This is a genomic window from Rhodohalobacter sp. 8-1, assembly GCF_038150125.1.
GTDB lineage: Bacteria > Bacteroidota > Rhodothermia > Balneolales > Balneolaceae > SW132.
The window spans coordinates 1-115,343 of the sequence record NZ_JBBVMF010000008.1 but is presented as its reverse complement, the minus strand read 5'-3'; the positions used below and the strand labels follow the sequence as shown (position 1 = coordinate 115,343).

Annotated in this window: 86 protein-coding genes and 1 tRNA gene (1 of these 87 running past the window's edge); 40 read left to right on the top strand and 47 right to left on the bottom strand. The window is 43.2% G+C overall.

The window, feature by feature from the left end:
• The 5 genes from AABW11_RS10110 to AABW11_RS10090 form a co-directional block, all read right to left on the bottom strand.
• A protein-coding gene (locus tag AABW11_RS10110) for a ligand-binding sensor domain-containing protein (RefSeq protein ID WP_340104962.1) crosses the window boundary here: on the bottom strand, positions 1–1,615 show its 5' portion. Its footprint begins 1,190 nt before the window's first position; 1,615 of the gene's 2,805 nt are visible here — the first part of the coding sequence; the start codon lies at positions 1,613–1,615; its stop codon lies beyond the left edge, outside the window.
• A 250-nt stretch (positions 1,616–1,865) separates the two neighbouring features.
• Positions 1,866–2,720, bottom strand: coding sequence for a sigma-70 family RNA polymerase sigma factor (locus AABW11_RS10105; RefSeq protein WP_116035600.1), 855 nt, complete (start codon positions 2,718–2,720; stop codon positions 1,866–1,868).
• Between the two features lie 169 nt (positions 2,721–2,889).
• Entirely contained in the window at positions 2,890–4,050 is a 1,161-nt protein-coding gene (locus tag AABW11_RS10100; RefSeq protein ID WP_340104961.1) for a phosphopentomutase, read from the bottom strand.
• Between the two features lie 18 nt (positions 4,051–4,068).
• A complete protein-coding gene (locus AABW11_RS10095; protein WP_340104960.1) occupies positions 4,069–5,505 on the bottom strand; it encodes a GAF domain-containing protein in 1,437 nt (478 codons plus the stop codon).
• Between the two features lie 16 nt (positions 5,506–5,521).
• Positions 5,522–7,324: a M3 family oligoendopeptidase gene (locus AABW11_RS10090; RefSeq protein ID WP_340104959.1), complete on the bottom strand. Its 1,803-nt coding sequence runs from the start codon at positions 7,322–7,324 to the stop codon at positions 5,522–5,524.
• A 259-nt stretch (positions 7,325–7,583) separates the two neighbouring features.
• Here AABW11_RS10090 and AABW11_RS10085 point away from each other — a divergent pair, with 259 nt between their 5' ends.
• Both AABW11_RS10085 and AABW11_RS10080 read left to right on the top strand, forming a co-directional pair.
• Entirely contained in the window at positions 7,584–11,273 is a 3,690-nt protein-coding gene (locus AABW11_RS10085) for a multifunctional oxoglutarate decarboxylase/oxoglutarate dehydrogenase thiamine pyrophosphate-binding subunit/dihydrolipoyllysine-residue succinyltransferase subunit (RefSeq protein WP_340104958.1), read from the top strand.
• Between the two features lie 110 nt (positions 11,274–11,383).
• Positions 11,384–11,977: an exopolysaccharide biosynthesis protein gene (locus AABW11_RS10080; protein WP_340104957.1), complete on the top strand. Its 594-nt coding sequence runs from the start codon at positions 11,384–11,386 to the stop codon at positions 11,975–11,977.
• 661 nt (positions 11,978–12,638) lie between these two features.
• Here the strand turns inward: AABW11_RS10080 and folE2 are convergent.
• The 18 genes from folE2 to nuoL form a co-directional block, all read right to left on the bottom strand.
• Positions 12,639–13,538 (bottom strand): GTP cyclohydrolase FolE2, encoded by a 900-nt coding sequence (folE2, locus tag AABW11_RS10075; RefSeq protein ID WP_340104956.1) that lies wholly within the window; start codon positions 13,536–13,538, stop codon positions 12,639–12,641.
• Positions 13,539–13,561: 23 nt separating this feature from the next.
• Positions 13,562–13,993, bottom strand: a complete 432-nt coding sequence (locus AABW11_RS10070; RefSeq protein WP_340104955.1) for a 6-pyruvoyl trahydropterin synthase family protein — start codon at positions 13,991–13,993, stop codon at positions 13,562–13,564.
• A gap of 336 nt (positions 13,994–14,329) precedes the next feature.
• Complete coding sequence (locus AABW11_RS10065; RefSeq protein ID WP_340104954.1) at positions 14,330–17,317, bottom strand: T9SS type A sorting domain-containing protein; 2,988 nt, start codon at positions 17,315–17,317, stop codon at positions 14,330–14,332.
• A 77-nt stretch (positions 17,318–17,394) separates the two neighbouring features.
• Positions 17,395–20,289 (bottom strand): TonB-dependent receptor, encoded by a 2,895-nt coding sequence (locus tag AABW11_RS10060; protein WP_340104953.1) that lies wholly within the window; start codon positions 20,287–20,289, stop codon positions 17,395–17,397.
• A gap of 305 nt (positions 20,290–20,594) precedes the next feature.
• On the bottom strand, positions 20,595–22,772 hold the full coding sequence (gene ftsH / locus AABW11_RS10055; RefSeq protein WP_340104952.1) for an ATP-dependent zinc metalloprotease FtsH: 2,178 nt from the start codon (positions 22,770–22,772) through the stop codon (positions 20,595–20,597).
• A 183-nt stretch (positions 22,773–22,955) separates the two neighbouring features.
• The gene (gene thiL, locus AABW11_RS10050) at positions 22,956–23,990 is read right to left on the bottom strand and encodes a thiamine-phosphate kinase (RefSeq protein ID WP_340104951.1); all 1,035 of its coding nucleotides are present in this window, start codon (positions 23,988–23,990) and stop codon (positions 22,956–22,958) included.
• Between the two features lie 130 nt (positions 23,991–24,120).
• Positions 24,121–24,567, bottom strand: coding sequence for an ExbD/TolR family protein (locus tag AABW11_RS10045; RefSeq protein WP_340104950.1), 447 nt, complete (start codon positions 24,565–24,567; stop codon positions 24,121–24,123).
• A 3-nt stretch (positions 24,568–24,570) separates the two neighbouring features.
• Positions 24,571–25,116: an ExbD/TolR family protein gene (locus AABW11_RS10040; RefSeq protein ID WP_340104949.1), complete on the bottom strand. Its 546-nt coding sequence runs from the start codon at positions 25,114–25,116 to the stop codon at positions 24,571–24,573.
• Positions 25,117–25,120: 4 nt separating this feature from the next.
• The gene (locus tag AABW11_RS10035) at positions 25,121–25,390 is read right to left on the bottom strand and encodes a hypothetical protein (RefSeq protein WP_340104948.1); all 270 of its coding nucleotides are present in this window, start codon (positions 25,388–25,390) and stop codon (positions 25,121–25,123) included.
• Positions 25,391–25,440: 50 nt separating this feature from the next.
• Positions 25,441–26,157 carry a MotA/TolQ/ExbB proton channel family protein gene (locus AABW11_RS10030; RefSeq protein WP_445263755.1) on the bottom strand — a complete coding sequence of 239 codons (717 nt, stop codon included), beginning with the start codon at positions 26,155–26,157 and terminating at the stop codon, positions 25,441–25,443.
• Positions 26,158–26,482: 325 nt separating this feature from the next.
• Entirely contained in the window at positions 26,483–29,929 is a 3,447-nt protein-coding gene (locus AABW11_RS10025) for a hypothetical protein (RefSeq protein WP_340104946.1), read from the bottom strand.
• A 238-nt stretch (positions 29,930–30,167) separates the two neighbouring features.
• Positions 30,168–30,626 (bottom strand): 50S ribosomal protein L9, encoded by a 459-nt coding sequence (rplI, locus tag AABW11_RS10020; RefSeq protein ID WP_340104945.1) that lies wholly within the window; start codon positions 30,624–30,626, stop codon positions 30,168–30,170.
• Between the two features lie 14 nt (positions 30,627–30,640).
• On the bottom strand, positions 30,641–30,892 hold the full coding sequence (gene rpsR / locus AABW11_RS10015; RefSeq protein WP_340104944.1) for a 30S ribosomal protein S18: 252 nt from the start codon (positions 30,890–30,892) through the stop codon (positions 30,641–30,643).
• A gap of 20 nt (positions 30,893–30,912) precedes the next feature.
• A complete protein-coding gene (gene rpsF / locus AABW11_RS10010) occupies positions 30,913–31,296 on the bottom strand; it encodes a 30S ribosomal protein S6 (RefSeq protein WP_340104943.1) in 384 nt (127 codons plus the stop codon).
• A gap of 190 nt (positions 31,297–31,486) precedes the next feature.
• Complete coding sequence (locus tag AABW11_RS10005; RefSeq protein ID WP_340104942.1) at positions 31,487–32,926, bottom strand: NADH-quinone oxidoreductase subunit N; 1,440 nt, start codon at positions 32,924–32,926, stop codon at positions 31,487–31,489.
• Position 32,927: 1 nt separating this feature from the next.
• Positions 32,928–33,218 (bottom strand): 4a-hydroxytetrahydrobiopterin dehydratase, encoded by a 291-nt coding sequence (locus AABW11_RS10000; protein ID WP_340104941.1) that lies wholly within the window; start codon positions 33,216–33,218, stop codon positions 32,928–32,930.
• 5 nt (positions 33,219–33,223) lie between these two features.
• Positions 33,224–34,837 carry a complex I subunit 4 family protein gene (locus AABW11_RS09995; RefSeq protein WP_340104940.1) on the bottom strand — a complete coding sequence of 538 codons (1,614 nt, stop codon included), beginning with the start codon at positions 34,835–34,837 and terminating at the stop codon, positions 33,224–33,226.
• Positions 34,838–34,854: 17 nt separating this feature from the next.
• Positions 34,855–36,876, bottom strand: a complete 2,022-nt coding sequence (gene nuoL / locus AABW11_RS09990) for an NADH-quinone oxidoreductase subunit L (RefSeq protein WP_340104939.1) — start codon at positions 36,874–36,876, stop codon at positions 34,855–34,857.
• A 331-nt stretch (positions 36,877–37,207) separates the two neighbouring features.
• Here nuoL and AABW11_RS09985 point away from each other — a divergent pair, with 331 nt between their 5' ends.
• Genes AABW11_RS09985 through AABW11_RS09935 form a run of 11 tightly spaced genes read left to right on the top strand, consistent with a single transcriptional unit; the run spans position 37,208 to position 44,645 of the window.
• Entirely contained in the window at positions 37,208–37,759 is a 552-nt protein-coding gene (locus AABW11_RS09985) for a Na+/H+ antiporter subunit E (RefSeq protein ID WP_340104938.1), read from the top strand.
• A gap of 3 nt (positions 37,760–37,762) precedes the next feature.
• Entirely contained in the window at positions 37,763–38,053 is a 291-nt protein-coding gene (locus AABW11_RS09980) for a monovalent cation/H+ antiporter complex subunit F (protein WP_340104937.1), read from the top strand.
• Positions 38,050–38,373: a monovalent cation/H(+) antiporter subunit G gene (mnhG, locus tag AABW11_RS09975; protein WP_340104936.1), complete on the top strand. Its 324-nt coding sequence runs from the start codon at positions 38,050–38,052 to the stop codon at positions 38,371–38,373. Before AABW11_RS09980 ends, mnhG begins: the two co-directional genes overlap by 4 nt.
• The gene (locus tag AABW11_RS09970) at positions 38,370–38,615 is read left to right on the top strand and encodes a hydrogenase subunit MbhD domain-containing protein (RefSeq protein ID WP_340104935.1); all 246 of its coding nucleotides are present in this window, start codon (positions 38,370–38,372) and stop codon (positions 38,613–38,615) included. The genes mnhG and AABW11_RS09970 overlap by 4 nt, the downstream gene beginning before the upstream one ends.
• Positions 38,612–38,920, top strand: coding sequence for a hydrogen gas-evolving membrane-bound hydrogenase subunit E (mbhE, locus tag AABW11_RS09965; protein WP_340104934.1), 309 nt, complete (start codon positions 38,612–38,614; stop codon positions 38,918–38,920). Before AABW11_RS09970 ends, mbhE begins: the two co-directional genes overlap by 4 nt.
• Positions 38,917–39,357, top strand: a complete 441-nt coding sequence (locus AABW11_RS09960; protein ID WP_340104933.1) for an MnhB domain-containing protein — start codon at positions 38,917–38,919, stop codon at positions 39,355–39,357. Before mbhE ends, AABW11_RS09960 begins: the two co-directional genes overlap by 4 nt.
• The gene (locus AABW11_RS09955; protein ID WP_340104932.1) at positions 39,350–39,718 is read left to right on the top strand and encodes a cation:proton antiporter subunit C; all 369 of its coding nucleotides are present in this window, start codon (positions 39,350–39,352) and stop codon (positions 39,716–39,718) included. The genes AABW11_RS09960 and AABW11_RS09955 overlap by 8 nt, the downstream gene beginning before the upstream one ends.
• Positions 39,715–41,202 carry a complex I subunit 5 family protein gene (locus AABW11_RS09950; RefSeq protein ID WP_340104931.1) on the top strand — a complete coding sequence of 496 codons (1,488 nt, stop codon included), beginning with the start codon at positions 39,715–39,717 and terminating at the stop codon, positions 41,200–41,202. Before AABW11_RS09955 ends, AABW11_RS09950 begins: the two co-directional genes overlap by 4 nt.
• Positions 41,203–41,234: 32 nt before the next feature.
• Positions 41,235–42,722, top strand: coding sequence for a monovalent cation/H+ antiporter subunit D family protein (locus AABW11_RS09945; protein WP_340104930.1), 1,488 nt, complete (start codon positions 41,235–41,237; stop codon positions 42,720–42,722).
• A complete protein-coding gene (locus AABW11_RS09940) occupies positions 42,719–42,937 on the top strand; it encodes a hypothetical protein (RefSeq protein ID WP_340104929.1) in 219 nt (72 codons plus the stop codon). Before AABW11_RS09945 ends, AABW11_RS09940 begins: the two co-directional genes overlap by 4 nt.
• The gene (locus AABW11_RS09935; RefSeq protein ID WP_340104928.1) at positions 42,930–44,645 is read left to right on the top strand and encodes a Na(+)/H(+) antiporter subunit D; all 1,716 of its coding nucleotides are present in this window, start codon (positions 42,930–42,932) and stop codon (positions 44,643–44,645) included. Before AABW11_RS09940 ends, AABW11_RS09935 begins: the two co-directional genes overlap by 8 nt.
• Positions 44,646–44,888: 243 nt before the next feature.
• On the opposite strand, the gene AABW11_RS09930 is transcribed toward AABW11_RS09935, so the two are convergent.
• A complete protein-coding gene (locus tag AABW11_RS09930) occupies positions 44,889–45,626 on the bottom strand; it encodes a phenylalanine 4-monooxygenase (RefSeq protein WP_340104927.1) in 738 nt (245 codons plus the stop codon).
• 231 nt (positions 45,627–45,857) lie between these two features.
• Here AABW11_RS09930 and AABW11_RS09925 point away from each other — a divergent pair, with 231 nt between their 5' ends.
• Positions 45,858–46,385 carry a hypothetical protein gene (locus AABW11_RS09925; protein ID WP_340104926.1) on the top strand — a complete coding sequence of 176 codons (528 nt, stop codon included), beginning with the start codon at positions 45,858–45,860 and terminating at the stop codon, positions 46,383–46,385.
• A 107-nt stretch (positions 46,386–46,492) separates the two neighbouring features.
• Here the strand turns inward: AABW11_RS09925 and AABW11_RS09920 are convergent, their stop codons facing one another.
• The 5 genes from AABW11_RS09920 to AABW11_RS09900 form a co-directional block, all read right to left on the bottom strand.
• The gene (locus tag AABW11_RS09920) at positions 46,493–47,161 is read right to left on the bottom strand and encodes a hypothetical protein (RefSeq protein WP_340104925.1); all 669 of its coding nucleotides are present in this window, start codon (positions 47,159–47,161) and stop codon (positions 46,493–46,495) included.
• A 157-nt stretch (positions 47,162–47,318) separates the two neighbouring features.
• On the bottom strand, positions 47,319–48,659 hold the full coding sequence (locus AABW11_RS09915) for a BNR repeat-containing protein (RefSeq protein ID WP_340104924.1): 1,341 nt from the start codon (positions 48,657–48,659) through the stop codon (positions 47,319–47,321).
• Positions 48,660–48,734: 75 nt separating this feature from the next.
• Complete coding sequence (locus tag AABW11_RS09910) at positions 48,735–51,851, bottom strand: efflux RND transporter permease subunit (RefSeq protein ID WP_340104923.1); 3,117 nt, start codon at positions 51,849–51,851, stop codon at positions 48,735–48,737.
• A gap of 24 nt (positions 51,852–51,875) precedes the next feature.
• On the bottom strand, positions 51,876–53,087 hold the full coding sequence (locus AABW11_RS09905) for an efflux RND transporter periplasmic adaptor subunit (protein WP_340104922.1): 1,212 nt from the start codon (positions 53,085–53,087) through the stop codon (positions 51,876–51,878).
• A gap of 45 nt (positions 53,088–53,132) precedes the next feature.
• Positions 53,133–54,521, bottom strand: coding sequence for an efflux transporter outer membrane subunit (locus AABW11_RS09900; RefSeq protein WP_340104921.1), 1,389 nt, complete (start codon positions 54,519–54,521; stop codon positions 53,133–53,135).
• Between the two features lie 538 nt (positions 54,522–55,059).
• Between AABW11_RS09900 and AABW11_RS09895 the strand changes: the two genes are divergently transcribed.
• Entirely contained in the window at positions 55,060–55,470 is a 411-nt protein-coding gene (locus tag AABW11_RS09895; RefSeq protein WP_340104920.1) for a DUF6567 family protein, read from the top strand.
• Positions 55,471–55,602: 132 nt separating this feature from the next.
• On the opposite strand, the gene AABW11_RS09890 is transcribed toward AABW11_RS09895, so the two are convergent.
• The gene (locus AABW11_RS09890) at positions 55,603–56,697 is read right to left on the bottom strand and encodes a DUF6544 family protein (RefSeq protein ID WP_340104919.1); all 1,095 of its coding nucleotides are present in this window, start codon (positions 56,695–56,697) and stop codon (positions 55,603–55,605) included.
• Between the two features lie 147 nt (positions 56,698–56,844).
• Complete coding sequence (locus AABW11_RS09885) at positions 56,845–57,954, bottom strand: fatty acid desaturase family protein (RefSeq protein ID WP_340104918.1); 1,110 nt, start codon at positions 57,952–57,954, stop codon at positions 56,845–56,847.
• 532 nt (positions 57,955–58,486) lie between these two features.
• Between AABW11_RS09885 and AABW11_RS09880 the strand changes: the two genes are divergently transcribed.
• A complete protein-coding gene (locus AABW11_RS09880) occupies positions 58,487–58,903 on the top strand; it encodes a DUF2267 domain-containing protein (protein ID WP_340104917.1) in 417 nt (138 codons plus the stop codon).
• A gap of 878 nt (positions 58,904–59,781) precedes the next feature.
• Here the strand turns inward: AABW11_RS09880 and AABW11_RS09875 are convergent.
• Both AABW11_RS09875 and AABW11_RS09870 read right to left on the bottom strand, forming a co-directional pair.
• Positions 59,782–60,957 carry a DUF2267 domain-containing protein gene (locus AABW11_RS09875; protein ID WP_340104916.1) on the bottom strand — a complete coding sequence of 392 codons (1,176 nt, stop codon included), beginning with the start codon at positions 60,955–60,957 and terminating at the stop codon, positions 59,782–59,784.
• A 213-nt stretch (positions 60,958–61,170) separates the two neighbouring features.
• Complete coding sequence (locus AABW11_RS09870) at positions 61,171–61,695, bottom strand: hypothetical protein (RefSeq protein ID WP_340104915.1); 525 nt, start codon at positions 61,693–61,695, stop codon at positions 61,171–61,173.
• Positions 61,696–62,607: 912 nt separating this feature from the next.
• Here AABW11_RS09870 and AABW11_RS09865 point away from each other — a divergent pair.
• From AABW11_RS09865 to AABW11_RS09855, 3 genes are all read left to right on the top strand, one after another.
• Positions 62,608–63,249 carry a protein-L-isoaspartate(D-aspartate) O-methyltransferase gene (locus AABW11_RS09865; RefSeq protein WP_340104914.1) on the top strand — a complete coding sequence of 214 codons (642 nt, stop codon included), beginning with the start codon at positions 62,608–62,610 and terminating at the stop codon, positions 63,247–63,249.
• Positions 63,250–63,311: 62 nt separating this feature from the next.
• On the top strand, positions 63,312–63,734 hold the full coding sequence (locus AABW11_RS09860) for a TIR domain-containing protein (RefSeq protein WP_340104913.1): 423 nt from the start codon (positions 63,312–63,314) through the stop codon (positions 63,732–63,734).
• A gap of 347 nt (positions 63,735–64,081) precedes the next feature.
• Positions 64,082–64,261, top strand: a complete 180-nt coding sequence (locus tag AABW11_RS09855) for a hypothetical protein (RefSeq protein ID WP_340104912.1) — start codon at positions 64,082–64,084, stop codon at positions 64,259–64,261.
• Between the two features lie 23 nt (positions 64,262–64,284).
• On the opposite strand, the gene AABW11_RS09850 is transcribed toward AABW11_RS09855, so the two are convergent.
• Positions 64,285–65,085: an SDR family NAD(P)-dependent oxidoreductase gene (locus AABW11_RS09850; RefSeq protein WP_340104911.1), complete on the bottom strand. Its 801-nt coding sequence runs from the start codon at positions 65,083–65,085 to the stop codon at positions 64,285–64,287.
• A gap of 1,376 nt (positions 65,086–66,461) precedes the next feature.
• On the opposite strand from AABW11_RS09850, the gene gltB reads away from it, so the two are divergent.
• Both gltB and AABW11_RS09840 read left to right on the top strand, forming a co-directional pair.
• The gene (gene gltB, locus AABW11_RS09845; RefSeq protein WP_340104910.1) at positions 66,462–71,048 is read left to right on the top strand and encodes a glutamate synthase large subunit; all 4,587 of its coding nucleotides are present in this window, start codon (positions 66,462–66,464) and stop codon (positions 71,046–71,048) included.
• A 218-nt stretch (positions 71,049–71,266) separates the two neighbouring features.
• Positions 71,267–72,751, top strand: a complete 1,485-nt coding sequence (locus AABW11_RS09840) for a glutamate synthase subunit beta (protein WP_340104909.1) — start codon at positions 71,267–71,269, stop codon at positions 72,749–72,751.
• A gap of 67 nt (positions 72,752–72,818) precedes the next feature.
• Here AABW11_RS09840 and AABW11_RS09835 read toward each other — a convergent pair whose 3' ends face one another.
• Positions 72,819–74,951 (bottom strand): APC family permease, encoded by a 2,133-nt coding sequence (locus AABW11_RS09835; RefSeq protein ID WP_340104908.1) that lies wholly within the window; start codon positions 74,949–74,951, stop codon positions 72,819–72,821.
• 140 nt (positions 74,952–75,091) lie between these two features.
• Positions 75,092–75,994, bottom strand: coding sequence for a DMT family transporter (locus tag AABW11_RS09830; protein WP_340104907.1), 903 nt, complete (start codon positions 75,992–75,994; stop codon positions 75,092–75,094).
• 755 nt (positions 75,995–76,749) lie between these two features.
• Here AABW11_RS09830 and AABW11_RS09825 point away from each other — a divergent pair.
• The 8 genes from AABW11_RS09825 to AABW11_RS09790 all read left to right on the top strand — a co-directional run bounded on the left by AABW11_RS09825 (position 76,750) and on the right by AABW11_RS09790 (position 84,546).
• Positions 76,750–76,837: transfer RNA gene (locus AABW11_RS09825), tRNA-Leu, on the top strand.
• 782 nt (positions 76,838–77,619) lie between these two features.
• The gene (locus tag AABW11_RS09820; protein WP_340104906.1) at positions 77,620–78,210 is read left to right on the top strand and encodes a hypothetical protein; all 591 of its coding nucleotides are present in this window, start codon (positions 77,620–77,622) and stop codon (positions 78,208–78,210) included.
• Positions 78,211–78,912: 702 nt separating this feature from the next.
• Positions 78,913–79,440 (top strand): hypothetical protein, encoded by a 528-nt coding sequence (locus AABW11_RS09815; RefSeq protein ID WP_340104905.1) that lies wholly within the window; start codon positions 78,913–78,915, stop codon positions 79,438–79,440.
• Between the two features lie 142 nt (positions 79,441–79,582).
• A complete protein-coding gene (locus AABW11_RS09810; protein ID WP_340104904.1) occupies positions 79,583–80,266 on the top strand; it encodes a hypothetical protein in 684 nt (227 codons plus the stop codon).
• Between the two features lie 158 nt (positions 80,267–80,424).
• Positions 80,425–81,318, top strand: a complete 894-nt coding sequence (locus AABW11_RS09805) for a hypothetical protein (RefSeq protein ID WP_340104903.1) — start codon at positions 80,425–80,427, stop codon at positions 81,316–81,318.
• Between the two features lie 512 nt (positions 81,319–81,830).
• Complete coding sequence (locus AABW11_RS09800) at positions 81,831–82,859, top strand: hypothetical protein (protein ID WP_340104902.1); 1,029 nt, start codon at positions 81,831–81,833, stop codon at positions 82,857–82,859.
• Positions 82,859–83,224 (top strand): HIT family protein, encoded by a 366-nt coding sequence (locus tag AABW11_RS09795; protein ID WP_340104901.1) that lies wholly within the window; start codon positions 82,859–82,861, stop codon positions 83,222–83,224. The genes AABW11_RS09800 and AABW11_RS09795 overlap by 1 nt, the downstream gene beginning before the upstream one ends.
• A 332-nt stretch (positions 83,225–83,556) precedes the next feature.
• A complete protein-coding gene (locus tag AABW11_RS09790) occupies positions 83,557–84,546 on the top strand; it encodes an HNH endonuclease (protein ID WP_340104900.1) in 990 nt (329 codons plus the stop codon).
• An 88-nt stretch (positions 84,547–84,634) separates the two neighbouring features.
• On the opposite strand, the gene AABW11_RS09785 is transcribed toward AABW11_RS09790, so the two are convergent.
• Entirely contained in the window at positions 84,635–85,591 is a 957-nt protein-coding gene (locus AABW11_RS09785) for a hypothetical protein (protein WP_340104899.1), read from the bottom strand.
• Positions 85,592–85,898: 307 nt separating this feature from the next.
• Between AABW11_RS09785 and AABW11_RS09780 the strand changes: the two genes are divergently transcribed.
• Positions 85,899–86,063, top strand: a complete 165-nt coding sequence (locus AABW11_RS09780; RefSeq protein ID WP_340104898.1) for a type I restriction-modification system subunit M N-terminal domain-containing protein — start codon at positions 85,899–85,901, stop codon at positions 86,061–86,063.
• A 586-nt stretch (positions 86,064–86,649) separates the two neighbouring features.
• Here AABW11_RS09780 and AABW11_RS09775 read toward each other — a convergent pair.
• Positions 86,650–87,531: a hypothetical protein gene (locus AABW11_RS09775; RefSeq protein ID WP_340104897.1), complete on the bottom strand. Its 882-nt coding sequence runs from the start codon at positions 87,529–87,531 to the stop codon at positions 86,650–86,652.
• Positions 87,532–88,067: 536 nt separating this feature from the next.
• On the opposite strand from AABW11_RS09775, the gene AABW11_RS09770 reads away from it, so the two are divergent.
• From AABW11_RS09770 to AABW11_RS09725, 10 genes are all read left to right on the top strand, one after another.
• Positions 88,068–88,268, top strand: coding sequence for a hypothetical protein (locus tag AABW11_RS09770; RefSeq protein ID WP_340104896.1), 201 nt, complete (start codon positions 88,068–88,070; stop codon positions 88,266–88,268).
• The gene (locus tag AABW11_RS09765) at positions 88,253–88,957 is read left to right on the top strand and encodes a YDG/SRA domain-containing protein (RefSeq protein ID WP_340104895.1); all 705 of its coding nucleotides are present in this window, start codon (positions 88,253–88,255) and stop codon (positions 88,955–88,957) included. The genes AABW11_RS09770 and AABW11_RS09765 overlap by 16 nt, the downstream gene beginning before the upstream one ends.
• 128 nt (positions 88,958–89,085) lie before the next feature.
• Positions 89,086–91,440 (top strand): EcoAI/FtnUII family type I restriction enzme subunit R, encoded by a 2,355-nt coding sequence (gene hsdR, locus AABW11_RS09760; protein ID WP_340104894.1) that lies wholly within the window; start codon positions 89,086–89,088, stop codon positions 91,438–91,440.
• A gap of 66 nt (positions 91,441–91,506) precedes the next feature.
• Entirely contained in the window at positions 91,507–92,640 is a 1,134-nt protein-coding gene (locus AABW11_RS09755) for a hypothetical protein (protein WP_340104893.1), read from the top strand.
• Positions 92,641–92,704: 64 nt separating this feature from the next.
• Positions 92,705–94,132, top strand: coding sequence for a type I restriction-modification system subunit M (locus AABW11_RS09750; RefSeq protein ID WP_340104892.1), 1,428 nt, complete (start codon positions 92,705–92,707; stop codon positions 94,130–94,132).
• The gene (locus AABW11_RS09745) at positions 94,129–95,832 is read left to right on the top strand and encodes a restriction endonuclease subunit S (RefSeq protein WP_340104891.1); all 1,704 of its coding nucleotides are present in this window, start codon (positions 94,129–94,131) and stop codon (positions 95,830–95,832) included. The genes AABW11_RS09750 and AABW11_RS09745 overlap by 4 nt, the downstream gene beginning before the upstream one ends.
• A gap of 5 nt (positions 95,833–95,837) precedes the next feature.
• Positions 95,838–97,211 carry an RNA-directed DNA polymerase gene (locus tag AABW11_RS09740; RefSeq protein ID WP_340104890.1) on the top strand — a complete coding sequence of 458 codons (1,374 nt, stop codon included), beginning with the start codon at positions 95,838–95,840 and terminating at the stop codon, positions 97,209–97,211.
• A gap of 1 nt (position 97,212) precedes the next feature.
• Positions 97,213–100,677, top strand: coding sequence for an EVE domain-containing protein (locus AABW11_RS09735; RefSeq protein ID WP_340104889.1), 3,465 nt, complete (start codon positions 97,213–97,215; stop codon positions 100,675–100,677).
• On the top strand, positions 100,674–102,038 hold the full coding sequence (locus AABW11_RS09730; RefSeq protein WP_340104888.1) for an McrC family protein: 1,365 nt from the start codon (positions 100,674–100,676) through the stop codon (positions 102,036–102,038). The genes AABW11_RS09735 and AABW11_RS09730 overlap by 4 nt, the downstream gene beginning before the upstream one ends.
• Before the next feature lie 72 nt (positions 102,039–102,110).
• Complete coding sequence (locus AABW11_RS09725) at positions 102,111–102,371, top strand: hypothetical protein (protein ID WP_340104887.1); 261 nt, start codon at positions 102,111–102,113, stop codon at positions 102,369–102,371.
• Between the two features lie 1,421 nt (positions 102,372–103,792).
• Here the strand turns inward: AABW11_RS09725 and AABW11_RS09720 are convergent.
• From AABW11_RS09720 to AABW11_RS09680, 9 genes are all read right to left on the bottom strand, one after another.
• Complete coding sequence (locus tag AABW11_RS09720) at positions 103,793–105,844, bottom strand: DUF3987 domain-containing protein (protein WP_340104886.1); 2,052 nt, start codon at positions 105,842–105,844, stop codon at positions 103,793–103,795.
• Positions 105,845–106,201 (bottom strand): hypothetical protein, encoded by a 357-nt coding sequence (locus tag AABW11_RS09715; protein WP_340104885.1) that lies wholly within the window; start codon positions 106,199–106,201, stop codon positions 105,845–105,847. It lies immediately after the preceding gene.
• Between the two features lie 93 nt (positions 106,202–106,294).
• Positions 106,295–106,489, bottom strand: coding sequence for a helix-turn-helix transcriptional regulator (locus AABW11_RS09710; protein ID WP_340104884.1), 195 nt, complete (start codon positions 106,487–106,489; stop codon positions 106,295–106,297).
• Positions 106,490–106,708: 219 nt separating this feature from the next.
• Positions 106,709–107,893 carry a tyrosine-type recombinase/integrase gene (locus tag AABW11_RS09705; RefSeq protein WP_340104883.1) on the bottom strand — a complete coding sequence of 395 codons (1,185 nt, stop codon included), beginning with the start codon at positions 107,891–107,893 and terminating at the stop codon, positions 106,709–106,711.
• Positions 107,894–109,666: 1,773 nt separating this feature from the next.
• The gene (locus AABW11_RS09700) at positions 109,667–110,056 is read right to left on the bottom strand and encodes a hypothetical protein (protein WP_340104882.1); all 390 of its coding nucleotides are present in this window, start codon (positions 110,054–110,056) and stop codon (positions 109,667–109,669) included.
• A 538-nt stretch (positions 110,057–110,594) separates the two neighbouring features.
• Positions 110,595–110,999, bottom strand: a complete 405-nt coding sequence (locus AABW11_RS09695) for a TraR/DksA family transcriptional regulator (RefSeq protein ID WP_340104881.1) — start codon at positions 110,997–110,999, stop codon at positions 110,595–110,597.
• A 139-nt stretch (positions 111,000–111,138) separates the two neighbouring features.
• Positions 111,139–111,636, bottom strand: coding sequence for a ferritin-like domain-containing protein (locus AABW11_RS09690; RefSeq protein ID WP_340104880.1), 498 nt, complete (start codon positions 111,634–111,636; stop codon positions 111,139–111,141).
• A 1,375-nt stretch (positions 111,637–113,011) separates the two neighbouring features.
• Positions 113,012–114,241 (bottom strand): sensor histidine kinase, encoded by a 1,230-nt coding sequence (locus AABW11_RS09685; RefSeq protein WP_340104879.1) that lies wholly within the window; start codon positions 114,239–114,241, stop codon positions 113,012–113,014.
• Complete coding sequence (locus tag AABW11_RS09680) at positions 114,210–114,422, bottom strand: PAS domain-containing protein (RefSeq protein WP_340104878.1); 213 nt, start codon at positions 114,420–114,422, stop codon at positions 114,210–114,212. Before AABW11_RS09680 ends, AABW11_RS09685 begins: the two co-directional genes overlap by 32 nt.
• Between the last annotated feature and the right edge of the window lie 921 nt (positions 114,423–115,343).

The window sequence follows — 115,343 nt, the reverse complement described above, 5'->3', positions numbered from 1 at the left end:
GATCCGGTTTGAAGAGATATATTCCCCTGTTAGTGCCAACCCAATAGCGTTTGTCCGCATCCTGTAAAATGTAGTAGCTGATGGTGCTTGATTGTGTATCTGTAGATATGGCGCGAATATCGGAGCCGTCGTAAGAAGCAATGCCGCTAAAAGTTGAAAACCAATAAACACCCTCATCATCTATATAAACGTGAATCACACCGTTATTTGGGAGTCCGTCGGCAATTGTAATATGTTCAAATATTCCATTATCGAGAATAGCAGCACCGCCATAGGTAGCGAATATCATCCTCCCGCTTTCATCTTTTTTGATATTCATCACTGTATTGCTGAGAAGCCCGCTGCTTGTATTGAATTGCTCGTAAGAATCTCCATCAAAACGAATAACTCCACTGTTGTAGGTAGCAATCCAGAAATCGCCGGTCTCCTCATCTTCATAAATATCACGAACAGATTTAAACGGAAACACCGAATCAGGAATTGTTCTGAACTTGCCATCCTCAAAAAGACTTATACCGCTCCGCGTTCCAATCCAAAGCCTGTTCTGGCTGTCTTCAGTAATCACATAAACTTTATCATCAATCAGTCCGTCAGTTTGATTATAGTGTTCAAACTCCGACCCATCGTATTTATGAATGCCACCTCCGTAAGTTGCTACCCACACATTGCCAAGATAATCTTCCTCAAAACCTACAATCACATTGTTGGCAAGGCCGGTATCGACGCTAAAATTCTGAAATAGTTTTCCAAGAAAAATATTGGCTCCTCCACCCAATGTTCCCAGCCAAACGTTTCCCTCTCTGTCAATCATCGTTTCATAAACAATAACGGCATTAAGCCCATTGTCAGATGTATAATTATCAAAGCTATTGCCATCGAAATACGACGCGCCCGATTCGGATCCTACCCACATCCCGTTTCCCGATGCAAACGAAAGGGAGTAAATTCTGCAATCATTCAGACCTGATTCTTTATTATACCTTTCAATGCCCTCATCCGTGACTGCTATAAGCCCTGAATCGGTAGCCATCCAAAGCTCTCCGCTCTCATTAATTTTCATTTCATTGATGGGTACTTCGGGAATACCCTCAGACCCTGAATGTTTTCTGAATGCAGATTCGTTATAGCTGAACAATCCCGCGGCGGTGCCTACCCAAATTACTCCATCATCGTCTTCAACCACGGAACGGGCCATTAAATTTCTATATCCGTGATCGTGAGAAATATTAACAAACCGGCCTGAATTTTCATATTTCCAGAGGCCATTTCCCTCAGTAGCTACCCATACCGCTCCTTCTCTGTCTTCGTAGACCGAAAGGACGACAGATTCTATTACAGGTTCAAAAATATCGGGGGTATGAATGCTGTCATTTTCAAGGTAAGCCAGGCCTGCGTCTGTTCCGATCCATATTTTTCCGTCTTCTGCCTGCTTCAGTGCGTTTACCCGGTTATTTGGGAGACCATCCTCTTCGTACCATTTTTTGAACTCAATCCCATCAAAACGGTTTAAGCCGAACCCGGTGCCAAGCCAAATAAATCCCTTTTCATCCTGGATCATGCTGTGAATGACAGATTCACTCAAGCCGTTTTCAATGGAATAGGTACGAAACGGCATAGATTGGGCAGTCAGGTTTTGGACAAACCCGATTAGAAGGAAAGCAAATGATATTACGATAGAGTGGCGCATATTCTCGTTAATCTAACAAGAACAACCGAGGAAGAAAATCACATGTTCATGTGAATAACAAAACCCATTGGGTTGCAATGGGTTTTGAGTATAAAAATTAGTAAAGTACCGGAATGTTCAATTCTTATATTGCGACTATAAGAGTCTCCCTTATAAGGGGACACTTTTTCCAAATAGATTATCCCAGGTAAGCACGAAGAGCAGCGCTTTTGTTGTGGTGGCGCAACTTTCGAAGAGCCTTCTCTTTAATCTGACGCACACGTTCGCGCGTAAGATCAAATCGTTCGCCAATCTCTTCAAGCGTGAGAGAGTGTTCGCGACCAATTCCGAAATAGAGCCGAATGACTTCTGCTTCGCGTTTGGTGAGTTTTGAAAGTGCTCGTTCAATCTCAACTTTCAGAGATTCCCCCATCAGCTCATTGTCCGGATCCGGAATCTCTTCGTTCTCCAGCACGTCAAGCAGACGGTTATCTTCTCCCTGTGCGAATGGCGCATCCATTGAGAGATGGCGGCCGCTGATCTTCAGCGTATCCGCTACTTCAGAAACGGTCATTTCAAGACTTTCAGCTAATTCAGCAGCTGACGGCACACGCTCGTACTCCTGCTCAAGTTTTGAAAGTTCTTTACCGATTTTGTTAAGTGCACCTACCCTGTTTAGCGGCAGACGAACAATTCGGCTCTGTTCGGCCAGTGCCTGCAGAATCGATTGCCGAATCCACCAAACGGCGTAAGATATAAATTTAAATCCACGGGTTTCATCAAACCGCTTGGCGGCTTTAATCAAACCGAGATTACCTTCATTAATAAGATCTCCAAGCGAGAGCCCCTGATTCTGATACTGTTTTGCAACAGATACAACAAACCGCAGGTTGGCTTTGGTTAAATCTTCGAGAGCACGCTGCGATCCTTTTTGTATCTCCTTGGCAAGCCGAACTTCATCATCGGGTGTAATGAGTTTTTCTTTTCCAATTTCGTGAAGATAGCGGTCTAAGGATTCAGACTCGCGTGTAGAAATTCCTGAGCTTTTAGCCACAATTAAATAATTTGATTGGTTTTACTACGAAGGGATGAACTTGGCAAATGGTCATATAGATGATACGAACGAAAGCGATATTTGTTGCCTGATTATTTTTATCCAATCAACTAAAATAGAAAAATTCGGATAAAAAGAAAAGGAATAACCGCTAATTTGAATATTCATTTTAAATAAACGAGTCTCCGGGCAGCTTGTTGTGTATCGTAAAATACGAAAGCACTGAAGCAGCTACATCAGAAAATGTCTCCCGAACGCCAATATCTTTAGCTTCCGATGTTTTTTGATACACCAGCAGCGGCACAAATTCCCGGGTATGATCGGTACTGTCATCAGCCGGATCGTTTCCGTGATCGCCGGTAATTACCAATACATCGTTTTCTGTTAGCTTTCCTAAAATGGCTGGCAGCGCCCTGTCAATCTCTTCAAGGCACGATGCATAACCGTCAGGGTCCTGGCGATGCCCGAAAAGCTGATCTGTATCGATAAGGTTTGCAAAAATGAAACTTTGATCAATACCGGCACTCAGCAAACTTAACAGTTGTGAGAGGCCCTCTGCATTGCTTTTTGTTTTTCTGTACTGCGTAAAATGGTTTCCGGCAAACAGATCAATCACTTTCCCAATAGAATACGTTTTGATCTGATTGTCCTGAAGCAATGATAATAGGTTTGGCTCCGGTGGTATGGAAGAGAAATCTTTCCGCTGGCCTGATAATCGCTCAAACTCTCCCGGTTTTCCTTCAAATGGCCTTGCAATGACGCGGCCGACCTCAGCATCCCCCACCGCAACATTGTGCCGCGCAAATTTGCACCACTTGTATTGGGTTTCAACATTGGCTACATCAACATGACAGGCAACCTGAAATACACTGTCGGCCGAGGTGTACAGAATGGGATATCCCGTTTTCAAATGCTCCTCCCCATAATCGGCAATTACATTGGTGCCCGAATAAGGCCGGTTGCACAGAACCTTTTCAACGCCAATACCTTCACAAAAGGCACGGACAACCGGTTCCGGGAATCCGTTTGGAAATGTGGGAAACGGACGGCCGAGATGAATACCCGCAAGCTCCCAATGGCCGGTTGTTGAATCTTTGCCCGGTGATACCTCCCGCATTTTACCCCATGAGGCAAGAGGCCGGTCAGTTTCCGGTATCGATGCCAGAGGCCTGATATTACCCATACCTAACTGCTCAAATTTTGGCAGCCTCACGCCTGTAACCCCAGTTACATGACCCAGCGTGTCAGCATTTGAATCCCCATACTGATCAGCATCTTCTTGCGCCCCGATCCCAAGCCCATCAATTACCAGCACTATAAATCTTGACATAGACAATAAATTATTCTGTTAACCTGTGGCATTCATTACCCCGGACAACTCTTTTTTTGCAGTAGAAATAACATCGTGAATATCCTCAAACCGTGAATCTACACGAACGGAACCACACTTTATTCCAAGTTTAATCTGTTTTCCATCCGAAAGCTCAATCGGTGTCCGGAACTTTTGTTCTACCGCCTGAACCCATTCGCTGTATTTTTGCTCTGAGCGGCAATACACAAGATATGTCATCACATAGTCGCTGTTGAACCCAATAAACCCGTTGGCCCCAAAATGGTTAGGATTGAGTAGTTTAACCATGGTCCGCTGAATACGGTTGAGCTCTTCCAGTCTATATTTTGACCGAAGCGCCTGCAGGTTATCTAATGTTATAAATCCAAACCAGAGTGTGTAGTCCCGCTTATTTCCATAATGCATCTCTTTCTGCAATGAAAGCTCCCACAAATCCGGAATAAAGTTGCCGTAGTCTGAGGTAAACAGATCTTTATCAACCGCCAGCCGATCAAGATTGACCTGGATTGATAATACCGCAGTTCTGACAAGATTAATTATTTGATGCTTGGTCGATTCCTTAAACGTAAGCGGATTTTTGTCGTAGGCCAGTACAACCCCGTGCCTGCGCCCGTTGATGATCATCGGAACCGCAAGCGATGCTCCTTCTGTCTTCTGTTCGTCGCCGGAAATTCGTTTTGGATTCTGATTGAAATGAATCGAAAACTGGGGTTCTCCTTTTTGGAGAGCATCGTAGGCCATCGATTTCTCCTCCATCACCAAACCGGGCAACGGGCTAATGTCTGAATCAGACGTATTGAAAACTGTGGTCCAAACCTCCATTCCGCGCAAAACAACAGAAACACCGCCCGAAGGCAATAGCTTTTGCATCTCATCTGCCATCCGCTTAAGTATATCTACTTTATGATGTTTTGAATTAATTTTCTCCAGGGATACCTCGTAGTCTGCCCAGACTTCTTCCTGGCCGTGCAAGTCGGTCAGTTCAAGATAAGTATTCAAAACATTTGCCAAGGCACTGCGATAGGCCGATATAGAGTCGTCATGATCAGAAATAGAAAACGGGGTTTCGGTTTCTAGGGCCGTAATAGCAACCGTTTCACCGTTGTTTCGGAAAGGAATCAGCAGCATGTACCTCACCGGCACAAAATCATAGTAATGTTTAAGATCGTCCTCGCTTACATCACGTCCTACCTTAAGTGTTTTTATCTCTTGCAGGTCAGCATAGGGCTCCAGGAAATGCTGATCAAACATCACCCTGTCCCGAAACATGACGTTTGGTAAAGAGGTCGACTGTGTTTCGAGCACAAACTGCTTTCTGGACCTGTTTACCCAATTGAGGTAGACGGTTTGCGAAAGTGTAGATTTTCTAAGCAAGTGAACGAGGTCATCCATGATCTGCTTAAACTCAACAAGCGACTTTTCTTCTCTTTTCATCAATGAATACTGCCGTTTATTTTTGAATTTCTTTCGAAAGTTCTTCTGCGCGGGTAATCATATCCTCGAAGAGAGACAAACCCCGGTTCCAGAAAGATTCATCCCGGATGTCGATACCCATTTTACTTACAATATTGTGAGGCCAATCAGAGCCGCCTGCTTCAAGCAGCTCAATGTAGCTGTCCGAAAAACCTTCCTGGCCGCTTCGGTAGGCGTCGTATAGTGCCAAGACCAAGAGCTCACCAAAGGCATAGGCGTACACATAGCCCGGCGTATGCAGGAAATGTGGAATGTAGCACCACCAGAGTTTGTATTCGTCGGTAAGTTCAACGGAATCACCGTATAGCGCGTGTTGCGTGTTGTACCACATCTCAGAAAACTGTTCTGTGGTTTGTTCCCCATCGCTTCTGCGGGCCGTATGGATGCTATCTTCAAACCGGTTCATTGATATTTGCCGAAAAACCGTCGCGATCGTATCATCAATCTTGCTGGTCAGCAGTGCGAGCTGCTCTTTGGGATCGTCGAGCGACTCCATCAGGCGATTAAACACGAGCATTTCACCAAACACGGATGCTGTTTCAGCGGTGGTCAAAGGCGTAGATGACTGCAGTTCACCCTGTTTTCTTGACAGGTATTGATGCACACCATGGCCCAGTTCGTGAGCCAGTGTCTGTACATCGCGCAGCTGCCCGTCGTAATTCATAAATACATAGGGATGAACCGTGGTTACTGTGCTTGCAGAATAAGCGCCGCCACGTTTACCCGGTTTAATGGCCGCATCAATCCAGCGCTCGCTAAAAAATTCTCCGGCAATTTTCTTCATCTCAGGATGAAAATCTCCATATGCTTCAAGCACATTTTCCCTGGCCTCCTCCCAGCTAATTTGCTTTCGGGTTGATGCGAGTGGCGCGTACCGATCGTAGTCGTACAGCTTATCGTAGCCTAACAGGTCCCGTTTTAATTTATAATAGCGCTGAACCAGATCGTACTTGCCTGTCACTGAGTTAATGAGGCTGTCAACCGTGGACTGATCGATCTCGTTTGCAAGATTCCGGGATGAGATCCAGCTGTCGTAGCCACGAAGTTTATCGTTGGTGTGTTTATCTGATAAGATCGTATTGAAAACAAAGGTCAGTGTCCTGGAGTGATCTTTGAATGTGCTTGTCAGCGACTCATGTGCTCGTTTCCTCAGATCCCGGTCCGGGCTATGCAGCTTGCTCAACACCTGCTGTTCTGTCAACGATTCACCATCAAGGTCAAATCGTGCCGCCCCCAGCGTTTCATCAAAATACCGGTTCCAGGCGGACCGGGATGTGACAGATTTTGCGCTCATCACTTTTTCAGCATCCTCACTCAGCGTATGAGGTTTGTACAGGCGGGATGTCGTAAGATAGTGTTTCCAGCGACTTAGCTTTGGGTCTTCAATAAGTTCATCAGCTTTTTCATCGCTCACTTTCATCCACTCCACGCTAAAGAACACCAGTATTTGACTGATCTCTGAACCAAGTTCCCGCGCCTCTTGTAACAGCTTTCCCAGCGCCGGATCTTCCGTATTGGTCGACCATTTTAGCTGGGCATATGACCCGATCTTACCCGCCAGTTCAACAATCTCTTCATATTCTTCCAGTGACTCCGCATGCTCTTCCGCCGAAAGATTGGCTACGCGTCCTTTATATTTTTCTGAAAAGTCGCGGGCGAGCGACTGAACATTTTGCTTGTCTTCTTTAAGTGCAGGATCATCGATGGATGAATAGAGATCCGATAGGTCCCATGTGATATCTTCAGCTCCTGTTAACGTGGCTTTACTGCTGGTGCTCATGTGCGTTTTGTTTGCGAATTGTTAGGTTTGTAGACCCGTTCAATATAACCAATACAACAGAGCCATTAAATCTAAGTTTGATAAAAGATTCAGATCATCATACAAGCTGAAATCAATCGTTTTTTTAAGATTAAATGGTTAATTTGGTACCGCTATTGTGGCAGGTAGCCCCGCTTATCAACTCCTGTTGAAAGCAATTGCCCGACAATAGATCTATTGTTTTTTAACTACTTTATTAAAACACACACAGATATCCATTTTGAAATCATTAGAAGCAGTTTTTGGCCCCAATTCCGCACTTGTTGAAGAACTTTATGATCAATATCAGGAAGATCCCAACAAAGTTCCGGACCACTGGAGACGTTATTTTGATGAGCTAAACGGAAAATCAGCATCTGAAGCTGTCGGTTCAGGTGCTCAGACGGCCAGGGAAAAAGAGGCCCCGGAATCAAAAAAGACCAAAAAGAAAAAAGAACCGGCCCCAAAAAAGAAACAGCCGCAGGAGAAAGAGATACCTGAAGGAGCTGAACTCCACAAAATCAAAGGAGTTGCTTCCAAGATTGTTGAAAACATGGATGAGAGCATCGAGGTACCCACGGCTACGTCGCTGCGTGTATTGCCCATGAAAATGCTCACCGAAGACCGGGCAATAATCAACCGCCACCTGCTGCAAAGCGGTCAACCCAAAGCTTCCTTTACCCATTTTATTGCATGGGCAGTTATCCAGGCGCTTAAAGATTTTCCGACTCTTAACTGCTATTATACCCAAAAAGACGGGTCGCACTACCGTGTAGAGCCGGGGCAGGTAAACCTTGGTATTGCTGTTGACCTTCAATCAAAAGACGGCTCTCGTAATCTTGTGGTCCCGAATATTAAAGGGGTGGACAAGATGAGTTTCAAAGAGTTTCTTTACGCCTATGCTGAAATCATTGATAAAGCAAGAAACGGTAATCTTGAAATTAGCGATTTCCAGAATACAACTATCAGTGTAACTAATCCCGGAACAATCGGAACAGTATCGTCGGTGCCGAGGCTGATGAAGAATCAGGGCGCCATCATTGCCACGGGTGCCATCAACTACCCTGCTGAGTTTCAGTCGATGGCCCAGGATGTATTGAACCAGCTCGGTGTCAGCAAAGTGATGTCGATCACTTGTACCTACGATCACCGTGTGATTCAGGGAGCGGAATCGGGTTCATTTCTGAAAAAAATCCACCAGCTGCTCAATGGTGAAGAGACCTTTTTTGATAAGATATTCAAAGATTTGGATATCCCCTATGAACCTCTCCCCTTCGGAGACGACCAGTATCACGGCCAGCTTAGCGGTGCAGGAAATACGCTTGAGCAGGATCGGCGGGCCATTGCCGTCTGGCGGCTCATTAATATGTACAGGATGCGAGGTCACGTACTTGCTGATCTTGACCCGCTGGAAACAAAACCCGGGCATAGTCCGGACCTGGACCTTGAATATTACGGACTGACTCTCTGGGATTTGGATCGCGAGTTTTATTGCGGCGGCCTTGGCGGGTATAAGAGCGCCAAACTCCGCGACATTATTAAACTTTTACGGGATACATACTGTGGCAAAATTGGTGCAGAATATATGCACCTGCTGGATTTAGATGAACGAAAATGGCTTCGCCAGCAAATGGAGTCCACAACAAACACCCCCGACCTTACCAAAGACGACAAAGAAAATATTCTGCACAAACTGAACCAGGCAATGGCGTTTGAACAGTTTTTGCACAAGAAATACATCGGGCACAAGCGGTTCTCTCTTGAGGGTGCTGAAACACTCATTCCAATGATGCACTTCCTGATGGAGCAGGCGGGTGAAAACGACATTCAGAAATTCTTTCTTGGGATGGCCCACCGCGGGCGGCTGAATATTCTCGTGAACGTGATGAACAAACCTTACAGTAAGGTTTTTGCCGATTTTGAGGGTAACATCGACCCAAGCACTATCCAGGGATCAGGTGACGTAAAATATCACCTGGGTGCTAAAGGAACGTACAAAACTTCAGCCGGCAAAGATATAGAGCTTGAACTACTGCCAAACCCAAGCCACCTTGAATCCGTAAACCCAGTGGTTGAAGGTGCGACACGTGCCATTCAGGATCAAAAAGACAGCGAAGATAAAGCGTACAAATCTGTCGCGCCTGTATTGATCCACGGAGATGCCGCATTTGCCGGGCAGGGTGTTGTTGCTGAAACGCTGAATATGTCTCAGCTTCGGGGGTATGAAACCGGCGGGACCATCCATGTAATCATCAACAACCAGATCGGATTTACAACTCTGCCGTCCGATGCCCGCTCCACCGAGTACGCATCAGATATCGCCAAAATGATTCTGGCTCCGATCTTTCACGTAAACGGAGATAATCCTGAATCGGCCGTCCATGCCATAAAAATGGCCCTGGACTACCGGCAGAAATTCAAGAAGGATGTGGTTATCGATCTTATTTGTTACAGGAAACATGGTCATAATGAAGGCGATGAACCGGCCTTTACGCAGCCCGGCATGTATGAAGAGATTGAAAATCACTCGCCTGTGCGGGACATATATGTGGAAGAGCTCCTTAGAAAAGCCGATTTCACTGAAGACGAAATGCAGGATATCTTCGATGAGTTTGATGAACTCCTTCAGCAAGCGTTTGAAGATGCTAAAAGTTCACCGGCTCTTGAAGTAACAGAGAGAATGCTGGACCGCTCCGAGACCAAGCAGAAAGAGTGGGATGATTATCCCGATACAACTTACCCGGTTGATAAACTAAAAGAAATTGCAGTAAAACTTAACACCGTACCAAATGACTTTGATGCAAATCCTAAGCTCCTCAGGCAATTAGCAAAACGTGCTGAAGCTGCAGAAAAAAATGAGAAGAAAATAGACTGGGGATTTGCTGAAGCACTTGCATTTGGCTCCCTTCTGCAAAGCGGAACGCCGATCCGATTGACGGGCCAGGATGTTGAGCGGGGTACTTTCAGCCACAGACATGTGGTACTGCACGGCACAAAAACGCAACAGCGATTTGTTCCGCTGAATAACCTGACGGACGATCAGGCAGAATTCTATCCATACAACAGCTTGCTGAGTGAATTCGCAGCCCTTGGCTTCGAATTTGGATACAGTGCATCAAATCCGGAAGCACTTGTGATTTGGGAAGCCCAGTTTGGAGATTTTGTGAATGGCGCCCAGGTTATTATCGATCAGTATATCTCGGCCTCTGAAGCCAAATGGGGGCAGAAAACATCCCTCATTATGACCCTGCCACACGGTTACGAAGGTCAGGGGCCCGAACACTCATCGGCACGGCTTGAACGCTTCTTGCAGCTGTGTGCAGAGGACAATATGCAAGTGGCTAATTTCACAACTCCTGCTCAGTACTATCATGCACTCAGGAAACAAATTCTTCAGGAAAAACGAAAGCCGCTGATTATCATGTCGCCCAAGAGCCTTTTGCGGCATCCGATGGCCGTCTGTAATGTTGACGAACTCGGTAATGGAAGGTATATGCCATTTATCGACGATGACATTGAATCCAAGGATTCCATTGAACGACTTATTATCTGTTCGGGAAAAGTTTATTACGATATACTGAAAGAACTTGAGGATGATGATGAGAACGGTGATGGAGATAAGAATGGGAAGAAAAAAGATCACGAAAATCTTGCAGTCGCCCGGCTTGAACAATTTTATCCATTCCCAAATAACGACATCACAAAGGCACTTGATTCATATAAAAACCTAAAAGAGATTGTCTGGTGCCAGGAAGAACCCCAAAATATGGGTGGCTGGACATTTGTGTCTCCGCGGTTAAATAATTTGCTGTCAGACGGTCAAAAATTGATTTATGCAGGCCGTCAGGCATCAGCCTCACCCGCCGCTGGACAGAAGAAAATTCATGAAGCCGAACAGAAAAAGCTGATCGACAGGGCGATTGGCAGATAGACTCTAATTACTTAAAAAGATCGATTTACTCCGAGACCTCCAGGGTTTTCACAAAGTGATCCCTTTGGTGGAAAAACCTTGGAGGTCTTACTCTACATTATCTTCATCGAATGGAGAATAGTAATAATCTCACCACAATCAGACAGGTTCTTGATAAAATCATGGAATCTTCCAAAGATTGCGATGATGTTTCAATTGGCGACATTTTAGAAATGGTGGGTCGCCGATCATTTGGCCCGATACTTCTCGTTGCAGGTATTATTACACTCGCTCCTTTAGTTGGAGACATTCCGGGGGTCCCCACGATTATCGGAATTATTGTTTTTTTGGTAGCAATTCAGCTCTTGTTTAATCGAAATAACTTGTGGCTTCCAAATGCTCTTCTAAAGAGATCCGTAAAAAAGGAGACGCTGCACAAAGCTATCAATAAACTTAAAAAACCAGCAGATTATATCGACCGCCTTTTGAGTCCGCGACTTACGTTTTTAACCTCTGGTGCTATGAATTATGTTGTGGCGGTTATTTGTCTGCTCATTTCGCTGGCAATGCCAGTCATGGAATTTATTCCGTTCAGCGCAAACTTCGCCGGTGCTGCACTCACCGCTTTTGGACTTTCACTTATCGCCAAAGACGGTTTACTAGCTCTTATGGGCTATATTTTCACCCTCTCGATCATCGTATTTATTGCATACAATGTAATGTGATTCGGTCTTGTAAAGCGGGTCGCTGACCCGCTTCCTCAAATTCAGAAAAAGCATGAATCTCATTTTTGGCTGATATTATTCAACAAGACCCGAACGTGAGAGCACACTTGTAAATTTATTTCGATTTATTGGCTAAAGAATCGTTTTGAAATTCGATGCGTTGTTTGAATGACGAGTCCACTCGGGTCAGCGACCCGAGCTACGTAGAGCGGGTCGCCTGACTCGCTTCCCCGGATTCAGGTATAAACTTTGATTTTGGACCTGACAGCGTACCTGAGTGCTTTTCGAAGGTTCCTGTAAGCGCCCGGGTTTTTGGTATCAAACTTTAATCAACTTAATCATGCCGCACCTTGATCTGCGATGACTTTGGTAAGGGCATGAACTTATCACCGAGTTCAGTTTTTCAATAGGTTATCAGCCCACTCGGGTCAGCGACCCGAGATACGTATAAGCTTTGATTTTGGACCTGACAGCGTAACTGAGTGCTTTTCGAAGGTTCCTGTGAGCGTCCGGGTTTTTGGTATCAAACTTTAATCAACTTAATCATGCCGCACCTTGATCTGCGATGACTTTGGTAAGGGCATGAACTTATCACCGAGTTCAGTTTTTCAATAGGGTATCAGCCCACTCGGGTCAGCGACCCGAGGTACGTTTATACTGCTTACCGCATCCCATTTGGAATGCCTTTGCAGATCCGGCTGACAGCATCATGGCTGTGCAAACTTTCGAGATGAGCACATCTTACCACGAAATCCTTTATCGACTCGTCTTCATTAAGTTGGTCATATAGAAGCCGGGCTGCATCTTCCACAAATTTTTGATAGGCGCCATTCATTTCAGCAAACGCCTGCTCATCTTCCCGTTTTACCATCACCTGTGTCTCGGTGTAAAGGGCATCGCGGCTGAGCTCAACAAGCTGATCAACGAAGATATCTTCGCACAATTCAACTGATATTGACGCAACACTTCGCTGGCTGTGTGGAATTGTGGCGACATCCCGCTGCTCCCTGGCGTGCTCGGCAAGTTCGAATGAACACGGACAGGCGCTGCTGTACACGAAATCCAGATGCATGAATTTGCTGAAACGGCCATATTCATCAAGCTTGCCTTCAAAAGAAACATCATAATATTGATACCCCTCAAGCCCCGATCGCAAACTTTGCTGCATCATCGGGTAGCTGAACGAGAGTTTCAGAAATGCTGTCTGGCTGCCGAGATCTTCTTTATAAGCTTTGAGAAGCTCTTCGAGTTTGCCGGGGTGAAAAATCTCGTCTTTAAAATCATAGAATGTCCGCATAATACGGCTCATATTGATCCCTTTTTTGCCGGCATCGAGGCCAACATACCCGTCGACAGATGTTTCAAGCGTTAGCAGATCCCCGGATGGCGTTGGATACTTTAGAGGGAGTTTGAAATTGGAAATTCCCACCTGTTGTATCGGTACATTGGCGCCTTCAATCAATGAGGCCGGACCGTTCTGAAGGTCAGGCAGGCTTGCTTTATACTGATCTGTTACTGTAAACGTGGGGTCGTAGAAACGTTTTAACTGTGTTGTAATCATGCGTCTTGGGGTAATAGCACTTTTTAAATGCGAGGGTTAGGACAATATTCCGCTACGTTTCGCTCGGTCTCAAAAAGCTTCACCGAATGAAGCTTTGATGGGCCGTATGCTTTTGCGCTAATATCGTCTTCAAGTTCCTGGAAAAATGCTTTAACCAAATTTTCTGATGTTGGGATCACTCCTTCTAAAAAAGGAACTTCCAGATTCAAATTCTTATGGTCACACTTGTCCAATATATTCGTTTGGATGATACTCTTTAAAACTCCGAGATCGATCACGTATCCTGTGTCAGGATCCGGGTCACCAGCAACTGTCACTTCCATAATGTAATTATGGCCGTGCCAATTGGGGTTATTGCATTTACCGAACACGTCTTTGTTCCACTGATCCGATTTTTCAGGATTATGGAGTCTGTGAGCGGCATTAAAATGGGATTTTCGTGTTACGTAGATCAATAGCTTATATTTAATTTGTATCGACCCTTACAACGCAGAGTAACGAAGACGGGTTCCCTGTTGCATCAAAAATTTATTCGGCACAAAAAAAGCCCCGGTTCCCCGGAGCTCTTTTTAATGTGATCAGCTCATTCAGTGAAGAGCTAAGATATCTTCACCAATTATATGAACGTGTGTATGATACCCAAATAAGATTACCTGAATATGTTACTGCCGTTAAGCAATTGTTACCTCTGATTTTTGTATCCAAAAAAAAAGAGAGCTCCGAATCTACGGAGCTCCCCTTGATCAGCACACAAAACAGGCCCACAGGACAGTGGACCCGATTGCATATTCTTATTTAACAAGCATCATTTTTCGTGTGATTGTCAGGCTGTTGCTTTGTAGCCTGTAGATGTACATGCCACTTGATAAGTTAGAGGCATCAAACTGCACAGTATTTGTACCTGCAGGCTGTACACCACTCACGAGAGTAGCAACACTACGTCCTGTAATGTCGAATACTTCAAGAGATACATTCTCACTGCTGGGCAGCGTAAATGAAATCTGTGTCGTTGGGTTGAATGGGTTTGGATAGTTTTGATTGAGTGTGATAGCTTCAGGACCTGTATACCCAACCTCTTCAAGGTCAGTTACCAAATCATTGTTCAGATATCCTTTCTCATCTAATGCCGTCCATCCCTGCATCCAGTTTCTACCGTCAAAAGCTCCGATATAACTTGAGTTGGTAAACCAGGAGTCAGACAACGACTGCGCAGCGTTCCAGACAGGACTCGCTTCATCAGGTCTTGGATCGAGCATTCCGCCACCCTCGGTGCGATCGATGCCGCGAAGCATGGGGTCGGTCACCTGATTGTTATTCTCAGGAGCTGTAAGGTAGGTACGGACAAATTCCTGCGGGATAAAGTCCGCAACATTGTCTCCGGCAGAAAATCCAAACCAGATATTGTTCTTCAGCGCAAGGTCACCCTGCTCCAGTCGCGTACGGCTGTCAAAGGTGTTCTCGCCACTTACATCTTCTATCGTAATCGCCAGGCCCTGCTCACTGCCAAAGTCAGTAATGACACTATTATGGTACTCTCCGCCAGTGTTATCGCGGAAGATCAGCGCTTCATTACCATCACCCGAGGGAAACGGAAACTGATCGGCTCCGGCACCAATATAGGTCACGTTCGATACAATCGGCCGGCCAAATGGCGTGGTATTCTCTGCATCCGTGGCGCTTCCGTCCATTTCTGCAATCCGTCCGGCTTCATCGCCTCCCTGGATCGCAAACCAGAACTGGCCGCGTCCCCTGAAGCCCTCGTCCCAGTCGAAGTTATCATCTGAGGTGAAGGCAGATACTAAATACTTGCCGTCTACCGTGCCACCAAACCATTCAAATCCATCATCGGCGCTGGCATAGGATTCCACATACTCCACAATGGTTCCCCGGCCTACACCGCCAAGAGTCAGTCCCTGGATCTCATTGCCCGCCTGGTCGCCTATGGCAATACCAGTGTGGCGAATCGATACGTAGCGAAGTATTCCGGAGCTGTCATTGTCATCATCCCCGCCATACACTGCGCGGTCATCGCCTTCCGCCGTAAGTTCATTAATCCCTTCAATCTGCTTTTGATCGGGATTGTTGGTGGTTGCATATCCCAGCACGACTACGCCGCCCCAAAGGCCGCGATCGTTGAGGCCCAATGTGCCATCATCCTCTTCAGCGGTAAATATCACCGGGTTGCTTGCCGTTCCTTCAGCAAAAATCTTTGCCCCGCGTGTAATCACCAGTGCAGACGCATTGTTGCCCTGGCCTGTGCCCCCACGAACAATTGTTCCCGGCTCGATATATAGCTCAGCGCCGTCTTCCACAAACACCACGCCGTCAAGCAGGTATTCATTGTCGCTGGTCCATACATAGGTTTCTCCGGCTTCTAAATCTGAATCGGTTATAGTTATCAGATTTGGGTTATCAAAAGAAACAGGTGTTAAATATCCTTTTTCATCCAGAGCTGTCCATCCCTGCATCCAGTTTGTATTGCTGCTAAATGCCCCTTTATAAGGTACATTAGAAAACCAGTTATCACTCAAAGAAACAGCACCCGATTCTGCAGGGCTTCCGGCTGATGGCCGTGGATCGAGCAATTCACTTCCCTGCGTGCGATCGATGCCGCGAAGCATGGGGTCGGTCACCTGATTGTTATTCTCAGGGGATGTAAGGTAGGTCCGAGCAAAATCCTGCGGAATGTAATCCTCAATGTTATCCCCGGCAGAAAATCCAAACCAGATATTGTTCTTCAGCGCAAGGTCACCCTGCTCCAGTCGCGTACGGCTGTCAAAGGTGTTCTCGCCACTTACATCTTCTATCGTAATCGCCAGGCCCTGCTCACTGCCAAAGTCAGTAATGACACTATTATGGTACTCTCCGCCAGTGTTATCGCGGAAGATCAGCGCTTCATTACCATCACCCGAGGGAAACGGAAACTGATCGGCTCCGGCACCAATATAGGTCACGTTCGATACAATCGGCCGGCCAAATGGCGTGGTATTCTCTGCATCCGTGGCGCTTCCGTCCATTTCTGCAATCCGTCCGGCTTCATCGCCTCCCTGGATCGCAAACCAGAACTGGCCGCGTCCCCTGAAGCCCTCGTCCCAGTCGAAGTTATCATCTGAGGTGAAGGCAGATACTAAATACTTGCCGTCTACCGTGCCACCAAACCATTCAAATCCATCATCGGCGCTGGCATAGGATTCCACATACTCCACAATGGTTCCCCGGCCTACACCGCCAAGAGTCAGTCCCTGGATCTCATTGCCCGCCTGGTCGCCTATGGCAATACCAGTGTGGCGAATCGATACGTAGCGAAGTATTCCGGAGCTGTCATTGTCATCATCCCCGCCATACACTGCGCGGTCATCGCCTTCCGCCGTAAGTTCATTAATCCCTTCAATCTGCTTTTGATCGGGATTGTTGGTGGTTGCATATCCCAGCACGACTACGCCGCCCCAAAGGCCGCGATCGTTGAGGCCCAATGTGCCATCATCCTCTTCAGCGGTAAATATCACCGGGTTGCTTGCCGTTCCTTCAGCAAAAATCTTTGCCCCGCGTGTAATCACCAGTGCAGACGCATTGTTGCCCTGGCCTGTGCCCCCACGAACAATTGTTCCCGGCTCGATATATAGCTCAGCGCCGTCTTCCACAAACACCACGCCGTCAAGCAGGTATTCATTGTCGCTGGTCCATACATAGGTTTCTCCGGCTTCTAAATCTGAATCGGTTATAGTTATCAGATTCTGAGCTATCCCTGTAAACGGGAGCATCAGAATGAATGATAACATGAGTATCTGTTTAATCATTGTAATCCTATCTGGTTTTATGGTTTAGGTTTATGATGGGTTTTGTAAAGACCATTTGATTAGAAAGAGTATTTTAAACCAAGAGAAATAGATCTTCCTCGTTGATAGCTTTCGTTGATATACTCTGCTCCTTTATACTGCTGGGAAACCTTTATCTCAGGGTTCGTCAGATTTTTAGCAGCAAGATTTATTGCAAAATGCTGTCCAATCGTTTTATTTACTACAAAATTTACGGTGCTGTATGACCTTTCAAAGAGATTTGGCGTGGCCCCCTCAGCTACACTCAATAATCGATCACCAAATGTATTGTAACTGAGCGTTGCAACAACACCAAGAGGGCCGGGATTGTTATAACTCACATTGGCATTGATCAGATAAGGAGATTGTCCCTGGAGCTGCCGTTTTGTACTCGGATTTGGATCAGATTCTCGTATTAAAACCAATTCACGCTCAGGTATGTCTACCTCAGAGTGGACATAAGAAAAATTAGCCCCAAGTTCGATGTACCGAAAAAGATTACTTATGTTGTTGAGCCGTTTTCGACCTTCTACTTCAACTCCATACACAATCGCCTGATCCACGTTCTGTATCGAAGCTGTTTTATTACCGATGTCTGAACGAATTACACGCTCAAGCGGATCATCAAAATCTTTATAAAACCCACTGACAGCAAAGATTTCCCCGGGCCTTGGGTACCACTCCCATCGTAAATCGTAATTTTTAATCAGTGTTCTTGTAAGACTTGAATTACCTTGGAAAACAAAATCACCTCTGAAACTAAATGTGCTGTAAGGAGCAAGTTCCCTGAATGTAGGCCGGGCTACAGTATTTGTATATGCTGCTCGCAAGTTCATGTTATCGCTTAGGCTGTAAATCAGGTTTACCGAGGGTAATATATCTACATTTTTCAGCTCACCTTTGGGCTGGTCTTCGTCAAAACTGATCATTTCAATAGACGTGTCCTCAATTCGTGCACCACCTATGAATCTGAGGCGTTCAGTCAGGTAGAGTTCAAGCATGCCATATGCTGCTCGTGTCGATTGAAGTCCGTCGTAGTTACTTTTTTCAGAAACCGCTTCGGTGATCAGATTTCCAAACTGATAATTGCCATTGCTTGCCGTACCAATGATTCCCGTCTGCGAAAAATAGCCGTTAAAATCCGGCCCGTTTTCGAGTGTGTATTCCACCAGTCGAAAACCGTTGCCTCGTTCGTAGTCAAATCTTCTCTGCCTGAACTCTCTGGTAATATCAAGATATGATCCTCCGATTTTAATCTTACCAGTTGGCATTTTTGCAAACGCTAATGGTATTTCAAAATCCACATTCAGGTTCATGTTATTTTCATTCAGAAATCTGAAATATCGTGTCGGTGGCGGATTGTTTCCTCCCAAGTCTGAATAAACCAGCTGGTCCACCTGTGGTACAAAGGTAACCCTGTTCGTAAAGTATTTGAGATCAGGTTCATCCTGGTAGTTAGCGGAAAAAGAGCCTCTTAATTCTGCAGTTATATTCAGAAATTCAGGAAAATAATGGTCAGCTTTTAACTGAAGCGACTGTAAACCACGTTCAGTGTATGAAGCCACTCTCGATTGATATGTTGCGCTTCCGAGCTCCGTCCAAAAACCTTCTAAAAACCTTCCTTCAGAAATGCCACTTTGTGTTTGCAGATATTTTGCGCTAAATCTGTGATTCTGGTGCAGCTTATATGAAAGTGAAGCCATACCTCCAAGATTTGTCTCAGATTGCCCGGTTCTATCGTCAAGCAAAAGAGACGAAGTAAGAGAGTCGGTACTTTCAACATTTCCAATTAATGAGTAGCTGCCATTCACACCATTATTGGCACTGCTATAATCGCGGCCATAGGTAATGCTTCCCATTATGCCAAGATCCCTTCCAAAAAGTTGTTCTACAGATCCATAGGCAACTGAATAACTTTGGTTAATTGGAACATCCCGATCACGAGGTGCCATCTCTGGATTAAATGCATTTGCCATACGATCAAGTAGTTCAGCCTGCTCTTGATTGGTTCTTGCAGTTTGCTGTGAAGGAACCTCTACTGGATCAATATTATTGAATATGTCTGGAACGGTTCGGCTGGAGCTGCCCCGGGCGTACCAGTCTGATGATCCTTTTTGATCCAGAAGTGTAGTGTTAAATGAAGACTGGGTGTTATATGTAGTTGAAGTGGAAAATTCGAGAGTAGTATTCTCTGGAAAATCTACGGTTGAAACATCTACAATTCCACCACTGAAATTTCCGGGTCTGTCTGGAGTAAAGGTTTTTACCGTAACGAGATTTTCCAGAAAGCTGGATGGGAAGAGGTCGAGCTGAAATGATTTACGATTTGGATCCGCACTTGGCAATTCAGAGCCATTCAGATGAGTACTTGAATACCTGTCGCCAAGCCCGCGTATATAAACATACTTACCTTCAACAACAGATGCTCCAGTAACTTTAACCATTGCATCGGCAGCATTACTACTACCGGTCTGGGAAATCATTTCTGCAGAGATTGCATCGTTAAATGATATAGATTTCTGACGCTGCCGTAATAATCCAACTTCGTTGTCAAGAATTGCCGATGCCGATACAATTATATCATCAAGTTCTTCTGTTTCCGAGGAGAGAGCGATATCCAGATTTGTCGTTTCACCAGCTGAAATCTCAACGCCGGTTACTGTTTGCTTTTGATAGGAGATGTAGCTAAAGACGAAGGAGTAGGTACCTTCTTCAATGTCTCTGATTGTATATTTACCGTCGATATCGGTTGAAGCGCCTGTTGTGGTGCCTTCAATGACAACGTTTGCTCCGATGATGGTTTCACCGGTTTCTGCATCTACAACGGTACCCGTAATGGTACCCGTACTTTGCGCATTTAACTCAGAAATGCTGCCAAGAGTGATAACTGAAACTGCAGCTATCAAAAATGATAAGATTAATGTTGTTTTTTTCACTGTCCTTGTGGTTTAGTTTGTCCTTATTTTGTGTGCTGGACTCTAAACTACATTGGCAATGTTGCAATACTGTTTCCTGTATATTATCAGATTGTTTCTATAATGTTAACCCAATGTTAACAAGTTTTAAGTATATGTTTTTTAACATCTTAAAACATTATAAAAAAGAAATTCGGGTGTAAATTTCCTGTATGATTTGATGGTATAAACTAAAAAAGCCGCACCCTGACGGGTACAGCTTTTTATAATCTAATTAGTTCTACAAGGATGTGAATGAATTAATTAACTGCTATTCAGACAGTTGACTACTTCTTGGTATCCTCAGACACTGATTCCTGGCTTTCCGATTCTGAATCATCATCGTCATCAGATTTTTTCTCTGACGATTCTTTGGATGCATTTGGTTCATCCGATTCATCAGGAATCAAATTCATCTGGTTGCCTTCACTTTTCTTTTTAGTTTCTTTTTCCTCTGTTACCTCTTCCGAGTTGCCATTTTTGGCTGAACTCTTTTTGATGGTATCTTCAGATTTACCATTACTTTCAAAAATTCCTTCCGGATAGTTTCCACTTGGCCGGTCACCGAGAAGTTCCCTTATATCATGGTGGTTAATCACTTCTTTTTCGAGAAGTGTTTTGGCCATTTTTTCAAGTTTGTCTCTGTGCTCGTTTAGGAGATCAAGCGTTTTCTGGTAGTTTTCTTTGATGATATCCTGAATAGCCTGGTCAATTCGCTGGGCCGTTTGTTCGGAATACTTTTTATTGAACCCGTAACTGTTGTTGGGATTTTGCGAATCCTTCAATGAGAGGTAGCCCAGCTCTTTACTCATGCCGTATTCCGCCACCATTGCAAATGCCATGGTTGTAATACGTTCAAGGTCGTTTTGAGCACCTGTTGAAATCCGGCCAAATATGATCTCTTCAGCTACACGTCCTCCAAGAAGTGCACAAATTTTATCGTTTAGCTCTTCCGTGGTCATCAAGAACCTGTCTTCCAGCGGCGTTTGCAGTGTATAACCGAGAGCTGCCAATCCACGTGGTACAATACTCACCTTCAGCACTGTATCGGTATGCTCGAGATACCACCCAACAATTGCATGGCCTGCTTCGTGATATGCTACAATTTTTCTTTCGTCCGGATTAATGAGCTTGTTTTTCTTCTCAAGACCGGCAACAACCCGTTCAATTGCATCCTGGAAATCGACCATTTCCACCGATTTCTTATCCCGGCGTGCAGCCAAAAGAGCTGCTTCATTACACAAGTTGGCGAGTTCAGCACCAGCGAATCCGGGAGTTTGAGATGCCAGAACTTTCAGATCTATATTGTCGGAGAGTTTCAGTTTTTTAACATGAACTTCCAGTACTTCAATTCGCCCTTTCAGATCTGGTTTATCAATCAGAATCTGCCGATCAAACCGGCCGGGTCGCAGAAGCGCGGAATCCAGTACATCCGGTCTGTTCGTTGCCGCCATTATAATGACGCCATTGTCAGAGTTAAACCCATCCATTTCGCTCAGCAGCTGATTCAACGTATTTTCACGCTCATCATTAGAGCTCATCTGCATGCCGCCACCACGGGTACGGCCGATGGAATCAATTTCATCAATAAATACAATACAGGGAGCTTTCTCTTTTGCCTGTTTGAATAAGTCACGGACACGGGCAGCACCCACCCCAACAAACATTTCCACAAAATCAGATCCACTCAAAGAGAAAAACGGAACATCCGCCTCACCGGCTGTGGCTTTTGCAAGCAGAGTTTTACCTGTACCGGGAGGGCCAACAAGCAGTACACCTTTTGGAAGACTACCGCCCAGGTTTGTAAATTTCTTGGGCGTTTTCAAAAACTCCACAACCTCTTCAACTTCTGCTTTAGCTTCTTCAAGTCCGGCAACGTCTTCGAATGACACCTTGCTTTCAGTCTGCTTGTCATACAGAGAAGCTTTGTTCTTCCCTATGTTCAATACTTGCTGGCCGGGGTTCATTCGCTTAAATATAAATACCCAGAATGCAATAATGAGAGCGATCGGTATCAGCCAGATAAGTATTCCGCTCCACCAATCCTCTTCTATACGTACATCGTACACCACGTCATTTTCATCAAACAGTGCGCGAATTTCATCGCCTTCAAGCATGGTAGTTGAAAAACTGGGAGCTCCGGATTGTGACGAGAGCCATTGATTGTCATCTTCGGTGGGCTGCTCAACTATACCTTCACTAATGGCTTTTTCAGAGTATTCGCCGCGAATGCGGGTGTTATTGGTAATAACAACCTCATCGACATAGCCTTGTTCTACATATTCGAGGAATACGCTGTATTTAATGCGTTCAGAGCTGTCTCCGGGTGCAACGAGAAAATTAAATCCGATGAGAACTAAAAAAAGAACAACATAAATCCAGATTGGAAATCGTGGTCCTTTCTTTTTTTTGGTTTTATCTGAGCCCTGACGGGGAGAATTCTTGGGTGTTTGTTTTTTAGTCATTTAATATCTTTTGGTATCAAAAACAGCCTTGAATATACGGTTTTTTCGAATGAGTTGTGCATTTTCAATAAGACTGTGATAGAAATTTTACACAAGTTAGAAAAGACGTTTTCTAAACGTATTAGAGGGCAATCGGTTTCATTTATTCTTTCATCGTAAATCAGTAACGGCTTTGTTGAACATTTATGTTTCAAAAAGATCAAACTTAATTGTTCTGTCTTCCCCGGTATTGATAATGAACTGTTTTTCTTTCTCCACCATTTTGCCGATGACCGAAAAATCATCAAAATCAGCTTTTAATTTCTCAACTTCCTCCTCCCGGATGGTGAACGCCATTTCGAAGTCTTCTCCGCCGTAAAACGCGTATTTGTCAACGTCTTCCTGCATTTCATCGGCTACATTCCGCACCTCGTAGGATATTGGAATAGCAGGGCTATAAATTTCGATTCCTGATTCCGACTGTTTTCCAATACGCTGAAGGTCATTCACAACTCCACCCGTAATATCTGTCATACTTGATGGAATTATTCCTGCCTTTGCAAATCCTTTTAACAGATCCAACCTGGCTTTTGGAACCAGCTGACGCTGAACCACATATTCATAATCACCCAGATCGGGCTGAAAATGATCCTGGCCGCTCTCCTTCCAGGCACCCTTTTCTCTGAGCAACACACGAAGCCCGGCAATAGCTGCGCCAAGATCACCTGTTACGCAGATAATATGGTCTTGCTTTGCGCCTGACTGCCTGACTACTTGTTCTTTGTTTCCCAATCCCGTTGCTGTAGCAGAAAGCACCAGTATTTGGTGTGATGCGGTAATATCACTGCCTGCAAGCTGAATATTATAATCGTTGCACGCGGCGTCGATCCCTTCGTACAGATTTGTCAGCATCTGTACTGAATATTTATTTGGAGCAGCTATGTTTAGATGAAGGTGAACGGGATCAATATTCATCGCATAGATGTCACTAACCGCTGCCGTTACCAACTTATATCCCAGATGATGAAAAGGCGTGTATGTCAAATCAAAATGTACACCCTCCAGGAATATCTCCGATGAAGTTACCACGCTCAGATCATCGCCTGCGCGCATCACTGAAGAATCATCTCCGATTCCTGTTTCTACTTCTTCGCGCTGAACTCCTGTGAATTCTGCGATGTCATCTTTAAACGACGGAAGGCCGTATTCGTGGATTGACTGAAACTCATCTTTTGCCATAATCTATCTTTAAATAAAAAAAGGCATGTACACAAAAGTGTAGACGCCTTTTAAACAATGGTTAAAAACATGTATCTCACTACAGCAAATATATGAGATACCTATTTTAAAAAGTTTAATCTAGTTTGAGCTATATCTCCCGAAGCGTGGAGTAGTTAACACGCAAGGTTCCTGCGTGTCTGAGCTCCTGCTGCACATCGGTAATTATCCCAAACTCCGAGTCTTGGTCTACCCTCAGTGAGACAATCAGCCGGGGTTCTTCCATAATTTTATCATACATGATATTACGGATGGCTCCCATATCGTCAACAAGGGTATCATCAATTTGGACTTTGGTTTCACCAAGTCTGTTATTACCAAGTCGCTGCGGGCCAATATATATATAGCTCACAAGTCTTTTTTGTTCAATTTTCTCAATGTTTTCCGCTTGAGCGTATTCGATCTGAACCTGGAGTTCAACTTCTCTCAAAACGGTGGTAACCATAAAGAAAATCAGAAGCATAAATACAACATCAGGCATTGCTGATGTGGGCACGGCCTGCTTCGTTTCGGCCTGTTTCTTTTTGAATTTACTCATAAGTTATCCCTCATCCGGTTCTGCGATTGAAATTCGTTTTGGATAGAGTTCGTTAATCTCATCCTGCTCAACGCTATCATCTTCCAGGGATTCGTAAGGCACACCAAACCTGGATTGAGATGCTTGGTTTCGTAGTTCAGCATAAGCGCCCATCACCTCATCAAGCATGTTGATGTAAACGTTATAGGGCGTTCGCCGGTCAGTTTTTATAGACACAACAGCATCATCAGGAGATTCTGACAAATCCTGGCTGTTGTTTGGATTATCTACAAACTCTTTAACCCGATCACGAACTTCCGAGATAACAGCAATTTCACCATCCATCAATACACGTCCCTGAGCATCTACAAGTATGTTCAGAAGGTTACGGTCTCGCACTGGGGGCGGCGGAGTTGTTTCATCCGGAATGGGTGGTAAAACCAACCCGATACCGGCATCTACATTAATGGTCGTCACCACTAGGAAGAATATCAGCAGTAGAAACGCGATATCAGCCAGTGATGACCCATTAATTTCCGGTTCTTCTTTTTTCTTTTTTTTATCAAGCATAGAATTAAATATTAAATGTTCTTCTTGCGCTTGAGATAACTATTCCCAGAACCATAAGGCTCATCAGTGTCAATAATGTAATCATACCGGATTGGTCAATCGCTCCGGTGATTGCATAAGCAATTCCAAATATGACGAATGGAACAGCCATTGCCAACACCCGTTTTAAGTCGGACTTGCCATATGTGATATTCCTGATACCAAAGATCAAGGCCAAAATGGCTGCAATCACTATGATACCCATTCCTAAGCCTATTGAAATACTTTCAATCATAATTTATCCTGTTATTAAAAGGTTAATGGTTAAATGACGCCAGAGCTCCATTATGCCTGGGTCTCGTCTGAACCTTCTTCAGGAACAATTTGCTTTCCTTCTTTCATTAAAATGATAGAATCGATAAGCGTGATAGAACTTTCTTCCATTTCCGCAATAATACGGTCAATCTTAGATACGCAGTAATTGTATCCAACCTGCAGAATAATACCGGCCAGAAGCCCGGCGGCAGTGGTCAGAAGCGCAATTTTAATACCTCGCGCTACAAGACTTGGGGAAATATCAGCAGCTGCTTCAATAGCATCAAACGCCTCAATCATACCAACAACAGTACCAAGGAATCCGAGAAGCGGAGCAATAGCAATAAACAGTGCCAGCCAAACAAGGCCGCGCTCCAGGAAGCTCATTTCGATGGATCCATATGTAGTAATCGCTTTTTCAGCGGCTTCTACGCCTTCGTCGGCTCTCATGAGGCCTGCCTGAAATACAGAAGCGATAGGTCCTCTCGTTTGGGCACATAAATCCTGAGCAGCGGGAATTCCACCGTCCTGCAAGGCTTGCTGTACGTCGAGGATAAATTTTCTTGTGTTAATATCGGCAAGATTGAGAGTAATAACTCTTTCAAGGAAGATTGCCAGCCCTAATATCAGAGCTACGAGTACCGGCCACATCCAAGCTTCCCCTTCATTGAATTTTTCTACTAGTACGTTAAAAAAGCCAGCATCAGTTCCTGCCTGGAGGAAAAAATATCCGAAATCCGCTCCCATTTGTAGAACAGACTGAGCTAAAAATGAAGTCATAAGGTTACTCCGCGTTATGTTTTGGTTATGGGCTTAATTTAAAGCAAAATGATAGATCATTTGATAGTAAATGTCAAAACGTAGTTAGTGTTTTAACAATATTACAAGAGAATGACTAAAATTTTGCTTCATATTTTATAATTCTTTATTTGATTGCTTCAATTTGTAAAATATTCAGTGTTTTCCGGCCTACGTATTTAACTTTTTACGGGCCTGGGCCTATAAAATATTGTTGCAATAAATTGGTGGTAACAAACCGCTGAATCAAACTAAAACTTTCTTGTTAAATATATTAGAAGACAGCACTAACTACCAAACGTAATGTTTGAATTATTTCACTCTCCGATGTTGTGCGTCCATTGTACTGCAAAGATATACGCAAAAGCGAAGAAGCACGGTAATCACTATTCAGGCTCCAGACAATATTAGTTCCTCTCCCAATGCCTTCTGTGAGCTCATACTCCGCCTGACCCGCAGCATTGCCGGAAATTTTTGTGTTTCGTAACTGAAGCCTGAACCGATTTTGTACGCGGTTAAAAAGAAAAAGCTGAGCTCTGTTTTCAACTAAAAGTGTTCTTGCTGTGGCTTTTCCAGCTTCTGAATCACTCCTTTTAAATGTATATCCTGTGCGCCATTCTACCTGGGCAGATCTACTTAAAAACAGGCTGACTCCCGGCCGCACCTCAAATCCTCGGATACTGTAATTTCTGGAATCGAACCGGCTGTTCCTGTTTAAAGATTCCGATTGCTGAATCGAGGCCAGAAACCTGAGCGGCTGAGTGACCTGATGCTCACCTTCCGCGAGTATCACACGGTTTGATCCGGATTGTACGCCAACCGCCCGCTGGGTAAGAGATTTCGTCTCGTTAAAAGCTGCGCTTAACTCAGTGTTGCGATTATCCGTTCGCCAGCTCAATCGCTGCCTGATAGTTCGTCGGCCGTTTATTGAGCTCTGCTCATCTCTCATCACCGACGGATTTAGGAAGTAAACTTTGCTAAGATTCTGCTCCAGGCTTGTTTCATTGATTTCAAACAGGGAATTCCAGATCAAAAATTTGAGTGGTGATGCCTCCATCCCTGATACATTCCCGATCAATTTTCCAAGCATTATTTCATTCCTCACCCGGAAGGTTACATCGATAACCGCCTGCAAATCATCTGATGGAACAAACTGCCGGATATACGTCCCCTCGTTGGGTGTCACCTCGGGAAAAAACTCATCCAGCTGCTGCACATCATCCCCATTTAAATCCACCCAAATATACTGCCCCAGTTCCGGGCCAACTTCAATATAGGTTTCCTGCAAAAGAGCACGCCGCTCGGTACCGGTCTCATAAAATAATTCGCCGTTCAGATCCCCATCAATCATATCGTATGACGAGATGGAGCTCATTAAAACTCCTTTACTGTCGGGCACCAGAGTCTCGTTCAGAAATTTTTCGTTTGTCTGCTTTTGGCGAAACTGTATTCTGTTTGATGTAGTGAATTTAGCAGAGGGACGATACTCCATGCCAAATCGCTGTGATCTGCTTATCGATTCGTCCGTCAATTCATTGTTCAACGGCCGCTGATTTGTCCGATAACCGATGCCACCGTTTAGCGTTAAGTCACCGATTGACATTTCCAAACCAGGATTTACTTCATAAAACCGGATCGATTGCGGAAGAAGGCTGTCGGCAAATGATCGCTGCATTCTTTTTTCCGTGTCCCAGTTGATGCCGGGAATGAGCTCCACATCACCAATGTTGAACGTTCTCGCGGCATCTCCCCGATGACGAATCCAGCTTCCCTCCTGCTCCAGGCGACCGTCGCGACTCTCTACGTAGGTTGTTCTGGTTGTTATGCCTGGCAGTGTCTGCTCCTGTAATATTGTGTTAATCTCGCCTCTATACCCTTTGAACTGGTTCCGAGACAGACGCCCGCCGTTTATACTGATCTCTGATCCCGAGTCGCCTGACAGATTAATGAACCCGGTCGTTTGTAGCTCCTCTTCGTCGCTATCCACAGCCCGGACAATATTCCATCGGCGGTCGAATTCGATCTCTCTTGGGCGGTCAAAAAACTCAAATTTCTGCCCGATATACGTCTGTTCCGCCCCGGCCTGTAGCGTTCCAATTCCTGATTCAACTTCTGAAACCTCCAGTACTCCGTTCAGTGCCATATCGGTGTTATCGCTGTTGCCGATAGTTGAAAAACGGTTCGGATCGAACTCGCTGATAGCCCACTCCGCCTGCAGCGACACGTACTGGTTGAGATCCAACCTCGAGTTAAGAGAAAGCATCTGGTGACTTACGGGTGCCTGCAGCCTGACAACAGGCTCGTATCGGCCAGCTCCGGGTCCCACCCACTCATATAAAAGTCCGTTCACGGCTGCGCCCACTCTGCGGTACGCCCCTTCCCCCTCTCCAATATTTGTAAACCGAACACGATATACGGACCGCCTATTGCCGGGCAAGCTTTTAAAAATCTCAAATGTTTCTCCGTTCAGGGTGGTGTCAACTTTTGCATACAGTGTAAAGTCCGCATCGTCCCGAAAACCGATGGAATCGGCACCGCTGACAAAAAGATCGTCCACATTGTCTCCAAGCTGTCGCAGCCGTTCGATATCCTCATCTGAAAGATTAAGCTGAGTATTCGGATTCTTGTTATCAGCCTCCCGAATGTAGGTCGCGCCAATACTCATCTTTCCATCAAACAGCTCCTCCTCCCTGCCCCTTGCCGTAAAAAGAGTGCGTGTAAAGTTCTGCGTGATGTACTGAAACTCCACTACAATCCGTGTTTCGTCAGTCACCACTAAATTGTTTGTAAACGTAATCTCCCCGAGCCCGTAATCGATGATGTATTCGTTTTCGGCACCCCGGTTTACGCGAGATCCGTTCACATACACCTGCTCAGATCCCGCAATCACAATAATGAACGCTTCATTCTCCGCACCATCCAGCCGGTAAGGCCCCTGAAGACCCTCAAGTCCGTCGAACGACTGCGTTCGAAACTGACCACGGCTAACCGACGCGCCGCCGCCAAATCGCCCGTAGGGCGTGTCAGCGTCACCCGCCGCTCCCTGTACTCTCCTGTTAATGCGGGCGAACCGACTCTCATTGTAGGAGATGTCTACATCACCCAGCTGAAGCTGACCGACCGGTGCATTTAATTCGATGAACACTCTGTCAAATTCACGAATGTTTTGAGTGGCTCCATCAGGCTGAATGGGTGTCGATCGGTCTGTTAAAGACGCCTGAATGGAGATATCGTCCGTAATCTGTCCATTCAGATCAAGCCTGAGGCCGCTATCGAGTGCGAGATCCTGGCGGTTTCCAACGGTAAATCCGCGCGTTAAGCTTCCGCTTTGATCCAGGTTCGATTCGCCAAACAGATCGTCACCCGTTCGAATCTCCCGGGTTACGGTTTCGGAATCAGATGTATCGTTCAGGACTGAATCCGGCACATCGGTAAATTCACGCCGCCTGATGATCCTGTCGATGGTAAATGCCGGCAAAGGATATGAAACTGTAATAGTTTGCCACTCATCAAACCTATCCATTGGGATATCGATTGTGAGGTTGCCGGTGGGCTCATCAAAATGCCACCACTCTTTGTTCATTACATTATCTCCGCGGTAAATATGTAACGACTCCTCATCCATCAGAAAACCCAGAAAAAGTGTTGTATCCGGCGAGGTGAGCTCAACTTGTTCTGTTTGAAGCGTGTCGGTTTGCGAATAGGCAGGCCTGCAGGTCAACGTCCAAACCGAGAGGAATAACAGAAATAAAGTTATGTGTGAGACTTTTAAAATAGGGCAAACAGATTAAATCAGCGCGAGGAGACGATTCCGGTAACAAGATACAATTTGAGCTGATTTCAAAAATCTCAAAATGATATAAATCTCTGCTCAGAGAAAATCTTTCCGAAAACAAAAAAAGGCGGCTTTTATTAAAAGCCGCCTTTGTCGTAATAAATTATATGAATAAATCAGCCGGTTAAGACCCGCTTTCTTCATCTTTTACAACCCAGATTTTAATCTGCGGATTTAAATCGCCAAGCAGATCAATCGTTGCCGTATACTCGCCAAGCGTTTTGATATCCTGGTCGATGGAGATCTTGCGCCGGTCAATCAGAATATCGCGCTCTTCAAGTGCCTCGGCTACATCGATATTTGTAACCGTACCGTGGATTTTATCATCTTCTCCAACGGATACGGGAATCGTTACTGACGTCGCTTCAAGTTTTTGAGCAAGCTCTTTTGCTTTTTCAACGGTGAGCTCGGCACGCAGTTCAGCCTGACGCTGTTGCTCTTCGTACTCTTTGATGGCGCCGGGTGTTGCCATAACGGCTTTGCCCTGCGGGATAAGGTAGTTGCGCCCGTAGCCCGGTTTAACTTCCACCAGTTCGCCGGGTGAGCCCAGTTTTTCTACATCTTCTTTTAAAATCAATTTCATCTGTTTGCTCCGGTTTATCTTAAGTTTTCAGTTACGTATGGGATCAATGCCATAAATCGTGCACGTTTTACAGCCGTAGAAAACTGGCGCTGGTGCCGGGCACTGTTGCCGGTTACGCGGCGGGGCAGAATTTTTCCCTGGTCGTTGATAAATCGAAGCAAAGTATCGGTATCTTTATAATCGATATATTCGATACCTGCTTTTGTGAATTTACACTCTTTGGTTTTTAAGTGTCCTTTCTTCGGGTGTGATGGATTGTTAATCATAATCGTGGATTTTTAATGGGTTAATCGTCGTCGCTTTTTTCGCCTTCTTCAACATCATCGAATATAACCGGCAGATCTCCTTTTTTCTTGAGATCGTAATGACGCTTCATTTTTGCGTCGTACTTGAGCGTCAAGTAACGCATGATGTCATCGTTGATTCTCATATTTCGTTCCAGCGGTTCAATCGCTGTCTTTGGAGCTTCGAAATAGAGGTTCACGTAGTAGCCGGAGTTTTTCTTTTCGATTGGATAAGCGAGCTGGCGTGATCCCCACTCGTCTACTTCCACGATATCCCCGTCGTTGTCTTCGATTAGCTTGTTGACGAAATCGACAAGCTCTTTAAACTTGTCATCATCCAGAACAGGGTTCAGGATGTACGTCATTTCATAGAATTCTTTTTTCATCAGTATTGTCTTTTCTTTGGTTGCTTTCCATTATTGGAAACAGTTGCCGTACGTCTCGCCGGCAACAGAGCTTTAAAAGATAAGGAAAGATGATTCGTTAAACAATGCGGGATTACGCTTTAATCCGTTCACTTTCAGTCAGTGATGCCCCGGCTACGTTCCACCCTGTACCCGGAACCTTGTAGCCCTGCTAAATCGTATAGTAGGATGAGATGAGCTCAATCAACCCGGAGAATGGAAGTACGGGTTCAACTCCATAATAAATAGTAAGGCCCGCTAAAACTGCCAGGGTGCCCTTAAAAAGATTTCCGGGTGCGATCATCGGCAGATCCTTATGCGATTCTTTGAAGTAGAGATAGACCATGACACGAAGGTAGTAATACACACTGGCTGCGCTGGCCAACACACCTATAATGGCAAGCGGGACGAGCTCTGCATTTACAGCTGCGGCAAATACGTAATACTTGCCCACAAATCCTACAAACGGCGGAATCCCTGCCAGAGAGAAAAGGAAAATTGAGAGCATGACCCCCATGGCTGGCACTTTAAACCCAAGGCCTGCATAGCTTTCGATCGAGGTAAAATCAAGGCCGTGGTTGCGCTCGTAGTAGGCAATCACTCCAAATGCGCCCACGTTCATTATAGTATAGGCAAACAGATAGTAAAGCACACCGGAATATCCGGCTGCCGTGCCTGCTGCGAGGCCCACAAGCAGATATCCCGCATGAGCAATACTGGAGTATGCAAGCATTCGCTTTACATTATCCTGAACCAAAGCAATCAGGTTTCCTATGATCATCGTCAGTATTGCAATTACCTGGATTACGTTTGTCCAGTCACCAGCTTCTGAGCCAGGCAGCATTCGTGTAAGCACCAGAATAAACGCTACAAACGTAGCAGATTTAGCGGCGGTAGCCATAAATCCTGTGAGCGGCGTAGGCGTGCCCTGGTAAACATCCGGGGTCCACATGTGAAAAGGAACCGCTCCAAGTTTAAAAAATATACCGACAAGCAGCAGAGCTGATCCACCAAAAAATAGCAGTGTCGGTTCTGCGTTCGCCGCAATATCAGCAAAATTTGTGTGGCCGGTAGCGCCATAGATAAGAGCAATCCCGTAAAGTAAAAAGCCGGTTGAGAACGCGCCTAACAGAAAATATTTGAGTGCAGCTTCGGCACCTGTTTTTTCAGTTTTCATCAGGCCGGCCATCACATAAAGACAGATGGACATTGTTTCGAGGCCGAGGAAGAATGAGATCAGGTCGTTGGAAGTGGCCAGCGCAAGCATTCCCACCGTGGCAAACATGATCATCGCGTACACATCCCCCGTGTGCAGATCATTATCCTCAAAATAATCCTTACAAATAATCACCGAAAAGAGTGCTCCAACCAGCACAATAGCCGACCCAAAAGCCGCTACGCCGCCGTAGGCAACCATACCGCTGAAAGCCGTACTGCTCGCTTCTGTCAGCGATAATATAGCCGCAATAAGCGCGGCTACGAGCCCGACGATTGACAGAGTGTGAGACGTATCTGCCTTCACTTTAAATGCATCAAGCATTAATACTGTAAGGCCGGTAATTGCTACAATAATGCCCGGTAAAAAAGCCTGTAGGTCGTGTAGATAGTTCATTCTAAAACGTTTTGTAAATCGCGTCTATCGCTTTCGCAAGGTTAATATCTTTCTCAGTGACTTTACCGCCCGCATCGTGAGTACTCAGGCTAATTGACACAGAGTTGTAAACATTAAAAAGTTCAGGATGATGGCCCTGCTCCTCTGCGTCGAACCCAACCCGTACGATAAACGACAGCGCTGTTTTGAAATCATCAAATTCGAAATTACGCTTAATCTTATCGCCTTCTGGTTCCCATCCATTTAAAGATGAAAGTTTATTCTTTAATTCGTTGTCTGTTAAAGGATCCATAGTGATTAGTCTTTAATTACAAATTGAGTTTCCAATTGTGATTCTTCGACTTCATATATTGCCGCTGTCCAATCAGGCAGTTCTTCAAAGTTGGCCTGCTCAAGCACCGCAACGCTTTTACTTTCCGAGGTTGAAATATAATTCGCTGTCCAGCCTTCCGAATAAATCGTAAAATCTACCGGACGAATACCGATCCAAATCATAAACACGACAAGAGGAATCAACAGGCTCACTTCCCTTGTATTAAGATCGAGCATCGCTTTGTTTTCTTCTTTTTCAAGTGGACCAAACATCACACGCTGGTACATCCACAGCATATAAACCGCTGCAAGAATCACACCTGTAGCTGCAAGTACTGCAAACGTAATGTTTCCATAAAGCAGAGAATTATAAGAACCCAGCAGAATAAAGAACTCCCCGATAAATCCGTTGAGACCCGGCAGCCCGATTGAGGCGAGTGTTGCAATCATAAACATGACGGCGAGTACCGGGACTGATTTAGCGATTCCGCCGAAATCTTCAATCATCCGCGTGTGTCGCCGATCATAAATCATTCCAACAATAAGGAAGAGCGCGCCGGTTGAAAGACCGTGGTTTACCATCTGAATGATAGCACCCTGAACAGCAATGGTGTTGAAGGCAAAAATTCCGAGAACCACAAATCCGAGGTGACTCACCGACGAATACGCCACAAGCTTTTTCACATCTTTCTGTACCATGGCCACGAGGGCACCATAAATGATACCAATTATCGCCAGCCCGGCCATCCAGGGTGCGAATTCCATAAATGCATTTGGAAATACAGGCATACAAATTCTGAGCAGTCCATAGGTTCCAAGTTTCAGCATGATGGCGGCAAGTACAACAGAGCCTGCCGTTGGAGCTTCGGTGTGAGCGTACGGCAACCAGGTATGAAACGGAAACAGCGGTACTTTAATACAGAATGCCAGCGCAAAAGCCAGGAACATATAGGTCTGCTCCACCAGGCCGATGGTGTATTCAGGGCTCGATATAAATCGCCAATCAGCCGTAAACTCGTAAATACCGGTTGCTGCACCCGCATGATACCCGAGGTAGAGCAATGCAACGAGCATAATCAACGAACCAACAAGCGTATATATAAAGAATTTAACAGTTGCTTGAATCCGGCCGCTTCCGCCCCAGATACCAATTAAAAAGTACATTGGAATAAGAGAGAGTTCGAAAAAGACGTAAAAGACGACGAGATCAAGAGCCGCGAATGTTCCAAGTGACGCTGTCTGCAAAATCAGCAGCATCGCGTAATATCCTTTCAGGCTTTTGGTGACCGAATCCCACGACGAGAGAATAACGATGGGTCCCATCAAGGTGGTGAGCATAAACAGCAGCAGGCTTAAGCCATCGAGTCCAACAAGATATTTGACATCCATGGATTCGAGAATAGGTGCACCCTCCGTTACATATTGAGGCAGCGCTGAACTGGTGACGTCAAAATTAATCAGCAGCGGCAGCGACAATATAAAGGTAGCCGATGTGGCCAGGAAAGAGGTCCACTTAACTGCAGGCCCCTCCTTCATAAAAAGGATGGCCAGCACGCCGAGTAACGGCAAATAAATAACGATGTTTAAAAGAAACTCCATAATCTGTTATTACGCGATTAAAACAATAACATTGACATTACAAGAATAACACCCAAGATGAGGAACAGCGCATAGCTGCTGGTTACACCGGTTTGAATGTAACGAACCAGGCTGCCGATCAGCTTTACGGTTCCTGCAACTGCATTTACAAATCCATCCACAATCTTCATATCAAAAACAGCCAGTACACGTTCGGATACGTTTACGACCGGATTTATTACTGTAGTCTCGTAAACCTCGTCGAGGCTGTACTTATTTTTCCAGGTGTCATAAAGCGAGCCAAAGCGCTCAGAAATAGCTTTATCAGACGCTTCCTGCTGGTCGTTTCCATACATTCTGAACGCGACGTAGGTACCTGATACTGCCACGATGATTGAGATGAGCATCAGCGCCCATTCAGCCGGGACGGAAAGTGTAAGTGAAATATCAGCGGCGATAGGTGATAGCCAGTCGTGCAGCCAGTTGATATGACCGTACTCGCCTGTAAATGTTTTTGCAATAAAATTTGGCAAGCCGATAAAACCACCTACAATCGATAATCCGGCAAGAGCCCATAAAGGGATTGTCATTGTTGCAGGACTTTCGTGCAGGTACTTCTCCGAATCTTCTGCTCCTTTAATAAGTTTTGGCAGTTTAAACGACCCGTGAAACGTCGTAAATGTCAGCCTGAACATGTAGAAAGCCGTCAGGAATGCGGTCACCATCCCTACGCCCCATAATGTGAAATACATGACGCCGGCAAAATCACCTATTCCCATATTGAACGCATGCATCAGAATTTCGTCTTTAGAGAAGAAACCTGCCAGCGGCGGAATACCCGCAATTGCTATTGTGGCGATCATAAATGTTTTGTAGGTCGATGGCATCCATTTTTTCAGCCCGCCCATATTCCGGATATCCTGAGGGTCAAATTCAACATGCTTGCCGTCATCGTGAAGCTCATGTTCTACATGTTCCATGGTATGGATAACTGATCCAGATCCAAGGAAGAGGCACGCTTTAAAAAATGCATGGGTCACAACGTGAAAAATCGCGGCGGTGAAGGCCCCGGATCCAAGTGCCAGGAACATAAATCCAAGCTGTGAGACCGTAGAGTATGCAAGAACGCCTTTAATATCGTTTTGTGTGATGGCGATGGTGGCTGCAACAATTGCGGTCAAGGCACCGATTACCGCAATGATCATCATTACCTCAGGAGATATCACAAACATGGGCGATAACCGGGTAATGAGGTAGATTCCTGATGTAACCATAGTTGCGGCGTGAATCAAAGCGGACACGGACGTTGGACCCGCCATAGCGTCTGGCAGCCAAACAAACAGCGGGATTTGCGCGCTTTTACCCGTGGCTCCAATGAGCATCAACAGGCCAATTCCGAACACAGCGCTGGCAGAGAACATATCCAGATTATTGAGAATTACATCAAAATCAAGACTTCCGACAATTCCGAACACTGAAAACATGGCAATTAAAAAAGCAAAGTCACCAACCCTATTGTATAGAAAAGCTTTTTTAGCCGCATTAGATTTAGCCATATCGCTGTACCAGAACCCAATCAGCAAATATGAGCAGAGCCCCACGCCTTCCCAGCCGAGGAATAGCAGCAGCAGGTTGTTCGCCAGAACCAGGTTGAGCATCGCAAAAATAAAGAGATTCAGGTAGGCGAAGAACTTCCAGTATCCGGGATCGTGATTCATATACCCGATGGAGTATAAGTGAATCAGCGACCCAACACCTGTTACAACCAGGGTCATTATCAGTGAGAGTTCATCAATTCTATAAGCAATATCAACCGATAGATCTCCAACGGTGATCCAGTTGAATAGTGTTACAATAAGAGCATCTGAACCAGAGGAGTACCCAAGAAAAAGAGTTACTGTAATTAAAAAAGGGATGAAGACAGCAAGATTTGCTAAGATTCCGATCAGAGTTTTTTTCGACCGGAAATTTTCAGAAGAGAGCCCTGCAAGTCCATTCAGTAGAAATCCAAGCAGTGGTAAACCAATAATTAAACTGACTAACGCAGTAGGTGATTCCATTCAACAGGCTAATTTATTTCACGCTTTCAATTTGGCATTGTTGGACGCCATTAAATTACAGGTGGCAAAGATACAAAAATCTCCCTCAAGATAAACTCAAAACAGAGGATAATTGAATCAAATTTAAATGATGAGGACGAATATTCCTGTATTTATCATATTCCCATCCTTGTGGCTCAATTTATATCAAAATAAGTCCGTTTTTGCGGCCAACAAAAAATAGTTTTATAAATTTCCATCAACTATTATTGCAGGTGACTGTTCTTTTTTAATATGTTTGAGGCTTACAATTTTCCGATAGTAAACGGATTAAAATAACTCACAACAACGAATGAATAAGCTGTCGTTTTTTACGCTTACGATGTCTTTTATTTCCCTGATGGCTTTCTGGGTTGCAATGAGCGGCTTTTTAGATGCAGTTCACCTCGCCATGGGAGTCGTGTCGGTTGTAGGCGTGATGTTGTTGAATTATAAGCTGAAGCAAAATCGATTCTTTGAAGACGATATGGATGACCTGAGTCAGCTTAGGTTTCCCCGTGCTGTTTACTATTTTTTCTGGTTGATTTACCAGGTGATCGTTGCTGGATTCCATGTTCTTTCCGTAATTAGCCGCCCCTCTATGCCTATTGAACCAACAATGATTACTTTTAAAGTTGATCTGCCGAGTTCACACGCAAAAATGATTCTTGGCAATTCTATCACACTTACTCCTGGTACACTTACGGTTGACATTGTTGATGATACTTTTACCGTACACGCGCTCGACAGCAATTCTTACGCAGGCATCGCTGACGATTCCATGCCGAGGCAGGTACTTTCTTTATTCAGCAGCGAGGACAGACCTGTTGTGCGCGAATTCAAAATTTTAAACCCTGACAGCTGAGGAATGGAACATTTTTTCCTATACAGCGCAATTGCTCTTACAATCATTATTGCCGTTCCTATGGTAAGGGTCGTAAAAGGTCCGACGGTTTTCGACCGTATTCTGGCCGCCAATGCTATTGCAACCAAAACCATTGTGCTCATTTGCCTCACCGGCTACATCTTTGGCCGTATTGATATGTTTATAGACATCACACTGGCATATGCCGTTCTCGGATTCCTGGGGTCACTTGTGATTGCTAAATATCTTTCATCTCACAGGATGAGACGCCAAAGACAACGGGAGCAATCATGATTCAAATCGTTTTCAGTATCCTGTTTGTTGTACTGGGCATAGTTTTTATGCTGATGGGAAGTCTTGGGATCGTACGGCTTCCCGATTTTTATTCACGCTCTCATGCAGCAAGTAAAAGTGATACGCTCGGAATTTTGTTTGTCATCGGCGGGCTGATTATTTACGAAGGGTTCACCCAAAGCAGCCTGAAGCTTTTATTTATCATTTTGTTTATTGCACTTTCCAATCCAATCGGAACGCATGCACTTGCCAGAGCCGCACTTAGAAAAGGAATTAAGCCGCTGCTGTTTAACCGATCTTCGAAGGAGGACAGCCAATGATTTGGGAGCTGGAACTGGTGCTTTTTATTTTCCTTCTGATTTCTGCAATTGTAGCACTTGAAGCAGATGATCTTCTCGTATCTGTCGTAATGATGACTATTTTCAGTTTTATCATTGCCCTTCTTTTTACGGTCATGGGTGCCATTGATGTTGGGTTTACAGAAGCCGTGGTTGGTGCCGGTGTGACTGGAGTCTTATTCATAGTTGTTATCTATCAAACTTCAAGAAAAACAAACGATTGAAGCTTTATAAAATACTCATATTGGCACTGTTTGCAGGCGTTCTGATTTACGCATCGCTAGATCTGCCCTACCGTGGCGACCCCGATAACCTGATGCATGCCGAACGAAGCATCACCGGCACGCCAGTGATTGGCAATTATGCAATCCAGGAAGCGTATAATGACGCCCACACGCCTAACATGGTTACCGTTATACTCGGCGATTACAGGAGTATTGATACATTTGGTGAACAAATTGTGATCTACACCGCTGGCCTCATCACCCTTTTAGTGCTTCGCAGCAGACGACGGAGGAAAAACAGATGAGAAACAAACATACAAGTCCAATTGTTCTGCTTGGTTCCCGCTTGCTTAGCCCCTATATCATGGTATTTGGCTGGTACGTCATTTTTCATGGTCACTACAGCCCGGGCGGCGGATTTCAGGGTGGCGCACTACTTGCTGCATCTGTTCTGCTAATCCGTGTTTCAGGCGGCCGCCTCATTTCACGAATGCAGCTTCAGGAATACGTAAATACGCCACTCGCTATTGTTGGTGTCATCATTTACTTCCTCACGGGATTAACGGTTATGTTTGCCGGCGGTTATTTCCTGGATTACGGTGAGCTTCCAATACCCGGTATGGAACCGTACTGGCTGCGATACACAGGAATTTTAATTATTGAAGTAGGTATCGGGCTTACAGTGATGGCCATCCTTGTAATGATCTACGATAACATGGTGAAGGGGGAAGACTATGGTTGAATTCTTTACGGGACACTATGCGTACTGGTTCACGCTTATTCTTCTGTGTGTTGGCCTCTATGGTATTATTTTTAAGCGAAACCTGGTCAAGAAAACTATCGGACTCGCCATTCTTCAGGCTTCAGTGGTGCTGTTTTTTGTTTCAATTGCCTCTAAATGGGGAGCAACAGTTACCGTGATTGATAAAAATATTCCGGTTGAGCAGGTAGAAAGCTACCTCAACCCCCTGCCTCATACGCTTATGCTTACTGCTATTGTTGTAGGCGTTGCTACGCTGGGAGTTGCTTTTACACTTATGATTGCGATTTATAACCGCTATGGCACACTCGATGAACAAGAACTGTTAGAAAAAATTCAATGATCGAATCGCATCTACCAGCAATCATTGCGCTGACATTTGTTCTGTTTGCCCTGCTGATTCCACTCTTTGGACTTTGGAAAGAACAGTTATGCCAGCCTCTTGCGGTGCTTGGGTCAGGTTTGGCGACTGTATTTTCTTTGATGGCGTTTGCAACATATCTCCAAACCGGCAGTATTCGCTACTTTTTTGGCGGATGGGAGCCTCCGATCGGCATCGAATTCGTCTACGACGGGCTGTCGGGTTTTATATTGCTGGTCATCAATGCCGTTGCTTTTTTAGTCCTCATCTACGCAAAACAACCCGGCCGGCAAGAGTTTAATGGTAAGGAGCTTGCGTACTACGCATTGGCCATGCTGATGATGCTCGGGTTTAATGGGATGGTTCTGACCGGTGACCTGTTTAACCTCTATGTATTCCTGGAAATATCGTCGCTTTCTTCTTATGCGTTGATATCCATCGGCAACAAACCCGCGCCTTTTGCTGCATTTCGCTATCTCATTATCGGTACCACAGGCGGAACGCTTTACCTGCTCGGCGTTGGGTTTCTCTATACAAATACCGGCACACTCAATATTATCGACATGTCGGCCATGCTGCCAATGCTCGTCGATAATTCATCGGTAGTAACCGCTCTCATTCTGATGGTGGTCGGAATTGGTGTGAAAGCCGCTATTTTTCCCATGCACGGATGGCTGCCGGATTCGTATACGTACGCTTCAACCCCATCATCCACATTAATTGCGCCGATTGGCACTAAAGTTGCTGCCTATATTCTGTTTCGTGTGATGCTCTATCTATTTGGAATTGAGCTAACCGATGCTGTGATTCCCATATCGTACATTGTAGGAGTATTTGCATGTATCGGGATTATTTACGGATCTGTGATGGCCATCGCACAAACTGAAATGAAGCGAATGCTGGCCTACAGCTCGGTATCACAAATTGGTTATATCATTATGGGGCTCAGCCTTGCTAATCCATTTGGATTTGCCGGGGCGTTGCTGCATGTGTTGAATCATGCAGTGATGAAGGCATGCCTCTTCATGATTACGGGAAATTTACGATACAAAGAGGGTCACTCGAATATTAGCCTTTTTAATGACAGCTATCGAAAAAAATACCCCTGGACAATGGCGTCATTCAGCGTGGCGGCTATCAGCATGGTTGGCCTGCCGCCACTTGCAGGATTTTTCAGTAAGTGGTACCTGGCGCTTGGCACCATCGACAACAGCAACTGGCTGTTTCTCGCAGTGATAATTGTAAGTTCGCTTCTGAATGCGGTCTACTTTTTCAGGATACTTGAAAAGGTATACATGAAAAATCCCGATGCCGATAAGCAGGAAGAACCCACTGAAGTAATTGAATATAACGACGTATCACCGAGCATGATGTCACCCATGGCTATCCTGGCTATTGGCCTGTTTGTCATTGGGTTTGCCAATGCGGCAATCGTAGGCATTCTGCTTGATATTTTCCCGCTGTAACATGAAACACTTAATTTTTTGAACCACGATTGATGGATCTATCTATCGTTCCTTTATTAGCAATCCTGGTGTCACTGGCTGCTGTGCCGCTGATCCTGATGAGCTCCGCAAAACCAAATCTGCGCGAAGCCTGGACGGTGATCGCCGGACTGATTAAATTCAGTCTGGTATTGACGCTATTGCCAGGAGCCATTGAGGGGAATTCCGTTGAGCTCCACCTGTTTGATCTTGCTCCCGGGCTACCTCTTGCGCTAAATGCAGATCCATTCGGTGTCTATTTCGCGGTCATCGCCTCCGGTCTTTGGATTTTTACGTCGTTCTACTCTATCGGCTACATGCGAGGAGCCGGGGAAAAGAAACAGACCCGGTATTTTGCCAGTTTTGCGGTTTGTTTGTCTGCGACTATTGGTATTGCCTTTTCAGCGAACCTGCTCACGTTCATCCTGTTTTACGAGATGCTGACCCTCGCAACCTATCCTCTCGTTATTCACAACGAAAAACGTGAAGCAATCAACGCGGGCCGGAAATACCTGGCGTTTACGCTTACCGCCGGATTACTGTTAGTGGCTGCATCAGCAATTATTTATCACTACACCGGCAATATCGAATTTACGCCTGGCGGTGTCTTTGGAGATATTGAACTGCCGCGTAATACCATGTTAGTTGTCTTTATTTTGTTCCTTGGCGCTGTTGGCGTGAAAGCCGGCATTATGCCAATTCACGGCTGGCTGCCTGCCGCAATGGCTGCTCCAACCCCGGTAAGTGCTTTGCTGCACGCTGTTGCCGTGGTTAAATCGGGTGTATTCGCCGTTACACGAATGGTTGGTTTTATATTCGGTACAGACGTGATGGCTGCCTACGGTCTCAATGATATACTAATTGTCCTTGCCGGGGCCACAATTATTCTTGCCTCCCTGATTGCTTTCGCACAGGATAACCTAAAACGTCGGCTGGCATATTCTACTGTAGGTCATCTGTCTTATATTGTCTTAGGAATTGCGCTGCTCACGCCACTTGGCATGACGGGCGGTATCATGCACATTGCAGCTCACGCCACCATGAAAATTACGCTGTTCTTCTGCGCCGGTGCTATTTACGTGAACCTGCACCGCACTGAAATCAGTAACCTGAACGGAATTGCCAAAGTGATGCCGTGGACCATGGGAGCCTTCGTTGTTGGCTCGATGGGGCTTGCGGGTATACCACCGATTAACGGATTTTTCAGTAAATGGCATATCATTCTCGGATCACTTGAAGGAGATATGATCATTCCTGTCATTGTTTTGATTGTGAGCGGCCTGCTTAATGTTGGATACTTCTTCCCTATCATATTCCGTGCTTATTTCAAAAAAGGCGAGGGCCTCGAATCTTACGGAGAAGCTTCACCGTTTATGGTGGTTCCCATCGTTATTACTGCAACACTTTCGGTATTGTTTGGACTTTTTCCAAACCTCTTTTTTAACTTCTACGATATCGCTTTACTTGTTGGTGATTCATTATTTAACGGAGGTACACCATGAACTGGAATAAATTTGTATGGACAGTTATTGGCATTATCCTGGCTGTGACCCTTGTTCTCGAGTTTACCTACCTGGCTGGATATGACAGCCACTGGTGGAATAAGATTCCAGCATTTTATGCCATTTATGGATTCTTGTGCTGTATCGCAATTATCTACTTTGCCAAGTTTTTATCAAAGAATATTGTAAAACGCGACATCCACTACTATGATTGAGTTTCTGACCATACCGGGAGTCATTCTAATTGTCGGGGCGTTTTTGTTGCCCTTTCTGCCGGAGAAGATACGTAGTTCCGTATTTTTGCTGTTTCCTCTGGCATCCCTTTACGTGGTAATCACAACGGCAAACGGATATTCATTCGGTATCGATTTTGCGGCATACCAGCTTCAGCTGATTGAAGTTGACCGTCTGAGCCGTGTATTCGGGATTATTTTCTCAATTACAGCATTTGTAGCCGGCATTTATGCCCATCACATAAAGGATCTTGGCCAGCAGGTGAATGCCCTTGTGTATGCCGGAAGTGCACTTGGTGTGACGTTTGCCGGTGATCTGCTCACGCTGATCGTATTTTGGGAGCTGATGGCTGTGAGTTCAACCTGGCTAATCTGGGCGCGGCGTACCAAAGAGTCTGACGGTGCCGGCATGCGCTACCTGATATACCACGTTCTTGGCGGCGGAATCCTGCTTGGCGGTATTATCTGGCACTATGCCGATACGGGATCGCTTGCCGTGGAGACAATTGCTCAAAACTACACCTTTGCCAACGTGTTGATGCTGGTGGGCGTTTGCATCAACGCAGCCGTTATACCTCTGCACACCTGGCTGGCTGACGCCTATCCCAAAGCCACGATTACCGGTGCGGTGTTTATGAGTGCATTCACAACCAAGTCGGCTGTTTATGTTCTGATTCGCGTATTTCCCGGATGGGAACTGCTCATCTGGTTTGGAGCTGCCATGGCAATCTACGGCGTTGTTTACGCGGTAATATGTAAAGACATCCGGGAGATTCTTGCCTACCACATTATCAGCCAGGTTGGGTTTATGGTCTGCGGGATTGGCATCGGTACCGAAATGGCACTTAATGGCGCAACAGCACACGCTTACAGTCATATTTTGTATAAATCGCTGCTTTTTATGGGAACCGGTGCTGTTCTGTATGCTACCGGTACAAGCAAGATTGTAGAGCTTGGCGGTCTGTTTAAAAAGATGCCTTATACCTTTGGGCTGTACATGGTGGGTGCGCTATCAATTTCCGGAATTCCGTTGTTCAATGGCTACATTAGTAAAAGTATGACGATCTCTGCCGCAGGTTATGCACACGTGGAAGCTGCCCAGCTGATGCTCTTGCTGGCCTCCGTGGGTACATTCCTGAGTGTGGGTTTGAAACTCCCCTGGTTCACCTGGTTTCATAAAGACGAAAGCGATATTGAAGTAAAAAAACTGCCTGTAAACATGTATATCGCTATGAGTATTGCGGCGTTTGCCTGTATTTTCTACGGCCTGTTTCCTAATGCGCTTTATGTTTACCTGCCTTTTGATACAGACTATGACCCCTTTACAATCTACCATTTTGTAGAAACGATGCAGATCAGCGCCATGACACTTGCCGGGTTCTGGCTGATGAAGAAGAAACTGGCCGGCGAGCTGATTATCGCGCTGGATGTGGACTGGTTCTATCGCAAAGCCGCCCCGGCAACCCGCCTGGTGTTTGTGAACTGGGTAGATAATTTTTTCGATCGCGTGGAAGAGAGAGTTATTGGCACCGCTCGGTTTCTTACAGAGAAGTTCAAAAACCCAATGACCTGGCTCAACCCATTCACAGACCGTAGCAACAAAGCTGATGGCTACAGCCCGGCGATGGATGTGGTGATGAGCTTCGTGATGCTCACGTTTATCATTATTTCTATACTTTACTTTCTGTAATCAACATTCCTATGCCGGCGGGGTAGATGGAGTTTTGTCAGAGCCAGACCCTGACTTTAGGCTACCCCATCAACTTATCCCCCGGCCTGAAAATCAGCATTCCGCTGTTTTCAGATCCTTTCTCCTCTCAAAGAGGATATTTTAGAGCTTTGGTTTTCTTTAGTGCAAAGCAGAGATTCGAAGCTACCCTTCAAGTATTGTAAGTACTGAAAAAAGTCAGGTTCCGGCCATAGTCCATACCTTCTACACTACTTTCACTTCTTCCATCAAATTCTCTTCCAGTTCCCCTACAGATTCAAAAAGCTGCTCATACGTTTCAATTTCATAATACTGTGTCTGTATTTCAGATGTAATGAAATCGTTGTCCAGGATCTTTTCTACGTCGTATGGAAGTACCGTAATGTCATCATCATAAATATGATTTGATTCGCCTGAAGATGATAATATTCCTGCCCCGTAAATTCTGGTCAGATTCTGTTGCTTAATCAACCCAAACTCAATTGTAAACCAGTAAAGTCGCTGGAGCTGTTTTTCAACGGTTTTATCATAACCATACTTCACGCCCATCTCTCCGAATTTCTGTACAAATCTGGCGTATTCAGAATTCATCAACAGAGGAATATGACCAAAAATGTCGTGAAACATGTCGGGCTCTTCAAGGTAGTCAAGCTGACTCATCTGCCTCAGCCAGGTAGAGGAGCAAAATTTCTTCTCAGACAAAAGTTTAAAAAAATCATCCACTGGAATAAGACCGGGAACAACAACTATTGACCAGCCATTTTCAGCCATCAGTTTTTCATTTAGCTCGCTGAAGTCCGGGATTTTATTCGGGTTCAAAACCTCTGAAAGCTGATCGAGGCAATGTAAATATTCTGGATGAGCTTTTCCGGGCAGGTTCTTTAGCTGTCGCTCGAACAGTGTATTCCATACTGCGGTATCTTCACTTGTATATTTAGCATAATCCTGTGTCATTTTTTCCATAAGGTAATTCTTTTACTTCTGTAGATGATTCCAGAGCGTGGGTTTGATTTAATCACACGCCCCTAATAAAAAATAAGGGACGTTCCGTTCCCGGTTTTTGGGGTAGAATTTAGCTAATTATTATTTCAGATTCACTGAGTTAATCATCCCTCTATACTCATAATATTTTGTAACAGAACAATCCTTTAATCGTAGACATCATCAACAGTTAACAATAAACAGACTCTCAGCATGAAGAAATTTAACCTCATTTTTAAACGTTTTTCAGTACTCTTATTTTTTGTGGGCACCCTGGCCGGGGCGAATAACCTTGCCAAGGCACAATCTATATCCATTGAAAGCGACCTTAACTCAGAGATACAGCCCCGGATGACAAAAAGCCAATCCGAGGTCTTTATTACTAACAAAGAGAAGATTGCCAACCTAATTCTTCATGGTGACCGGCTGCTGATACAATTCACCGATGACTATCTTGAAAACATCGAGAATGAGATAAAAGATAAAGAAGAGACAGTCTTTGCCGATGTCATCAAGTCTATGGTTGGCAGCGGCATTCGAACACTGCTCGATAATGCCATTTCAATTTCGATTTATGATATCAAAGAAGTTAGTTACTCTGATGGCACTCTTGAGATCATTGATATAGACAACAACGCTATTTTCAATGACCTCGAGATTAATGGCACATATATTATGCAGGATTTTTCGAGGCGTGATGCCCGCCGTTTTGTTGCTGAGGCAGAGAAGCGTTTGATTTGACTTTCGCTTTTTAATATTGCCACTCTCTTTTGAAAATCAAGAGCCACCTCAAACAGTTTTGCTCCATTACCTAAACGGGATGGAGCTTTTTTTTGCGATGCTATCTGTTACGATGCATCCCAGACCGGCTTACCGAGGAAGTCAGATAGCTTGTTCGCATCAATGATTAGATCAGACCGATCACCGTGATCGATCACATTGTGGCGCTGACCGTCGTGGGTGACAAGATTAAGCTCGTAGCTGTAGTAGTTCTTTTTATCTCCCCTGATGTACTCCGAAACGATTTGAAGGGCGTGAATATCATCAAGTTTTACTGAGCCCGGAATTTTCTGATCACCTCTGTAGCGGTCAGGTTTTTCCCAGCCTTTCCAGTGGTATCCGGTCATCTTATCAAAAATAATGGGCTTGGCATACGATCGGAACATATAGAGGCCCACACCAAAAAATATCAGTCCGAATATTAATGGAAACAGTACATCCATGGATAGGATCGGAAAGCCACTCTGCAACTGGCTTCCTGTAAGCCCGACTGCCACACCCAAGCCCACAAGAATAAATATTCCACTAAAAAGTTTGGCGCTAAGCGTTGCCTTAAACCCGACCTGGTTTGCTCCATCTGTATAAAATTTATGCGTTCTGAAGTTGCTGCCACCACTTTCAATCGGGGTCCATCGGATTGATGTGGCAAGCGGATCATCAAACCGTGTTGGGTCGAATGAGACCTGGCTTGCCGTGTTTGTGATGACTTTTTTGAGATTTCTGAGCTTATCGAGCATGCTGTTTCAAATAAGATTTATGTTATCAATAAGAAGATGATATTTCTTAGATATCTAAAAGTTAGATTAAAGGGCTATCTATAATGCGAGAAAAATTGATTGGACATTTCACTCACTTTAAATTTATTTCTATTCCCCTGTTTTTGCGAAGCTTTTTTTACTCGTTAAAGGGGTTCCATTCCAATACATACACCATCTGCGGGCCAATTTTTTCTGGCTGTTCATTGTCGAGCTGAGCAACACGCTGGACAAGAAGGTTCAAAATTTTCGACTCTCTCCAAAGCTGCAGGTCAAACGTGGGCTCCCAGTTGCCAACGCTCATATCGGCCAAATCTACTATTTGCCACTCGCCTTTTTCTATATCTTTTGAGACTGCAGCAGACACGCGGTTCCCATGCTCCTCATCCCTAAACAGGATGATAGCTCCGTCCCGATCATCAAAACTTTGTGTAACAATCTGTGGTCGTGATAATGGAGGAGCCATCGTCCCACGCCCGCTCAGTTCGAACGGCTCGGTCCGGTTGCTGACCTGACGTACGTTCCATTCCCAATCATGCAGATACACCACATGATACTGCGGAATATCGCTCCCTTCAGGCGTCCAGTAATTCACAATATATGGACGCCCAAATCGGTCAGCCGCCATGGATGTCTGGTTCATCATACTTGAATTATCCGGTATCTCCAGCGCCATTTCGGCTGTTTTGGGTGTGATGGGGAGCTGATACGGAGTACCATCTGATCGCTCCCATGTCAATCCGCCATCATGCGACCGGGCGTACATCAAATTATGGTTGGTTTCTGCGATGCCATCCCGCCGCCATGTCCAAGACAGATGAAAGGTGCCCTGCGCATCCATTGTGGTCTGCCAGAACGGATTGACCTCACCTTCGCCGTCAATTAACTGTTCGTGAAGCAACTGCCACTCTTTCGAGTCCAAATCAAACCGATGAACAACCTGCGAGCCTTTGCCCGACCAGCCGTTGCGATACATCAGTAACAAGTCTCCGCCGGGCATCCTGTAAAACTCAGGGTAGGTTACGCTATGGCCGGTATTCAATGAACCGGGACGCTGTTTTTGGCTCATCTCCAGATTCTCCGGCTCCAGGCTTACCGCATAGTTTAATGGATTGTTGTGATGATCCCACGCCAGGTGAATGTATCCACGTCCATCAACTGCCATGCTAATGGAGTTGTGGGCGTCTTCTACATTTCCGGTAAAGTTGGTTTGATGCAGCTCCCATTCGGAACTATCTGACGCACGTTTTCCCAGAACCACTCGTCCGTCTGCATCATAAAAAGAGATGTACTGATTTCCGTTGTGAGTGAAAAGAGAGTGCTTGCGAAAAATAACGGCGTTAACACTGGTGTTAGCGTACCCTTCAGCCACCGGAATGAGCTTTCCGGTTGTTTCAGCATTTGATTCATTCACATGTTCCTGGCTACACGATACCAGGATGAGGCAGAATAGTGAGAATAGTAAAAATTGTCTGTGCACGATTTAAATAGTTACAGGCTTTAAAGTAAGTACTGCCGAATCATACTCTAAAACCCGCAATTTTAAAAACCATCTTTACCCGGCACTTTTTAGTTTTGATGTCGTATCTTCGAGGATCATGTATAGACAAGGCACAATGACAAGGATAATAGCCGTTGCGAAAACGATCCCGAAGCCGAGAGATATGGCCATCGGAATTAGCTGGTACGCCTGCACGGAAGTTTCAAGAATAATGGGTGTGAGTCCGCCAAAGGTGGTCAGCGTAGTTAGTAGTATAGGCCTGAAACGACGAAGACCTGCTTCATGTATGGCGTCAAGGGCAGAAACCATTGAGCTTGAACGATTTCTGTTGGCGTGATCAATCATAATCAGCGAGTCATTTAGTACCACTCCGGAGAGTGCAATCACTCCCATCAGGCTAACCAGCGACAGATCGTACCCAAGAATAATATGGCCAATCACCGCGCCGACGATACCAAATGGAATAGCCCCCATCACAATCAACGGCTGAACATAGCTTCCGAAAGCGACCGCTAATAATGCGTAAATAACCAGCATGGCCAGCATAAACCCTCCCCAAAGTGTGTTTGTTGACTCTCTCATGTCGGCCTGGCTTCCCTCAAACGTCCATGTAATGCCGGGGAAATCGTTTCGAAGCTGCGGTAGCACGTCGGTCTGCATCGCCTCAAGCACACGCGAAACGGCATTAGACGGCTGAGCATCCATCCCGATACTCACCACACGCCTTCCATCACGCCTGTTGATAGACGTAAATGCCTGACCTTCTTCAACCTGGACAACCTCCATCAGCGGAACATCCATGCCTCCTGCAGTTTGAATAACATAATCTTCCAGGTGGTAGATATCCTGACGCTCTTCTTCCGGCAATCTCACATACACTTCAATCTCGTTTGTGCCTCTGAGCTGTCGCATGGCAAGTGAGCCAAAAAATGCATCACGCAGCTGCCGGCCGACTTCATTTGATGTGAGGCCCAGCTTCCGGCCTTCAGGAAGGAGTTTAAAATCAAACTGTGATTTTCCGCGGTCGTAATTATCATTGACATTACGGGTGGCGTCGAACGCTTCCATCCGTTCAACCATTGCCGTTGTGGCGGCTTCGAGTACGTCGACATTTGAGTGGCTAAGGTCCACCACAATATCCTGCCGCCATCCTCCCGGGCCGCGTTCCGCCTCAAATGTAATCTGATCAACTCCCGCTATGTTACCAATCTGATCACGCCATAATTCCATGAGCTCCTGTGCTGACATATCGCGTTCAGATGGTGGCTTCATCACAATTTCCACATCAATAAAACTCTGTCCACGAACATTGGTTTTTATCCCTTCAGCGACACGAAACAGATCGTATTCTTCAAACATGTTGTGTGTCGAATTGGTAATGTCGTAAGCCACCTGAGCAGCTTGCCGCGGAGTTGTTCCAACCGGCAAGTTAACACCCGCCTCAATTTCATCGGCAGCCATCTCCGGCATCATCACCATCCCCATGTGATCGCTGTACCCATAACCGCCCACAACCACAAGCAGGGCTACAGCGGAACTCAGTGTTACATAACGGTTGCGCAGGCAGAAGTCGAGAAACTTGCTGTATTTTGTATTGATAAAGCGGGTGAATTTTTTTGCAAAGAGCTGCTGCCACCGTTTGATTTTCTTACCAATTCGAAACCGCTCCTCCTTCGGTCCGTGTGACAGGTGAGCCGGCAAAATGAAAAGTGCCTCAAACAGCGAAACAGCCAGTACTACAATAACCACAGCAGGGAGCGGCCACCAATATTTTCCGGTTACGCCCGGCATAAAGAGGAGCGGCACAAATGCTATAATGTTCGTCAGGATAGCAAACGTCACCGGACGGCTCATTTCACGTGCTCCTTTTATTGCCGCATCTTTAAAGCTCATGCCCTGCTCACGATATTCATAAACATTCTCACCAACCACAATAGCATCGTCAACCACGATTCCGAGTACCACAAGAAAACCGAACATCGATATCATGTTAATACTGAGCCCGATAACCGGCAAAAAGACAATTGCACCCACAAATGAAATGGTCATCCCCATCATCACCCAAAAAGCCAGGCGGTATTCCAGGAACAGAGCGAGTATTATCATCACTATAATGATTGCAAGCAGTCCGTTCTCCATCAGGAGCGATAATCGTTCGCCAAAATCTTCAGCTGCATTGCTATCTATCCGGTATTGTACACCGGGAGGAAACGAAGGTTGTGCCTCCTCAAGAATTCGTTCTACTGCCGCAGCAACGACCAGCGGTGACTGCTCGCCGATCCTGAAAATATCGAGATCAACGGTGGGCTGCCTGTTAAATTCGCCATGAAACCCGGTCTCTTCAAATCCATCTGTTATATCAGCTATATCAGCCAGTAGTACTGACCCTCCGTCTTCGGATGAAATGAGCTCAATTCTGCCAAACTCCCGGGCCCACTGCTTACGCTCCTGCATTCGAAGCAGTATTTCACCTGAGTTGGTTTGGATGGCCCCGGCTGCCACATCTTCGCTTGAAGTTCGAATCAGATCCGCAACCTGGCTCAGCGTCATATTGTACTCAAGAAGCTTGTCGCGGGGAATTTCAACGTGAGTCACGTAATCTGGTACATTTCCGATTTCCACCTGCGTAATGTCTCCATCGCTCAGCATTCTGTCCCGCAGACTTTCTGCAATTACCCGAAGTGTCCAGATATCGGCATCCCCGTAAATTCCGACCGTCATTACCTCTTGTTGATTAGACTGAAGCTGAACTTCCGGCTCTTCGATATTATCAGGAAATGTTCGAATACGATTTACCGCCTGATCGATATCCTGGTAGGTCTTCATACGGTCGGTTCCAACCACCAGTTCAATTGAAACAGATCCCCCTCCCTCATATGCAGTGGACGTTACTTCATTGATTCCCTGAACGCCGCGAATTGCCTCTTCAACCGGCCGCAGAATGCCCTGCTCCACTTCAGATGGCGCCGCACCGGGATATGCCACGCTTACTTCAACAATATCGAGCTGATATTCTGGGAACACCTCTTTCTGGATATTGAACATTGTCCAGATACCGCCGCCAATCAGAATAATCATCAAAAGATTGGCCGCAATTGGATTATTGGCCATAAAAGAGATAGGGCCGCTGCTCTTCGTATTGGTTGTATTACTTGATTCTGATTGATTCATGGGGGCTGCCTTAATCGGATTTTCTTATTCAGCGTTAGATTCGGAGGACGCTTGTGTTGAGTCGGATGGTGCTGAAGAACCGTTTTCCGTTCGAAGACGAGTGCCTTCAACTACTGTACTCAGCGTGGTGGTTACGATCTTGTCGCCATCTTCCAGGCCGCTGGTGATGTACGCGTAATCAGCATCACGGAACAGAATCTCCAAATCTTGTATCTGCAGGCGACTCTCCTCCATCACCCAGACTGTATCATTTTGCCTTACATAGTCTCGATTCAGGCGAATAACATTTTCCAGCTGGGCGGCCCTGATATTTGCCTCTACAAAAGAGCCGATCATCAACTTTGGATTTTCGGAGTTCTCGGAACGATAACTCAGGGGGTCATCCACTGAAATCAAAAGACTGGCCATTCTCGTTTGATCTTCCAGTGCACCCACAAGCCTGAAAATTTCTCCCGTTCTGTATTCATCTTCATTCCAGGATGTCCGGTTCCGGATGCGTACCTCTGAACCACCACCGCCATTATCGGGCACGGATATCCAGCGTAGGCTGGCAAGCGGTATCATGGCTGAGACCCAGTAAGTGTCGCGTCCTACGAGCCGGCCCAGCTGATCTCCGGGTGAAACCTGTGACCCAACATTTGCTGTTCGGCTGAGAATGTAAGCATCGAATGGTGCTCGAATTGTAGTCCGCTCTAAATTAAGTTCGGCCTGTTGTACGGCTGCCTCGGCTGATTCTACCATTGCACGGGCCGTGTTCAGCTGAGGTTCTCTTAATACAAGTGCTTTGCTCTCGCTGGAAAGTGAGTCATCAAGCAGCGCGTAATCCTGTTCTGCCACATTCTGCTGACCCATTTCTATCATAAGGTTTGCTTCAGCACTTCGCAGCTCACTCTGTCTCTGCTTTAAAGCATTTCGATAGTCTGATGGATCTATCTGAAGCAGCAGATCGCCCTCTTCCACATAACCGCCTGGCGTGAAATTTTGGGATAGCTCTACAATTTCACCTTCTACCCGCGGACTCAGCATGATGTCCTGAGAAGGCTCAACCGTTCCCGTTGCCCGAATAATAGGGGTATACGTTCCTCTATCTGCCTCTACCAAATCGACAAGAATTGCCGTTTCAACGGATGCGCCTGTTTGAGACGCAGTCGGCTCAGTATTAAAAATAAGGATGGTCAGAACTGCTCCAGCCAATAATATTAAAAGCGAAAAGATTAATGTTTTTTTCTGATTCATTGAATCCTTGACTATCAGTTATAAGATAAATTTTTGGGCATAAGGTCACTCTGCCTCGTTAATACTCATATCGAACGATCCGGCAAGTGCCCTGTAAAGTGAAATTCGAAATTCAACAAGAAGCAATCGGGCAGACAGAAGATCACGCCTAAGCTGCTGAATGTCGTCAAGTGATGTGATTACATCAAGATAATCGGCATCACCGTTGAGATATCTTAAGCGGAGCTGCCTGTAAGCCTGATTCGCCAGATCAACCTGGCGTTCCACACTTCGGATAGCCTGCCTTTGGCGTTGCTCCCTGACAATAGCGTCTTCCACTTCACGAAATGCTATTAATATTGCTTGTCCATATTCATATAAACGCTGTTGTTTAACCGCTTCATTCCGATCAACCTCAGCCCGAAGTTCGCCGCCATAAAATATGGGTGCTAATAGATTTCCGGCAAAAGAAAGTGCCCAAGTCTGGAACAGATTTCCTGCGTTATCGGCCGAAGTTGCCGCTGACGCCGAAAGTGTTAATCTCGGGTACTGGTTGCTGATGGCTGAGGCAAGATCGCGGTCTGCCGCCATGAGAGAGTAAAACGCAAATTTCACATCAGGCCTGCGCTCCACAAGATCGAGCGGAATTCCGGTATCGGGCAGCTCTAAAGGTTCCGGAAGAAATTCCGGTGCAAACTGTCCTCCGTTCTGCGGAGTGTGGCCCTGCAGCACAGCCAGCTTGTTCTGAAGCGTTTTTACCCGTACATCCGCGTTTATTTTCTGTTCTCGGGTGGCTTCAATTAGCTGCTCCTGGCGGATAATATCAACTCCCTGCACCTGCTGAGTTGGAAGCCGGTTTTTAAGTAATTCCAGAACCGTGAGGTTGGTTTCTATTTGTTCATCAATAAGATTAACCTGGTTTTGGGCATCAGCCAACTGATACCAGGTACGAGTGATCTCAGCGGATAACGTCAGGGCGGTGGTCTGAAAATCAGCAAATGTTGCATCAGCTCTGAACCGTTCCGCCTCAACAGCTGATTGGATGCGCCCCCAAAGATCCACCTCATAACCGGCTGCCGCACCAAGCATGAACACCTCAGAATTATTTGATGGGTCATCGGTTCGGGTTGCTTCAGCTCCGCCTGTCGCCTCAAGTGTGGGAAATAAAGATGAAGATTCACGGTCAACCAGAGCCCGTGATGCCCGGAGACGTTCCCATGCTGTTAAAAGGTCAAAATTATCTTGCATTGCGCTGTCGATAATCGCATTCAACTGGTCATCATTGAAGGAAGTCCACCATCTGTCCGGAGTAATATTTCGGCCTGAGTCCGAAAAATCTTGTGGAACTTCAACAGGCGGTTCTATTGCTCTTTTCTGCGCTGAACAACCCGAAAGTACAAAAAGGATAGTACCTGTAATCAAAAGCAGCGCAAAATTAAAGACAAGTCGGGACATATTTGACAGGGGTGCTTTTAGTGTCTGATTAAGCGTACGGTTAGTATAGAACGTAATATTGTATAAAATCTGAAGATTGATTTCCTCGCTAACAATCAACACCTGCACAACGTTTGAAATCACTGTGTTTTTAAGAACTGATCAAAGTTAAACGCATCACTCTCAATCATGTAACTCGTCCGTGGGAGGTTTATCTACTCGTCACTCGCCAGGGAACCTATCCGCTATATGGTTTCGCTCTTTTTTTTGCTTAAGAACTTAACTTTCGTTGGTTCATTTACATTAGGAGAGCAGAATTGTCTTTCAATCGCGTGTGTATTACGCATCTTTCTTATTGATAGCTTTGGCAGAGAAGTTTAAATACCGGTCATCATTCAAATTTCGACGTTAAAATGACATCAAAATCACTGGTTTAGCAATACACTTTGGCACACTATTTAGACTAATTATTGATGATTTCGTACATCAATTTATGGCTAAAACACTTACCTTATTAATGAGGATTCATCAAACTATAATTTATTTATAAGAGAACATTATGAAAAAAATTATCATGCTTTTTATTCTCGCCTCGCTGTTATTCACTGGTTGTTCAAACAGCGGTGCTTTTTTAGCCTTAAATCAGACGGTTGTAAACCTTGAGGAGGGTAATTATGTAATTGAGGCAACGAATATATCGGGCCAATCTTCCGCAGGATATATCCTTGGGCTTAGTTATTCGAGCGGACCCGTTGCTAATTCTCTTGCCATTGCACGCGTAAGTGGTACCGGCATGCTTTATGCTGAAGCTATTGACAATTTATGGGCATCATATGAAGCTGAGTACGGAACGGTTCGAGGAGAAAAAGCAGCACTTACCAATGTACGATACGATGCCGACATGCTGAATCTGCTGCTCTACACCCGGGTTAAAGTGACCGTTCGGGCTGATGTGATTCTATTTGAGTAGTACCAATTTCACGTAAGAATTCAGGGCAAAATTCAGGCTCACAGCTTCTTCACACCTCTTTTAATTCGATTGTAGAATTGCAGCGTTTTTAATTTTTGGAAACTGTTAATCCCGCCTGTGAGTCTGGCCGTATCAAGGGTAATAGTCGTAATCAATGTCAGTCACCAAAAACCGGTACCAGGTAAAAGTGCCGCTATCAAGCTCCCAGCTAACCTCCACTTCTGTTGGAATTCGAAGACCATCGACCTCACTTGTTTCAAGAACCGTTACTTCCCATGGACGGCGTTCTGCAGCTTCCCCTCCGCCCATGTACCGATCAGCCGTTACACATTTCACATCGCCATTCTCGCTGAAGTGAAACCTGACCTTCTCCGAGATATCCTGCCAGTTTATCACGGCTTCAGCTGCAGTTGAATCGATGATCTCCCACTCGATATAGTCGTTAATGGCTGCTGTAGGAAACCAGACAATTTCACTGAGAAATCGCTGCAATGTCCCGCGGTCAATTTTATCGCCTTTTTCATCAACCACACTGATCAGTGAATAGAGCTTTATCAGCATATGCCCTTTTCCATTAACAAACAGGTCTTGTCCTGATAGTGTAACCATCGGCATCATCTCCATCTCTACCGCCCAGACAAACGACGGCACCGCCACATTAAAAACCTGTTCAGCTTCCGTATCTGCCCATTCATTCTGGCCGGGTTCCGTTTTCATCTCCCCGGTCTGTTTCAGTCTTACCCTGCTGATCTTTTCGTAGCCCACCGCCCCGCTTCTCTCCATCCAATGCTGAACAGGCGGCGGAAGGTCTTCAATGGCATTACTGGTGAGTATAGCATTTTGAGCTGGTTCAGGTTCAGACAAAATCCGTTTTATGTCTGCTTCAACATTCCGGTCGAACAACCAGTTGGCACATGCGATGACCGATACGAGGAGGATGATCAGGTTTGGAATCGTCGCGAATTTTGCATCGCGCCATGCCGATATCACCAGCCCCTGCGAAAGTACGACTGCAAGGATTCCTCCTGCCCACCATCCGTTGACGCTGAAATAAAAAACGATCGCTGTACCCATGAACAGGATTGATGCAGCAAGCCACAAAGTTCCTGCCGGTCTTGAGACGGATAACCTGATGTCAGGTAGATCAGCAAGTGAATAAGCTTTGAGATACCCGATCAGATGAATCAGTCCATGAATGAAAAGAATAAGTATGAAAAGCAGTGTCATAGCAAATTCCCCATTTATCTTTTCGATAAACTATGTGGCATTTGACCCAGTGCTAGATTCAATTTATCAAAGCACATCACCACGCTCCAAATATAGAGCCAAAAAAAATCACTGTTTGAAGGGGATTCTCTTACAATTCACCTTCTGTCAGGCCGAAGCTTCGGCATAGGTGAAGTTTGGATCGCCGAATTTCTTGAGGGTCCTGTAATGCGAGGCAATAGCCTGGAAAAAGGTCTCGTGGTGATTGTAGGGAATGCCGAACTCCTTGGCTGTCTTTTCCACGATGGGACTTATAGCAGGATAATGAATGCTGCACACTTTCGGAAACAGATGATGTTCAATCTGGAAATTAAGGCCGCCTACAAACCAGCAGAGCGCCTTGTTGTCACGGGCAAAATTATTGGTGGTTACCATCTCGTGAATCATCCAGTGTTCATCAATCATATTTTCCTCATCCGGTAGCGGATGATCGGTCTCTTCCACCACATGTGCCAGCTGAAATATGATTCCAAGGATTACACCGGCCGTTAGCTGCATGGTCAAAAACCCGATGGCAAGCTGAACCCAAGTGATATCAAGCAGTAACATCGGCAGTACAATAATGTAACCGTAATACGCCGCTTTCGTCCCAAAAAGGATCGCCCATTCACTCCAGGGGTGATTTTTATTGTTATACGGACCGATGTTTGTTTTGAAGAAGTTCTTGTAGTCTTTCACAAATACCCAGAAGACCATCGCCATGCTGTAGGCAAAAAATGCCAGGATATGCTGAATACGATGAATAAATTTAAATTCAGAATGGGGTGATAGCCGGATAAATCCAGCCACCTCTAAATCTTCATCATGCCCGTGAATGTTCGTGTAGGTGTGATGAATGATGTTGTGGGTTATTTTCCAGATGTAACCGTTTGCGCCGAGCAGGTCAAATGTAAAGCCAAGAACTCGGTTTACAGTATTGTTTGATGAGTACGCACCGTGCAGTGCATCATGCGAAATTGAAAAGCCAATGCCGGCTGCGGCAATACCCATCACAAATGTAAATCCCCACATCGTGCCCAAAGAAAACTGCCCCGAAATCAGAAGCGCGTACGGTACAATGTATAGGCTGAGCATAATTACCGTTTTCAGCACCATTTGAGTATTGGCGTGCTTAGAGAGGTTATTATCCTTGAAATATTGGTTGACGCGCTTTTTTACTGTTTTACCAAATTCGCGGCTCGTGCGATTGTTGAACGTTACTTTATCGGGGATGGCCATATTTTATAGTCGGTTAGTGGAGCCCGGATGATTGAAGAAACACCCTGCAAATCGGGCCGGATACTGATGTTTTGGTTACCATTATATATATCATTTTTTTTGACCAAATGTTAATATATATCACATTCAGTAACAGGTTCACCTATTTTTACAGCAAAATTCACCAAGCTGGATTCAGTGGTATCAAGTATATGAACCTGCGAGCACTAGGAATCAACATCTCGTGCAGCTCTGCAATCTCCCAAAAAACTAAATCCTCCCCATAGACTACTCGGAAAGCCAGGGATTTTGTCAGATTTCAAGGCTTTTCCGCCAGCAGGCTGATGTGCAGATTTACATGTTTTGTTAGCAATGGAATATGACAAACGCACGGTTTAGCAGAGCCTCCCTTACATCTTTTCATCATCTGCCACGGTCGCAAATAAATACTACAATCTAATCCTGCGCAATTATATTAATGTGAAATTATAGCCCTGACAATCCTGTTATTTATTATGAATAGACTGATAAAATTAAATTTGGGAGATACACTATGCAGATAAATGATTATTACATTCCAGTTATTCACACGTTCGAATTCATCGATACAGAAGAAGAGGCTCAAAACAGTATTAAGACAGTACTTGGAGCTATTGTAAGTTCACTTTCTGATGATACGGCGCGCGAGTTTACGGCTCAGCTGCCCGACTGGCTCGACTATGAGAGCCTGCGAGGAGAACACCAGGTAACTGGCTCAAATACCCCGGCTGACTGCGTTGACATTCTAAAAGAATCATATGGATTCGATGAAAACCAAGCTCAAGCCCTGATGCGTAAAGTTGTAGCACTAACCGTTCAGGAGAGTCCGGGCGATTTAGGACAATTGATTGTCGAACTGCCGGATGAGTGGGAAGAGATTTTCAACCAGTCACCAGCAAAAGAAGCCTCTGCTGATGAAACAACACTATAAGCTGCCCTTAGAATTACCGGAATATTTATTCTGTAAAATCCTTAATACATGATCGTTAAAGGTTGCTTATTCAATTAAATACTTAAAGACTACAGCGTTGCCTGAATTGATAATACACTAATATTAGAAATTCAGGCAACTTTTTTTCTCTTTCTGCTGGATTTGATATACGCCATTTCTCTCCTGATTTTTGCGTTAAAAGATATCATCTTAACAATTCACACGGATATCTCACAGCAATTTTGTTATTTTTGGTTTTACCGGAAAGTTTGTGGGTACATGTTATAATCCTATGCATAGTTTTATTAAGCCAAATGGGTCATTCAGAAAGTTAAACGAGTCATTTGATAGAACAAAACATGTTGCTTTTGCAGATTCTTCACAAAACGGAAAACCACCGTTTTATTCAGAATGACAATGATTCGGCTTGGGGTATCGGGCGGCGTGACGACAAGACGATATTGAAAATGTAGAATGCAACCACGCCGCCCGTATGCTCACCAAAGAGCGTGTCATCCTGATCGAGCCATTGTTGTTGATGGCGAAGAGAAGGATCTGCAAAAGTAATGACCTATAAATTTGGAAAATGTTGAACATGGTCTAAGCGATTATTCACATATTTTGTCATCAACCCACAAACTTTCCGGTAGAACCTTATTTTTTACTTAAACAATTGATGGGCATAATTTTAGATCAATACCTTGGGGTTGTAAAGAATAACAGGGTGTTTTTCGGCGAAATTTTTCCCTCTGCTTCGTTTGCCCAGGGTATGCCTTCGGCGGAAGCCAGTATAGCTTACTCAACGTACTTAAGTTCGTTTCCGTCGTCATTTTAGCTTCGCCTTGCTGAGAGAAAAATTTCTTGGTGAGAATTCAGGGTTAATTCAGTTGCTGATGAGCGGACACAGCTACAGTTTCATTCATCAAACGTTCTACCTTATCGATATTTAAATCCATGACGGACGTTTTATCACGTAAAACCTTAAGCACAGCTTCAACCGCTACTTCCGGCTTGATATCCACTTCCGAGCCAATCTTTGTATCGACCGATCGCATAAATTCTCTGATATCAATAGAATGATGATGGTTGTTTAGCAAGTGGTGTTCTAAATGTCTGCTGTTACCCGGGCCCATTCTCGAATGATAGCTGTCGAGGAATGTTTTGTTATACATCAGTACGGGTACTTTTTCGGGATCATAACCTTCAAAGAAAACTCCCCTGATACTGCATGGCAGCTGATCTGAAAACCGAAAGATCTCCTGCAAATCGAGTTCATCCCTGAGGGTATGCAAAACGGCGGATAAGACCTTGTATCCAACGTCTTTCCTCAAAGGGCTGCTCATATTATTTACAATTTCACCAACCCAGTTATGAATAACATCCAACGTTGTGTCTACATCCGCCGCATGAATTTTTACGGGCAGCTCCTTGCTCGTTGTGTAGTTTAAAAACTGAGATATTTCATTACCCTTAAGCTGAGTGAATAACGTGCGGTCGGGGAGTTCCCTGAATATCTGCTCTATCTTACCTTTATCCAGCTCAGGATTTTCATTGACCGATTTTATCACCGAATAAACAGAAGAGGCAAGAAGCTGCAAACATCCCTCATACCCATCAAGGTAGTACACATCAACAAGCTCTTTCGAAAAGTCATATACCGAATACATTGGCTCGCCTGAGTCAACGCTCAAACTAATCGTATCCCCTGCTGTTTCTTCTTCCAGTATTTCCTCCATAAGCTCTACAATCTGATCGTATACGTTTTTTTTATTCAACACATAAAAGGAGGTATGGATATCTACCATGTATAGCAGCACATAATAATTGGTAGCCATATTAGAGATAGCATTGTAAACTTTTTGAGGGATGTAGACATCTGTATTCTGATACACAATCAGATCAGCAGTCAATTCCCCTGTTTTATTCAGGCACTCACTGATTGATATATTCTGGTGGTTAAAGTTTTCCAGATTATTTTTAATAGATTCAAGCACTCTCTTCTTTTTTGCACCTGCTTGCTTATTGTCAAAAAAATAGTTCTTTAGGAATTTCATGAGTTATTACCTTTCGTTTAATAGTTAAGTATTTTTTGTTTAAAATCTTGATTAAAGTGGCCTTTATGAGCCATACTTGATTAAAGACTCACTAAGGTTTCACTCCGGCCAGATTGTGCAAAACCCGATAGATTAACCAGCGGCAGGAGCCAATCTCCTTATACCTATCGCTGCTTCTTACAGCCGGAATTTACCGTAGCTAATGAAAGTGATTCAGGAGCTGGCATAAATCGCGCTAAAACTATCATCATGTAATTTTTTAGAATATATCCCGCTTATGATTGTATCAATCTGCCCGCGATTGATAATCTGTTGCTGAATACCGGTTAGCAGTAAAACAGAGTTGATGGAGACCGATAAAAATTTCTTACACCCGTCGGGCCCTGCCCTGTAAAAAATATCAACCGCCTGCTTCGAAAGTTCTCGAGACCTGTATAGTGCTTCTTCATCATCTATCACATACATTTTGGTTTTATTGCTTTTCCTCAACACCTCTTCAACAAGAGAGATAAGCTGTATATAGGTATGTTTTTTATTCACGCTGTAATAGCCGGAAAATATGTCTATGTACAGCATTGCGTAATAGTTTATTGCCACAACCAGGATGGTATCATATACATTTTCTGGAATGTCGATATTAATATTGTAATAGACTATCAGGTCGGCAGTAAGTGCTCCGGATGACGGCAGACACTCGCTGATTGATAAATTCTTTCGGGAATAGATATCGTAATTCATCCTTATCGATTCAATGACCCGCCTCTTCTTTGTTATGTAAGGTCTTGGATATCGAAAATATTGGTCGAGATTTTTCATGGCCTTTCTGATATATCGTTTTGCGATACTGTCTTCATCATCTAAGCCGAATAAGGGAGTAATAGAGTTTACAAGCTCCCTTTATATTCTTCTGAGTCTTCTCTTTTGCAGTAGGGCACGGCTGTTATCAATTCTAAATATCTGAACAATCATACAGATGGAAAATAGATAGGCTGTAAAAACCCTTTACTATTTCAGATTTGCACCTGTAAGCTTACCTCTCCAATGGCAGAAAACGGACCGCCATACCCTTATAACAATAACAGAAACCTTTTTCACATGGCTGGTTATGATACGAATTTCCGCTGCCCGGCTCACCGAAAGAAGCGCTTTCGATGATTAAAAAAAGCTGCTTTTTAGAGCAAAGAAAATAGGTACTGTTTGATGCCGTATGATCAGAAGTGTCGGCTAAATCACCAAGACTTATTTCTTACTCTAAAATATGAATCTACACGGAATGTCAGCGTAGGTCATCCCAAATGGGATTTGTAGGAAAAATACCCACGTGAAATACTTTGAAAATGTTCACCTGCAACAGGTTACGGATATAATGAACGTTGGAACAGAAGTGAATTTTTTTTTATTTAGATGGACAAAGGTTTTGCTAATTCCGACAGACATTATGCTTAGATGTAGCTTTTACCGGAATACCAATTCATAAAGCCTGAAATGATAGTGGGTGCGTTTTTTGTTATAAACATAGGTATTGATAAATGAAGAGATATTTGGACAAATCAGCCGAACTATTATCGAATCAATCAAATTCCTGATTATCCGGATATTGATGATAATACCAGGCTGTCCACATGGAATATTTAAATAAACTTATTCCTTATGATAAATTTCGATGTAGAAAGAGAGAAAATGGTCAGGCGACAATTAAAGGGCCGCGACATCACCAATCAAAAAGTGCTTAACGCCATGCAGGCCGTACCGCGTGAAAAATTTGTCAAAGACGGTATGGAAGACCGCGCTTATCACGACTCTGCACTGCCGATCGGCGCCGACCAGACGATTTCTCAGCCTTATGTTGTTGCACTAACAATCCAGGCGCTTGATCCGGGAGAAGAAGATGTGATTCTCGATATTGGAACTGGATCGGGGTATGCCGCGGCAGTTGCAGCTGAAATTGCAAATAGCGTAATGTCTGTTGAAAGAATCGAGTCGCTCTATAACTTCGCTAAGTCTAATCTTGAAGAAGCTGGAATCACGAATGTTCAGCTCCGGCACGGTGATGGTTCCCGGGGGTGGCCGGAACATGCCCCTTATGATGGAATAATGGTGGCGGCCGCATCCTCTGATGTACCTGAAAGCCTTAAAGATCAGCTCAAAGAAAATGGAAAGCTGGTTATACCCGTCGGCAGCGGCCTGATGGGGCAGCAGCTTCGCCGCTATACAAAGCATGAAGATGGCAGTTTCACACAAGACAACATTGCGGGAGTCAGATTTGTGCCATTGGTCAGCGGAAAAGACTAAACAGCATTATTACAAGAATATTAACGAATCGAACTAATCAAGCAACTAAAACTTAATTCATTATGGCTACAATAGTTGAGAACCGAGATATTTTCATTGCCCACGGCTGGGAAAACAGTCAGCATATTCATAAACTAACAGAACTTCTGGACCGGGCAGATACGTTTGATAAGGAATTTGCATACGTCAATCACGGCAACTTCGACAGAAGTGTGCTTCGCGACGAAATGCTCAATGATCTGAATCTTGCGTTAAAAGAGCAGATGAATGAAGCCGACGTGGTTCTGGTCATGACCGACATTTATCATGATCACGCCGACTGGATTGACAAGGAGATAACACTGGCAAAAGAATTGGATCTTCCAATTATCCTAATCCGGTCTTACGAAAACCGCGAAACACCCCCTGAGCTTGAGGAAAAAGCCGATGAGATCGTCGTTTTTGACCCAAAAGAAATCCTGAAGGAGATCAAGAACTATGGCTGACAGGTTGTGGATCATCAAATTGTATTTATCATAAATTGAATTCAGATTTGATCCTCAAAAATCAGATCTTGCACACCACATAATAGCAGGTATTTACAATTTTTGGCAGTACCAGAACTGAGTCTTCGCTAATGCCGGCGGCAGCCCCGTAATTATAATTGTGGGGTAAAGACAAAAAATAATCTGCATAATTATGGAGGAAGCTTCACGAACATATTCCCTTTATTTATCAGCGGAGATAATTACCGGTTCTGAATGCTTCCATCATATCATGCGTTATATTTTACGCATTCAACATCTTAGAGCATTACTAACTTAACCCTTTTAATTTTTAGATCGGATCAGATATGAGTGAAGAAAAAAAAGACAAAGACAAAGACAAAGACAAAGAGTTTGAAGAAAAGAAACGTAAAATGGATAAAGAGCTTCGGCAAACATTTCCAGCCAGCGACCCTCCGTCCCGCACACGTCCCGGACATAAGCGCACGGAAGATGACGAAACTGAAGAGAATAAAGATAAAGACTGACGTTTTAATTCCTCGCGTTTAACTCAAACGGATGCAACCGACCCGCCGTCAACACGGAAATTTGATCCATTTATGAATGACGCTTTGTCCGATGCCAGGAAGGCAACAACAGGCCCTACTTCGTCTATAGTACCGGGTCTTTTTTGCTCAATGTGAGGTCGGTTGTTTTCCAGAAAAGATTCTATTGCCTCTTCTTTTGAAACTCCCTGCTCGTCCGCGGCCTTCTCCATCATATTTGAAACCAGGGGCGTCATAATAAATGCCGGGCTTACGGTATTCACCAGAATGTTCTGCTCGGCATACTGTTTCGACAATGCTTTTGAAAAATTATCTAAAGCTCCCTTCGAAGCGCTATAGTGAATCATGTCCGGATAGGGTTGTGTACCGTTTTCAGATGATATATTGATAATGCGCCCCCATCCTTGCTTTTTCATATACGGAATCACTTTTCGAGTGATGGAGACAACCGCAAACACGTTCAGCTCAAATAAGCTGCGCCACTCATCAAGCGGTGTCCCTTCAAACGTGCCAGACTGACCAATGGTGCCTGCATTATTCACAAGTATATCAATCGAACCAAATGCGTCTGCAGTTTTAGTCACTACCTTTTCAATATCGTCGTCCCTGGTCAAGTCAGCCTGAATGGCCAGGATATCTGCCCCTGTTTGCCTGAGTTCGTCTGTGGCAGACTGTAATTCACTCTGAGTTCGGGCGCAAATACTCACGTTGCAACCTTCTTCAGCAAGAGATTGCGCAATGCCTTTCCCGATTCCTTTGCTGGCGCCGGTTACAATTGCGTGTTTACCTTTTAACTTTAGGTTCATGTGGCATATGCTTTAAATTTAGAATTAAACTGTTCCAGACTATAAAAAAGATTTTTTACGAAAGCCGTTCATTAGCTTTAATATCTAACTCAACTATCGCAAAAATGATCTTTTTCAAAACCCGTTAAACAACGTTTTATAGTGCTTCATCCATAATTTTTGATAACTCGAGCTGCTGCTTGTTCTTAACCGGACTTCCATTCTAATTAACCACCAGATATCCTGTTCGGTCATTTTGGGTACTAAAGAGCAATGATATCACATTTATCCAATACTGACAGTCCCGCTTCGGGACGCCATATCCATAACTCATGGATACTTTGCAGCGGTAGCCATGATTAATTGGATCGACGACTAGTACCGTGTCAATTCTCATCTGTCGAATAAAGACCTGACATATGAGCATTCCCGGTGCCAGTGTTTTTTTTGGTCATAATACTCGGGGCTTTTCCGTCCCGACAGCGGTTGGGATGTCAGCGTCAAAAAAACAACGCTGTCAGATCCAGTGGGTGCTGACAGGTTGCTTACGACATTTCATATTTGACTTAACACTGGTGAAGAGCACCATAGTTGCGGCAAATCCTCCAGCATTTGTCAATCAGAAGGGGGTTATCGATACTAAAGGTCAATAGCAAACAGGATTTAGAGCGTTAAGTTAGCTCGAATTACTCACGAGTAGGTATGTTAACAATATTGAGTATCAGGTATCGATGTTTTCGGCATGAGTAAAGTAATAGTCCAAAATAGTATGTCATTTAAGTCGGTGTTATTTTCTCATGAGCTTCTTGCATGAAAAATCCGAGTTACGGGAAGTCACAGTTATTCGATGTGATTTGATTGAGTGAGAATCAGCAATATCACCACAAATATCGATCGTTAAGAGAGGAATACTTTCAGTTTCTTAAGAATGTTGATCCGGATTATGAATCAGACCATCTATTCGAATTTTATGAATGAATGGATCTTTCATAATTTTATCCATCAACCCATAAAGATTTCGGTATAAAGAAACGATTTTTGCCAATATCAAACGCAGTTCAGCCGAAATCGATCAAAAAAATATGTGAGCCATCACAATGCGCTAAACTGCTATTCATGCAAATACGCTTCAAAAAATCGCTTTTTTAAGGTACCCGGACAGCATAAATAAAAAATGACTTATTTATTGCGGAGCGGCCTCACATATTATAGATTAGTAGTGATTCTACCATAATAGTGTCTTAATGTGTTGTTTTTAATCCATTTGAATTGATTTAGACAGGTGTTTCTTGCTCAAAAGAAAATTTAGTTTAAATTAGTTTTAAGAAGTTAGCTTTGCCCGCATTTTCCCGGCTCAATTTCCTATCAATTTTTTACGTACTCAAAAAATCCATCAGATGACTACACGAAAAGCTCCCGGCAAACAAGGCCTCTATAATCCTGTTCACGAGCACGATGCTTGTGGTATGGGATTTGTTGTAAACATGAAAGGCAAACAGTCTAACAATATTGTCAGGCAGGCCATCACCGTGCTCAGTAATCTCGACCATCGCGGAGCCAGCGGCAGTGAGCCTAACAGTGGCGACGGCGCAGGAATTCTGCTGCAGATCCCCCACAAATTTCTTAAGCAATCGTGTGAAGGGTTAAGTATCGAACTTCCCGAACCTGGTCAATATGGTGTAGGAATGGTATTTCTTCCGGGCGAACGCGATGACCGCCTCAAGTGTGAACGTCTGATGGAAAAAATCATTAAAGACGAAGGGCACGAGATTCTCGGCTGGCGAAAAGTACCAACCGACAACTCCAAGCTGGGAAAATCAGCAAGGGCTAATGAACCCGGTATCCGCCAGGTGTTTATTAAGCGGGGCGAGCAATTCAGCACTGAGCTTGATTTCGAACGGAGTCTGTATGTACTTCGACGAAGGATCACCAAAGCGATTGATGAAACAGAGTACCTGATTAATGAAAAAGAGATTTTTTATATCGCCAGTTTCTCAGCACGTACGATTATCTATAAAGGAATGCTCACCACTAAGCAGCTCGATGGATTTTATCCCGACCTGCGCGAACCCACCATGGAAACAGCCCTAGCGCTGGTCCATTCTCGGTTCAGTACAAACACATTTCCAAGCTGGGAGCTTGCTCACCCCTACCGGTATGTAATTCACAACGGTGAAATTAATACCATGCGCGGCAACCAGAACTGGATGCACGCACGACAGGCCCGGCTCGAGACTGACCTTTTCGGGGACGAACTCGAAAAGCTTTTCCCCATCGTACAGGAAGGCGGGAGTGATTCAGAGAGGTTTGATAACTGCCTGGAATTCCTCTACCTGAGCGGCCGGTCTCTCCCCCATGCCATGATGATGATGATTCCCGAACCGTGGGAAAAACATGAAAGCATGGATGATGACCTGAGTGCATTTTACGAGTATCATAGCTGCCTGATGGAGCCGTGGGATGGCCCTGCGTCAATCGCATTTACCGATGGAAAAATAGTTGGTGCGACACTCGACCGTAACGGCCTGAGGCCATCGCGGTACTATGTTACCCAGGATGATACCGTCGTACTGGCATCCGAGGTCGGAGTGCTGAGCTTTCCGCCGGAAGATATCATCCAGAAAGAGCGGTTACAGCCCGGCCGTATGTTGCTGATTGATACCGAACAGGGGCGGATTATCAGTGATGAAGAGATCAAGCAAAAAATTGCGAAAGAACATCCCTACAGGGAATGGCTGAATGAGAACCTTGTAAAATTCGATAAAATTGTTGAAAACCCTGAGCCGAAAGCCCCGGAACTGAAGCATGAACAAGTGCTGCACCGGCAAAAGGTATTTGGCTATACGTACGAGGATCTGAAGATTAACGTGGGACCGATGGCAGAGAATATGCTTCAGCCGGTCGGCTCGATGGGAAATGATGCGCCGATTGCCGTCCTGTCCAATCAACCCCAGCTTTTATACAACTACTTTAAGCAGCTCTTTGCACAGGTCACAAATCCGCCGATCGATCCAATCCGCGAGGAACTTATTACATCAACTGAAACGATGCTGGGATCGCAGGGCAATATCCTGAATCCCACTCCGGAAAGCTGCCGGCAGATTGAGCTGGAGACTCCCATCATAACAAATGAAGAGATTAATCAGCTCAAGAAGATTGATTTAAAGGGATTTAAAACGAAAGAACTGCCGATGCTTTTTAAAGCCGGCAGCGGTGGCGATGGACTGGAACGTGCGCTGGACGATCTGTTTTCAGCCGCTGATGAAGCCATTGAAAAGGGTGCTAACATTTTAATTCTAAGCGATAGAGATTTTGACAACAATCAAGTCCCTATACCTGCACTTCTTGCCGTGGCAGGACTTCATCACCACCTGATCCGAACCGGTCAGCGAACCGAAATCAGCATCGTGCTTGAATCGGGCGAGCCGAGAGAAACGCACCATTTCTGCACTCTGCTTGGTTACGGAGTGGATGCTGTGAATCCGTATATGGCGTATGAAAGTATTCACGATCTGATTCAGGAAGGACTGCTCGAAGATGTTTCGTATGAAAAAGCTGTGAAAGGATATAACAAAGCGGTTGTGAAAGGCATCGTGAAGGTGATGTCCAAAATGGGTATCTCCACAATTAAATCATATCGCGGAGCCCAAATCTTTGAAGCACTGGGAATTAGCCAGAAAGTGATCGATAAGTATTTCACATGGACCGATTCACGCATTGAAGGGATTGGCCTTGATATTATTGCGAAAGAAGCGGAGATGCGACACGAACAGGCCTATCCGACGATTCGCGTCAACGGACAGGTGCTTGATGAAGGCGGCCAGTATAAATGGCGGCGAAACGGGGAGTATCATATGTACAACCCCGAAACCGTTCACCTGCTACAGTTTGCCAGTAAGACGAATGATTATCAGCTTTATAAAGATTACGCAAAACGTCTGGATGAACAGTACGATCCGGCCCCTACCCTGCGCCATCTTATCGACTTTGACTTTGGAAATGATTCAGTTCCGATTGACGAGGTTGAATCTGTAGAATCGATTTGTAAACGGTTTAAAACCGGGGCGATGTCTTACGGGTCTATCAGCCTGGAAACGCATGAGGCTCTTGCAATTGCAATGAACCGGCTTGGCGGAAAAAGCAATAGTGGCGAAGGCGGTGAGGAATCTGACCGCTACATTCCTGATACCAACGGTGACTCGCGCAACAGTTCCATCAAACAGGTGGCTTCGGGACGATTTGGCGTGACCAGCGAATATCTGAATAGCGGCACGGAAATCCAGATTAAAATGGCCCAGGGAGCCAAGCCCGGCGAAGGCGGCGAGCTGCCCGGCCGGAAAGTCTATCCCTGGATCGCAAAAGTACGATATTCAACGCCGGGAGTAGGATTGATCTCCCCTCCCCCCCATCACGATATTTATTCGATTGAAGATTTGGCCCAGCTGATCCACGATCTTAAAAATTCCAACCGAAGGGCGCGAATCAACGTAAAACTGGTCTCGTTAGTTGGGGTTGGGACGATTGCGGCCGGCGTTTCCAAAGGGCACGCCGATGTAATCCTGATCAGCGGCCATGATGGCGGAACAGGTGCATCCCCTCAAACCAGTATCAAACATGCGGGTTTGCCATGGGAGCTTGGCCTTGCCGAAACCCATCAAACCCTTGTTTTAAATGATCTGCGCAGCCGGGTAACCCTGGAGGCGGACGGACAGATTAAAACCGGGCGTGATATTGTGATCGCTGCACTTTTAGGCGCAGAAGAGTATGGGTTTGGAACCAGTGCACTCATTACGCTTGGCTGTATTATGATGCGCGTGTGCCATTTGAATACCTGCCCTGTTGGCATCGCCACACAGAATCCTGATCTGCGGCATAAGTTTAAAGGTGATCCGCAGTATGTGGTGAACTTTATGAAATTTATTGCACAGGATGTACGGGAGTACATGGCGAAGCTCGGATTCCGAACGATTGATGAGATGATCGGCCGGTCCGACAAGCTTAAACAGCGTGAAACCACGCACTGGAAAGGAAAATACCTCGATCTGTCACCGGTACTGTTCAGACCTGAGGCTCCGGAAGGAGTAGGAACGCGCCGCATGATTGATCAGGATCACGGGCTTGATAACGCGATGGATATCCAAACATTGATGGATATTTGCGAGCCGGCACTCTCCAAGAAGAAGCCAGTTCAGGCGCGGCTTCCCATCCAGAATATAAACCGGGTGGTGGGAACCATCATCGGCTGTGAAGTAACGAAACGATATGGCCGTGAAGGACTTCCCGAAGATACCATCCACCTGAATTTTAATGGCTCAGCCGGGCAGAGTTTTGGCGCGTTTGTCCCGAAAGGAATGACGCTGGAGCTGCAGGGCGATGCCAATGATTATTTCGGAAAAGGCCTTTCAGGCGGAAAGCTGATACTCTACCCTGATGAGGGAATCCGGTTCAAGCCCGAAGATAATATCATCGTTGGAAATGTCTCGTTTTACGGAGCAACCAGCGGTGAGGCCTATATTCGCGGCATGGCCGGTGAGCGGTTCTGCGTGCGAAACAGTGGTGTGAATGCCGTTGTGGAAGCCGTAGGCGATCACGCCTGTGAATATATGACCGGCGGACGCGTTGTTGTGCTTGGCCCAACCGGGCGGAATTTCGCGGCCGGAATGTCAGGCGGAATTGCATATGTACTGGATCTGCACGACCGGTTTGAGAAAAACTGCAATAAGGAGATGGTCAGCCTGCAGCGGCTCAGTGATGACGATGAAATCCGTAAAGTTAAGCAGATGATTCTGAAACACGGCGAATATACCGACAGTCACCTGGCCTGGAAAGTGCTGGCCAAATGGGAGCAGCTGGAGCAGAAATTTGTAAAAGTGATGCCCAAAGATTTTGAGCAGATGCAAATTTCCATCGCAAAAGCGAAGAAAAATGGAGCAGATGAGGAGACAGCAGCTATGGATGCGTTCCTTGAAAATAAAGCCGTGTGATCGGTCAAATAGGAACTTTTTAAGGGGTGTCCCCCTTTTTGAGGTTCCTCCAAAATAGCGAGATACCGGATCGGAGTCCGGTATGACGGAATGGATTATACTATAATACCCTGCACTTTTTTTGACAAACTAAAAAAAGACTTTTTAATTTTCCGGCCTAAAGAGTTAAAGAAATTAACCACATAAGTTTACAGTAACCTTTATAACCTACGATCATTATGGGTAAACCTACCGGATTTATGGAGTTTGATCGCAAGACAACTCCTTACAGAAAACCGACTAAAAGGATAAAAGACTGGGAAGAGTTATATCTGAAGATGCCTGAAGAGGATCTTCGGGAACAAGGAGCCCGCTGCATGGACTGCGGAATCCCGTTTTGCCAAACCGGCGACGACTGGGGCGGCAAATCGCTCGGATGCCCTATTCACAACCTGATACCCGAGTGGAATGACCTTGTCTACCGCGGCAAATGGAAGGAAGCCCTGAACAGGTTACACAAGACCAATAATTTTCCGGAATTTACGGGACGGGTATGCCCTGCTCCGTGTGAAAGTTCGTGTGTACTGGGAATCACAAATCCGCCGGTAGCTATCAAAAGCATTGAACAAGCAATTATCGACCGCGGGTTTGAGGAGGGATGGGTTGTTCCCAACCCGCCTGACAAACGAACCGGCAAGACCGTGGGTGTAATTGGCTCCGGGCCGGCAGGCCTTGCAGCGGCTGCGCAGCTCAATAAAGCGGGACACAACGTTACCGTTTATGAGCGTGCCGATCGAATTGGCGGATTGCTTACATACGGCATCCCCAATATGAAGCTCGATAAATCCATTGTACAGCGCAGGGTTGATCTGCTCAAAGAAGAAGGAATTGAATTTGTTGTAAATACGGAAATTGGAAAAGATATACCTGCTCAAGACCTTCAAAAGAAACATGATGCCTTAATTCTTGCCGGCGGTGCTACCAATCCTCGTGACCTACCCATTGACGGACGTGAACTGGACGGCATACACTTTGCCATGGAATTTCTCCATGCCGATACCAAAAGCCTGCTCGATTCCGACCATGACGATGACAACTACATCTCCGCAAAAGATAAGCACGTGATTGTGATTGGCGGGGGAGATACCGGCACCGACTGCGTGAGTACATCAATGAGGCATGAATGCGAATCTCTCACGCAATTCGAAATTATGCCCAAACCGCCTGAGGATCGCTCAGATGACAATCCCTGGCCCGAATGGCCCAACGTATACAAGCTGGACTATGGGCAGGAAGAGGTCCGGAAGAAGTTTGGCGATGACCCCCGGGAATATGAGATGATGACGAAAAAGTTTGTGGGTGATGGAGATGGCAATGTGAAAGAACTGCACACTGTTCAGGTGAAATGGGAACAGGGCGAAAATGGCCGTATGAAACCGGTGGAAGTTGAAGGCAGCCATAAAGTCTGGAAAGCCGATCTTGTTCTGCTGGCCATGGGATTTTTGGGGCCTGAAAATCCCCTGCTCGAACAGCTTGATGTTGAACGGGATGATCGCAGCAACGCAAAGGCCGAACACGGTGAATATGACACAAACCTGGAAGGTGTTTTTGCAGCCGGAGATATGCGACGCGGCCAAAGCCTGATTGTCTGGGCCATCAACGAAGGCCGCGGAGCCGCCCGCGAATGCGACCGCTGGCTGATGGGGCACACGGAATTGCCTTAATCTCGTTTTAAGATAGGCCGAAGATTTTTCTTAGAAAAGCACTTGGCCTATTTCCTTTCAAAGCTAATCAGGAATCCTCATCAGAAACAACTTCCTCTGCCGCCTCCTGCTCGGTTTGATCTGTTCGCCGGGCTTTTTCCTGGAAGATTAGCAGCAGTGATGACTCTATATCGTCCCGGATATTTTCATGGATAGAGGTGAACCACTTCTCTCTCTTATCATCCTGAGACTCGCACAGCACCACAAGATCATCGCTTCCGGAAATCTGCAGGATCGCTTCCTCGACATCGTCCACTTCCACACTGTTAAATTTAATATCTGATTTATCGATGCCCACCTGGAGAAACGTTTTCAGCCCGGCTGCTTTTAATTTATCAATAGATGTGCCTGATTCTTTCTGCGCCACAAAAAATAGCGAGACCGGTGCCTGGCTATAGCTATTAAGTTCTCTCACGATAGTTGCGAGCCGTCTGTTGATTTGATCCTCTTGGTAAATAGGCACCAGAATCCTGTTCATTTCATCCATTGGTTTTGGAATCAGAAGCGCGTGAACATTCTCCTCATCAAGAAAATTTTGAAGCAGCTCGGAGTAATCTGTAGTAAACTCAAGCTGACTCACCGTATCGATTGAGGTGAATGACAAATCATTCAAATAGTTCTCAAACTCTTCTCGTGTTTTCTCATCTAATTCCTCTTCCGACTGTTCGGGATGCGTCTGTTCGGGGCTGATCCGGTATCCCAATACAAACAAGTTCAGGTTTCGGAATGCTTTAAAAAGATCGATCGGCGGAAGTTCAGGATCGGGAAGTTCCACCGTCAGTAAAATTTTAGGTTCCCGCATCCTCGGCAGTATATGAGGCGGCGACGGTCTTGGCAGCGATATGCCTCTCGCATAAAAGAGATACCACAAGGCTGATACACCCAGGATGCTCAGGCCGATCAGGAGCGAATCACGCTGCATAAAAAAGATAATCCCAAAACTTGTCAATGCGCCCAAAAACGGTGTCAATGCCCCTCCGGGTGCACGATAGGTGGGTACGTACCAAACTGGTTTTTTTCTTCTGAGAATCAGCAGGGATACGCAAATTAACCCGTAAAAGACCAGGTGTAGCAGCGAGGCAACCTCTGCAAGCACTTCCAGTCCGCCATACAGAGTGATCGCCGAAATTGGCAAACCTGCCATCAATATCGCTATATGAGGCGTCCCGAATGTTTCGTTCACTTTTGATGCAATGCCAGGTATCATGCCGTCTTTATCGAGAGCGTAAACAGCCCGGGATGAGCTTAATACCGAGGCGTTTGCACTTGAAAGAGTGGCTAACAGAGCAGCAAAAAGAACAACGGTGCCCCCAACCGGCCCGATGATAATCTCCGAAACCCGTGTTATAGCATTTTCTCCCAGATTGAACAGTTCATCTTCCGGAATGTAGATGGACGTAATGTAAATTGCCGTCACGTATAACAGTCCCACAATCACTACGCTGCCAACGAGCGCACGAGGAAGATTTTTATATGGCTCTTTTATTTCCCCGGCGATGGTTGCAATCTGAACAAACCCTAAAAACGATGTAAATATCAGGGCTACCGTAGAAATAACAGGAAAACTCCCTTCTGAAAAAAGGGGAGCCGATAGCCGCCGGGTATCGCCAAATAGAGATGTGCTTTCTGCAAGCCCATAAATAAAAAGAACTCCAAGAATTCCCGTCAGCGTAACAACGATAAGATTCTGAAGTTTGCCGACATTTTTTGTTCCGATAATGTTCAGTATCGTAAGAAACAGTCCTGTTCCCGATGCAACCATTATTTCAGGATCACCGGGGCTATAACCGAACTGTATAAAAAGTTCAGCAACATAGCGGCCGAATCCCACCAGGTAAAAAGCACTGGCAAAAACCAATCCAAACCACTGCCCTATTCCAACAAACATACCAAAAGATGGCCCCATCGCCCTGGATACATAATAATACGCTCCGCCATTTTCGGGCATCGCCGTAGAAAGTTCAGCGGCAGAAAAAGCAACCAGGAGAGCAATCACTCCCCCGATGGCAAACGAAAACATCGCTGCGGGACCTGCGTAACTTATCGCAATACCTGGAAATACAAATATACCTGCCCCAACCATGGTCCCTATTCCAATGGCCAGGGCCTGAGATAATGGTAACGTCCGATGAAGTGTATTAGCAGATTTGGAATTACTCAATTTCTGCGAATTAGCTTTTTAGATTTTCAAGTATGTAAATTAACGCCTGCAATATTCATTAATAAAGAACAGATTACAGCTTTTAAAGGTCATAAAAATAGATCAAACTTACCTTAAAAATCTCAGTATCACATGTACTCTTATGATGCGGGAGGTTTCAGATATGTGAGTAAGACACCCATAAAAACAATTGCCAGCCCTGCCAGGTCAACGATCTGAACATCATCACCGAAGGCCAGCCATGCCATAATCATAGTTACGGGCGGCCCGAGGTAAAACAGAGATGCGACTTTTGTAGCGTCCATACGATCAATCAACATCCACATCAGCGCATAGGCACCAAATGAAACGCCCAATACGAGCCAGATCATTGCTGAGATGAAAACGAAATTCCACTCAACTGCAAAATTCTCTATAAAAAGTGCAGGCACCGCCACTGCTACCGATGTTCCCAGGCTCTGGTAAAAAAGTGATAACCCAATTGAATGCTTCTGATGATCTTTTTTCAGGCTTAATTTACGCTGATAAAGACTGGCAGCCGTTATGGCAATGACCGACCCGAGTGGAATAAACCATGCGAACATGTTAGAATAATCCTGAAAATCCACCCGGCTTAATACAGGAATAGCAACACCTGTAAACCCCACAACCAAACCAGCCCACCTACTCCATGGTGTAGGTTCGCCAACTACCTTACCCGATAGTGCGCCCGTTGCAAGAGGCTGAAGTGCAACCACAAGAGCCACAAGGCCGGCAGGCACACCATAATCAATAGCAAGTAGTACGCACGATAGCCAAACGCCATGAGCAAGTACACCAATCAACATCTTTTGCCGGACATATCGCCACCCGGTCCAGTAAAGTTGATTTGTTACATTTAAATATAGAACAACGAGCATTGTTAATGCGAGATAGCGATAAAATATAAAAGTAAAAGGTCCGGCATAAGGCAAGCCATACTCAGCTCCAATAAATCCCGAATTCCACAAAATCACAAAACCCGTGATTAGCCAAATATTTTTCTGCTGGTTTTTATCTTGCATGTCGTAAAAGCTTTACTCGTGGAGATACTTCGGTCTCATCTGTCCTGGATCTTATGATTCCTTCGAAAGATAGAGTTTCTCCTGATCAGCAATTGATCTCTTGTAAATATAATCAGTAATCTGATTCAACCTGTAAATGCTCATAAGATATTCGAACTCTGTCATATAGCTTAATGAACTACCTCGGGGCAGAGCCCGCGAGGTATCAAATTAGAACACCATAACTTTTTGGTCAATATGGAGTTTATTTTGGAGTGTCCCCCTTTGAAGGGGGCAATGGGGGATGATTCATTGTGGATCAGAACCAAGTTATTTGATAGTTCAAAACTCAGAAAGTCATCCCCCGACTCACTCCGTTCGCTTCCCCCTTCAAAGGGGGACTTTTGTCTTTTCCGACCCAGAGGGTCGGGGAATTAAACCACTTTTGATTAAAGCTCTTGTTTTACTAACAGAATCATCTGCAACAAAAGTTCTTTTAATCATTCTACTTTCAGGGACTCAATTGAGTGTCGACAACGAATTTTTTGATGAGATTTAAAAAGAACGTTGTAGAAGTAATTTGTAAAGCCTTATATTCGACATCTAAATTGTTCTCGGACAAACTAAACGTTTTTAACATATTAGGATAAGCACTTTAGTTAGTTAATCGTTAGTAAAACGGCCCAACATTCGGGAAACAGAACTACGATCTACGTTCTCAACAAAGTTGAAAAAGTGCGTTCTAAGTGGTTGAAAATAAACAATTTACATTTTTTGCCTCGGTGGCGGAATTGGTAGACGCGTTGGACTTAAAATCCAATTGGTATTTAAATGCCAGTGCCGGTTCGAGCCCGGCCCGAGGTACTCTAAACCCTTGCAAGTCAATTGTTTATGATTTGCGGGGGTTTTTTATTTCTACTTATGCCAGTAACAAAGAATTTTTCGGGGACAACAGGGGGACAACAGACTTGATTGGTATACCAGTAATTATGATCATTGTGCTCCGCTCCTATTAGTAAAAACAGATTGATTCTTGAGATCTGATTTTATCAATCAATGCTCGATAAGCATTAATATACCACCCGAACTCTTATGGTTCTTTCAATATAGATGATGGTTGGCACTTAACAACTTTCATTACCTTAACCCCCTACCGAAAACTCAACAGTTCATTTCGCTTCTCGTTACCACTGAACGCCAATTTCTCCAATAGGCTCGATATCTGAGTAAAAATATGCGTTACTATAATCAAAGTTATTTCCACTTCGTGAACATTAGGCACAGCATTAGTGTAAGACACTTACTAAGCAGACTATCAGTTAAAACCGGTATGGTTTTGTATGGTGTTGAATCTTGAGCTCTTTAACTTCTTATGTACCTGAGGCCATCAGCTTAATTAGACTAAAAGCTGACCACGGATTTGGGTAGAAATTCAACTGAGAATATGGGATCTAGTTTTGCAGATTTTGCTATTCAAACTTTGTATTCACTGGCTCTGATTTGCAATATCCATAGAAGGAAAAACAGTATTGGTTACAGATATTATCGCCGTTTTATTCGGACTTTTTTGGGGCTCCATTTGGACGACTTAAATAATCGGATTACTATTCAATAGAATGTTTGGCTGATGGCCCAAAAAGAAATACATGTTAGCTACAAAGACTATGAATGACCACGAACTAACTTGGTACATGCAAGAAATATCTATGCATTCTTTAGGTGCTGACTTAGCATTTAAAGCACTAATTGATGCTATAAATAATTCTGAGACTCGGCAAACTCGTCTTGTATGGTTCCACCTTTCTTCTTTTTTAGCTCATGCTGCAATGATATCAAAATATTTGTCACCAATAAATCCTCGCGGTACCAAAATAGATCGAATGAATGAATTGCGTGATAAACTGAACGTGGATATAGACTCAGAGGTACTGCCCAGAAATGCCCGAGATAACATTGAACATTTTGATGAGAGAATAGATAATTGGGTTGGAAGTGAAAATACTATTCTTGAGATTGTATTGGATAATAGACGAGCATTTGACTATCTAGATGTTAATAGCAAAAATGTTAAGCGCGTACTTCTTCAGGAAGAACTAATATTTGTTTCAGAGAAAAGAGATGAGAGCAAATTTGAGCTAGAATTAGAGCCATTAATTACAGAAATAAGGCGAATTGGTGAAGAAGCTACCTCTTGGATTGATGATTCATCACCTTATAATTTTATCTATCCAGAATAATGTAGCTGATCGAGTAGACGGCCGTGAGCAATAGGCTCACGGTGTGCCTCTCACACCACCGTACGTACGGATCGCGTAGACGGCGGTTCACCAACCATCACTTCAACCAGTCTTTTCACTGGCTGGAGCTATCTCCTACTTTCATACTGGGCTGCATGACTGCCGGAAAACTATTCGTTTTGCAGCCTTGCTCCCAATTCAGTTTCTGAGAGAACAGCGTTCAGCCCTTCATCCAGCAATGCCGGATTACTATGGCTTTGGCTGACTTCCTGACTCTATAAGCAGTCAGGATCTCCCCGGGTAAGAATGCCTTCTTTCCTCCAATGCCTGCCGTATCTACTTAATGAACATGCACCTTTCGGTGTTTGAGACGTTACAATGATGTGCTTGCTCGTCCAGTTCATTAAGCCTCGTATACGGTTCCTGTTCGTCAGTACCGGATTTTGCAGTCTCGCTTCCTTCAGACTTACGGTTACCCGCAACGCCCTTGCGACTTGCTAATGGTTCAGGGCGTCACCCCTGCCCATAGGGGCTTTCACCCTCAAGATTATTGACTTACATTGTAAGCCAAGGCACACACAAAGCGTTTTAAATCGGACGGGGTGCGATCGTATTTGTTTGTAAGGAATTAATTTCGCTACTTCAAAGAAATTATATCCCCGCGCCATCTAAACGCTGGCTCGTTATACCTAATAAAACATTATGGACTTAATCAGTGCACTACTTGGGATTATAATTGGAATTTTAGGTACTTGGATTTCGTACAGAAATAGAGTATCCCCTCAAAGACAAATACTCTATTCTAAACAATCTGAAGTATATACAGATGTACTACGTAAGGCTGATGAGATATACTATTTTGCCCTCCGATATATAAATGCTACTGATGAGGATAAAAAAGATGCTCAAGAGGACTTTCAAAGAGACTATTTAGAGTTTACAGTTGAGACTTCACACATTGGAGCTATAGCACCAACGGGAGTTTATCTTGCGTATGGAGACTTTGCAAGTTTACTTGGTGGTATATGCAATCCCAATAGTCACAACTTAGTAAAAGTGACACAAGAAGACTTAATCAAAGCTTACTATCAATTTCTGAATAGTATTAGAAGATCGATGGGAGTTGATTCATTAACTGAAGAATCAATGAGTCTGTACAGGAAACCTACTGATACACGAAATTATCTGGATTTAGATTTTTTTCACGAAGAACTAAAAAATGTTAAATGACCTTTATCTTTATGTATAACAATCATTTCCAGCGGATGTGTAACTGATGTTTGCTCGAAGCTAAAATTGAATGCCACGCTGCAGTAATGTTGCACCATTTTACGGCATAAGCACAAGTTTATTCAAGAAATCCGTTTTACAAATGTACAACAATTTAAGACTTGCTAACCTCACTTTGATTGCCCTTAATCTTGTCGGCTTCTATATCATACTATCTATTGGGGTACAAATTCTCCCGAAAATATCAGTAAACTGGTCTGATACTTTTGTAACTAATTACAATAATGTACTTCTCAGTCTTTCATACAGTTTTATTGCCGCTACTTTATTTTATTTATTGATTAATTATTTACCCAAAACAGAAAAAAAGAAAAGGTTTCAGCCTGTTGTAAAAAGAGATATTAAAAAAATACACTCTCTTTTTATTAATATGATTAATACAATGGAACCAGATTCAGTAAAACATGAAAATATTCCTGACTATAATAAATTTGAGAATTTGATGGAAGGAATATCTACCTATAAAAAATATCCTCCTACTAAGGGGTTGATAACAGAGGCCTCTTACTTAAAGACTTTTCTATACTTAAAAGTAGAGACCAAAGAAATAATTAGTCATATTCACCTCTTTAAAGAATATGTCCCAATAGAAATAATTTCGCTTTTAGAAGACTTAAATGACTCGAGATTTTTTAAAGATGTAGTCCTTTTTAATTCTTTAAATAAATTGGGTAATGAGAATATGAAATTATTTGCTGAACCATTTTATGATGGTTTCAAAATTGTTAAGCAATTAAAAGACGCAGCAGAAAAACTGTACGATTGATGCCGACAGTAAGCGCATCAACTGTGGACGCGGACGGAGCTTCTATTTCCAGGAGTGCTTTGTTTTAAAATTTTAATCGTTTATTAATTTATATTTTCAGCGCCCGTTATGCTGCAATTGTTTCGTGGTATCTATTTATATAATGAATTTTAAAATCTATGTTACAAGAAAAATATGAGTATTGTAAATGTGGAAGTGGCTTAAAGTATAAGTTTTGTCATATGAAACTACATTTAGCTAAAGGAGAAAAACGTTTACAGGCTTCCCACGAACTATATCTCAAGCAATGGGAGCATACATCCAGGTTTTTCTATGAAAAAGGCTATTACAAATGGATGGCAAAACAATTATCACATATCAATCCTAAAGTAATACTGGACATTGGTTGTGGAAGTGGATATGGAATTGTGGAGTTGATTAATCAATTAGATGATCAAAAAAAATTAATATCAGTAGAAGAAAACCGTGAATGTATCAAAACTGCACAAAAGAACATTCTTAGACATTGTGGGGTTGAGTGTACTGTTACAGAGCGGATAATCGTTAAGCAACATATAGCATCTCATAATTACGAACATGAGCCGATTAATATTACAGATTTGGCGAATATAAGTTTAATTGAATCTGATCTATTGACTGATCCTTATCTTGATGATATCAAAGATTATTTTGGTGAGTTTGATCTGGTCACTATTTGGTTGATAGGTAGCCATAATTTACGTGACGAATGCAAACAAATTCATAAAAATCAATATCGTCTTCAAGTTCAAAATAAGGTCTATGATATAGCTGATATATTTTTGAAGAAAGGTGGCGTTCTGAATATAGTTGATAGAGGTGAGTTGCCAAGTAGTCAACATTTAATCGACGATATTATAAACTCACATAGAGATCAGGCAAAAGGCACTGGCTTAGATGTAAAAAGTGTTGAATTTTTGGAATACGAAGAACCAGATATCGGAATTTCACTCAAAATTGTACCAGGTAGTTCGGGTAGAGTTGTAGAGAATCCGACTAAGTCATTTTCATCAATAATTGTGGAAAAAAAATAACCCACTAATCTTACATTTTGCATCATAACCAGCAATTCCTGCTTACGGTTTTACCACGCCCCGGCGTGACACCAAACATATATAGAGGCTCAGCATTTCAACAGCTTTCAACTGACAAACGATTAAAATGGTCAGGCTGCCGTACCGCCGATCATATACTTAGCTCATCACCTGGTAAAAGATTATTCAGCGTGAAACTTCAATTCAGTTGAATTCTCACTGGCTGCTCACCAAATAATTCAAGAACTAGCTCCACCGAATGAAATATCTCAGGATTGGCCAGGAAATGTATAAATAGCAGGTCTAAATCCTGTTCAGGCAAGTCTCCGTTTATGTATTCCCAGATTAGTCGCTCCATCGTATTATATTGAGTTTCTCTTTATAGTATGATCTAATATAGTGCGAGGCCTTACAGATTTTTTTGTATAGGTTGAAGCTTAAAAGTTTATTTGCCCGGCAAATCTTGTTCTATTACATTTTCCAGAGTAAGCATAAGATCCAATTCATCAATTATGATCAATTTTCAGGTAAACGACCCGAGCTTAGAGTCCCAGTGGAGGGCTATCATATTATTTGGTAAAAACTCAGCTACCTATAAGTTTGCCTTTGCGAAAAGTTTACTGGAATTAGTAGATCATGAAACAACAAGAATTAGTTTATCTGATCTGGCAGAACCATTTTCTCAAAACATCATTGAGCATCTCAAAGAGAATGATAAACAAGGAAGCGCGTCCTCAAGTAAATTCTTAGATACCTGCAGACAGCATATTGCGGGTGAGGTATCCAAAGAGCAGCTACTGGAGTCTACTGAAAGGCTTGGCTTCGTAAACGTGGTAGATGCATTTCAAAACGTGAATGGAGGCAACATACCAGATCCACTTTACGAGAAAGATTACTCGCGAGGAAAAAAAGATATCGTTATAACTGATAATTTATTGAAGCTGAAAGAGTCCTATCACATCCAAAATTTTGATTCTGAAGTAGAAGCTCGCTGGAGCTTAGTTGAAACAGCCTGGAATTTGAACATTAATCCACGCCTTCTCGAAGTGAAGTATGATGAGGACTTATCTTACTTCTTTATAGAAAATGAGCTTTTAAGAAGAATTAACATCACCTCGGTTAGAGGCGCATTGAATGGCTACCAAAAGGGTAAGTGCTTCTACAGTTTTCGAGATATTTCAGTAAATCCCGACTCTGATAATCTCTGTGATGTTGACCACTTCTTGCCTCATGTTAATAAAGGATTGCACTTTGAGAGTGAAGCTAATTTGGATGGTGTATGGAATTTGGTTCTGGCTGACAAATCACTGAACAGGCACGATAAAAAGGCCATAATTCCTGATATTAAATTCTTGAAGAGATTATATAATCGAAATGAGTATTACATAGATAGTAAACATCCTCTTGCGGAAACGATTATTAACCAAACCGGAAAAACTAAAGAGAAGAGAAAAAAATTTTTAGAAGCTCAATTCAATCTTGCGCTCAGCCAGTCAATCCACACCTGGAAACCAGAAATAGAACTACCGGGTAGTTTCTGATGTGTGTTTTTTCCGCCATACCTAAAGATCAGATTCTGTTTGAGGCCGACCATTTCTATATAATTGAGGATAAATATCCGGTCTCACCAGGTCACTTGCTAATTGTATCGAGAATAGAGAAGGAAGATTACTTCTCATTGGATAAAGTTGAAAGGGCTGAGTTGTCTGAAGTCATAATCAAAGCCAAGGAGTTAATTGAGAGTAATCACAATCCCGACGGATATAATATAGGAATGAACTGCGGTGAAGTGGCTGGCCAAACAGTGATGCATTTTCATTGTCACGTCATTCCTAGATATGAAGGAGATATGGATGACCCTCGGGGTGGTGTTAGGCATTCGGTGGCTGGGATGGGATATTATTAGATTAAAGAGAAAAATGAGATGAACTTACTAAAAGCTATATTTAACTCATATTTTGGGGACTACAATTTTATACAAATTATAGATCCGACTGTAATGTTAGTTTCTGGAGTTGTTTGTTTTGAAAATTTAGCTGTTTATTAAGTTATGGCTCCCTATCTCATAGTAGACAAGATCGTCATCTTGCTAAGTACTTTAATTATAAAAATATGAAATTCACATATATCTCTTTTCCCAGTATATGAAGATGAAATACTATTAAGTGGGGCTTTGCGCAATTCCTCGTACTTCGAGATTCAAGGTTGATTTCTTAATTACATAAACCAGGTAAATACATGAGCATTGATTTAAGGACTCACAAAATCTTATGGGCCAAGTCAGGAAACCGTTGTGCGTACGAAGGTTGTAAAAATGAGCTTGTCATTGATGAAACCATTACAGATGATGATTCAATAATAGGGGAAGAGGCTCATATTGTAGCAAGAAAGGAAAATGGACCAAGGGGAAATCATGATTTATCTCAAGCAGAAAGGGATGAATATTCTAATCTGATACTATTGTGTAGAAATCATCACAAAGAAATTGACGACCAAGTCAAAAAATACACTGTTGAAGCTCTTCTAGAAATGAAGAGAAAACATGAAAAATGGGTTAAGGCGAATTTGGAATTTGGACTAAATGATGTAAAAATTGATCTTAAGTATTCAAATTATTTAGATGAAATAATAAAAATGGCGGATTTTAATGGTTGGAATAATTGGACTTCCTATTTGTTAAGTAGTGGACAACCAAGTATAAATAAAAAACAATATGAATCCCTCCAAAAAATTCCAGAATACATTGTAAATAGGTATTGGCCAAGGAAATATCCAGAACTAGAATCGGCAATTTACAATTTCAAAAATGTCCTCAATAGTTTAACTAAGGTATTTGATAAATATAAAGAAGAAAGAAATGGCGAATTATGGACTCGCAAATTCTACAAGATTGATAGATATGATCCAAAAATTTACGAAGACCAGCTGGACAAGTTCAATTATCATGTTGATTTAGTTGAAGATCTTACATTAGAATTAACTAGGGCAGGAAATTTTTTATGCGAAAAAATCCGTGATACAATACATCCAACTTTTCGAGAAGAGGAGGGGAAATTATTGGTTACGAGTGGTCCAGATATGGCTTTTGAATGGACCACATTCACTCTGGAATATAGCAAGGAAGAGAGAGAGAATGGTCTTTATCCTGGTTTACAGAAATTTCTAAAGGTTAGAGCAAAAAGAGATATCCATTTTGGTGAAGGAATTAGAGAGGATTATTGGATTTAAAAATCATACCTCCTAAGGATTGAAACTGCTGAAGCTGATTTAATCAACCTTAATTTTTGAAATAGAGAGAGACGGAAACAAATAAAAATCATTCTTGATAACTTTTCAACTCGCCGTTCTCAAAGTAAAGATAAAAATCTTTGACCCCTTCACTATAGACCCACTGCTCGTGCACGCCCCAATCTCCAACGTCTCGGTTTATATCAGATGGTCTGCCTACAGCCAGCATTACTTGACGTTGAGACATACCAATTCGATAATCTTGGTTCTTGATTGCTGAAACGATTGAATTGCTCCATTCAGGATCTAACGGGTCATTCTGAAAATAGTAATCGGTGTTATACGGAATTAGAGCTTCTTCATTGCCCTCCGTTTCAACCTCAAGCATAAGTGGTGATATGATATTAATCCCTGACGAAGAATTTGAATTGTCCACATAACTTGCAAGCATAATGTCAGATATATTTACCTTTTCCAAGTGCTCCAATTTGGCATTCTTCTGATATGATTCTTGAATATTTCTAAATCTCCTTCTTCTATCTACCCAAATCTCTTTCTCAATCATACTTTTCGCTTCACTGTAGATAGTCTTCCTAACATAATCAACTCCTGCTAAACCTGTGTTGATATAAACTATGTCACAATTGGATAGTATAATCTTGTGATAATTATCGGAGAGTGGATAATTGGACTTTTCCTGAGCACCTACTTCAGTAACGATTTTCCCCTCTTTATTTCTATAACTTCGATAAGATATGTGATCCGCAGTTAGAGAAGGTTCCACCTTTATAGAAAAATAGCCTATTTCGGCTGGTGAAATAGATGAGTCAGAATAGTATGATTCTTGCTTCACCTCTGACTTCGTAGCTAAGATTATCTCCTCTCCCTGTAGTTCGGAATAAGAACATGAAGGCATTTTCTCAGGTACACCTTCTGGTCTCATTAAATCAAAACCATCTGCGGTAGAAGATGTATCGTAATGATCAGGAATACTCATACAACCCACTAAGAAACAAAGTAGAGCTATGTAAACTTGTTTCATCATACTCATGAGACTATTAATAATGAAAATTCAAAAGGACTCAGTGATACTCATTATTCTAAATCACTTAACTTGGGCACTCTCAATTAATTTTATGTCACATAGAAGTATTTATCTAATCCCCTAAAGCTAATAAGATCAGCTGACTTATTTCATACTTTACAAGTCTGAAAACGCTAATGGAGTGAGTTTTTTCGAAATATTTGTTTCATATACAGCGAACCTATTAATAACCCTTCCCTTTTTCAAACTTTCTGCTATTTTAAAGCACCAAAAACTACGTAACCTTTCATCAAACAGATGCTTTTGTATGGCTAACGACACCAAGCATCTCGAACAATTCCTGTGGACGGCCGCTGATAATCTGCGGGCCAACTCCTCTCTAAGCTCTTACGAATATTCGAACCCAGTACTCGGACTCATCTTTTTGCGGTATGCCTGGAGCCGTTTTGTGCCGGTGCACGAGGAGCTCTAAGAGCAGACCACTGGACGGCTAACTATTGGTCCAGACGATTACAAAGCCAATGGTGTGATGTATGTTCTGGAGGAGGCGCGGTATGAGAAGTTCCACTCACTGCCAAAGAATGTGTATATCGCTATGGTGAACTAATTCTATGCACTACGATTTATTCTTTTTGACAAATTTCCAATTTGTTCTATTATCCAACAAAAATCTTATTTACCGCGAACCGGTGAAATAAATGAGCCTCTTCATGCCTGGACGATAAAACTAAGGTACCTCAAGAATTTCATTAAACGCCGATTTTCGTATTCGACTCAGCTGCTATATAGCAATCGGGTAGCAATGGGTAAGCCAGTTATACAAAATGTTGCGGGATTCTTAGTTTCAGTGTTAATGCCTCACGGCCCTGAAACGTTAGCACTTTACCGATATAAATCCAATGTAATGGTACAATACTTCTTAATAATTATTAGAACTATTTTGCACCTCTTGACTTAAGTTATTGAACAATATTCTAACCTTTACAACTCTCAATTTTTTTGGCAATTGAATTGTAAAAAGTGACTGACTCTCAGATCAATAGAATAATTGCTAAGAATTAATCATCATTACCATTTTCATCGTTTTTCAATAATTTTAGCATAACCTCAATTTCATCAAAATCGAATTTATCAAATGCCAAAGTTCGTTGCGTATTTAACGACCTACTTATTTCTCTTAATAAATCATCTACACTATCCTCGGATTTATCATATTTAGAGATCAATAGACTTTTGATTGTATTTCTCCAAAACTCTAACTCCTTAGAGTAATCAGAGATTCTTGCCATTAGAAGAGTTTTAATTTTTCTATGCCTATTGCTCAATTTATCTACACTTTGCATAATACGTTCACTCTCTCCTTGGATTTTTTCTAAATTCTTCAATGATTCAGACATTTTCACTTTTCGCTTATCAAATTCTCTTGATATAAATACAAAAAAAACAAAAACAACAATTGAGTAGAACAGAGCATCTATAGCTACATCTTTTATGATTTCAAGACTCGGACTTCTTAATGAATTAAAATCTTTTACTACAAGTCCTAATTCTTGATTGTTGAGTACCTTGTAATATGATGAGTTAGAATAGTAGGGAAGTAGAGCAAAATACTTTGACTCTGGTTCTATCCCAGAAATAATAAGTTTACTATTCCCCGAGAATTCATTGGCTTCTAATTCAAAATCTAATGCAAAGTTAGATTTGATTTGATCGGTATTGAAACCTTCAGGCACAGATATCCTAATTCCATTCAATGATATATCTGAATTATTTATAATTTCAAGTGTATAAAAATTTGAATTATCAATTCGGACTATAGCGCCTTTTGTTATTTCCCCCTTAAACCTATTTAGATAATCGATTGAAAAATTGACAATGGTTGTAAATAGAAAAGCAACTATTGCAATTGCGATTCCTTCAAGAATTCTTTTTTTACTCATAATTTAGTTTTCAAAGATGGGACCGATTAAACAAGAACAGATTACAAAATTATAGGGGCTTTATAAATGGAGAAATAATTAAGAAGTATGACACCATCAAACTTTTATCATCTTTTTTAAGCTAACAAACATTTCTATTCTTAGTGTTAAAATTTACCATCACCTGATTGGGGTAATCAAAAAATTGCTAATCTTTTAGTGCTTATTTCCTAAATACTCAATAGTTGATTGACTTATTCTATCTACAATTTTAAATACCTCTGGGTTTGCCAGGAAATAAACGAACAGTTCGTCTATATCCTGATCTGATATGGTTCCAGTTATATACTCTCAAATAAGTCTCTCCATAACTCAGATATTCGTTTACTTTTCAAGTATGATCTAAAAAGGGCGATAACCTTACAGTAACTATTCAATTTAACTACCAATAATTGTAGCTTTTCAAATAAATAATTGGCTTTCCATCACGGGTGTCTATGATTCCTACTCTGTGCGTAGGAATTACATTTGAACGCTACTACAAATAAGTTTCTATCATGCCAAGACCAATTAAGTTCGGTGAAATCGACGGAATAGAGGAAGATCTCTGGTTTGAAGGGCGAAAAGAAATGATGCCTACCAGCTTTCATAGAAACTGGGGAAGAGGCATTGACGGCAATGGAATGGTACTGAGGGAGCTTCTGCTATTGTACTCTCTGGAGGCTATGAAGACGATAAAGACTTGGGCACTGAGATAATTTATACTGGCGCCGGAGGCAATGATACGGATACTGGTAAACAAGTAGCAGACCAATCCTGGGAAAACACTGGGAACTCTGGAATCCTTAAGAGCATGAATGAAGGCTTACCAATAAGAGTAATCAGTGGTCACGAACATCACTCAAGTTATTCTCCAAATAGAGGATATACCTATGCTGGCCTTTACAAAGTAGTAGATGCGTGGAGAGAAGAGGGAAAAAGTGGCTATCAAATATGTAGATTCCACTTAGTTTATATTGGAGAAAATGCGCCAGACGAAACTTCAGAACAGATTGAGATAGATTTCAGCAGTGATGGCGGAGGGACAAGAAGGAGTCAAACTACTGTTGATCGTATCATTCGCAATACGAGATTAACACAAGAGATTAAATCACTATATGATAACGCATGCCAAATTTGCGGTACTAAAATTCCAACTAAGAATGGTTTCTACTCTGAAGGAGCACATATCAGACCTTTAGGGGAACCGCATAATGGTGAAGACAGTTTAGATAATCTGCTATGTCTTTGTCCAAATCATCATGTAATGTTAGATAGAGGTGCTTTCTCAATATCGGATGACTTCAAGCTTATAGGAGTTGAAAATAAAGAGTTACTGATGCATCATGATCATGATATTAATAAAGCGAATTTGGCTTATCATAGAAACTGTTTTGAATTCGATTGATCAGTGATACAATTGAATTCTTGCTATATAAGTTGATTACCCGAAGTCACACCCATTAAAAAACCCCTTCCATTTCTCCTAACTTCTTGTATCTTAGCCATCAGAGAACTACTTGAACGAGCTTTTACATGAAGAAATCGGGGCTAACAGAGGCAGATATTCGGACCAAATACATTACACCGGCTCTGGTGGATGCTGGATGGGATATTCAGAAGCAAATACGTGAAGAGAAGTATTTTACCGATGGGCGGATTCGGGTTCGCGGCTCTGTTGCCAAGCGGGACAAGGGGAAAAAAGCAGATTACATTCTCTACTACAAGCGTGGCATTCCACTGGCCGTTATTGAGGCTAAGGATAATTCGCACGCTGTAGGCGCCGGATTACAACAAGGCCTGGATTATGGCGACATTCTTGACATTCCGTTCGTTTATAGTTCTAATGGGGACGGCTTTATCGAACATGATCGTACCAAACATGAAGGTGAGGTTGTCCGCGAACTGACTCTTGACCAGTTCCCATCCCCCGATGATCTATGGCGTCGATACTCTGAATTTAAGGGCTTTACGAATGAAGAGGAGAAGCTCGTCAAACAGCCACACCATTTTGATAAGCAAGGCAGGTCGCTCCGGTACTACCAGGAAATTGCGGTAAATCGAACAATTGAAGCGATTGCCAAAGGTCTTGACAGAATCCTGCTTGTGATGGCGACCGGGACCGGTAAAACACTCACAGCCTTCCAGATTATCTGGCGAATATGGAAATCCGGTGAAAATAAACGAATCTTGTTCCTGGCCGACCGCAATATCCTGGTAGATGATCCCATCCGAAAGTACTTCGGATCAATGAAGGATGTCGTCCACAAGATTCAGCGGGGCAAAGTTAGCAAGGCACACCAGATCTATTTTGCACTCTATCAGGCGGTCACCGGCAATGAAGACTATGCCGACGTCTTTAAAGAGTACTCACGGGACTTTTTTGACCTGATTATCATTGATGAGTGCCATCGAGGAAGTGCTGCAGCTGATTCTGCCTGGCGCCGGGTGTTAGAGTATTTTGATAGTGCTACCCACATTGGCCTCACAGCTACACCTAAGGAGACGACTACCGTTTCCAACATTGACTATTTCGGTGAGCCGGTTTATACCTACTCTCTAAAACAAGGAATTGAGGATGGCTTCCTGGCCCCTTATAAAGTGGTTCGCTTTACAATTGATAAAGACGCTGAGGGCTGGCGTCCCGTGGATGGCTTTACTGATAAGCACGGCAATATAATTCCGGACCGTGAATACAACCAAAAAGACTATGACCGCAATCTCATCCTTGAGAAACGTACTAAGCTCGTGGCTCGCAAGGTTACTGAGTTCTTGAAAGAGACCGACCGATATTCAAAGACGATCGTATTTTGCATCGATATTGATCACGCAGAACGGATGCGTCAAGCACTGATAAACTTGAATGCGGATCTGGTTGCAAAAGACTCTCGATATGTGATGCGTATCACTGGCGATGAGAAAGCCGGTAAGATGCAGCTTGATAATTTTATGGATGAAGAGCAATCCTACCCTGTCATAGCCACCACTTCAAAACTGCTGACCACCGGAGTTGACATTCCTACCTGTAAGTTTATCGTGCTGGATGCCAACATTGGATCAATGACAGAGTTCAAGCAAATCATCGGCCGAGGCACTCGGATCAGTGAAGACTATGGTAAGATGTATTTTACCATTATGGATTTCCGCAATGTAACCCGCCACTTTGCCGATCCTGACTTTGACGGAGTACCAGAGCAGGCCACCCACTTTGGTCCGGATGACACGCCGGTACCAGAGGACGAGATCGAAGTAGATCAAGAGACCGGCGCTGTTGAGGAAGAGGGTGTTGAATGGGATGACGATGGTGGCGAAATCGAAGAGGATAAGGTCAAGCGCTTTTATGTTGACAATGTAGAAGTGAAGCTGTTCAATCAGCGTATTCAGTATTATGGAGACGATGGAAAGCTGGTGACCGAATCCCTGAAAGATTTCTCCCGAAAACAGATTAACGAACGCTACTCCTCGCTGGATGACTTCCTTCGCCACTGGAAAGATTCCGAGAAGAAGCAGGCCATTGTTGAAGAGTTGGAACAGAATGGCGTCGTCTTCAAAGAACTTCAAAAGATGGTAGACAAAGACCTTGATCCGTTTGATTTGATCTGTCATGTAGCCTTCGACCAGCCACCCCTCACCCGGAAAGAACGTGCAGAAAGCGTGAAAAAGCGAAACTACTTTGGTAAGTACTCTGGCACTGCAAAACAAGTGCTTCAGGCCCTTCTGGATAAGTATGAAGATGAAGGCCTTGAAAACCTGGAGGATATGAAAGTACTCCGGCTTGATCCGTTCAACAAACTTGGCTCACCAATGGAAATTGTGCAGGAGTTTGGTGGACGGGATGAATATCTTAATGCAATTCATAAAATTGAGAACGAATTGTATTTAGCAAGCTGATAACTTTTTCCATCCGAAGCACTCATCAATTATTGATTTCTTTAAAACACTAATTAAACGTCCATCATGAAGAAGTATCTCTTTTCAATCGCATCATTTTTAACTCTACTTAGTTGTTCTACCACTAATCAAGTTGCTGAATCTCAAGTTGATGAAATTCAGACTAATGATGACAAGGTAGTAGTCTCAAACATTATCAACGAAATAACTATTCAAAATGAAAGTGTTATTAATGATGATTCCAACGAAATCTCAATCTCTCTTAAACCAATAGATACTCGTAAATTTGATTACTCTTCAATCTTTGGAAATTACGTTGGAGGTGAACACAGATCCGTAGCGTCATCAATAAATAGAGTATCTACCGAGACGGTAAATAGTTTAGGAAATGAATTTGACGAATTACTGGGTATTTTGGATAGAGAAGGCATTTCATATAACGACATTCGGGCAATATTAGAAATAATTGAAACCGAAAGCGATGCCAGAGGTGGATCATTTATTTTTACAGATCCCGAAATTCAAATCGAATCTGATTACGCTATAAATGAAAATAATCCATTTAGCAGAGACGGACGCTATCAGACTATTGTTGAATTAGATATTCAAAACAAATCTAATCGCTTAAAAAGAGTTTGTGAGGATCAGTTTATTATAACAAGTGGCGCAACTTCCTATTCAAATATTCCTACAAATGAACTGCTTGAAGATTATTCAGCTGGGTCAACTCAATATGAGCGACTCCATACTGTTTTATTAAATGGTTGCAAGATAATCCCTGCAAACTCAAATATAATTACTCACTTAGTTTATCCTTCTTTTTACGAAAATGATAAGTTAGTAGTGCGTTGGATTAAAGATGATTCAATATTCGAAAGTGAATTAGACATTGAAAAAAATGTAATGACTAACAGGTATTATTTTTCAAAAGTTAAAGTCGAAGATAGTACTCCAGGCTACAGAGTACTTAGAAATTCAGCGACGATAGACAATTCATCAGCTGAAAATTCTTACCATTTTATCCAATTGGGGACCTATTTAGACTATGTTGGCTCAGAAGAATTTTTCATTCATGATGATATCGATCTACTGTCTGTCCAAATTTTTACTATAAGAAAAAATAGGGACGAAACTTTCGAGATAGGGAAGACTCCCATCACAGAGGAAAATATTAGGAATGGAGTAATTAAAGTTGAATAAAGAATGATCAACATTTTTTATAAGCCAGCCATTATCTCTTCTAATTCTGATTAATAGGAACTATATGTCTATATCCAACACCATTAAATCCATCCAAGACATCATGCGGAAAGACGCCGGAGTTGATGGCGATGCGCAGCGAATTTCTCAGCTTGGCTGGATGCTGTTTCTTAAGATTTTTGACGACTATGAAGCGGAACAGGAGCTGATGGGCGACTATGAGTCTCCGATACCTGAGAAGTTTCGGTGGCGCAACTGGGCGGCCGATGAGGAAGGCATCACCGGTGAAGCTCTTCTCGATTTCATCGATGACCTCTTTAAGTCGCTGAAAGAGATGGAGCTGGATGAGCAAAGCCCAAAGCTGGCGTTTGTGGTGCAGTCCATTTTTGAGGACTCCTACAATTACATGAAGTCTGGTACGCTGCTTCGGCAGGTGGTAAACAAACTAAATGAAATCAATTTTAACCGGAAGGATGATCGGCACCAGTTCAATGATATTTACGAGAAGATTCTGAAGGATTTGCAAAGCGCCGGTAATGCCGGTGAGTTCTACACGCCTCGGGCCGTCACCAAGTTCATGACTCAGATGATCGATCCACAGATCGGTGAAACGGTATTTGATCCCGCTTGTGGTACAGGTGGTTTTCTGGTGGATGCCATCGAGCACATGAAAGAGCAGGCCACGTCTGTGGAAGACATCAAAGCATTTCAGGAGAACATCTCGGGTGTAGAGAAGAAGGCAATGCCCCACATGCTCTGTACCACCAACCTTATTCTGCATAGCGTAGATGTACCTAATGTGCGCCACGGCAATACGCTGGATAAGCCCTACAACGAGTACAAAGCCAAAGACCGCGTGGATGTGGTGCTGACTAACCCTCCGTTTGGTGGGCAGGAAGAGGACGGCATTGAGAAGAACTTTCCGGCGCAGTTTCAGACGCGGGAAACGGCCGACCTGTTTTTGGTGCTCATCATGCGCTTGCTGAAAGAAGGCGGCCGGTGCGCCCTGGTCCTTCCCGATGGATTTCTGTTTGGGGAAGGCGTGAAAACCCGCATCAAAGAGCGGTTGCTGAAGGAGAATAACCTGCATACCATTGTTCGCCTGCCCAAAGGCGTGTTTGCGCCCTACACCAGCATCAACACCAACCTGCTGTTTTTCGAGAAAGGCGGCTCCACAGATGAGGTGTGGTATTTTGAGCACACCTATCCCGAAGGCTACAAGAGCTACTCCAAGACCAAGCCCATCCGTATTGAGGAATTTGATGTGGAAAAGGAGTGGTGGGACGACCGCACCGAAACTGATCAGGCCTGGAAAGTAACGTTCGAGGAGATCGAGAAGCGGGGTTACAACCTTGATATCAAGAACCCGAACTCTGAGGAAAATCAGACCTATGATGTGGAGGCATTACTGGCCAAACGAAACAACCTGAACGATGAGATTCAAAAGCTGAGTCATTCCCTACTTAATGAACTCAAGGAGACCTTAGCGTGACTTTATCTGATCTACTGGACGAATTTAATGTTGTCTTAGATACCGCTGAAGGACTCACTGAACTCCGCTCCCTTATCCTGGGACTGGCCGTTCGTGGCAAACTGGTATCTCAAGATCCCAATGATGAACCGGCTTCGGAATTGCTGAAGAAGATTGAAGCGGAGAAAAAGCGACTTTATGAAGAAGGTGAGATTCGGAAGCCAAAAAAGTTTAAAGAAATTTCAGAAGAGGATTCTCCATTTGAAGTCCCTGCAAATTGGAAATGGATTAAAGTTGGTGACTCTGGGATAACTCAAACAGGGACTACACCAAAGAAATCAGAAAAAAAATACTGGGGTGAAGATTACAAATTCATCAAACCTGCTAACATTGAATCTGGTGAGATAGATTATAATTCTGAAGGTGTTTCAGCTTTTGCCGTTGATAATGGTAAAGCTAGACTAATCAAAGAAAAGTCAGTACTTGTCGTTTGCATTGGTACACTTGGTAAGACAGGATTTACTACAAAGAATATATCCTGTAATCAACAAATTAATGCTGTTACACCTTATACAGGTATAGACTTTAAATACATCTACTATGTTTTGACAAGTAATTTAATACAGAGTCAATACTTAGATCGAGCTACCTCAACTACAATTGTTATTTTAAATAAAGGAAATTGGGAGAAAACTTTATTACCTCTCCCCCCACCCTCCGAACAACACCGCATCGTACAAAAAATAGAATCCCTGTTTGCGGAAGTGGATGAATTAGACAAAAAATTAAACCGGCAAACCAAATTGGATGAGAAGCTGCAGCTGGCCGTCAATGCCGAGGTGCAGCAAGCTCCGGATGCCGACGCCTCCCAATCCGCCTGGACCTTCATCACCTCCAACTTCGACACCCTCTACCACACCCCCGAGGCTATCGATGACCTCAAAAAGAACATCCTGAATGAAGCCGTCCGTGGGAGGCTTGTCCACCAAGATCCCAACGGCGAACCCGCTTCCGAGCTCCTCAAAAAAATCGAAGCGGAAAAGCAACGGCTGTATGAGGAAGGCGAAATTCGTAAGCCGAAGAATTTGCCACCGGTTAAAGAAGATGAGATACCGTTTGAGATACCGGAGAGTTGGGAGTGGGTGAGATTAGCTAAAATCAATTCAGTTATTACGGATGGGGAACATATCAGCCCAGAATACACGGATAAAGGAGTTCCTATGCTTTCTGCGAAACACATTGGAGAAAACAAAGTAATTCTTAAGGACTATAAATTCGTAGCAGATGAAGATGCAGTAAAATTTTTAAGTAAATGTAATCCAGAGAATGGTGATATACTTATTGTTTCAAGAGGTGGTGGAGTCGGGAGAACAGTTTTAAATAAACTTAATACCCCATTTTGTTTGATGGGTAGTGTTTTACTTTTTAAACCACATTCAGATACCTCAAGCAAATATTTGTATTATTTTTTCAATACCAGTTATGGTTTCAAATCTTTAATTAACACATCAAGCCATACGGCCCAACAAGCCATATATATTTCACATTTAAAGGAAGGTTATATGGTTTCTCTTCCACCACTTGAAGAACAACACCGCATCGTCCAGCGCATCGAAGAGCTCTTTGTCATCTGCGACCAGTTCAAAGTTCAACTGGAGCAACGTCAAGCCGTGAATGAGCGGTTGGTTAAAGGATTGGTAGGTGAGGTTTTGGAGGGTTAATAAGCATGAAATCTTTCGATGAATTCATTGAGATCTTTCAAAGTAGATTTTGGAGAAAGTTAAAAGAAACCATTGTTCCATTCGAGGAAATACCTAAAGGAAAAGCAAAGAAGAAATTTTTGAAGGATTTTTACGAAAATCTTCAAGAAAAAAACTACCAGCCGAAATCACCACGAGAGTATATAGTATTCGACAAACATAATCTTGTATCTCGCATAGTTCCTACCTTCGAAATTCAAGACTATGTAGTTTACTTTTATTGTGTCAAAGCACTGGAACCGTTTATTGCAGAAACTGAGGATCGTATTCCAGGCACCTTTGGTGGCTGGACATTAAGTAACGGTTTAAGAGACGGCGAGAAGGATGAGATAACAGAACTTGAATCACAATATCTTAATAGTGCACCTTATGGTTCTGATACTTCATATAATCCATTAGCCTGGCGTAGACATTGGCAGCAATTTCAAAAATTAGCTTATGATTATGCAAATCAAACAGATTTTGGTTACGCATTAAAATTTGATATAGCCAATTTCTACGATTGCATTAATTTAAATTTGCTCGAGGAAAAAATTCGAACGGCTACTACGGGAGCAGATCACTATGAAGATGTGTCACTTTTATTTCACTTTTTAAGACAATGGAATAAGCCTTTAGAAGGATATTTTCCAAAAACTGTAGGTATTCCTCAGGATGAAATACAGGATTGCTCACGTATTTTAGCCAACTTTTATCTAAGGGTTTTCGATAATGAAATGTATAAATCATGTAGAAAGAAAAAATCAAAGTATTTGCGGTACTCAGACGACATGATATTGTTTTGTCCTTCTAAAAAAGAAGCTCTGTCATTGATCTTTTATGCTTCAAAAGAACTTCACAAGATTGGCCTAAACATTAATTCTTCAAAAGTCGATACGTTCGAAAACCGTGAAAAATTTAATGAATATTGGGCATTTGAAATTTTTGAATTACTGGAGGATGAAAATATAAAAGATAAGAAGACTCTAAATGAAGCAGTTGCACTATACTTTGAAAAATATCAAGAAAGTCCAAAAAGAGTTAGCATCTTGAGAAGGTTATTGGCGGCAGATTTTGAAGTCTTAAATAAGAAAAATCGAAGCTTATTAAAAAATGAGTATGTAAATAAAGAGTTTTTGAGTAATTGCGATTACCGTATGATGAAAAAAATCTATAATAAAATGAATGAGGAGAGTGCTAATCATATGGTTTCTTTATTAACCAAATTAACCTTTGAACTTAACTACAACTCGTTTCACTATAATTATAGAAAATTTCGTGAAAAAGTATTGAAGATTGATGAGTTAGACATTGAAAAGATGTTTATTGAATCAAAAATAGAGGAATTAAAATTATTCTAAGATGGATTCGAAGTTCAGCTGGGTACAGACACACAAAGATTTAGCAGAATACCTCCAGGATAAGGAGGACAAGCAAAAGGAATTAGTAGATCTATTGAGACAAGCCGGTGTGACTGCTGGCTTAGTCGATGAAGAGCCGAAAGGGAATCGATTTGATCTTGAGGAAATTGACCCGTTCTCGTTCTTCTGCTTTATCTACAAGTACGGTCCCGATAAAAGGCTTCAGATCCTTCAGAATATAGCATCTGAGCTGGATTTACATTATCCGGAGGATGAGCTTGGCATCCCATCTGCTCAGGCTCAGAAAGTGATGATGTTTCCTTTCAAGGATGGGCGGAACAATAATGAGATTGAAAATCTGTGGCAGTTTTTCTACAGCGCACTTGACGATTCAATTACCGATGAACAGTTTGAGAGTATCTTGAATCAGTATGGTGTCGGACCTGTCAAAATTACTGAGGCTCTATTCTACATCGATCCAGAAAATTACTTTCCTATCGATGGGCCTACCAAGCCTTACTTAAAACAGGTGCTGGGGGTTGACCCAAATTTCTCAACCTGGCAGGAGTATCTTGATATACTGAATAAAATTAAAAAGAAGACGGACCAACCTTTTTACGAGATCTCCTATAAAGCCTGGGTTTGGCTTGAGGAGCAGAAAAGGTTGGATAAGAAGTATCAGATCTTTCAGGAATTGTTAGATCGGTACAAGCAGTTTTTAAAAGATGAGGGCATAGAGGAGGAGCGTTATAAATGGGAGGCCATCCAACATTTTCTACAGACATTTGATACTGAGGCTGATGACTTCACGGAGAATTTTAATGCTGCCACATCTAAAGCGGCAAACCTTGTTTATCAGAATTCAATAGGGTTTATCCGAAAGGCTGTAATGTACTTTCCCGAAGAAGTTCGTGAAATGTTCAAAGCCTTGTATGATGAATCAAAGCCTTTACAGGAGCGGTATCAGAAATTTGTAGAAGTATCTGAAGAGCTGCTGCCGAAAGTAATTGAGACGCACGGCAAGCAGCTAAACCATCAGCAGGATGAACGCACGATCTCCTACTATTTGACAATGCGTTATCCGGATAAGTACCCGCTCTATAAGAATGAGACCTATCAGTATCTGATTTCTTTATTTGATGATCAGGATGCCAAACCTGCCGGTGAAAAGCTATTCCACTACCTGGAGCTTGCCGAAGACCTGGTTCCGGTAATTGAATCGGATGGTGATGTGATCGATATGATTGAAGATCAGCTTACAGAAGAATGTTACCAGGGAGAACAGCAATGGCTGGTATTTCAGGATGTTCTCTGGATTAATATGAGGACGATTGGTACATCGAATTACTGGGTGTTTCAGGGAAATCCCAAGGTATTTGATGTAGAACAGGCGCTCAAGGATGAAGCACTAACGAGCTGGAGAGTGAATGCCCATAAAGCAAAAATCACTCCCGGAGATAAAGTGATACTGTGGGTGACCGGAGACCAGAGTGGTTGCTATGCTCTTGCAGAAGTAGAATCTGATGTACACGAAGATTCGGTAAACGAAGCAGAAGTGCCCTACTATGGCGATGCCGCTGATGGTGAGCCTTTTGATCAGGTAAAACTTCGAATCACCCATAATCTTGCAGAAGATCCAATCACAAAAGAGCAAATAAACAGCTATGAAAAACTGACTGGATTAAATGTTGGAAACCAGGGCACGAACTTTTCAGCAACCCAAGAGGAGTATGAGGCTCTGGTTGAATTGGCTGAAGGCGCCGGTGATGCTATGTGGAATAAGTTAGTCAAAGTCGTATCTAAAATAGATAATGAGCAGGCTGTCCGGAAGTTCTTTGCAACTGTGAGGCATGTTTTAATCGAGTTCGATCTGAGCGATGATGATGAAATCACGTATGCTTCATCAATCAAAAAGTATATACAGTTTACAATTGGCAGCCGATATGTAACTCATCTTGAGAGAAAAAGTGGGAAAGTAATTCAGGGTTTTTATGTGGATAATGAACACTTAGAGGAGTTGAAAACGAATTATCCAAGCTTAGAAATCAGTGATAAAGCGGTACCACCTGAGGAGGGTGACATGACCTGGGTGTATATGGAGGCTGATGATGTCCAGGTTAAAGATTTCTTCGAGGGAATTGTATCACTGGCCAAGAAAGGAATTGAGAGTCAATCAAAATCTCAGTACAGATCTATTTATCCAGACAAACATAACCCCTGGATTGCAAAAGTTGCATTGGATGATGATTTACTTGAAAAACTACTAAAAGGTGAAAAGATGCCAGATCAGAAGAAAAAACAAGTAGTTAACTATCCACTCAACACCATTTTTTACGGACCTCCTGGCACAGGAAAAACTTACACCACAATCAAAAGAGCTGCTGAAATCGTGGAAGGCGATGTCATCGAAGACTATAATGAAGCAAAACAGATTTTCAATAAACAGTTAGGCGAGACAATAGAGTTTATCACCTTTCACCAGAACTACAGCTACGAGGATTTTATTCAGGGGCTTCGGCCTGATACGGAGAACGACAAAGAACTGACGTTTGACCGTGTAGATGGCCTCTTCAAAGAACTGGCAGATAAAGCGCTAAAAAACTATGAGGCATCTAAACGCCCGCAAACCAAGAAGAAGTCGTTTGAGGACGTTTTCAACACTTTTATCGATCCACTTGTGCAGGGCGAAGTGCAAGAAATAGAAGTTGAAATGAAAAGAGTCTCTTATTACATCACTGCTGTCACAAATCGCTCTATCGAGTTCCGTAAGGCCAGTGGTGTTTCATCTCATACACTGAGTATCAGTACATTGAGAAGAATGTATGAGGCTGAAGACGTTCTGGAAATTCAGGGGCTTTCATCTTACTACTCCCCTCTTTTGGATAAGCTACTTGATATGGGTAAATCGCCCGGTGAGACTGAAACGGTTGAGAGGAAAAACTATGTGCTCATCATCGATGAAATCAATCGGGCAAACATCTCTCGCGTGTTTGGCGAGCTTATCACCCTGATTGAGCCGGATAAACGCTACGGTCGAGAGATGCATATACCGGCGAGGCTTCCGTCTGGTGAGTCCTTTTCCGTGCCAGAGAACCTGTATATCATCGGCACAATGAACACGGCTGACAAATCGATTGCGCTACTGGACATTGCCCTCCGGCGCCGGTTTGAGTTTGAAGCGATGTATCCCAAATATGTGATCGATGGCGAGCAAATTCATGATTCAGATGTTCTTCAGAAAATTAACGACCGTATAAAGAAACTTAAGGGCCACGACTTCCAGATTGGTCACAGCTATTTCATGAAGAATCACGTCACTCTGAAACAGCGGATGAATCGAAGGGTCATTCCGTTGCTGCTGGAATATTTTATGAATGATGAGAAAGAAGTGAGAGATATACTCACGCATGCCGGGCTTTCTATCAAGGAAGATTCCTGGCCTCTTGAAATCACGGGCCGGGCATGATTAACCTCTTCGAATATAAAAACAAGGAGGAGCTTTCCGAGGAGTTTGACGGCTTGGATATGTTTCTCGATGATATCTGGAGGCAGCGGGAGAAAACCGGTTTCTACTATGGTAAGGATGACGAAGATGAGAAGATGGAAGCCCAGCGCTTTCTGCAGTTTCTCCACAAGACTGGTGAGGTAAAATCAAACAAGTATGTTGGCGTCATCCACTACGAGGGACAGAAAATTAACCTCCTGCCCAAGATCTTTTTTGAAGTGGGAAATAAGACTACCCAACGAAATATCAACGCCATCCAGCAGCACATCCTGTGGTGGCTGAGCTACTGCCGGAAGATCAAATTCCCCAACTATCAAACCTCACTCGACACTGAGAAGAGCGATTTCTTTGAGGTATTGATCTACCTGTTTGCCAAGTACACCCGGCAACTGCTAACGCACTCCATCTATCAGCAGTACGAAGAGACCCGGCGCGAGATGTCGTACGTACGTGGACGGCTGGATGTGGATCGTTATATCACTCAGAACCTCTCGCGAGCCCGCTGGCATAAGGTAAACTGTATATTTGATCCGTTTGTATTAGACAATCGGTTCAATCAGATCATCAAGTATGTCGCTACCATTCTGATGAACCAGACTGAAAATGATGAGAGTAAGAAGTATCTCCGGGAAATTCTGTTCACACTGGATGATGTTACTGATACAACAGCCACATCAAACGAGTGTGCAGCTATACAGTTTAACCCTGCCTTTGCCGAGTTCGAAACAGTGAGGGATTATTGTCAGCTTTTCCTGGACCACGCGGTCTCCTTCGACTACAAAAACGACCTGAAGCTGTTCGCCTTCCTGCTGCCGATGGAGTATCTGTTTGAGGACTTCATCTTCGGGTTTATCGAGAAGGAAGTGGATGGCGTGAAGGCAACATCGCAGGCCTCTGCCGTCCACCTGGATGAGGATAAAACCTTTCAACTGAAACCGGATTTGATACTGGAAACGAAAGCACGAAAGATCATCGCAGACACCAAGTATAAGATTGTATATTCAGATGAAGAAGATCCAAAAAAGGGAATTTCTCAACCGGATCTCTACCAGATGTTATCCTATGCTGTTCGATTTGAGATTGATGAGATTGCCCTGTTCTATCCTGATACAATTCAAAATTATCAATCGGGCCATAAAGAATTCCGAATTAAAGATCAGTTTGCCGAGGATGTAAACATCACAATCCGTGCCTGGCAGCTGCCTATTATTAACCGGGAGCTTATGGATGGATCACGGAACCAAAGAGTCTATCTTGATAAGGCTTTTGAGGGAGCGAGGAATGTGTTGAGACAAAGATTAGAATGGATATTGAAGCATTAGAAACAGGCTTCCATATTGACTTTGTATGCCGGTGTACTGACATTGACCTCAAATTCAGTTCACACTCGCCCAATGTATTATCGAGGCAGGTCTATCCTGAATGCAACCCACACCAATGCACGAGGTACAGTAGTGAATGAAATAATGAAGATCATGTCTCAGAGCCCGAACTATAAGAAGCATCTGATTCCGCAGGACAAGACCAAGGATACGTACAAGATAACATCTACACCGAAGGATCAGCAGACGGAAGAGGAGTTCACCCAAGAAGAGATGGAGCTACTGGCAGAGCACGCCCGGAATCAGAGGACATCGACTCCTGAAGAGGAATGACAAAAATGGTGAGTCTTAATAGTTTATTCATTAATAGATTTACCAAGAAGAAGACATAAACATTGGTCACTCAATACAGACTTGCAGATTCACGGGCTACATTGTGAGGGGTGTCAATATTTCCCAAGATATAAACAGTGGAAAGCCGCCCGCAGTATCGATTCCATTCTGAGATGGCAGCTTCAATCCCAGCGTGACGGGATGAACCACATCAATTGATTGATATGAAGAGTTGGGACGTGCTTACAGAGTATCGTAAAGGATAAGGCGTAGAGCCAAATTACAGGTGAAATCTCATCTTCCAGCTCATAGAGCAAATATCTCCCCCTATGTGGCAACCCAATGTTGTGGTATTTAACACTTATCAACTGAGAGAGGGCGCAGACGCCATCCAACACATTCATGAGCTATTCTGCTGTATTTGTAAAGCATGAATTCGCAGCCTTATTACACATAAGTCCCGTTTTTAGCTGGCAAGCCATTATGCCCCCCTTACTAAGGAGTTTTGTGGTAGTGTCGAAGATTGACAGACCCGGCGCCCTCAAACCAGGGCCAAGAACAAGTCGGTGAAACTCATCTTGTAACTACAAGTAATTACATTGTAAGTCTTTTTCATGAGCTCACTCTTCGCCATTTAATCAGTGGATGGCAGCCCATCAATTGCTTTACCCGAAGCGGCTAATCGTAAAGTCAAATCTGGACTCAGTGATGCCCGTCTTTTTTGATTCTTTCTTTAATAGATTGAAATATTTTCTAAGTTATGTCAGGGTCAATCACTACCATTCTGCTGATCCGACTCCAAGATGCAAACCTAAATAAATTCGGTTGCAGGAAATGTGCCTTCATAGCCTTTAAATAGAGGGCAGCGTTCCGAACAGGCTTAGGTGTTCGCTCTCATTTACTATACTCAATTAAGGGAAAGCCCTCCACTGGCCTTACAAAAAGCAAAAAATAGCCCAGCTTTACATAATGATCATTAGAAGACAAGAAAATCGCCCTTCATTTACTTTAAACGCATACCGAAAATTATAAGCTGGCTACTCTCAGGCAATCCACTTATCTGACGAAAATCGTGTGATTCAGGGTGGGTCCCCTTTTGGGACTCCAGTTTCCTTATTCCATAGACAACTATTATGGTACCCGTGATTGAGCTGGCCCACCATTCGTGGCAAAACATCTTGGGTCCCATAGGGGGGGGGTAAAAATATCTCAGGCCCAAAAGCCGAGTATATTTTCAAACAACTCATTCAAAATTCTTTCAGCAAAAAAGAGGCACAGTTGTGCTTCATGAAAAATCTCATGTTTGCACCCCTATGCCCTCTTTATAATTCTTTTCATTAACACAAGACACGTTTATGACCCAAGAGATTGAATTTCAAAATGCCAATGTGCCTAAGTGCCAAAGTGCCAGTGATGTAAGATCAGCTTACCATTTTCAGGTGCGACCTATCGTCTACTTTCTCATAAACACCGTGCGCAACTTTAATGATCTTTTTCTTGTCAATTAGATCATTCAATTTTCTCTTAATTGAACGTTCAGAATAACCCACTTCAAAGCCTACTCCCAAAGCCTCAGCTGTAGTGAATCGACCAGGCAAATTGTTGAGTATGGTTTGAATCTTCACCTCACTCGCTTTGAGATCATTTGATTGTAACTCAGTAAAGAGCAAATAAGATGAATGTTCTATACTTATTTGTATGATTTTAAGTGCCGTCTCCAGATCATCATCATTACCCGATATAAATTCTTTTCTTTCAATTGCACTTGGATCTTTCTCAAATAAGCGGAGTATTGTAAGAATTGTTGATATTCTTAACGCCGTAGTACCAGCTCTCTTCAGACAACTCTGCAAAACATCCGAATCTTGATTTACTTGTGTATTGAATATTATTTCAAATTTATTGTCTAACAGATCCCACTGCTTATTTGTATATAGGACAGCTAATTTCTCTTCTCGCCTTGATAGAAGAGAATATAAATCAAACAATTTAGAACTTGATGATTCAATTTCTTTGTTAAGTTGTCTGCCTTTATCCGTTGGCCGTTGGGATTGCCATACGGGTGGTGAATTAAACGTATAGATAGAAAATCTTGAATAAAATCCATTTTCAGTATTCCTAAATAAGTTCCGGAACTGATCATGCGTGCCAGTTAAAAGCATCGATAAAGCTGGGTTTTTTACAGTGAAAAAATCAGTTTTTCTACTTATCGATAAATCCTCGTGGTGAAATGCTTTACGCAACAGATCCGTAAAATTCCCCCAATCCTGAGTGTTTGCCTTTAAGAGAGTGTCAATTTCAGATTCAAAAATTATTCCCTTACCGCCATTTTCATTCAATGAGTCATATAGTGCTCTATCGGATGAATTGGCAGGCAGGTATAAACCACGAGGACCATTCACATCGGAAAAATTCCCTTTATTATCAGTCGAATTCGGATTGACAAATGAATGGTCATTACGAAAATTGGACAAATAATCGTCTAGTGATCTACCTAACCCTTTTGCCTTATTAGCAAATCCTTTTCCGGAAGCTGCTCTTGCAATAATTAGCATGTAAAAGTCTGGCGTGTACCACTTGTCGTCATGTTCAAGAATGACATTCTTCAAATGCGCTGATATAACTACAAGCGCACTTAAGAGAAAAATATCCTTTTTATGGTCTTTATCAATAAGACTACAAAGCCTATTTAGTAGCTTTGGAAGCTTATCATATATAGACTTCGGTAGAAGCGATGTATTCTCATCACTAGGTACACATGCTACGTCTATTTGATTTTGCACTGCTGGCATTTTGGCATTTTGCATTACTTGAGATAAGTAATCAGTACTCTCGCCATTTCGGAATGCATCTGAAATGTCTTTGTAATTTCCCTCTGATATAGAATGGTTGTCTACCACAAATGATTTATTTTTCATTATCTTATGAATGTTAACTGTTAATGACATTGATGTTTCTACTGCTTGTGGAGTATCTGTGTCCAGAAATACATAGGTAGAGGGAATATTTGAGAAGTTGAGTCTCAGATATTCCTCCTGCTCTGTGCTCAGTGAAGGCACCTCTCCAGCACACAGAGCAATTATATTTGCTTTCTCGCCTAAAAGCTGATGAAGCGACATCGCCTCTCTTGGTGACTTCGCTATGATTAATTGCGATTGAATGGGTTGCTCCGGAATACAGAAGAAAGATTTATTCGGCTTAGAGCCTGGTAAATTGCATATTACCTTTCCACCATTCTCTCTTCTATATAATTGAGCTCCAGTCATATATGGGAATAAGAGCCAATCGAATCCCCACTTTTCTATCAACCCAACCTCAAACGTCTGGAGCGTTTTTAAGTCAATTGAATCATATTCCAAAGCAATATTTAAAAGGCTATGTTCAGGCTCAGTGAATAACCTTTTAATCGCTTCTCTCTTTGTGGCCTGCATTTCATCAGACCAGAACGTAGTGTTAGCAGCTTTTTCTCTCATCTATCTGTAGAATTTAATGTTGAATTTTCTATCTATGTAATCCAGTGCATCAATCTCTGGACGGTTTAATGCAATCGAAGTCAATTTTTGTATATCTCCTTTTATATTTGTGCCAAAATCACAGAATGAACCGTGGTTTATATTTACACTAAATGATGGTTTTTTATCTTCTCGAAACGGACTTTTAATGACAACCCAGCCTTTTTTACCAACTTTAGACGGGTCCCACTTGATGCCAAATTCTTGAAGCAATGTTCTTACCTCTTTAGGCTTTAGTAAACTGGATATATTTCTCGGCATATGACTATTAGTTATTTTTTGGTTTTGTCCAAGTGCTATGTATTCAATGCGCTTCACACGCAATCAACAATATGTTGTCGTTGGACTTTTTTGTTAAGATAAGTGGGGGCAACTCTTGATAAGACAGCCCCCTCTTGATGGTTTTAATTTTTATTTTTTATCATCTAAGCTATTAACAAGTGGTCTTGATTTAAGCCAGCTCTCTAAATCTGACTCAAGCCATCCTACTAAACGCTGAGATATTTGCCTTCTTGATGGAAGCTCTCCTCTCTGTTCCATTCTCCACAAGGTGGTTCTGGATACAGATAATTTTTCCATCAGTTGATAGGGACGAATTATTTTCATAAGTTACGGGTTTGTTATGTGTTCTTATTTAACTCCGTGAAACTTATGAAATTCTCCAAAACTGCTTTTTGCAAAGGGGCGAAAATAGCGTCCTTACAAATAGTTGTTTATGTGGGATTTATAAAATGATTGTTTTTTCAGAAAATTGTGAAAACTACTATTTTTGCTTATCTCCAAATTTTCTGAGAGCGAGACACCACTCTTTCTTGGTATGACACTCTATTTCCGAATCAAGTTCTCCAAGTAATTTCCCCACTCTGCTAAAGCCTCCCTGACTTCACTCTTATATTGATACCGATCATACACAGCGGTAATACTGCTACCACCCTCATGTTGTGAGTGATTAAGCACTTTCCCAATAATCGTCCTGTCATATCCTAACCTGGCAATATTGCTGGCAACTGTTCTTCTTAGGTCATGATTTATATAATCTTTTATACCTGTAGTATCCCTAATTCTTCCCATTGCATCCCCCACATATGAAAGTGGTTTGCCTGGCTTGTATTGAGATTCGAAAATAAATTCGCTATCACTTTCTGCCTTTAACTGTTCAATTACTGTTATTCCTAAAGATGGAATTGGTACATAGTGTGTTCGAGAAGATTTAGTATTACTGGATTTAATAGTCCACTCCCCGCCTGATCCAATATCCTGCCATTTCATCAATCTCGTTTCACCCAGTCTTTGGCCGCAAATTAAAAGCATTTTTAAAAGTGACTGCATTGGCTCCTGTTCTTCTTCAAATGCAATCCATAGCTTTTTTATTTCCTCAGCAGAGTAGATACGATCGCGAGAGTTCTCCCTTGACAACTTTTTAATTGATGGCACGAAATTGAATTCCAGCCAATCTTTTTGCACCCCAAATGAAACCATACTCGATAAAATTGCTCTAACCCTGTTTGAGTTGGTTCCATTTGAATCTTTAATCGCAATCTTTTCCAATAAACCTCTTACATCCGATTTACTTAATTCCTCTAATGGTATTTCACCTATAGATGGGATGATTTTAGAGTTGATACGACTCTTATATGAAGCATTTGTACTTTCTTTAAGGGTGGGTAAATGTTGAGTCTTATATGCTTCTGCCAGGTCAGCGACAGTTAAAGGCTTAGCCTTCCGCTTTAAATACTTTCGCTCTTCAAGCGGATCAATACCTGTACTAATCTTATATGCAAGCTCTTTAGCGATGCTTCTGGCATTTGATAGACTCAGTAATTTATACTCCCCAATAGTATACCTTTTCACCTTATTGTGAAATCGATACCTATAAACAAATGATTTGTGATTGGTCGGAGTGATTCTCAAAGCTAAGCCATTTACTAATTCATCGTAGTATTCGGCTCTTTTTGATGTATCGTTTGATAATCCTTTTATGAAAGGATCGGTAAGTTTGATATTTGGCAAGGATCTGATTGATTAAGTTCGGGGACAACAGGGGGACAACAAACTTGCTCAATCTAATGAAACACTGATAAACATCAAAATACATTTATACATTGTATATCAATGACTTACAGGTCATTAATAAAAATTGTGAATTATAGTGAAACACCTATTTTTTGGACTTAAAATCCAATTGGTATTTAAATGCCAGTGCCGGTTCGAGCCCGGCCCGAGGTACTTTTATTAAGACGTAAAGTTATTATTAACAATGCTTTACGGCTTTTTTATTTTTCGTTGTAAAACAAAAACTACCTTTTGCTCCAGGAAAGTATTTTCCACTTCTTTATTCGATGAGCTCTCAGCCATCTTCGGAAGTATTTTTTATATGTTGCTGCTGAGTATTGCAGAGATCTTTTTCTTGCTTATAGTGATAGAAAAGGGATTCCAGTCTATCAAGGTCTCTCATGATAGTGTCTTTAATTTACTTATCGTTGGATATGCTAAATTGACTCCGTTTCAGCTGACTGCTCTAAGTAAACAGTGCAGCGTTTTTCGGTTTGTCTGCAGGCTTCAGCGCTTAACCGGCATTGATCATATTCATACTTTTCGCATTCCGTCGCGCATTCATCACACATTGTCATACAGAGTTTTACTGCGGACACAGCATAACTGGAATCCCGCGCCAATAGTCTCAGGGCCAAATGGCATACATCTGCACAATCAAGGCTGAATTTTATACAGTCTGACATCGACTCGTGATCATCTGCTTCAAGAGAGGATATAGCACAGTTATTACATGCTGCGTCACATTTCTCCAATGACTCTACAAGTTCACTGTACGCATCCATATCAGAAGGGACTGTGGTTTAATTAAAACACATTTTTTTGACTCTCTGATATTAATATATAAACAAAGACTCTTGATTCAGGTAAAATGAATTGTGACTTGTTTGTAGTTCGAATTGCCACATTCATTTATTGCGCCCCTGTTGATTAGTGCGGATAATTCATTCTTATGATCTAATCATAATAAAGTAGAGCCAATAATTGATGGAAGAATGCACCTTGTTAGTCCAGGACACATTCGGTCTTGAAAGAATTGGCGGACAAGGAAGCTGTAAGATCTGCGGGGACCTTTTATCATACCGGCGAGGAACCGATTAATGATCGATATGCGTGGCGGACCATTGATAAAAGGTAGCAGAGATTACGTGACCGCGCCTCCCGACAGCCGTCGGGACCACAGCCTTGATTTTTTCGCCATGGGCATCCCTTTGGGAGGTTCGTTTTGCCACGAAGTGATCCCTTATACGGGGCATCAAGGCAAAATGAACAGAACTTTATGTTCCACTGTGGCTGTAAGTTAATACTCATATTTAACTTACAGCGAACATTATGTTATCAATCATATTAGTTCAGGCATTTTATTTTATCAAGCAATCAAATCATAAGCTTTTCGTGTTTCCCTGATACTTTTGAACGGTCAAAAGTATCCATGCCCAAGGCATCCCTCTCGGGGAAACCCGCCGGCTAAAGATTTGCTCCGGTGGGCACATTTAAACACTTTGCCCCGTAGGGATCCCTTTGGGGCGATGTAAAAACGAAGGTCCGCATCGCTTTGTCATTGTAAATTAGATTCGGCCGGTATGTTTTTACACCCATCGCATGCGTGTTAAAATGAGCAGACACCACCTGCACAAATTGGAGGCCGGATAGATGAACAGCCTCAAAAAATTTAGATGCAATTCAATACATAACCCTTATTAATCAACACAGAACCCAAATTTTTCAGTTTTAAGACAAACTCAGATTGAAATCGTTTGGTTTTGTAAGAATCTCTGACAACAGAGATTTGGAGGTTGAATTGATAAAATAGATAACCTGTGTGTGCCCTTCCTTCCCGTGTCTCTGATATGGTTTTTTATTCCCTGATATGCTAATAACCGGAACTCTCTCCCCTCTAAACATTTTTGTTAGAGCATTATTCAGCACATTCTTTTTTTCCAATGCTACATCCAACAAAATATAATCCGGCTTTATATCCGATATACTTTCGCATACCTCACTGTAGGAATCTGCACTATGAATCATAAGCAGGTAGTTCGTATTGCTTAATATTTTGTTTTGTGCCAGCGCCAGAAATGTATCTTCATTTATGATAAGTACTGATTGAAGCTTATTCATGGTTTAAAACACTTAAAATGAATAATTATATTCCGGATATAGTGCCAGCTGCAGATTACACCACCCGGCTTCATTTTCCTTCCGATGCTTAACAATTTTACCATAATCCACCTGTGAGAGCTAATTATCTAACAAAACCAACCATTATTATAATTATGGTTCCTCAGTTGCCAGGGCAACTGCCTCACAGCATCGGTTTTGTCTTTGTGCCGTCACTGCTTTGCATGATATTGTTCAGCAGACAATTCATAAGCTAATCTAATGTTACAACTATCACCATCACGCCTGCTCGCTTCCTTTGCGGGTCTTTTTAGCAAAGCATTGTAAAACGGGTTCACACAATGAGTTTCCGGATAACCCATATTAAGCTGCCCGGGATTGGGTATATCCGACTTCCCAAACCCTCCTGCTATTAGTGAGTAATGTGTGTTTAAATCTTTGCATGTGCGTGACTGTCGGATTCAGGCGGGTTGCCAGCCACCTTCAAAAGGTGACCGCAACAACTATACAATTGGTACGCGCTGCTGACTGTTGTTTTTTACTTGCGTTTTAGTTTTGCTTCTATACTAAGCTGGGTATGTGGAACAGCCTCTAATCGGCCTTTTGCAATTTTAGTGCCTTTAACCTTACAGATCCCGTACGTTTTATTTTCAATTCGGTCGAGAGCATCTTCCAGGTATTGAAGAAATTTGCGTGTACGGTTGTAAAAAATGTGCTTTTTCTCCTGCATGTGCACATCATTGCTAATATCTGCAATATGTGATGCATGGGCTGATCCGCCATCAGAGTTCTCCCTGAACTCAGCTATAGAGTTTTGAAGAATTTCCATCTCCTTAACTGTTTGGTCCCTCTTCTTAAGAATGATATCCTTAAAATACATCAGTTCATCATCAGTGTATGGACTTTTAAGATTGATTTGATCGCCTTTTTTTTGAAATGACATAGTCTTTTGCTTTTAGATTTAATTGATATAACACAGTTTATTCTTTTGTCAGTAATACTCTGACCGATGCTCGCGCCTTCACCTTCAACCGCCAAATCGGGTCATCTGTAGATGGCAAATGAAACAGGCCTAATCACCATCACATAGCTTTAGCATTCATGTTCACCCTTTCAATCGCAATGTCATTTAGAGTGGCATCTGCAGCAGATTCCTCGTCCAGGGTTTGCTGAAGCTTTTTAGCGGCTTCATTATGGCCGAGGGATTTGGCATACGTTACAGCGGTTCCATAGGCGGCAATTTCATAGTGTTCCATTCGCTGTGCGTCTGCGATCATCCCGGCATCTAATACATCCGGGTCCGGGTTTCTTGACATAAATTCGTTCGCCTCTTCGATCAGACCCTGCATCGCATTGCAGGTTTCTCCGCTGAGATCCACGCCGAGCGATTCACCTATCTCATCGAGACGCTGTTTATGAACACCCGTCTCTTCAAGATGGTCACGGAAAGCATTTTCCAGTTCTTCATTCGATGAGCTCTCAGCCATCTTCGGAAGAGCTTTCATAAGTTGCTGCTCGGCATTGTAGATATCTCTTAATTGATGATAGAAAAGGTCTTCCAGGTTTTTCAGGTCTCCCATGGTAGTATCTTTATTTGTTTAATTATTGTTTAATGTTTGATGTCTGGTGTACTAAATTGACGCCGTTTCAGCTGACTGCTCTAAGTAAACAGTGCAGCGTTTTTCGGTTAGCCTGCAGGCTTCTGCGCTTAACCGGCATGGGTCATATTCATGTTTTTCGCATTCCGTCGCACACTCATCACACATAGTCACACAGAGTTTTACTGCAGATAAAGCCTGATCGGAATTCCGCACCAAAAGACTCAGGGCCAATTGGCATACTTCTGAACAGTGAAGATTTAATTTGATGCAGTCAGATATCGGTTTTCGATCAAGCAATTCAACAGAGGATATAGCACAATTATTACATGCTGCGTCACATTTTCCCAATGTCTTTATCAGTTCACTGTACATTTCCATATAAGTGGGGCTATGATTAATCTTAAAAAAATAAGCCTCTTAAACTCTCCTCACTATTTTATGAACTAACACGTATGATTCATATAAAATATATTGTGACTTGTTTGTAGTTCGATTTACTACAGTATGCTACCAAAGAGGAGTATTATTCAGGATCAAGCAGCCAGAGGGGATTCACATCCAAACCCTCACTGAGGCAAAAGCGGCACACTTCTGTCATTAAGCTAAACCTGCTGCCTGGCATCTTTTTTATACCGTTTTTCTTGATGAGTATCGGTTCAAGAGCAAGCGCCGGGGAGCGGTTTGTAATTGTATCTTAAAGTCTTCCGCCGGCTGGCGGAGAGATTTCTCCGAAGGAGTGCCTACGGCAAGAGGGGGGGCATCGGTTTTTTCATAGATCTGATGAACATCCCCCTTCCCAACGGGATCCCTTTGGGAGAATCCCCCTTTTTTCGCCTTGGCATCCCTTCGGGAAAGGGGGACTTTTGAAATCATTATTGGTTCTACAGGAAAGTTTATGGGTACGTATATAAATCTTATGCAATTTTTTTATATCGTCTCATCAAAACAACTGGTCAACCAGTATGTCATTCGACAGGACAAACTGTGTTGCTTTTACAGATTCTTCATAAAACGGAAACCCACCGTTTTATTCAGAATGACATTGATTCCGTTGGGGGTGGGCGGCGTGATGACAAGGCGATATTGAAAAACGACTACTGAACCCACGCCGCCCAGGTACCAACCTATGAACGTGTCATCCTGATCAAGCCATTGTAGTTAATGGCGCAGAGAAGGATCTGCAAAAGCAATTGACCTATATTTTGAACATGATCTAAGCGATTATTCCCAAATTTTGCCATCAACCCACAAACTTTCCTGTAGAACCTCATTATTTAAGAATCGACTCAGGTTATAGATAAATCATCCGATCACTCCTATTCGACATCTTACCTTTTGACATCACACCCGTCAATCAGATGACTGCGGGAAACCTGATTTCAAAAATCGTACTCCCGTTTTGTGTAACTTTACAAGTGCCTTGAAGCTGCCTGGTCAATGTTTTAATCAGAGTCATACCCATAGATTGACGGTCTTCGATAGAAAAATCTTCCGGTAATGAGTTTCCGTTATTTGAAACTTTAAGAACCACTTCATTTTCATTGACCGCGAGAGTAATTTGTATGTGCCCATCATTTGAGCCGTCAAATCCATGTTTAAACGCGTTACTTAACAATTCATTAATAATGAGCCCTAATGGTACCGCCCGTCTCGTTTTGAGGTTAAACGGTTGCAAATCTTTTTCTACCGTGATATTCTTCTGGTCAGAATTAAAAGATGTCAGGACAATCGAAGAAAATTCCTCTATATAATCGCGTACATTAACTTCAGAGAGGGTTTCTGACTGATAGAGTTTTTCATGAATCAGTGAAATTGAGTTAATCCGGGATTGGGTTTCCTCGATTAACTCTTCTACCGAATCCACGGGCTCATGTTTCTTCAACTCAAGGAGACTTGATACAATAGATAGATTGTTTTTCACCCGGTGGTGGACCTCTTTCAGCAGCGTTTTCTTTTCTTGCAGCGCTTGCTCTATCTTTTGCTGATATTCTTTACGTTCTATGATATCACGTACAACGCATATCATCCTGCCATCGGCCGTACGGCTGAGCGAAACTTCCTGTGGAAAAATGGACCCGTTTTTTCTTTTACCTACTGTTTCTCCTCTCCAACGCCCCTCCTTTACTATTTCGGGCAGCACGTTGCTCTCAAAAAATCTGGTGTCGCTATCTCTGTATAAAAGTTTCCATGTCTTATTCAGCAGTTCATCCGGGGAATTATAGTCGTAGATATTTGCAAACGCATCGTTCATATATTCGAACTCTCCATCTGAATTCAGCATCGAAATACCGTCCATGGAAGATGAAATTGCCTGAGAACGTTTTTCCAGTTCTTGCAGAATATTAAGCCCTTCTGTTAAATCCTCAATGTAAACGTGTACTATAGGTTTGCCCCCAATCATATACTTGCAAGGCGTTACCTTAGCTGTAAAAACAGACCCATCCTTCCTTTTAAATATTGTTTTAGCGCTCAGTTTATCCTTTGTCTTTATTTTTGACAGAACATGCTCAGACGCTTCCAACTGATCATCAGTATGAAGGGCAAATACTTTTTTACTGAGCAGTTGGTTTTTTTTCGTAGCCAAACTCACCAACAGCGCTATCATTGGCATCTATAATATTCATATCCATATCATGGACAATAACCGGAATAACAGAATGTTTAAAAATCTGTCTGAAAACATCTCCGTTTAGATCAATTTTTTGGAATCCATCTGCTAGATCAGATCCACCCGTTCTTCTTTTCGTTCTATTTTCTTCAGTCATCAAAGTACTCTCCTTCGCTCCTGCTTGTGTGGCTAACCTGCTTCTTCCGTTCCGTATAAAAAGGTTATTTGTATATGACATATATGCACCAAAGTTGAATAAAATCTTCTCTTAATAAAAAAAAGTGCCCCTATAATGGGTCACTTCTAAAAATGCTTTCTGTCCCTTTGATTAGACATGGGAAATGTATTAATCTGACCTTTTACTAAAACTGTGTATAAAGTATTAGATGATCGATGGACATCACTTATTCTCTTGCTTTTCACCAGGGATTTTTTCTGATAGTTCTTTTACGGGCATAAAACTTATCAGTCAATAATCTATGACTGATTACTGTAGTGTCAGGTAGGTTGATTTGTGATTCTCTTGTAGTTGTATTTGCTACTTTATTAGACCATTAAAGGCCTCAAGAAGCCTTAATCGCCTCAATTTTTTCCTGATATGCAAAACATTGATGGGCACGCGAACTTCACTAATGTACAACAGATTGACGGGTGCTGTGCCAGTGACACGGGAGACAATACCATTTTAAAATCTGGTTCTGCGGGAAACCTTGTGAGTAGTATTTCTTTTTGAATAACTATCCTCTTTAGTGGATGACAGAGTAGAAATAACGTTTCTAAAAAAAATAGAATCGTGACGTTCTGGCTATTCACCTGGGCCGTGGGCAAATTCTCAGCCTCACTTTTTACCACGTCCCAAAGGAATCTCTCTCGGGCAATGTCACTAACTTTAATGAATATTTTCCTACTGGAAAACTTTTAGATATGAAAATGGATTTGTCAATCTCAAAAAGTTCCCTGTTCATTTTGTCTTGAAACAAAACGAACCAAAAATTCAAGGCGGCGAAAAAATTGACGCGGTCACGTAATCTCTGCTACCTTTTATCAATGGTCCGCCACGCTTAATGCATGTTAACCG

Coding starts and splice junctions, on each gene's coding strand:
- AABW11_RS10100 (WP_340104961.1), bottom strand. CDS start 4,050: ATGTCAAGATTTATAGTGCTGGTAATTGATGGGCTTGGGATCGGGGCG.
- AABW11_RS10095 (WP_340104960.1), bottom strand. CDS start 5,505: ATGAAAAGAGAAGAAAAGTCGCTTGTTGAGTTTAAGCAGATCATGGAT.
- AABW11_RS10090 (WP_340104959.1), bottom strand. CDS start 7,324: ATGAGCACCAGCAGTAAAGCCACGTTAACAGGAGCTGAAGATATCACA.
- AABW11_RS10080 (WP_340104957.1), top strand. CDS start 11,384: ATGGAGAATAGTAATAATCTCACCACAATCAGACAGGTTCTTGATAAA.
- folE2 (WP_340104956.1), bottom strand. CDS start 13,538: ATGATTACAACACAGTTAAAACGTTTCTACGACCCCACGTTTACAGTA.
- AABW11_RS10065 (WP_340104954.1), bottom strand. CDS start 17,317: ATGTTATCATTCATTCTGATGCTCCCGTTTACAGGGATAGCTCAGAAT.
- ftsH (WP_340104952.1), bottom strand. CDS start 22,772: ATGACTAAAAAACAAACACCCAAGAATTCTCCCCGTCAGGGCTCAGAT.
- thiL (WP_340104951.1), bottom strand. CDS start 23,990: ATGGCAAAAGATGAGTTTCAGTCAATCCACGAATACGGCCTTCCGTCG.
- AABW11_RS10045 (WP_340104950.1), bottom strand. CDS start 24,567: ATGAGTAAATTCAAAAAGAAACAGGCCGAAACGAAGCAGGCCGTGCCC.
- AABW11_RS10040 (WP_340104949.1), bottom strand. CDS start 25,116: ATGCTTGATAAAAAAAAGAAAAAAGAAGAACCGGAAATTAATGGGTCA.
- AABW11_RS10035 (WP_340104948.1), bottom strand. CDS start 25,390: ATGATTGAAAGTATTTCAATAGGCTTAGGAATGGGTATCATAGTGATT.
- AABW11_RS10030 (WP_445263755.1), bottom strand. CDS start 26,157: ATGGGAGCGGATTTCGGATATTTTTTCCTCCAGGCAGGAACTGATGCT.
- rplI (WP_340104945.1), bottom strand. CDS start 30,626: ATGAAATTGATTTTAAAAGAAGATGTAGAAAAACTGGGCTCACCCGGC.
- rpsR (WP_340104944.1), bottom strand. CDS start 30,892: ATGATTAACAATCCATCACACCCGAAGAAAGGACACTTAAAAACCAAA.
- rpsF (WP_340104943.1), bottom strand. CDS start 31,296: ATGAAAAAAGAATTCTATGAAATGACGTACATCCTGAACCCTGTTCTG.
- AABW11_RS10005 (WP_340104942.1), bottom strand. CDS start 32,926: ATGAACTATCTACACGACCTACAGGCTTTTTTACCGGGCATTATTGTA.
- AABW11_RS10000 (WP_340104941.1), bottom strand. CDS start 33,218: ATGGATCCTTTAACAGACAACGAATTAAAGAATAAACTTTCATCTTTA.
- AABW11_RS09995 (WP_340104940.1), bottom strand. CDS start 34,837: ATGGAGTTTCTTTTAAACATCGTTATTTATTTGCCGTTACTCGGCGTG.
- nuoL (WP_340104939.1), bottom strand. CDS start 36,876: ATGGAATCACCTACTGCGTTAGTCAGTTTAATTATTGGTTTACCACTG.
- AABW11_RS09985 (WP_340104938.1), top strand. CDS start 37,208: ATGAATAAGCTGTCGTTTTTTACGCTTACGATGTCTTTTATTTCCCTG.
- AABW11_RS09980 (WP_340104937.1), top strand. CDS start 37,763: ATGGAACATTTTTTCCTATACAGCGCAATTGCTCTTACAATCATTATT.
- mnhG (WP_340104936.1), top strand. CDS start 38,050: ATGATTCAAATCGTTTTCAGTATCCTGTTTGTTGTACTGGGCATAGTT.
- AABW11_RS09970 (WP_340104935.1), top strand. CDS start 38,370: ATGATTTGGGAGCTGGAACTGGTGCTTTTTATTTTCCTTCTGATTTCT.
- AABW11_RS09960 (WP_340104933.1), top strand. CDS start 38,917: ATGAGAAACAAACATACAAGTCCAATTGTTCTGCTTGGTTCCCGCTTG.
- AABW11_RS09955 (WP_340104932.1), top strand. CDS start 39,350: ATGGTTGAATTCTTTACGGGACACTATGCGTACTGGTTCACGCTTATT.
- AABW11_RS09950 (WP_340104931.1), top strand. CDS start 39,715: ATGATCGAATCGCATCTACCAGCAATCATTGCGCTGACATTTGTTCTG.
- AABW11_RS09945 (WP_340104930.1), top strand. CDS start 41,235: ATGGATCTATCTATCGTTCCTTTATTAGCAATCCTGGTGTCACTGGCT.
- AABW11_RS09940 (WP_340104929.1), top strand. CDS start 42,719: ATGAACTGGAATAAATTTGTATGGACAGTTATTGGCATTATCCTGGCT.
- AABW11_RS09935 (WP_340104928.1), top strand. CDS start 42,930: ATGATTGAGTTTCTGACCATACCGGGAGTCATTCTAATTGTCGGGGCG.
- AABW11_RS09930 (WP_340104927.1), bottom strand. CDS start 45,626: ATGGAAAAAATGACACAGGATTATGCTAAATATACAAGTGAAGATACC.
- AABW11_RS09925 (WP_340104926.1), top strand. CDS start 45,858: ATGAAGAAATTTAACCTCATTTTTAAACGTTTTTCAGTACTCTTATTT.
- AABW11_RS09920 (WP_340104925.1), bottom strand. CDS start 47,161: ATGCTCGATAAGCTCAGAAATCTCAAAAAAGTCATCACAAACACGGCA.
- AABW11_RS09910 (WP_340104923.1), bottom strand. CDS start 51,851: ATGAATCAATCAGAATCAAGTAATACAACCAATACGAAGAGCAGCGGC.
- AABW11_RS09905 (WP_340104922.1), bottom strand. CDS start 53,087: ATGAATCAGAAAAAAACATTAATCTTTTCGCTTTTAATATTATTGGCT.
- AABW11_RS09900 (WP_340104921.1), bottom strand. CDS start 54,521: ATGTCCCGACTTGTCTTTAATTTTGCGCTGCTTTTGATTACAGGTACT.
- AABW11_RS09895 (WP_340104920.1), top strand. CDS start 55,060: ATGAAAAAAATTATCATGCTTTTTATTCTCGCCTCGCTGTTATTCACT.
- AABW11_RS09890 (WP_340104919.1), bottom strand. CDS start 56,697: ATGACACTGCTTTTCATACTTATTCTTTTCATTCATGGACTGATTCAT.
- AABW11_RS09885 (WP_340104918.1), bottom strand. CDS start 57,954: ATGGCCATCCCCGATAAAGTAACGTTCAACAATCGCACGAGCCGCGAA.
- AABW11_RS09880 (WP_340104917.1), top strand. CDS start 58,487: ATGCAGATAAATGATTATTACATTCCAGTTATTCACACGTTCGAATTC.
- AABW11_RS09875 (WP_340104916.1), bottom strand. CDS start 60,957: ATGAAATTCCTAAAGAACTATTTTTTTGACAATAAGCAAGCAGGTGCA.
- AABW11_RS09870 (WP_340104915.1), bottom strand. CDS start 61,695: ATGAATTACGATATCTATTCCCGAAAGAATTTATCAATCAGCGAGTGT.
- AABW11_RS09865 (WP_340104914.1), top strand. CDS start 62,608: ATGATAAATTTCGATGTAGAAAGAGAGAAAATGGTCAGGCGACAATTA.
- AABW11_RS09860 (WP_340104913.1), top strand. CDS start 63,312: ATGGCTACAATAGTTGAGAACCGAGATATTTTCATTGCCCACGGCTGG.
- AABW11_RS09855 (WP_340104912.1), top strand. CDS start 64,082: ATGAGTGAAGAAAAAAAAGACAAAGACAAAGACAAAGACAAAGAGTTT.
- AABW11_RS09850 (WP_340104911.1), bottom strand. CDS start 65,085: ATGAACCTAAAGTTAAAAGGTAAACACGCAATTGTAACCGGCGCCAGC.
- gltB (WP_340104910.1), top strand. CDS start 66,462: ATGACTACACGAAAAGCTCCCGGCAAACAAGGCCTCTATAATCCTGTT.
- AABW11_RS09840 (WP_340104909.1), top strand. CDS start 71,267: ATGGGTAAACCTACCGGATTTATGGAGTTTGATCGCAAGACAACTCCT.
- AABW11_RS09830 (WP_340104907.1), bottom strand. CDS start 75,994: ATGCAAGATAAAAACCAGCAGAAAAATATTTGGCTAATCACGGGTTTT.
- AABW11_RS09820 (WP_340104906.1), top strand. CDS start 77,620: ATGTTAGCTACAAAGACTATGAATGACCACGAACTAACTTGGTACATG.
- AABW11_RS09815 (WP_340104905.1), top strand. CDS start 78,913: ATGGACTTAATCAGTGCACTACTTGGGATTATAATTGGAATTTTAGGT.
- AABW11_RS09810 (WP_340104904.1), top strand. CDS start 79,583: ATGTACAACAATTTAAGACTTGCTAACCTCACTTTGATTGCCCTTAAT.
- AABW11_RS09805 (WP_340104903.1), top strand. CDS start 80,425: ATGTTACAAGAAAAATATGAGTATTGTAAATGTGGAAGTGGCTTAAAG.
- AABW11_RS09800 (WP_340104902.1), top strand. CDS start 81,831: ATGATCAATTTTCAGGTAAACGACCCGAGCTTAGAGTCCCAGTGGAGG.
- AABW11_RS09795 (WP_340104901.1), top strand. CDS start 82,859: ATGTGTGTTTTTTCCGCCATACCTAAAGATCAGATTCTGTTTGAGGCC.
- AABW11_RS09790 (WP_340104900.1), top strand. CDS start 83,557: ATGAGCATTGATTTAAGGACTCACAAAATCTTATGGGCCAAGTCAGGA.
- AABW11_RS09785 (WP_340104899.1), bottom strand. CDS start 85,591: ATGATGAAACAAGTTTACATAGCTCTACTTTGTTTCTTAGTGGGTTGT.
- AABW11_RS09780 (WP_340104898.1), top strand. CDS start 85,899: ATGGCTAACGACACCAAGCATCTCGAACAATTCCTGTGGACGGCCGCT.
- AABW11_RS09775 (WP_340104897.1), bottom strand. CDS start 87,531: ATGAGTAAAAAAAGAATTCTTGAAGGAATCGCAATTGCAATAGTTGCT.
- AABW11_RS09770 (WP_340104896.1), top strand. CDS start 88,068: ATGCCAAGACCAATTAAGTTCGGTGAAATCGACGGAATAGAGGAAGAT.
- hsdR (WP_340104894.1), top strand. CDS start 89,086: ATGAAGAAATCGGGGCTAACAGAGGCAGATATTCGGACCAAATACATT.
- AABW11_RS09755 (WP_340104893.1), top strand. CDS start 91,507: ATGAAGAAGTATCTCTTTTCAATCGCATCATTTTTAACTCTACTTAGT.
- AABW11_RS09750 (WP_340104892.1), top strand. CDS start 92,705: ATGTCTATATCCAACACCATTAAATCCATCCAAGACATCATGCGGAAA.
- AABW11_RS09740 (WP_340104890.1), top strand. CDS start 95,838: ATGAAATCTTTCGATGAATTCATTGAGATCTTTCAAAGTAGATTTTGG.
- AABW11_RS09735 (WP_340104889.1), top strand. CDS start 97,213: ATGGATTCGAAGTTCAGCTGGGTACAGACACACAAAGATTTAGCAGAA.
- AABW11_RS09730 (WP_340104888.1), top strand. CDS start 100,674: ATGATTAACCTCTTCGAATATAAAAACAAGGAGGAGCTTTCCGAGGAG.
- AABW11_RS09725 (WP_340104887.1), top strand. CDS start 102,111: ATGTATTATCGAGGCAGGTCTATCCTGAATGCAACCCACACCAATGCA.
- AABW11_RS09720 (WP_340104886.1), bottom strand. CDS start 105,844: ATGAGAGAAAAAGCTGCTAACACTACGTTCTGGTCTGATGAAATGCAG.
- AABW11_RS09710 (WP_340104884.1), bottom strand. CDS start 106,489: ATGAAAATAATTCGTCCCTATCAACTGATGGAAAAATTATCTGTATCC.
- AABW11_RS09700 (WP_340104882.1), bottom strand. CDS start 110,056: ATGAATAAGCTTCAATCAGTACTTATCATAAATGAAGATACATTTCTG.
- AABW11_RS09695 (WP_340104881.1), bottom strand. CDS start 110,999: ATGTCATTTCAAAAAAAAGGCGATCAAATCAATCTTAAAAGTCCATAC.
- AABW11_RS09690 (WP_340104880.1), bottom strand. CDS start 111,636: ATGGGAGACCTGAAAAACCTGGAAGACCTTTTCTATCATCAATTAAGA.
- AABW11_RS09680 (WP_340104878.1), bottom strand. CDS start 114,422: ATGACTGAAGAAAATAGAACGAAAAGAAGAACGGGTGGATCTGATCTA.